This is a genomic window from Labedaea rhizosphaerae (genome assembly GCF_004362825.1).
GTDB classification, from domain to species: Bacteria; Actinomycetota; Actinomycetes; order Mycobacteriales; family Pseudonocardiaceae; genus Labedaea; species Labedaea rhizosphaerae.
Window position 1 is genome coordinate 100,784 of record NZ_SNXZ01000003.1, and the last position, 112,759, is coordinate 213,542.

Below are 112,759 nucleotides of genomic sequence, written 5' to 3' on the forward strand. Positions count from 1 at the left end.
AGGATTCCCCGTCCATCAGACCGAAGTCCCTTGTCCGGCACTGTGCTGCGGTGTCCATGTCCTCGCCCATCAGGATTCCCCGTCCATCAGACCGAAGTCCCTTGTCCGGCACTGTGCTGCGGTGTCCATGTCCTCGCCCATCAGGATTCCCCGTCCATCAGACCGAAGTACTTCGCTGCGGTGTCCATGTCCTTGTCGCCGCGACCGGACAGGCTCACCAGGATCACGCCCTCGGGACCCAGTTCCTGACCGAGCTTCATGGCTCCGGCCAGCGCGTGCGACGACTCGATCGCCGGGATGATGCCCTCGGTGCGCGACAGCAGCCGGAACGCGGTCATCGCCTCGTCGTCGGTCACCGACCGGTACTCGGCGCGGCCGCTGTCCTTGAGGTAGGAGTGCTCGGGTCCGACGCCCGGGTAGTCCAGGCCCGCGGAGATCGAGTATGCCTCGATGGTCTGGCCGTCCTCGTCCTGCAGCAGGTAGGAGAACGCGCCGTGCAGCATGCCCGGCGTGCCCTCGGACAGGGTCGCGCCGTGCTCGCCGGAGTCGATGCCGTGCCCGCCGGGTTCCAGGCCGACCAGGCGCACGTCCTTGTCGTCGATGAACCCGTGGAAGATGCCGATCGCGTTGGACCCGCCACCGACGCAAGCGGCCACGACGTCGGGCAGCCGACCGGCCTTCTCCAGCATCTGCTGGCGGGCCTCGGCGCCGATCACCTTGTGGAAGTTGCGCACCAGCACCGGGAACGGGTGCGCGCCGGCCGCCGTGCCCAGCAGGTAGTGCGTGGTGTCCACATTGGTCACCCAGTCGCGCAGCGCCTCGTTGATGGCGTCCTTGAGGGTGCGCGAACCGGTCTTCACCGGGATGACCTCGGCGCCGAGCAGCCGCATCCGGGCGACGTTCAACGCCTGGCGCTCGGTGTCGACCTCGCCCATGTAGATCGTGCAGTCGAGGCCGAAGAGCGCGCACGCCGTCGCGGTGGCGACACCGTGCTGACCCGCGCCGGTCTCGGCGATGACCCGCTTCTTGCCCATCCGCTTGGTGAGCAACGCCTGGCCCAGCACATTGTTGATCTTGTGAGAGCCGGTGTGGTTGAGGTCCTCGCGCTTGAGCCAGATCTGCGCACCACCGCAGTGCTCGGCGAACCGGGGCGCCTCGGTCAGCAGCGACGGGCGGCCCGCGTAGTCACGCAGCAGCTTGTGGAACTCGTCGAGGAAGTCCGGATCGACGCGGGCCTTGTCGTACTCGGCGGAGAGCTCCTCCAGGGCGCCGATCAGCGCCTCGGGCATGAAGCGCCCGCCGAACGGGCCGAAGTGGCCGCGCTCGTCGGGGTCGTGCTCCGACGGGGCGTGCAGGTCCTTGTCGTCCAGCTCCGGAGCCTGGTCAGTCTGGTCCCCGCTCATCGGCTCGGCCTCGGGCAGGCCGGGTGCGAACCGGCGGTGACCAGCTTGACCAGCGCGGCCTTCGGGTCGTCGCTGGCCACGAGCCCCTCGCCGACCAGCACGGCGTCCGCGCCGGCCCCGGCGTAGGTCATCAGGTCGCTGGGCCCGCGCACGCCGGACTCGGCCACCTTCACGGTCTCGAACGGCAGGCCGGTCGCGATGCGGTGGAACATGTCGCGGTCGACCTCGAGGGTGTGCAGGTTGCGGGCGTTCACGCCGATCACCGACGCGCCCGCCTCCAGCGCGCGGTCGGCCTCCTCGGCGGTGTGCACCTCGACCAGCGCGGTCATCCCGAGCGACTCGACGCGGTCGAGCAACGACACGAGCGCGTTCTGCTCGAGCGCGGCCACGATCAGCAGCACCAGGTCGGCGCCGTGCGCGCGGGCCTCGTGCACCTGGTACGGGCTGACGATGAAGTCCTTGCGCAGCAAGGGAACGTCGACCGCGGCGCGGACCGCGTCGAAGTCGGCGAGCGAGCCGCCGAAGCGCCGCTGCTCGGTCAGCACGCTGATCACCCGCGCGCCGGCGTCGGCGTAGTCGCGGGCCAGCTCGGCCGGGTCGGCGATGTCGGCGAGGTCGCCCTTGGACGGGCTGCGCCGCTTGACCTCGGCGATCACGCCCACGTCGGACCCGCGCAGCGCGCTGAACGCGTCCTTGGGCGCCGGCGCCTTCGCGGCCAGCTCCTTCAGCTGCTCGAACGGCAGCGCGGCCTCCCGCACGGCCAGGTCCTCGCGCACACCGTCGATGATCGAATCGAGAACACTCATGCCGCACCTCCAAGGGTGCCGACCGGTTGCGCTGCCACGGGCTTGATCCCGCACCCCGTCACGTCGACGAGTCTTATTCCCACTTCGCCCCCGGACGACCGAACGCGCACACCGAGTCCCGTTGGCACCTGACCATCGGGCTCGTGTGAATAAGCCTCGCTCACAAGCAGTGCCCCTTCCGCCCGGAATGGATGCTAACCCCGTCCACTTGGCCACTTCCGGTCAGGGTCGGCGCTCACCCGGACCGGGTAGTCGGGTCCTCACCCTGCGAAAGTGCCTGCCACAACTCGGAGTCCGCGTCCTTGGGCCGTTCGCGCGCCGGTCCGCTCTGATACGACGAGCCCAACCGGGGCATCCCCGTGGAGTAACGCACCACCAGCGCGCCCGCCGCCAGGACGAGCACGCCACCGAGCCCGGCAACCGTTCTGGCCCAAGGGAACAACGACCCACCGGTACTCGCTTCGCCGGCCAGCAGGGCCAGCAGCGGCGTGCCGAACCCGGCGAGCGCGAGCAGGCCGCCGACCACCCGCCGCGCCCAGCCGCCGACCGCGATCGTGCCCGCGATCCCGGCCAGCGCGAGCAAGGCGAGCGGCACCAGGGCGGGCACCTCGTCCCCGCCGGTGTGCCGCACGGGGATGCGCGCGCCCGATCCCGGCCGGATCTCGATCGCCGTGGTCCACGTCAGCCGCGCGGCGAACCACAACGCGACCGCACCGGCCAGCAACAGCACCACGACCAGCAGGAGCGCCTTGCGGCCCGGGGCTGTCTTGCGGTCCGGGGCTGTTTCGCGGCCCTGGTCAGGCACCGGAGGCACCGGCCGGGCGCATGGTCCCCGCGGCGGCGATCGCGGCGAGCACCGCGCGGGCCTTGTTCACGCACTCGGTGTCCTCGGCGACGGGGTCGGAATCGGCGACGACCCCGGCCCCGGCCTGCACGTATGCGACGCCGTCGCGGACGACCGCCGTGCGGATGGCGATCGCGGTGTCGGCATCCCCGGCGAAGTCCAGGTAGCCGACGACCCCGCCGTAGAGGCCACGGCGGGTGGGTTCCAGCTGCTCGATCAGCTCCATCGCCCGCGGCTTCGGCGCACCGGACAGGGTGCCTGCCGGGAAGCAGGCGGCGACCGCGTCGAACGCCGTCTTGCCCTCGGCCAGCTCGCCGGTCACGGTCGACACGATGTGCATGACGTGGCTGTAGCGCTCGACCCGGAAGAACTCGACCACGTGCACCGAGCCGGGCCGGCAGACCCGGCCGAGGTCGTTGCGGCCGAGGTCCACGAGCATCAGGTGCTCGGCGCGCTCCTTCTCGTCGGCCAGCAGGTCCTTCTCCAGCAGCGCGTCCTCGTCCGGGTCGGGGCTGCGCCAGCGCGTGCCCGCGATCGGGTGCATGGTCGCCTTGCGGTCGTGCACGGTGACCAGGGCCTCCGGGCTCGACCCGACGATGGTGAACCCGTCGAGGCGCAGCAGGTACATGTACGGGCTCGGGTTCGTGTTGCGCAGCACCCGGTAGATGTCGAGCGGGTCGGAGTCGGTCGCCATCTCGAACCGCTGCGAGATCACCGTCTGGAACGCCTCACCCGCGCGGATGGCCTCCTTGGCGGTGAGCACGGCCTGCCCGTACTCCTCGGTGGTGCGCCGGCGGGTGAACTCCGGCTTCGGCCGGTCGAACACGACCGCGCTCGGCTCGGCGGGCGTGCGCAGGCCCTCGGTCATGACGTCGAGCCTGCGGACGGCGTCGTCGTAGGCGGCGTCGACCCGCTCGGGGCTGTCGTCCCAGTTCACCGCGTTGGCGATGAGCGTGATCGTGCCCTCGTGGTGGTCGAGCGCGGCGAGGTCGGTGGCCAGCAGCATCACCAGTTCGGGCAGCTTCAGGTCGTCGACGCAGAGGTCCGGCAGGCGTTCGAGGCGGCGCACGGCGTCGTAGCCGATGAACCCGACCATGCCGCCGGTCAGCGGCGGCAGACCCGGCAGCGGCTCGGTGTGCAGGGCCTCGAGGGTCTCGCGCAACGCGACCAGCGGGTCGCCACCGGCCGGGAGGCCGACCGGCGGCGTGCCGGTCCAGTAGGCCTCGCCGCCGCGCGCGGTGAGCGCGGCGGGGCTGTGCACGCCGACGAACGACCAGCGCGACCACGACCGGCCGTTCTCCGCGGACTCGAACAGGAAAGTGCCGGGCCGCTGCCCGGCGAGTTTGCGGTAGACCCCGACCGGCGTCTCGCCGTCGCCGAGGACCGTGCGGACCACGGGGACGACGCGCCGCTCGGCGGCCAGGGCGTGGAATTCCTCGCGGGTCGGGCGCACGACGCCCATTCCGGCCGGGGCGGGTATGGATCCAACAGCGGTCGTGGACGTCGCAGTCGACATGGCCTCCATTGTGCCGTGCGTGCCCGGCCGGATGCTCTCCGGCCACAATTCATGGGATGTTGGAAAAGCAGGACCCGCTGGGTGATGATGGGATGATGAGCGTGACCCGAGGCGAAGAATCGGCCGTGAAGCGGCGCGGCAGGCGACCCGCGGGCGCGGACACCCGCAGCGCGCTCGTGTCGGCCGCGCGGGCGGTGTTCGCCGAGCAGGGTTACGACGGCGCGACGGTTCGCTCCATCGCGACCCGCGCGGGCGTGGACGCGGCCATGGTCAACCACTGGTTCGGGGGCAAGGAGGGCCTGTTCGCCGAGGCGATCCTCGACCTGCCGATCAAGCCGAACGACATCCTCGCCCTGCTGAACGCGGGTCCGGTCGACGAGCTGGGCCCGCGGATCGTGCGGACGTTCCTCACCGTCTGGGACGACACCGGCGGCGAGCACTTCGCCGCGCTGGTGCGCAGCGTGACCGGCCACGAGGCGGCGGCCCACGTGCTGCGCGACTTCTTCCTCAAGCACGTGTTCATCTCGCTGGCCAACACCGTGACCGAGGACCGGCCCGACCTGCGCGCCAACCTGGTCGCCTCGCAGCTGGTCGGCATGGGCGTGGCCCGCTACGTGATCAAGTTCGAGCCGCTGGCCCACACCCCGATCCCCGAACTCGTCGCCGCGGTCGGGCCCACGCTGCAGCGCTACCTGACCGGCGAGCTCTGATCCGTCAGCAGCACGTCGCTGTCGAAGCAAGTGTGGGTTCCGGTGTGGCAGGCGGGACCGGTCTGGTCGACCTCGACCAGCACCGCGTCGCCATCGCAGTCGAGGCGCACCGAGCGCACGTGCTGGCGGTGCCCCGACGTCTCGCCCTTGACCCACTGGCGGTTGCGGCTGCGCGAGAAGTAGGTCGCCTCGCGGGTGGCCAAGGTCCGGGCCAGGGCCTCGTCGTCCATCCAGGCCACCATCAGCACGTCGCCGGTGCCGTGCTGCTGCACCACCGCGCAGACCAGGCCCTCGGCGTTGCGCTTGAGCCGTGCACTGATGGCCGGGTCCAATCCGCTCACCCGGCCATCATCGCACCCGCGCTCTAGAAGCCGTCGGAGAACTTGCCGCCGCACTTGTCGGTCAGCGTCTGCCCGGCGTTCTTGACCTCGGTCGAGTTCAGCACGGCCGAGTTGTCGAGCTTGTCGAGGTCACCGACGGTCTTGATCTCGCCGAGGGCCTTGGTCAGCGCCGTCGCCGTGACGGTCAGCGCGTCGCCCAGCTCGGTGTCGGTGGCGATCTTGCCCTGGGCGGTGAACGTGGTGGCGATCTTGCCCATGTTGCGCTTGAACACGGTGACCGCGGCCTTCTGCGCGTCACCGCCGTTGCTCTTGGCTTCGGCGATCACGTCGGTCTTCATCTTGTCCTGGGCGACCAGGTCCAGGGACTTCTCGGCCGTGGCGCACACCTGCTTGGTGTTGCCCGCGGCGTCGGTCGACCCGCCGGCGCTCGACGACGGCGCCGAAGCCGACGAGCTCGCCGCGGGCGTGCTGGTCGCGGTGGTGGTCGTGGGCGTCTTGGCGGCGGTGTCGTCCCCGCCGGAACACCCGGAGAGCAGGGCGGCAGCCACCGCGGCGGTGAACATGGCGGTGACGAGTGCTGTGCGCATGGAATCCCCTCGGGTGTCATCCGGCCGGATTCGGCCGGATGGCGCAAAGGGTATCCGTCCCGATTTCCGGAGATGCCCGGAATGGGGAAACGTCAGGCGCGACCGGCGAGGTGCATGCGCGCGGGCTTGGTGTTCACCAGCACGACCGAGTACAGGTAGGCCGCCGCGAGCACGCCGGACAGCGTGCGCAGCCACCAGACCTGGTTGCCCATGACCACCAGCAGGTGCAGCAGCACCGGCAACACGGCCGCGATGCCGAAGAGCAACTGCACGTTGCGGGGCCGCCAGATCAACAGCGCGACCGCGACGACGGCCAGCACGAGCAGGTAGATCGGCACCGGCAGCAGCCCGCTGCCGCCCTCGGTGATCTGCCGGACGATGGCCACCAGCAGGAACACCAGCGCGGCGCCGGCGTTGACCCCCATGGCCAGCCACACCTCGAGCGGGCGCCGGGTCATGGCCGTCAGCTGCTTCGGATCCTCTTCGGTCACCGCACCTCAACTCCCGCCGCGGCAAGGGTTTGCTTGACCTCGCCGATCCGCAACTGTCCGAAGTGGAACACGCTGGCCGCGAGCACCGCGTCCGCGCCGGCCGCGACCGCGGGCGGGAAGTGCGCGAGCTCGCCCGCGCCGCCGCTGGCGATCAACGGCACCTCGACCACGGCCCGCACCAGCTCCACCAGCGGCAGGTCGAAGCCCGCCTTGGTGCCGTCGGCGTCCATGGAGTTCAGCAGGATCTCCCCCGCGCCGAGTTCCTGCCCGCGCCGGGCCCACTCGACCGCGTCGATGCCGGTGCCGCGGCGGCCGCCGTGCGTGGTGACCTCGAAGCCGGACGGCGTCGGCGCGCCGCCCTCGGGCACCCGACGGGCGTCCACCGACAGCACCACGCACTGCGCGCCGAACCGGCGCGAGGCCTCGGCGAGGAACTCCGGTCGCGCGATGGCCGCGGTGTTGATGCTGACCTTGTCCGCGCCCGCCCGCAGCAGACGGTCCACATCGGACACCTCACGGACGCCGCCGCCCACGGTCAGCGGGATGAAGACCTGCTCCGCGGTGCGGCGCACGACGTCGTAGGTGGTCTCGCGGTTGCCCGAGGACGCGGTCACGTCCAGGAAGGTCAGCTCGTCGGCGCCCTCGGCGTCGTAGACCCGGGCGAGCTCGACCGGGTCGCCGGCATCGCGCAGGTCGGTGAAGTTGACGCCCTTCACCACGCGTCCCGCGTCCACGTCGAGACACGGGATCACCCGCACCGCCACTGCCATGCCGCCAAGCCTACGGGCCAGCGATACTGACCAGGGCAAGGGAGGACCACATGGCACGGGCGGGGCGGCGCCCCGGGCAGACCGAGACGCGCGAGGCGATCCTCGCGGCCGCGCGCGAGCGGTTCGGCACGCACGGGTACGACGGCACGACCATCCGCGCCATCGCCGCCGACGCCGACGTGAACCCGGCCCTGGTGCACCACTTCTTCGGCAGCAAGGACAAGGTCTTCGCCGCGGCGATGCACCTGCCCGTCGACCCGGCCGTGATGGTCGGCACCATCCTCGACGGCCCGCGCTCGGGCGTCGGCGAGCGGCTGGTGCGCCTGTTCCTGATGTTGTGGGAGACCCCGCAGCCGCGGGCCGCGTTCTTCGGGCTGCTGCGCTCGGTGTCCACCAACGAGCAGGCCGCGACGATGATGCGCCAGTTCATCCAGCGGGCCGTGCTGGCCAAGGTCGCCACGGAGCTGGGCGTGCCACCGCTGCGGGTGACCGGCATGGCCGCGCAGCTGTTCGGGCTCGCGCTGGTGCGGTACGTGGTGAAGGTCGAGCCGCTGGCCGGGGCCTCGCACGACGAGGTCGTCGCCATGATCGCGCCGGTGTTGCAGGGCTACATCGGCGGCTGAAGGACCAAGTCCCGCTTGACAGCGGTTTTCCACGGCCGCAGAATTAAACACATGACTAATTCCGCGATCGTCGTGGCCGGGCTCCGCGTCATCCGCGGTGGCCGCGACGTGCTCCGCGACCTCTCCTTCACCGTCGAGCCCGGCTCGGTGACCGGCCTGCTCGGGCCGAGCGGGTGCGGCAAGACCACGCTGATGCGCGCCATCGTCGGCGTCCAGCTCACCCACGGTGGGAGCGTGACCGTGCTCGGCGAACCGGCGGGCAGCAAGCCGCTGCGCAACCGGATCGGCTACGCCACCCAGAACCCGGCCGTCTACGCCGACCTGACGATCACCGAATCGCTGCGCTACTTCGCGTCCGTGCTCGGTGCGCCGCGCGCCTCGGTGGCCGAGGTGATCGAGCAGGTGGGCCTGACCTCGCACGCCGACGTGCTGGTAGGCCAGCTCTCCGGCGGCCAGCGCGGGCGGGCGAGCCTCGCCGTGGCCCTGCTCGGCTCCCCCGAACTGCTGGTGCTCGACGAGCCGACCGTCGGCCTCGACCCGGTGCTGCGCGAGCACCTGTGGGACCTGTTCCACCGGCTCGCCGCGCAGGGCACGACGCTCGTGGTGTCCAGCCACGTGATGGACGAGGCGGCGCGCTGCACGCGGCTGCTGCTCATGCGTGAAGGCGTGCTGCTCGCCGACGACTCGCCGGACGCGCTGCGCGCGGAGACCGGCCAACAGGACCTGGAGCAAGCCTTCCTACACCTGGTGCGCGAGAAGGAGCACACCTCATGAGTGCCTCGATCACTTTGGCGACCACTCGCCGGATCCTCAACCAACTGCGCCACGACCCGCGCACCGTCGTGATGCTCGTCCTGGTGCCGACGCTGCTGATGGTGTTGCTGCGCTTCGTGTTCAACTCGGCGGTGGTGTTCAGCCACGTCGCCCCCGCGCTGCTCGGCGTTTTCCCGTTCGTGATCATGTTCCTGATCGCGTCGATCACGACGTTGCGCGAGCGCACGACCGGGACGCTCGAACGCCTGATGACCATGCCACTGGGGAAGTTCGACCTGCTGGCGGGCTATGCGCTGGCGTTCGGCCTCGTGGCGGTGGTGCAGGTGCTCGTGGCGGCCGCCGTGAGCCTGTGGTGGCTCGGGCTCACCGTCCAGGGCTCGGTGTGGTCGCTGCTGTTGATCACCGCGCTGGACGCGTTGCTGGGCATGGCCCTGGGGTTGTTCGTCAGCGCGTTCGCGACGACGGAGTTCCAGGCCATCCAGTTCATGCCGGTCTTCGTGCTGCCGCAGGCGTTGCTGTGCGGGCTCTTCCAGCCCCGCTCGGAGATGGGCTGGCTGCTCAACTGGCTCTCGGACGTGATGCCGTTGTCGTACGCGGTGGAGGCGCTGCAGCAGGTGACGGGCGGGGCCGAGTGGACCGCCACGCTGACGCGGAACCTGTTGGTGGTCCTGGGTTGCGCGTTGCTCGCCCTGGCCCTGGGTGCGGCCACCCTGCGCCGCCGCACGCCCTGACGGGCGTGTCCCCCACTCACCGCGGGTGTGTCCCACACCGGGAGCGCATGTGTCCCACACTGGGGTCGGGTGTGTCCCACACTCGGCGTAGGCGTGTCCCACACTCGGTGCCCGCCGGATGTGGAACACACCCAGCGCGAGTGTGGGACACACCCAGCGCGAACGTGGGACACACCCGGCCGGAGCGGAGGACACACCCGGCGCGAGTGTGGGACACGCCCGGCGTTACAGGCGGGTGCCGGCCTTTTGGATCGAGTGCGTGCCGGAGGCCACGGCCATCGACGTCGAGTACTTCACGCCGGTGGTCGGGCTGGTGCGGTCGTTGAGGTAGTACCAGTCGGCCTGCACGCGCTGGGCGTTCACGTCGACGACCGAATACCCGTGCGAGTCCAGCTCCACCAGCTTCACGTGCGGGTTGTACCCGCGCAGGATCGCTTCCACCGCAAGGGATCCGGTGCGCGGCGGGATGTTCAGGATGTCGTCGATGTTGTCGCTGGTCACCGACGGCGTCACGAACTCCGTCGCCACCGCCGCGCCGCCCTTCTGCACCGGCACGTTCGCGGCCCACGACGTGTGGATGTCGCCGGTCAGGAACACGGTGTTCTGGATGTTGTTGTCGGCGATGTGCGACAACAACTCCGTGCGGTCGGCGGTGTAGCCGTCCCAGGCGTCCGCGTTGGAGGCGACGCCGCCGATCGGGATGCCGAGCAGGTCACCCAGGGCTTGCATGACCACCGCCGCCAGCCCGGTGACGGCGATCGGCGTGATCATCACCGAGTTGCCGACGAGCTTCCACTGCGCCGGCGACGACGCGAGGCCGCCCTTGAGCCATTCCATCTGCGCGTCGCCGGTGATGGTGCGGCTCGGGTCGTCCATGCCGCCCTCGATCGCCGTGACCTGCTTCGAGCGGTAGCTGCGCAGGTCCAGCAACGAGAACTCGGCGAGCCGGCCCCACCGCACGGTGCGGTAGATCGTGTTGCCCGGGCCCAGCCGCACCGGCATCCACTCCGAGTACGCCTGCTGCGCCGCCGCCTTGCGCGCGCTCCACGGGCCTTCGGTGTCGGGCTGGTGGTTCTGCGCGCCGTCCGACCACGTGTCGTTGGCGTACTCGTGGTCGTCCCACGTGATCAGCCACGGGTGCAGGGCGTGCAGCGCCTGCACGTCCGGGTCGGTCTTGTACTGCGCGTGGCGCTGCCGGTAGTCGGTGAGCGTCACGATCTCGTGCTCGGGCACGTGCGGGCGGATGGTCTTGTCCCGCGCGCCGTATCCACCCACTTGGTACTCGTAGAGGTAGTCGCCGACGTGCAGGATGGCGTCGAGGTCGGTGCGCGCGGCGAGGTGGCGGTAGGAGCCGAAGTAGCCGCCCTGCCAGTTCGCGCACGACACCAGGCCCATCCGCAGGCCGGCCACGGCGGCGTCCGGCGCGGGTGCGGTGCGGGTGCGCCCGATCGACGACGTCGCGCCGTCGAGGGTGAACCGGTAGTAGTACGTGGTGGCCGGGCTCAGGCCGGCGACGTCCACCTTCACGGTGTGGTCGCGCTCGGGTCCGGTGGTCACGACACCGGAGCGCACGATCGAGCCGAAGCCCGAGTCGGTGGCGACGTCCCAGCGGACGTCGACGGTCGGGCCCTGGCCGGAGCCGGGCAGGGAGTCGGAGGTCGGGGTCACGCGCGTCCACAGCAGGACGCCGTCGGGTAGAGGATCGCCAGAAGCGACGCCGTGCGCGAACTGCGGCGCCGCGTCGGCACTGGCCGTGGCCGCGATCGCGGCCGGCACGAGGAGCGCACCACCGGCGATGGCGGCGGTGCGCAAGAACGAACGACGATCCAGCGGAGTCGAGGTCACGCCTTAAAGTGATACATCATTGGCGCAAGTGTCACAGCAACCGTTCGGAGGGTTTTCCCGCACTGTTCACCCGATTTACGATGGGGCATGGACTCGCACGTCCTTGGGAACGTGCTGATCTACGCGGTGCTCGTCGTCATGCCGAGCGCCGTCGTGGCGCTGTTGTTCGCCCTGCCCAAGTTCTTCGGCGCCCTGCGCGACCTGCGTGACCGCAGACGCCCGCCGGTCCCCGTCAAGCCACCGATCGAACGGCTGGCCGCCGACCTGCGCCGGGTGGACAAGGCGATCCGCGAGCTGCCCGACGGCACCAGCATCGTCCGCCGCCGCGGCACCCAGCAGGCCTACGATGCGCTGCTGTGCCAGGCCTGCGATGCTCTGTGCGTGCCTGCCGAACTCGACAAGCTGCCCGACGGGCTCGACCGTGAGCTCGAACGCGCGCGCGTCGAGGTGGAACTGCAACGCGCCGGGCTCGTGATCCGGTGACCGCCGAGGAACTCGGGGCCGGGAAGTACCTGCTGCTCACCACCTTCCGCCGTGAGGGCACCGCCGTGCCGACGCCGGTGTGGGTGGTCGCCGACGGCGAAGCGCTCTACGCGTGGTCCGCGGCGGACGCGGGCAAGGTCAAGCGGATCCGCCGCGACGGCGCGGTGCTGCTCGCCGAGTGCGACTTCAAGGGCAACCCCAGCGGACCGTCGCACCCGGGCACCGCACGGCTGATGGACGCCGAGGGAACCGAACGCGTGCGCGAGCTCATCCGGCGCAAGTACGGGATCACCGGCCGCCTGACCCTGTTCGGCAGCCGCCTGCGCCGCGGCAAGAGCGGCACGATCGGGATCGAGCTCCGGCTCCGCTAGCGGACCGCGGCCAGCGCTTCGGGCAGGGTGAACTTGCCCGCGTACAAGGCTTTGCCGACGATCGCGCCCTCCACGCCGAGGTCGGCCAGGCCCGCGAGCGCCCGCAGATCGTCCACACTGGACACCCCGCCGGATGCGATGACCGGCCGGTCGGTGGCCGCGCAGACCGCGCGCAACAGGTCGAGGTTCGGACCCTGCAGGGTGCCGTCCTTGCTCACGTCGGTGAGCACGTAGCGGGCGCAGCCGTCGGCGTCGAGCCGGGCCAGCACCTCCCACAGGTCCCCGCCGTCGCGGGTCCAGCCGCGCGCGGCGAGCCGGTGCTCGCCGTCGACCACCCGCACGTCGAGGCCGACCGCGATCTTCTCGCCGTACTTGGCGATCACCCGCGTGCACCAGTCGGGGTACTCGAGGGCCGCGGTGCCCAGGTTCACCCGCGCGCAGCCGGTGGACAGCGCCGTGGCCAGCGAGTCGTCGTCGCGGATCCCGCCGGAGAGCTCGACCTTGACGTCCAGCTCGCCGATCACCGCGGCCAGCTGCTCGGCGTTGGAGCCACGGCCGAACGCGGCGTCGAGGTCCACCAGGTGGACCCACTCGGCGCCGTCGCGCTGCCAGGTGCGCGCGGCCTCGGCCGGGTCGCCGTAGGAGGTCTCGGTGCCCGCCGCGCCCTGGACGAGCCGGACCGCTTTCCCATCGGCCACGTCGACGGCCGGGAGCAGGGTGAACGTCACGGCGACGACCCTAGTGCACGGACGAGAGCCAGTTCCGCAGCAGTTCCGCGCCTGCGTCGCCGGACTTCTCCGGGTGGAACTGGGTGGCCGAGAGCGGTCCGTTCTCCACCGCGGCCACGAACTCGCTGCCGTGGGTGGCCCACGTGACCACCGGCTCGGCGATCGGCGACCCGCCCGCCAGCTCCCACTTGCGCACGCCGTAGGAGTGGACGAAGTAGAACCGGGTGGCGGGGTCCATCCCGGCGAAGAGGACCGACCTCTCGGGGGCACGCACGGTGTTCCAGCCCATGTGCGGCACGACCGGCGCGTCCAGGCGCTCCACCGTGCCCGGCCACTCGCCGCAGCCCTCGGCCTCCTCGCCGTGCTCGATCCCCCGGTCGAACAGGATCTGCATGCCGACGCAGATGCCCAGGACCGGGCGCCCACCGGCGAGCCGTCGCCCGATGATGCGGTCGCCGCGCACCGCGCGCAGCCCGGCCATGCACGCGGCGAACGCGCCGACCCCCGGCACCACGAGACCGTCGCAGTCGAGCGCGGCCTGGAAGTCCGCGCTCACCTCCACCTCCGCACCGACGCGCCGCAAGGCGCGTTCCGCGGAGCGCAGGTTGCCCGATCCGTAGTCGAGGATGACGACGCGTGTCACCCCTCCAGCGTAGGTCAGCCCAGGAAGCCGGTGAGGGCCGACCGAATGCCCGCGGCGTCGAGGCCGTGCACGCCGTCGTGGTCCTCGGGCCTGCCGTACGCGCGGACCTCGACGTCACGGCGCACGCCGAGCGAGCGCAACCGGTGTGGCATGTCCCACAACGCCTCCGCGACCTGGTGCGCCGACGTGCCCGCGAGGTAGGGCTCGACGAGCAGCACCGACGGGTTGGTCGACTGGGCGGCCGCGCGCAGGCCCACGTGGTCGAACGGCCGGACCGTCGCCGCGTAGAGGACGGTGACGTCCTGCTGCTCGGTCGCGGCGAGCACGGCGTCGAGCGTCGTGCCCACCGCGACCACCACCCCTCGGCTGCCGTGGCGCACGGCCGTGAATCCCCCGCCGACCGGGAACGCCGCGGCGTTTTCGCGTGTGGACAGTCGCAGGTAGACGCGGCCGTCGCCGTCGAGCGCGTCGCGCAGCAGCGGACCGACCTCGTCGGGGTGGCCGGGCACGTGGATGGTCCAGCCGGGCAACGTGTCGAGCAGCGCGACATCGCCGGGCGCCTGGTGGGTGCGGCCCCACACCGGGTCGTCGTACGAGCCGCCGATGCTGACCAGCACCGCGCCGACGTCCTGGTGGCCGAGGTCCAGCTTGATCATCTCGAACGGCCGCTCGACCAGGAACGGCGTGTAGCTGTGCACGACCGGCCGCAGCCCGGTCAGCGCGAGACCGCCCGCCACCCCGACCATGGCCTGCTCGCGGATGCCGACGTTGATCACGCGGTCGGGGTGCCTGCGCCGCGCCTGCGCGAACGCCGCGGCGGAGATGTCCGCCGTGACCACCGCGAGGCGTGGATCGGTGTCCAGCGCGTCGCTCACCACGTCCACGAACACCGCGCGCATGGCCGCCTTCTCGCCCGTGTCACCTTGCTTGATCATGACTGGTCCCCGATCTCGGCCACCACGAGGTGCGGCCGGCCGTCGTGGTCCTGGGTGAACGCCTGGTACAGCGCGTCGTGGTCGCGTCCGTCCACAGTGGTCGTCGACCAGCCCTCGACGGCGAAGCGACGGTCGATGCCGCCGGGCCAGCCGTGGCTCGACGAGTGGTTGTCGATGGCGACGGCAGTCAGGCGGTCGAGGCCCAGTCGCCCGGCCAGCGCGATCGCCTCGTGGTTGCTGCCTTCGTCGAGCTCGCCGTCGCCGACGAGGACGAAAACCTTTGCGGTGCGGCCCTGGGCGCGCAGCCCGAGCGCGGTCCCGACCCCCAGGGCGAGACCGTGCCCCAGCGACCCGCTGCCGATCTCCACGCCCGGCACCAGCACCCGGTCGGGGTGCTGGCCCAGCGGCGAGCCGAACTCCGTCCAGTCGGCGAGGATCTCCGGGTCGATGATGCCCTTGGCGGCGAGCACCGCGTAGTACGCCATCGGGCCGTGGCCCTTGGAGAGCAGGAACCGGTCTCGATCGGGGTCGTTCGCGGTAGCCGGCATGACGTTCAGCACCCGGTCGTAGAGCACCCACAACACGTCGAGGGTCGACGCGGCCGCCCACTCGTGTTTCTCGTCCCCGGTCATCCGCTGGAACAACGCGCCGATCGTGGCGCTGTCCACTCGTTCGTCGATCGCCATGCCGTCAGCGTGCAACCTCCAGTTAAGTCGAGGTCAACAGCCCGTACTTCAAGCAAGGTGTAGGGTCTTTTGTGTGTCAGCACTGCCCGACCACCTGAGCATCGGCGAGGTCGCCACCCGCAGCGGGATCCCGCACACGGCGTTGCGCTTCTACGAGGAGCGCGGCCTGATCACGTCCACCCGCAGCGCGGGCAACCAGCGCCGGTACCCACGGGCTGTGTTGCGCCGGCTCGCGTTCATCCGCACGGCGCAACGGGTTGGGCTCTCGCTCGAGGAGATCAGCGATGCGCTGCACACGCTTCCCGATCAGCGCACCCCGACCAAGGCCGACTGGGCGAAGCTGTCGAAGTCGTGGCAGGAGGAGCTGGACACCCGCATCGACGCGTTGCAGCGGTTGCGGCAACGGCTGACGTCGTGCATCGGGTGCGGGTGCCTGTCGCTGCGGACGTGCCACCTGAGCAACCCCGGGGACGCGATGGAACCGCTCGGCCCCGGGGCACCCAGGCTGAAACCCCGCAGCGAAGGCGGGATCGACTAAAACACCAGCCCCACCGCAACCAGGACCGCGCTCGCCCAGAAGGGGCTCGGGTGCAGCGTCGCGGCCGCGACGAGCGGTCCGGCGACCGCGCCGACGTTGAGCGCGGCCGTCGCGTAGGAACCGGCCATGGTAGGCGCGTCGGCGGCGGTGTAGAGGACGCGCGCGATCAACGTGCTGCCCACCGCGAACGACGCGGCACCGAGCACGAACACCAAGCCCAGCAAGGCAATCCGGCCGGTGGCGAGCGCCAGGGCGGGCCAGCCGAGCAGCAGCAGCGGACCGCCGACGACCAGAACCTTGCGGGGTTGCCGGTCCGACCACCGGCCCGCGAGCGTGACGCCCACGAACGATCCCGCGCCGAAGAGCATCAGCGCGACCGGCACCCAGAGCCCGTCGAGCCCGGTCGCGGGCGCGAGGTAGGTGAAGCCACCGAACGTGGCCGCGTTCACCAGCGCGGCTCGCGACATGGCCCGCACCAGGCTCCGCCGCCGCAACGCCGCGAGTTCGGTGCGCAGCGGCGGGCCGTCGTCCGACCCACGCGGAATGCTCCGGAGAAGGCCGAACGCCGCGGGCAGGCAGAGCACGGCGACCGCCCAGAACGTGGCGCGCCACCCGGCCGCCACGCCGAGCAACGCCCCGCCCGGAACCCCGGCGACGGTGGCGATCGTCGTGCCGGCGAGCAGCACGGCGAGCGCGCGGCCCTTGGCGTCGGCGGGCACGAGCGCGGTCGCCGTGGTCAGCGCGATGGCGAGGAACCCGGCGTTCGCGAGCGCCGCGAGCACCCGGGTGGCCAGCAGGAGCGGGAAACTCGTCGTGACGGCGCCGACGAGGTGCGCGGCGGCGAACGCGAGCAGGAAGCCCAGCAGACAGGCCCGTCGCGGCAGCTTGCGCGCGAAGGCGGCGACCAACGGCGCGCCGACGACCATGCCGACGGCGAACGCCGAAGTGAGCGTGCCGGCCGCGCCGACGGTGACGTGAAGATCAGTGGCGATGTCCGGCAGCAGGCCGGCGAGCATGAACTCCGAAGTGCCCATCGCGAAGACGGCGAGGGCAAGCAGGTACAACACGGGTGCTCCGAGTGTTCCGAGGCGGGAAGGGACCGTCTCGGCTGCGCAGTCGATTCAGGGACTGACGGCGCGGCCGGCAGCCCCCTGCTCGTCTGACTCGGGACTCACCATGCTTGGCACCATACTTCTTCGAGGACCTGTTCGAGCTTGGTGGCGTCGTCGTTGGCCACGATCGCGATGCTCGCGGCGCGCTCGGGCAGCCAGACGTTCATGGCCTTGTAGCCGGGGTTGTCGCCCGTGTGGTACACCGCCGGAGTCCCCGCGACGGTGCCCAGGAAGACGCCGTACCCGTAGCTTGCCGAGGTCATCCACCCGGTGTCGGGACCGTCCTGGGCGGGAACGTGAGCCTTGGTGAGCAGCGCGTGCGATGCCTCGGACAAGATCCGTCCTTTGTGGACGGCTTCGGTGCACCGGGCGAGGTCCGCGGCGGTGGACCACACGTCCCCGGTACCGGCCATCGCCGTGAAGTCGCCGGTGGGAACAGGTTTCCCGTCGTGGTGCCCGCGCACGGCGCCCGCGGGGATGCGACCCGCGACGGTGGAGGCCAGACCCAGCGGGCGGAGGATCTCCTCGTGAGGAATGCGGGGTACGGCCGGTCGGCGACCCGCTCGACGATGTGGCCCACCAGCAGGTAGCCGGGGCTGCTGTAGCGCCACTCGGTGCCCGGCTTGCTGTGCAAGGGTCCTTGCTGGATCAGGGTGACGCGTTCGTCGAGGCCCATGGGGGCGAACACGTCGTAGCCGGGGGCGTTGCCCCAGTGGCCGACTCCGGCGGTCTGCGTGAGCAGGTGGTGCAGCGTGACTTCGGCCCACTGCGCCGTGGTGTGGGGCAGCCACCGTGACACCGGTTCGTCCAGCGTGAGGGCGCCGCGTTCGGCGAGCAACAGCACGGCGACGGCGGCCAGCTGCTTGCCGACCGAGGCGATCGGGAAGCGGGCATTGGCGGGGCTGCTCGACGTCTCGAGCACGACCTCGCCGTCGACCATGACGACCGCGACGACCGCCGCTCCACGCAACGCCACGGGCCTAGAGCATGCGCACGACGGCGCCCGCGATCGCGAGCGCCGCGGCCAGCCCCAAGGCGATCGCCAGCCACTTCGGGCCGCCCTGCTGTTCGGCCGACGCGGGGCGCCCGGCCGGGCGCTTGGGCCGCTCGTCCTGGTTGTCGGTGCCGCCCTTCCACACCGTGTAGGCGCCGCCGGCGAGGAACCCGGCCAGCGCGAGCAGGCCGATGGCGATCACGTAGTTCACGGGTTCACCCTAGCCGTCGATCGGCGCGGCCCAGGCAGGCCGCCGGATCAAGCAGAACGGGTGGCCGGCCGGGTCGGCGTAGACGTGGCGGTCGGCGTCGAGCACGGTGGCGCCGAGGGCGAGCACCGCGGCGGCGGCCGCTTCGGGGTCCTCCACCATCACGTCCAGGTGGAACTGCTGGGACCGCATGGGATCGGGCCAGGCAGGCGGCTGATGCCCGGGTGCGAGCTGGAACGCGAGACCCGACGTCGTGTCGTTCGCCGACACCACCACCCAGTCGGGCGAGCGGTAGGTCACCGGCTGCCCGAGCAGTGCCGCGTAGAACTCCGCGAGGGCGGCCGGGTCGGGGCAGTCCAGCACCACGTGGTGCAGCCTGCCGATCATCAGTGGCCCCGGGCGAGCCACTCGTCGAGGTGGGGTGCTTCGGCGCCGATGGTCGTGTCGTCACCGTGTCCGGTGTGGACGGTCGTCGCGGGCGGCAGCGTGAGCAGGCGGTCCTTGATGGACTCGATGATCGTGCCGAAGTCGCTGTAGGACCGGCCCGTGGCGCCCGGGCCGCCCTGGAACAGGGTGTCGCCGCTGAAGACGACGCCCAGGTCCGGCGCGAACAGGCACACCGCACCGGGCGCGTGGCCCGGCGTGTGCAGGACCTGCACCGCCACCCCGCCGACCTCGATCACGTCGCCGTCGGCGAGCACACCGTGCGGCTCCACGTCGGGGTGGGCCATGCGCCACAGCACCAGATCATCGCGGTGGAGCAGGATCGGGGCGCCGACCAGCTCCGCCAGCGTCGGCGCGGCGTTGACGTGGTCGTCGTGCCCGTGGGTGCACGCGATCGCGACGACCCGCCGCCGGCCGACGGCCTCGGCGATGGCGGCCGCGTCGTGGGCGGCGTCGATCACCAGCACCTCGTCGTCGTCACCGACCAGCCAGACGTTGTTGTCCACGTCCCAGCTGCCACCGTCCAGGTGGAACTGCCCGGACGTGACGACCTTGTCCACCCGCACCGCGCCGGTCACAGCACTCCCTTGGTGGACGGCACCCCGCCCAGTCGCGGATCGGTTTCGACCGCCGCCCGCAGTGCGCGGGCCACAGCCTTGAACTGCGCCTCGGTGATGTGGTGCGGGTCGCGGCCGTGCACGACCCGCAGGTGCAGCGCGATCCGCGCGTGGAACGCCAGCGACTCGAACACGTGCCGGTTGAGCACCGTCGGGTAGTTGCCGCCGACCACGAAACCGGTCATGACCTCGGGTTCGCCGGTGTGCACGCAGTACGGCCGCCCGGACACGTCGATCGCGGCGTGCGCCAGCGTCTCGTCCATCGGGATCCACGCGTCGCCGAAGCGGCGGATGCCGTGCTTGTCGCCCAGCGCCTTCCCGATCGCCTCGCCCAGCACGATCGCCACGTCCTCGACCGTGTGGTGGGCGTCGATGTGCACGTCACCGGTGGCCCGCACACCCAGGTCGAACGCGCCGTGCACGCCGAACGCGGTCAGCATGTGGTCGTAGAACGGCACCCCGGTGTCGATCTCGACCTTGCCCGCGCCGTCGAGGTCGATCTCGACGGCGACCGAGGATTCCTTGGTGGTGCGCTCGACGCGACCGATCCGGTTCACGGGCTGATCTCCTTGGAAGCGGCGAGGAAGGCGTCGTTGTCGTCGGGTGTGCCGATGGCCACCCGCAGGTGCCCGGCGATGCCGACGTCCCGGACGAGCACCCCCTGGTCCAAATAGGACTGCCAGGCGGTCGCGGCGTCGGCGAACCGTCCGAAGAGGATGAAGTTCGCGTCGCTCGGCACGACCTCGAACCCCATGCCACGCAACGACTCCGCGACCCGCTCGCGTTCCGCCGCGAGCAGGTGGACCGACGACAACGTTTGCGTGGCGTGCTGCAACGCGGCCCGCGCGGCGGCCTGGGTCAACGTGGACAGGTGGTACGGCAACCGGACCAGCAGCAAGGCGTCCACGACGGCCGGCGCCGCGGCGAGGTAGCCCAGCCGCCCACCGGCGAACGCGAACGCCTTGCTCATCGTGCGCGACACGACCACCCGCGCCGGGAACTCGTCGATCAAGGCCACCGCGCTCGGCCGGCTGGAGAACTCGCCGTACGCCTCGTCGACCACGACGATCCCTGGTGCCGCGCGCACGAGCGTGCGCAGGTCGTCGAGCGCGATCGACTGGCCCGTCGGGTTGTTCGGGCTGGTCACGAAGACCACGTTCGGCTTGCGCGCGGCGAGCGTCGCGGCGGCCGCAGCGACGTCGAGGGAGAAGTCCGCGCGGCGTGGGGCGGGCACCCACTCGGTGCGCGTGCCGGCCGAGATGATCGGGTGCATCGAGTACGACGGCTCGAACCCGAGCGCCGTGCGGCCAGGACCGCCGAACGCCTGCAGGAGCTGCTGCAGGATCTCGTTGGATCCGTTGGCCGCCCACAGGTTCGCCGGGTCGAGCGCGACGCCGGTCTGCTGCGACAGGTAGGCGGCGAGGTCGGTGCGCAACGCGACCGCGTCCCGGTCCGGGTAGCGGTGCAGCGTCGCGGCCACGGCGTCGATCGCCCGGGTCAGGTCGGCGACGAGCTCGGGCGGCGGCGGGTACGGGTTTTCGTTGGTGTTGAGCCGGTACCGGACGTCCAACTGCGGCGCGCCGTACGGGGAGCGGCCCCGCAGGTCGTCGCGCAGCGGCAGGTCGTCGAGCCCGATCTCCGCGCCGGGCTTCACGACGGCTCCTGGAACCGGGCGAGCACAGCCTGGCCGTGCGCGGGCAGGTCCTCGGCGTTGGCCAGCGCGACGACCTTCGCCGACACGTCCTGCAACGCCTCCCGCGTGTAGTCGACGACCTGGACGCCACGCAGGAAGGTCTGCACCGACAGGCCCGACGAGTGCCGCGCACAGCCGACCGTGGGCAGCACGTGGTTCGAGCCCGCGCAGTAGTCCCCGAGCGAGACCGGCGCGTAGGGCCCGACGAAGATCGCGCCCGCGTTGCGCACGCGCAGGGCGACTTCGCGGGCGTTCTCGGTCTGCACCTCGAGGTGCTCGGCCGCGTAGGCGTCTACAACGGACAGACCGTCGTCGAGTGTGGACACCAGGACACAGCCGGACTGCTTGCCCCGCAAGGCCGTCGCCACCCGCTCGTGGTGCTTGGTCGCGGGCACCTGGCGGGCCAGCTCGGCGTCCACGGCGTCGGCCAGCTCAGGCGAGTCGGTGACGAGGACGCTTGCGGCCATGGGGTCGTGCTCGGCCTGGCTGATCAGGTCGGCCGCCACGTGCACCGGGTCGGCGGTGTGGTCGGCCAGGATCGCGATCTCGGTCGGCCCGGCCTCGGCGTCGATGCCGACGCTGCCGCGCACCATCCGCTTGGCCGCGGTGACGTAGATGTTGCCCGGCCCGGTGATCATGTCGACCGGGTCGAGTTCGGTGCCGTCGGTGTCGGTGCCGCCGTAGGTCATCAGGGCAACCGCTTGCGCGCCGCCCGCGGCCCACACCTCGGTCACGCCGAGCAGCGCCGCGGCGGCGAGGATCGTCGGGTGCGGCCGGCCGCCGTGCTCGGCCTGCGGCGGCGAGCAGACGACCAGCGAGCCGACGCCCGCGGTCTGCGCGGGCACCACGTTCATGATCACCGTGGACGGGTAGACGGCCAGGCCACCGGGTGCGTAGAGGCCGACGCGGGCGACCGGCAGCCAGCGTTGGGTGACGGTGCCGCCCGCCGCGATCTGCGTGGTGACCTCGGTGCGCTGCTGGTCGGCGTGCGCCATGCGGGTGCGGGCGATGGCCTCTTCGAGCGCCTCGCGCACAGCGGGGTCGAGCTTGTCGAGGGCGGCGGTCAGCTCGGCTTCGGGCACCCTGATCGCGTCCGGGCGCACCCGGTCGAACTGCTCGGCGAACTCCAGCACCGCTTCGACGCCGCGCTCGCGCACGGCCTCGACCACCGGCCGGACCCGATGCAGCGCGCCGTCCACGTCCAGTTCGGGGCGCGGCAGGGCCGCGCGCAACCGGGCAGGGCCGGGAACGGTGGAACGCAGGTCGGTCCGGGTGAGCATGCGTCAAGGGTAAGTGCTGGTCGCCGCGCCCGGCTTTGTGGTCACGGTGTCCAGATGGTGGAAAGGACGTCCGGCACGCTCACCGCCGGCCCAAGGCGACTACCACGGCCTCGCCCCGCCCGGGCCACGGCGACCACCACGGCCTCGGCCCGGCCGGGTCAAGGCGACCACCACGGCCTCGGCCCGGCCTGGTTCGAGGAGGTCGCTCGCGACCGGAGCGAGGCAGGCCATGAAGGGGCCGAGGCCCGCGCGAACAAAGAGAGCGCCATGACACAGCCCGCGCGAACGAAGAGAGCGCCATCAACGCGGCGTCCAGTGGGCCAGGTTCCACCACGGGCCCCAGGTGCCGTCGGCTTCGGAGCCGTCCGGCACCGGCCGGTAGCCGTTCCAGCTGCGTCTGATCACCGTGCAGTGGTCGGTGGAGGCGAGGACGACCATGCCCGGTGAGCTCACGTACGCGCGCTGCAACTGCCGGTACGCGGCCGATCGCTGCGCCGGGTCCGTCGCCGTCCGGCCCGTCTCCAGGGCCGCGTCCACGTCGTCGTTGGTGTAGTCGCCGGGCTTACCGGGCGAGTGCAGCAGCTGGTAGAGCATCAGATCGGGGTCGAACGGGCCGCCGATGCGCAGCAGCGACGGGCCCGCGCCGTTGTGCAGGGCAGCCGGGTCGATCGCGTTGCCGGTGACCGCGATGCCGACCTGCTTGGCGTCGGCGGCGAACTTGGTCACCAGCTTGGCCGCGACGTCGTCGCCGGACGCGTAACGCAAGGTGAAGGCCGCCCGCACGCCTCCCCTGGTCCGCACGCCGTCGCCCCCGGATCGCCAGCCGGCCTCCTCGAGCAGCTTGCGGGCCTGCGTCGGGTTGTGCTCGAAGGTGGCGCTGGGCTCGACGAACTCGGCGGTCGCGTCCGGCACCGGCGTGTACGCGGGCGCGCCGTGACCGCCCAGAACACCGGTGACCACGGCGGCGCGGTCGACGGTGAGGTTCAGGGCGCGGCGGATGGTCTGGTCGCCGGTGACGTCGTTCTTCGACGGCAGCACCACCGTGCTCAGGTCGCCGGTGTGCTGCTGGGTCATCACGTCGAAGGTGTTCGAGTCGGCGAACCGGGCGGCCTGGGTGCAGGGCAGCACCGTCGAGTCCACGGTGCCGTCGTTCACCCGCTCGAGCCGGGCGGCGTCGTCGCCGACGAACTCCATGGTCACCTTGGCGATCGACGGCCTGCCGCCGAAGTACTTCGGGTTGGCCGTCAGCACCAGCTGGCGGCCCTTGGTCCAGCTCGCCAGCCGGTAGGGCCCGGTTCCGGGCGGCGGCTCGGTGCGGCGGCCGCCGGTGACCGGCACGGGCGTCGTGAGCGACTGCGAGGGGACGATGCCGAGCGTGAGCAGCTGCGGGAACGGGCTGTAGGGCCGGGACAGGTCGAACCGGACGGTCGTCGAATCGACCTGGGTCACGGCGGTGAGCATGCTGAACCGGCCGCGCAACGGCGAGGCGTACGCGGGCGTGAGCACCGCGCGGTAGGTGGCGCTGACGTCGTCGGCGTCCAGCTTGGAGCCGTCGGAGAAGGTGACGCCGGTGCGGAGCTTGACCGTCCACGAGCGACCGTCGGCCGACGGTTCGGGCAGGTCGGTGGCCAGCAGCGGGTGCAACTGCATGTCGGGCTGGTACTCCAGCAGCCCGTCGTAGAGCTTGGCCGAGCCGTGCGGCGCGTAGCCGGCGAGCGGGTTGAGGCTGGCCGGCTCGGCGGACACGGCGATGACGATGGACGTACCGTCGAGATCACCGGACGCGGTCGGCGCCGGGTCGGCCGTGCAGCCCGCGAGCACGGCCACCGCACCAGCGGTGGCGGCGAGCGGGATCGCCCGCTGGATTCCTCGGCCCACGTCCGCGACCCTAGTGGGCGCGGTGGGTGGCGCGGTGCGGTTTTGAGCCAAGGAGGAACAAGGATGCGCGTGGCGCTGGCACAGATCACGTCGGGACCGGAGCCCAAGGCGAACCTCGACCTGGTCGCCGAGCGGACCCGGGAGGCGGCCGAGCAGGGCGCCGACGTGGTGGTGTTCCCCGAGGCCACGATGGCGTGCTTCGGCGTGCCGCTGGGGCCGGTGGCCGAGGAGCTGGACGGGCCGTGGGCCGGCGCCGTCGCCTCGATCGCCGCCGCGCACGACGTGGTCGTGGTGGCCGGCATGTTCCGGCCGAGCGACGACGGGCGCGTGTTCAACACCGTGCTGGTCACCGGCCGTGGCGAGCACCTGGGCTACGACAAGATCCACCTGTTCGACGCGTTCGGCTTCGCGGAATCGCGCACCGTGGCGCCGGGTGCCGCCCCGGTGACCGTCACCGTGGCCGGGGTCACCGTCGGTATCGCGACCTGTTACGACGTGCGGTTCCCGGAGCTGTTCCGGTTGCTGGCCGATCGCGGAGCTTCGGCCGTGCTGGTGCCGGCGTCGTGGGGCGCCGGGGAAGGCAAGCGGTCGCAGTGGGAGCTGCTGGTGCGGGCGCGCGCGCTGGACTGCACATCCTGGGTCTTCGCCTGCGGCCAGGCCGATCCGTTGGCCTCCGGTGGCTCGGCTCGCGGAACGGCGCCCACGGGCATCGGGTACAGCACCGTGGCCTCGCCGTTCGGCGAGATCGTCGCGCAGCTGGACGAGAAGCCCGGCTTGCTCGTGTCCGATGTGGACTTGGACGCCGTCGAGGCGGCCCGGACCGCGATCCCCGTGCTGGCCAACCGAAGGCTCTGACTGGACAAGAACTGGCCAGTTCCAGGAAACGTCGCGGCAGGTCCATTGTCTGACCGGGCGCCGGATCTAACTTCGGCCCATGCCAGCCATGAGCGCCGAGCCGCCGATCAAGTGCTTCATCAGCTATGCCCGCGCCGACGACACGGTGATGCGCTTCGTCGACCAGTTCGCGGCGCAGCTCGCCCACTTCGCGTTCGCCGACCGCAACCGGCAGGTCGAGCCTTTCATCGACCATGAATCGGTCGGCTGGGGCGAGGAGTGGACGCCGCGCATCCAGGCGAGCCTGGCGCAGGCGGCGGTGTTCATGCCCATCGTGACCAGGCAGTACTTCGACCGTCAGGCCTGTCGCGATGAACTGCTCACCTACCACAACGAGGCGAAAGGCCTCGGCGTGCAGTCGTTGGTGCTGCCCGTGGTCGTGCTCGGCCATTCGTACCTGACGGAGGAGAATGCCGATCCGGCAGCGCGGATCATCGCCGATCGGCAGTACCGGGACTTCCGCGAAGCCTGGATCGAAGGTCCGAACTCCCCGGTGTGGCGGCGCGAGCTGGTGCGGCTCGCGAACGACCTCGTCACCGTCGTCGAGAACGCGGAGCGGACCCTTGCGAGCATGCCGAACGGCACCGGGGCGGTCTGCCTGCCCGACGATCGCCCCGGATCCATCGAGCTGGGCGAGGCCACCGAGCGGATGGTGGCCGAGGCAGGGCCGATCGCCATGCGGATCAACGCCACGATGGAGCACCTCGGACAGGTGCTGACCGAACGCAGCGCGGGGTTGGCGCACCTCGAAGGCGATCAAGCCAGGCAAGCGATCCGGGACACTGCCGCGGCGATCGAGCCGCTTGGCCGGGAGTTCGAATCGGGGGCCGCCGAATTGCAGCAAGTGGTGTTCGAAACGGACGCCGTGTTCCGTGGCTATGTGGCCCATCTACTGGAAACCGGTACCGCCGCGGAGATCGAGGAGGCGCGGTCGAGCCTCGCCGAGGCACGCGGTGAGCTGGACTCGCTGCAGGAAGTGCAGGAAGCCGTCGCGCTCTTCCTCGAGCAGCTCCGGCCACTCGAGCTGGCCAGTGCGCCCATGCGCTTGGCGTTTCGGCCATTGCGGACCGGCGCCGGGTCGATCGCCACCGCGGTCGGTTTGATCCGGCGTTGGCCGGACATGCTCAGCGAGACGGCCGCTCCCGCGCGATGACCCGGGCGCCGTTGGACGGGATCAGGGTGATGTTGCGGGACTTCTGGCGTTCCATCTTGCCCGCGGGCGCCAGCTCGTAGCGCCGCAGCACGGCCTTCAGCACGGCGGCCGCCTCCTGCAGCGAGAAGCCCGCGCCGATGCAACGGCGGACACCGCCACCGAACGGGATCCAAGTGCCGCTTTCCGGACCCTTGCCGATGAAGCGCTCCGGACGGAACTCGCCGGGCTCGGGGTAGTGGGCCGGGTTCCGTTGCACGAGGCCGATGCACGGCGCGACGATCGTGCCCTTGGGCAGGTTGTAGCCGCCCAGGGAAACCGGTTCCTTGATGCGGCGGGCCACCGTGTAGATCACGGGGCGCAGGCGCATCGCCTCCTTGACCACCGCCGTGAGGTATTCGTCGTCGTCGGTGTCGGCGGCTTCGCGGGCCTTGCGCTGGATGGCCGGGTGGTGGGCCAGTTCCAGCAGCGACCAGGCCAACGCGGTCGCGGTCGTCTCGTGGCCAGCCAGCAACAACGTCATCATGTGGTCGCGCAGCTCGGCGTCGGGCACGTCGGGGTCCGCGGTGATCAGCTGGGACAGCACGTCGGTGCGGGAAGCCAGGTCCGGCTCCGTGCGCCGCTGGGCGATCTCGGCGTAGAGCAACTCGTTCACCGCGTCCAGGGCCTCGCGGTTGCGCCGCCATGGCCAGTGCCGCTCGAGCTTGGGATACGTCCAGCCCATCACCGCGATCGGGCCGATCGAGACGACGCGGCGCAGCGCCGGTCGCAGCTTGCGCAGCCGGTCACCCTCGGCCATGCCGAAGACGACTCGCAGGATGATCTCCAGCGTCACGCCGTTCATCAGCGGGTGCGTGGCGAACGCGCGCCCGGTCGGGAAGCGCTCGACAGCCTGCTCGGCCAGCTCGGTCATCATGCCCTGGTAGCCGCGCAGCGCAGCGCCGTTGAACGCGGGCATCAGCTGCTTGCGGGCCCGCAGGTGCGGCTCGTCGTCCATGGTCAGCACCGAGTTCGGGCCCATGATCGGCGCGAGGATGTCGTTGCCCTCACCCGCGTGGAACACCGACGGCTTGCCCGCGAACACCTCCTTGATCAGCTCTTGCGAGCCGACGAGGACGGCGGTGCGGCCCAGCGCGATGCGGACGGTGATCATGTCGCCGTAGCGGCGCTGCCAGCGCGGTGCGAGGAACTGGCGCGCGGTCATGAACAGCACCGTCATCAGCGGGCGGGGGCCGCGCGGGCCCGGCGGGAACGAGCTGTCCTCGGTGAGTTGCGGTGCCTGGTTCAGGTTCAGCGTGGCCATGCGTCCTCCCTACCGAGTTTTATACGCGCGTATAGATCCGTGGGCAACTACTGTGAGCGGATGGGCCACCGGGACCAGCTGCTCGACGCGGCGCGCAAACTCTTGCAGGACAAGGGGTACGCGCACATCACGGCGCGCGACCTGGTCGCCGAGTCCGGCACCAACCTCGCCTCGATCGGCTACCACTTCGGATCCAAGGCCGGGCTGCTCAACGCGGCGCTCGGCAGCGTGTTCGAGGAGTGGACCACCGAACTGGTGAAGGTCGCGATGACCGCCGAGCACGAGACACCGGTCGAGCGGTGCCTGCGGGCGTGGTCGGTGATGCTGGAACAGTTGCCCGGGCAGCGGTCGATGCTGCTGTCGTTCGTCGAAGCGCTCGCGCAGGCCGACCGGGACCCGGAACTGCGCACGCAGTTGGCCGAGATCCAGCGCGCGACGCGGGACCGGGTCAGCGCGGTCGTCGCCGAGTCACTCGGGTCGTCGCCGGACGACCCGGCGTGCCGCGCGTTGGCGAGCTTCATCATGGCGGTCTGCGACGGGCTGGCGACGCAGTGGCTGGTCAACCCGTCGGAGTCGCCGACGGGCGAGGACCTGCGGGCCGGGTTGAGCTCCATGTGGCGGTGAACAGCGCGACCGGTAACGGGAGCCGATCCGGCCGCGACTGGTGACTCGTGACGAAAGAGGAGCGCCGGGAGCGTCGACGGCAGTGGCTCCGCAGTGGCGGCTGGTACTTCGTGGTGACCGCGGCGAGCGCGGGCATCTTGGCGTGGGCGCCGTTCGTGCACGCGGGCGGGCGGCTCGGCTGGTCGCGGCCGGTCGCGCGCAACGCGGTGGTGTTCGCCGCGGCCGGGGCGGTCATCTGCGTGTTGATCTCGCTGGCTCCCACCGGCCCGGATGGGCGGCCGGCGACTGGGGCCGGTCAGGTGATCAGTTCGATCGGTGTAGGGCTGGCCATGGTCGCGATCGCGGTCGCGTGCCTGCTGCAGGCGCCGTTGCGGCGACGGGTCTTCTTCGGCGAGCAGCCGAAGCCCGCTGGACCGCCGGTCGATCCGGCGGTCGCCGCGGTCCTGGCCGCGCGAAAGCGACGCGAGGAAGCCCGCGAGCTGGTGCGCACCGACCCGATGATGGCCCGCGAACTGCACATAGGCCGCCCCGACCGCAACGGCACCTACGACGACGGCGGGCTGGTCGACCTCGCCAGTGCCCCGGCGCCAGTGATCGCGACGGTGTGCGAGATCGACGAGGCGGTCGCGCAGTCTATTGTGGACATGCGAGAGCGCGGGCCGGGTCTGCACACAGTGGACGACGTGTTCTCGCTGACCGACGCCCCGCTCGCCGCGTGGGATCGCATCCGCGACCGCGCGGTGGTCATCCCTGGCTGAGGCGGGGAGTTCGCGCGGCTTTCTGTTTTGGAGCTATTAGGGGCGGCTGCCGCGGGTGTTCGCCGCCGGACGGTTGGGTTGGTCTCGGGGTTGGGGCGGCGAACACCCTTGCCCACGGGGCCGGCGGTTTGCGCTGCGTGGGTGGCCGAGGTGAATGGTTGCGTCGCGTTGTTCCCTGCCGTTTGTTGGGTGGTCCCGGCAGTGGCTGGGCTGCGTGGAAGATGGAATATTCCGTCGATTGTTCCCCCGTTCGTGTTAGACCATTTGTTCGAATGGCGTGGTATGATCGGGGGTATGGAGCTGGGGGGGCTTAACTCGACTGTCGCGCAGATGCGGCAACTGGAGTTGAAGCTGCTCGACGACATTTCCCAGATCGAGTGGAAAGAGTCCGGGTATCCCCAATTGTGGCGGTTCCTGCAGGATGTTCTGCACGTGACCGCCCTCGAAGCGAAACGTCTCGAACACCACGTCGAGTTGTTGTGCCCGAAGGTGGGAATCACCGGACAGGTGATCCCGCCACGGCTACCGGCCGCCCGAGCGGCGATGGCGGCCGGGAAGATCTCCGGTGCGCATGTGGACAAGATCGCCACCACGGTGAAGAGCGTGCCGGTCGAGCACGCCGAGCAAGTCGAGGCAGACATGACCGGGCTGGCGCGGAAGTTCAACCCGACCCAGCTCATCCGCCTGGGCGAGCGCATCGTCGAGGCCCTGAACCCCGACGGTCGCAAACCCATCGACCCCACTGTGGTGGACGCGCAGAACACGCTGGACCTGTACGAACACCGCGACGGGTCGCTGTCAGGCCAGTTCCGGCTCGGCGGGGAAGACGCCAGCGTGCTCCGCAGCCTGCTGTCCCCGCTGGCCAAGCCCCAGCCCCAGGACGACCGGACGCTGAGCGAGCGGCAGGGTGACGCGCTGGCCGAGATCATCGGGTTCGCCGCCGACTCCGGCCAAGCCCCGGCAGAGGGTGGCGAACGTCCGCACATCGCGGTGACGGTCTCCTTGGAGACCCTGCAGACCCGGATCGGCCAGGCGATGCTGGACGATGCCCGCACGCTGACTCCGGAGCAGGCCCGCCGGGTCGCGTGCGAGGGGAAAATCATCCCGGTTGTCCTCGGCGGCAAATCCCAGCCGTTGGATATCGGGGAAACCCGCCGCCTGGCCGATAAACGATTGCGTCGAGCCCTCGCCATCCGAGACGGGGGCTGCGCTGCACCGGGTTGTGCGCGAACACCGCATCAATGTCACGCCCACCACATCAAACATTGGGCAGACGGCGGACTAACCACGCTGGATAATCTGGTATTGGTGTGCCCGTATCACCATCGGCTGATCCATCACACCGAATGGACGGTGCACATGGATAACGGGCTGCCGGTATTCACGCCACCGCCCTGGTTGCAACGCACTGCGTAAATTCCTGTAACTCAGCCACCGCCGGGACCACCCGGCAACCGCAGGGCGCCCTCGCAACGCAACCCCTCAACCCGGCCACCCACGCCACGCAACCACCGGCCACCGGTGGCAAGGGTGTTCGCCGCTCCCCGCCCCGAGGCCAAACCAGCCACCGGCGGCGAACACCCGCGGCAGCCCACCCACACGAGAGCAACCGAAACGACCAGCCAACCAACATCAGTCACCCAGTCCCAGCCACCACCCACGACAAGCAACCCTCACCCCGAGAGCAACCACCTACGAAAACCCAGCCACCGCCCAGCATCGCCCCCGACGACCGCATGCCCGTAACCCAGCCCTCCCCATCGGGACCACCCGGCACCCGCCGGCCACCCTCCCAGCGCAACCCCTCAACCGGGCCACCCACGCCACGCAACCACCGACACCGTTGGCAAGGGTGTTCGCCGCCACCAACCCCCGAGGCCAAACCAGCCACCGGCGGCGAACACCCGCGGCAGCAACACCCACACGAGAGCAACCGCCAACGACCACTCGACCCCAATCAGCCACCACCCACTCCCAGTCGAGAGCCAATCAGCGCAAGTCCATCCCCAAGTCCAAAACAGGCGACGAGTGTGTCAAAGCGCCCACAGACAGGTAATCCACCCCAGTACCCGCATAGGCCGCCGCCACGTCCAAGGTCAGCCCGCCAGAGGCCTCCAACCGCGTCTTCGCGGACCCGCGGCGCCGAACCGCCTCCGCGCATTGCGCGGGCGTGAAGTTGTCCAGCAGGATCTCCTCGGCCCCCGCGGCCAACGCCTCGTCGAACTGCTCCAGGGTGTCCACTTCGACCTCGCACGCCAGCTCCGGCGCCCGAGCCCGTGCCGCCGCCAGCGCCGCCGTGACCGAACCAGCAGCGGCCACGTGGTTGTCCTTGATCAGCACGGCATCGCCCAGGCCCATGCGGTGGTTGACGCCACCGCCGCAGCGCACGGCGTACTTCTCCAGCTGGCGCAGCCCGGGCAGGGTCTTGCGTGAATCCCTGATGGCACAGGACGTTCCCGCTACGGCCTGCACCCAGGCCGCGGTCGCGGTCGCCACGCCGGACAGGTGGCACAGCAGGTTCAACGCCGTGCGCTCGGCGGTCAGCAACCCGCGCGTCGGACCACGCAGCACCAGGACCGGTTGGCCGGCCGGGACGGCGGTGCCGTCGGTGACCCGCTCCATCACCTCGTAGCCGTGCTCGCCGAGCACCACGTCGATCACCGCGAGAGCGACCGGCACACCGGCCACCACGCCGTCCTTGCGAGGCGTGATCTCGGCCAGCGCCACGGCATCCGCGGGCACCGTTGCCTCGGTCGTGGCGTCCGGGCCATAGCGCAGGTCCTCGTCCAGCGCGGTCCGCACGACGCGGTGGACGTCCTCGCAGTCGAGTTTCGCCGCGTCCAGGGCGATCCGCGCCCGCGCCGACAGGCCGTTCACGCCGCACCCACCGCGGCCGTGGCCCACCTCAGCACCGGCTGACCGGACGGGTTGAGCCGGATCAGCTGGCTCGTCGCCCACGCGTCGTTCCGTTCGGTGAAATCAGTGCGCACGTGACATCCCCTCGACTCCTCGCGGGCCGCCGCGGCCGCGATCAACGCCCGCGCCGCCAGGGTCAGCGCCGCGTCCTCGACCTCCGCGCGGGTCCGCAGTGGAGTGTCCACTGCGGACACGTCCAGCACCGACCCGACCACCGCCAGCCCCTCGGCGTCGCGGCCGATGGCGGCGTAGCGGCTCATCACTCGCTGCAGCGTGTCCCGGTCGGCGACCGGGACCACGGGCAGCTCCGGCACCGCGGCCGACCACGGGTCGGCGAGCACACCCAGCGCCAGGTCCGCCGCGACGGCCTCCGCCGCGTTGGTGCCCATCACGAGGCCTTCGAGCAAACTGTTGGACGCCAACCGGTTCGCGCCGTGCAGGCCGCTGCGGGCCACCTCGCCCGCCGCGTACAGTCCGGTCACCGCGGTCCGCCCGGCCACGGTGGCCTTGACGCCACCGCACGCGAAGTGCGCGGCGGGCGCCACCGGGATCGGGTCGGTCGACGGGTCGACGCCGATCTCCTGGCACGCCGCGTACACCGTGGGGAACCGGCCGCGGAACGCCTCGCGCGACAGGTGCGTGGCGTCCAGGAACACGTGGTCGTCGATGGCGCCCGGCTCCTCGAGCAGCCGCCGGATGATCGCCCCGGCCACCACGTCGCGCGGCGCGAGGTCTTCCAGCGGGTGCACGCCGGTCATCACGCGCTGACCCGCGCCGTCGACCAGCACCGCGCCCTCGCCGCGCACGGCCTCGGTCACCAGCGGGCAGCGCCCGCGCGCGCCCCGGCCGGTGTAGAGCACGGTCGGGTGGAACTGCACGAACTCCAGGTCCTCGGCCAGCGCCCCGGCCCGCAGCGCCAGCGCCAGCCCGTCACCGGTCGCGACCTCGGGGTTCGACGTCGCCTGGTACAGCTGGCCGAGCCCGCCGGTGGCCAGCAGGACAGCCGGCGCCGAGATCAGCCCGGGCACACCGGACGCGTCCAGGACCAGCAGCCCGCCGACCGCGCCGAGCGGCGTGCGGGCCGCCTCGACCGCGATGTGGTTCTCCAGCATGGGCACCCGGCCGTCACGCGCCGACGCGACCAGCGCGCGCTCCACTTCGGCGCCGGTGGCGTCGCCCCCGGCGTGCACGACGCGGAAGGTCCGGTGCCCGCCCTCGCGGCCGCGGGCGAGCCCGCCGCCGGTCGCGGCCGGGTCGAACCGCGCTCCCCTGCGGCGCAGGTCGGCCACCACAGCCGGTCCCGCGGAGACGATGGCGCGCACCGCGTCCGGATCGCACAGCCCGGCACCCGCGGTGAGCGTGTCCTGGGCGTGCGCCTCGACGGTGTCGCCCTCGTCGTGGTCGCCTGGCAGCACGACGGCGACCCCGCCCTGCGCGAACCGCGTGTTGCCGTCGTCGACGGCGAGCTTGGTGACCACCAGGGTGCGCAGGCCCAGCTCACGGGCGTGCAGCGCGGCGGTCAGCCCGGCGACACCGGTGCCGACCACCACCAGGTCGGCCCGCGCCTGCCAGCAGGGGCTCGTCATTCGCCACCGCCAGGCTTGCCGATCTCGATCATGCGCTGCACCGCGCCCCGAGCGCGTGCGGCGATGTCGGCGTCCACGTGCACCTCGTCGCGGCCTTCCCGCAGCGACCGCAGCAGAGCGGCCGGGGTGATCATCTTCATGTACCGGCAGGACGCGCGGTCGTTCACAGCGCGGAAGTCGATGCCCGGCGCGGCCTTGCGCAGCTGGTGCAGCATGCCGATCTCGGTGGCCACCAGCACCGTGCTCGCCTTGGTGGCGCGGGCCTGGGTGACCATGTCGCCGGTGGACAGGATCTTGACCTTGTCGGCCGGCACCGCACCTTCACCGGCCAGGTAGAGCGCGGAGGTCGCGCAGCCGCACTCGGGGTGGATGAAGAGGTCGGCGTCCGGGTTGTCGGCCGCGCGCTGGGCCAGCTCGGGGCCGTTGATGCCGGCGTGGACGTGGCACTCGCCCGCCCAGATGTGCAGGTTCGCCCGCCCGGTGACCCGCTTGACGTGCGCGCCGAGGAACTGGTCGGGCAGGAACAGCACCTCCTTGTCCGCCGGGATCGACGCCACGACGTCGACCGCGTTCGACGAGGTGCAGCAGATGTCGGTCTCCGCCTTCACCGCGGCCGTGGTGTTCACGTACGACACGACCACCGCGCCGGGGTGCTCGGCCTTCCAGGCCCGCAGCTCGTCGGCGGTGATCGAGTCGGCAAGCGAGCAGCCGGCCCGCGCGTCGGGGATCAGGACCCGCTTGTCCGGGCTGAGGATCTTCGCGGTCTCGGCCATGAAGTGCACGCCGCAGAAGATGATCGTCGCGGCGTCGCTCTCGGCGGCGATCCGGGACAGGGCCAGGGAGTCGCCGGTGTGGTCGGCGATGTCCTGGATCTCGGGTAGCTGGTAGTTGTGGGCGAGCAGGACCGCGTCCTGCTGTCGCGCCAGCTCAAGAACTTCGTCGCGCCACGCTTGGTCCGGCTCGACGCCGGTCAGCGGCGTCAGGTCGAGCGTCCCCGTCATCGTGTTCCTCCTCGAACCGCGGGTCCTGTTTCCGGTTGCGAGGTTTTCGCCTTACAATCGAAAACATGCGCGATGCTACCACCGAACCCACCCCGTTGGCCCACGAAGTAGTGGCCGCGGTGCTGCAGGTGCGAGCGGGATCACTGCGGGTCATGCTCTGGGAGCGCGCGCTGGAACCGCACGCACACCGGTGGTCACTGCCCGGCGGGCAACTCGGCCGGGGCGAGGACATCGAGGCCTCGATCCGCCGCCAGCTCGCGGAGAAGGTCGACATCCGGCAGCTCGCGCACGTGGAGCAGCTCGCCGTGTTCAGCGCGCCCGACCGGGTCCCGGGGCCGCGGGTGGTGGCGACGGCCTTCCTCGGGCTGGTGCGCTCGGACGCCGACCCCGCGGTGCCGCCGGACACCGACTGGTTCCCGGTCGACGACCTGCCGGTCACCGCGTTCGACCACGGCGCCATCGTGCTCCGAGCAAGGGACCGGTTGCGGGCCAAGCTGTCCTACACCAACATCGGCTTCGCGCTCGCTCCCCCGGCGTTCACGATGTCGGAGCTGCGTGGCATCTATTCCGCTGCTTTGGGGTACTCCGTCTCCGCGACCAACCTGCAGCGCGTGCTCGCCCGGCGCGGCCTGCTCGAATCGACGGGAGACACCACCAAGCCCGGCCGCTCCGGCGGCCGACCGGCGACGCTGTTCCGGTTCACCAACACCGGAATGCAGGTCACCGATCCATTCGCCGTGCTGCGTCCACCCGGCCGGCGCTGAGCCAGCGAGGCTTGCCCGGAAGCCGTAGCGTTGTGTCTCGTGGCCGAGTCGCTTCCGTTGTTTCCGCTGCAGACGGTGCTTCTGCCGGGAGCGCACTTGCCCTTGCACATCTTCGAGCCGCGCTACCGCCAGCTCACCGCCGACCTGATCAAAGGCACGGTGCCGGAGCGGCGCTTCGGGGTCATCGGGCTGACGCCGTCGGCGGAGGTGGAGATCGAGCGGGTCGAGCAGTTGCAGCCCGTGGGTTGCGCGAGCCTGCTGCGGGAGGCGAAGAGCCTGCCGGACGGGCGGTTCGACGTGGTGACCACGGGCGAGCGCCGGTTCCGGCTGCTGGACCTCGACACGTCGGCGGCGCCGTACCTGGTGGGCAGCGTCGAGTGGCTGGAGGACGAGGACATCAGCGCCGCGCCCGCGGACAAGGTGGCCCTGCTGTGCGAGTCGGCGCGGGCCGCGCACCGCCGCTACTGCGCGGTCGCGTGGCAGCCCGGTGAGTGGAAGGAACCGGAGACCGACGTCCCGCCCGACGAGCTGGCCTACGTGCTCGCCGCGGACTGCCTGCTGACCTTCGAGGACCGGCAGAAGCTGTTGGAGGACAACCGTCCCCTGCACCGGCTGCGCACCATCGGGCAGTTGCTGAGCCGGGAGGCCGGGATCATGTCCACCTTGCACGCGGTGCCCGCGCCGCCGCCGAAGTACCGGACGCCGTTCAGCCAGAACTGACGCGCACGAGGATGTCGGCCAGCTCTTCGGGTCGCGAGACGTGCGGGAAGTGGCCGCCGTCGACCTCGACCGGCTCGACCCCCAGGCGTTCCCGCGCGACCCGGGCCATCCACTCCGGCCGCAGGGTCCGGTCGTGGCGGGGCACCACCGCGGTCGACGGCCGGCGCGGTGGTGGCGGCGCGGCCTCGGCATACACGGCCTGGGGGTAGAACAGGCGCATCGTCGTCACGGCCCAGCGCAAAGTGGCCAGGTCGCAGTCGTGGAACCCGAAGTAGGCGGCGACGACCGGGTCCGTGGTGGACTCCGTGCCCGAGCTGCGCCATTCGTCGCCGACAAGCTCGGGCCCGTCCTGGGTGATCTGGTCGACGAAGCTCGACCCGCCCGCGAAGTCGGGCACCGGCGCGGCCAGCCACACCAGGTGACGCGCGTCGAGCGCGTCGGCGACCGCGGGCAGCAGCAGACCCGCACCCGAGTGCGCGACCACCACCGGCGTCTCGACATCGACCTGGTCGGCCGCGATGCGGGCGTAGTCGTGGGCGAGGAGCTCGGGTCGACCGGTCGGGAAGTCGACCGCGATCGCCCGGTGGCCCCGACCAGCGAGGGTGTCGATCAGGAGCTGCCAGCCGCGGGGTCCCTGTGAGGTGCCGTGCAGCAGCACGAAGTCCATGCGCCGAGCATGGCCCAGATCCGTTGCGGCGGGAGCCGGGTTCGCAGCGGGCTTAACCGAGCCTGCGGCCCAGGTCGTCGGAGTTGCTCCACGCGGCCAGGGCGCCGTAGACCAGCGCGGTGGTGAACGGCCACGCCACCACCACCCACGCCGAGTCGATCTTGGGTGCCAACGCGAACACGTCGCCGACCTTGGGCGCGCCCGGCACCGGGAACCGGCTCTGCCCGAACGACACCCCGATCTGCATGGCGAGCCAGGCCGCCACCAGGCCCCCGAGCACGGCCGCGACGAGGATCACCGGGCCGCGGCGCTCCCGCAGGAACCACACGGCGACCGCGGTCACGATGCCCGCGCCGAGGGCCAGCACGCCGAACACGGCGAGGTCGTCGAACGGGTGGTAGTCCTCCGAGGTCAACGGGAACCGCTGGGTTTGGCTGACCTGCCGGACCATCTGCGGCGGCGCGAGCCGCGACCAGAGCCAGCCGATCGCGATGCCGAAGATCGCGACCGTGGACAGCACGCTCACGGCGGGCAGCAGGTCGGGCTTGATCACCACGCGGGCCGGGACGTGCGGCGGCACGTACATCGGGTACGAGGGGTGCTGGGCCGGGGTGGCAGTGACCTGCGCGCCTGCCGTGGAGTCCGTGGAGTCAATCGAATCCGTCGACCGGTCCGCCACGACCGCCTCCCTCAGTCCTCGTCCGCCGGGCCACATGCCGGTCACTGGCGGTGAACGCGAGAGTAGTCGGTCCTGTCCGCCTAGCCGGACGCGACCTCGCCGTGCCTGCTGCACCGGGCGCTCCACCCGGTCGGCGTCACCTGCACCACCATCCGACGCGCGCAGTGCGCACAGTAACGAGGGGGCTCCATCGCGGCCCGGCGCGCGCCGACGCACCCGGCCAGGTCGTGCGCCGTGAGCTCCTGCCCGCAGAAGCCGCAGTAGACCTGCTCGTCCATCATTCGTCCATCAGAGGCTGTCGCTCAACGCCTTGACCGGCATGTTCAGCTCGTCCAGCATCTGCAGGTCACGCGCGGCGGGCCGGCCCAGGTTGGTCAGGTAGTTGCCGACGATGATCGCGTTGACGCCGCCGAGCATGCCCTGCTCGGTGCCGAGGTCGCCGAAGGTCAGCTCGCGGCCGCCGGAGAAGCGGATCAGCGGGCGCGGCATCGCCAGGCGGAACGCGGCGACCGTGCGCAGCGCGTCCTTGCCCTCGACGACGTCGTAGTTCTCGTACGGGGTGCCCGGCTGCGGGATGAGGAAGTTCATCGTGCACTCGTCCGGGCCCAGCTCGGCCAGCTGCGCGGCGAACTCCGCGCGCTGCTCGACGGTCTCCCCCATGCCGATGATGCCGCCGCAGCAGACCTCCATGCCCGCCGCGCGCACCATCCGCAGGGTCTCCCAGCGCTCCTCCCACGTGTGCGAGGTGACCACGTTCGGGAAGTGCGAGCGGGCCGTCTCGAGGTTGTGGTTGTAGCGGTGCACGCCCATCTCGACCAGCTCGTCGACCTGAGCTTGCGTGAGCATGCCGAGCGAGCAGGCGATCTGGATGTCGTTGCCGTCCTCGCGGATGGCCTTGATGCCCTCGCGCACCTGGGAGAGCAGCCGCTTGTCCGGGCCGCGCACGGCGGCGACGATGCAGAACTCGGTCGCGCCGGTCTCGCGGGTCTCCCGGGCCGAGCGGACCAGGCCGGGGATGTCGAGCCACGCCGAGCGCACCGGCGTCGGGAACCGGCCGGACTGCGAGCAGAAGTGGCAGTCCTCCGGGCAGCCGCCGGTCTTGAGGCTGATGATGCCCTCGACCTCGACTTCCGGGCCGCACCAACGCATCCGCACGGCGTGGGCGAGCTCGAGCAGTTCGGTGAGCCGGTCGTCGCCGAGCCGCAGCACCTCGAGGATCTGCTGTTCGCTGAGGCCTTCGCCGCGTTCGAGCACCTGCTCGCGGGCGATCGCGAGGATGTCGGTGTCGGTGCCGGTCGTCTCGACCCGCTCGGCTGCTGCGGTCACTGTTCCGCCTCCCCGGATTTGCATCCGCCGGTTACGTTCGATGCTCGGGGTCAGTGTGCATGACCGAACTCGAGTCCACAGCGAGCGAGATCACCCGTGGTGCTCGAGTTGGAAGGATTTGGCATCGAACTCGCCGCCGAGCGACGGTCCCAGGCCCTGGCGGGCGACGGCGAGGAACTCCTCGGGGCCGAGCGCGCCGCTACCCGCCGGCAAGGCGCCGACCAGGGGCACGCCCGCGACGTCGGGGATGTCGTCGAGGTTGCAGCGGGCGGCGAGGTCCGGCTCGGCGGGCCACGACCCGATCACCACGCCCGCGCACGCGATCCCCCTGCGGCCCAACGCCTCCGTGGTCAGCGCGACCGTGTTCAGCACGCCGAGCCCGGCCTGGGCCACGACCAGCACGGGCGCGGCGAGCGACCACGCGACGTCGGCGAGCGTGCCGCCGTCGCGGTCGAAGCGGACCAGCAGGCCGCCCGCGCCCTCGATCAGCACCTGGTCGTGGCCGGCAATCAGTTCGCTCGCCGCGGCGGCCACCTCGGACGGGCGCACGGCCGGCATCCCGGCCCGCAACGCGGCCGTGTCGGGGGCCAGCGGGTCGGGGAAGCGGCGCAGCTCCAGGGTGGTGACGTCGCCGGCCAGGGCCCGGACCTGCTGGAGGTCGCCTGCCTCGCCGGGCAGCACCCCGGTCTGCGCCGGCTTGAGCACGGCGACGCTGCGACCCGAGGCCGCGGCCAGTGCGGCCACGGCGGCGGTCACCACGGTCTTGCCGACGTCGGTCCCGGTGCCGGTGATCACGAGCACGCCCACGGTCGACCAGATTAGCCCCGCCACCTCGACCTTCGATCAGCAGCCGTCACCACGCTGTGCTGTGGTGGAAGAGAAGTACTAGTAGGGATTGTCCACGAGGTAGAGCTCACGCTCGGTCAGCGCGGGGCGCAGTTCGTCGGGCAGGTCGGGCAGGGACGCCCGTACCGACGTGCACATCAGGCGCCGCCAGCCCCGGTCGTCGTCCGACGCCGGCACGAGCAGCAGGATCGCCGCCGTGAGCAGACCGAGCGCCGGTAACGCCATGGTCACCACCATGCCGCCGTCCGCGCCGCTGGTCACGGCGTTGACCACCGGCCGGATCTGGGCGAGCCCGACGATGCCGAGGATCGTGGCAAGGCTGCTGGACAGCAGCGGGCGCGGGCGGCGGGCACGGTCCCGCGCGGCGTCGATGGCGTCGGCCGCGTCCGGGCCGTACTCCGCGATCCGCGCGGCCTCCCGGCGCCTGCGCTCGATGCGTTGCGCCACGATCACCAGCAGCAGGCCGCCCAGCGCGCCGATCGTGATCCCCAGCCCGGCCCGGCCGGGGAGCTCCGGGGTGCCGCGCACGCCGTAGACGACCAGGCCGCCCACGATCAACAGCACCGCGACGACCCGCAGCCGGCGCAGGTCGCCGGTGACCACCCACCCCGGCACCTTGCGCATCTGCGCGAAGCCGACCTTGCCCCGCTTGCGCCGGATCCTGGCCTCGGCACGGCTCGCCTGGTACTCCTCGGCCTCCTCGCGGCGCTGGCGCAGCCGGCGAACCGGGTCGCTGCGCACCGGCCGGATCACCACTGAAGGCATCAGCACCAGCAACCAGAGCGCCAGCAGCAACAAGGGCGTGCCAAGCAACAACCCGGCGAGCAGCCACGGGTGGCCGTCGTCGCGGGTGACGACCAGGGTGCCGGTGAGCAGGCGTTCCCTGGCCACCGGGACGGACTTGCCGACGTCCGGGCGGCCCAGGCCGTTGAGCCGCACCTGTTCGGAAGGCCCGTCGGCCCACGTGACCTTGCCGTGGCAGGTGGCCGTGCGGCCGTAGCCGTGCAGGCCGAAGATCGGCCCCTCGTCGCAGTCGGCGACCCGGATCGTGCCGCGCTGGGTCACCACGGAGCCGAGGTAGGTCACGTCGGTGCGGTGGTACACGGTCATGCCCGCGACCATGCTCAGCACGCCGATGGCGAGGAACACGATGACGGCGTCGCGCAGCGTCGTCAGCGCCTCGGCGGCCGGCTGCTTGCGCAGCAGGACGCGTCCGCCGCTGACGGCGGCGGCGAGCAGCATGGGGACCAGCAGCACGAGACCGAGCACCGGCACGGCGAGCGTCATCAGGATCGCGATCAGCAACCCGGCAACCGCCAGTCCCACCCCGACGCCCAGCAGCCACCTGTCCGTTCCGTCGACCTTGGTCCTGGCCTGGGTCACGGCGCCAAACACTAGCGCGGTGGTGAAGGGCCGCGTCCCGCGCTCCGCCTCGACACCCTCGATGCGCGGTCGAGTCAGGCGGTAGCAGCGGCGGCGACGACACCGCGGCAGATGGCCGCGACGTCTTCGTCGGTGCACACGTAGGGCGGCATGGTGTAGACCAGGTCGCGGAACGGGCGCAGCCACACACCGGCCTCGACGGCGGCCTTCGTGGCGGCCGCCATGTCCACCTCGTGATCCAGTTGCACGACGCCGATCGCGCCCAGCACCCGCACCTCACGAACCCCGGCGAGTTCCCTCGCGTGGGCTAGCCCGTCGGTCAGCCCGCGCTCGATCCGCTTCACCTCGTGCAGCCAGTCCTGGCCGAGCAGCAACCCGATCGACGCGTTGGCGACCGCGCACGCCAGCGGGTTGCCCATGAACGTCGGGCCGTGCGCGAGCACCGGCAGCTCGCCGCGGGAGATGCCGTCGGCGACCTGGCTGGTGCACACGGCGGCGGCGAGGCTGAGGTACCCGCCGGTGATGGCCTTGCCGACGCACATCACGTCCGGGCTGACGTTCGCGTGGTCGGCGGCGAACAACGCGCCGCTGCGGCCGAAGCCGGTGGCGATCTCGTCGAAGACCAGCAGCACGTCGTGCGTGGTGCAGAGCTCGCGCAGCACGTGCAGGTAGCGCGGGTCGTGGAAGCGCATGCCGCCCGCGCCCTGCACGACGGGTTCGACGATGACCGCGGCCAGTTCGTCGGCGTGGGTCTCGATCAGCTCGGCGAGGTGGGCGACGTAGTCGTGTTCGAGGTCCTTGGGCGGCGCGTCGGCGAAGACCTGCTCGGGCAGGACCCCGCGCCAGAGGCTGTGCATCCCGCCGTCCGGGTCGCAGACGCTCATGGGGTGGAACGTGTCGCCGTGGTAGCCGCCGCGCCAGGTCAGCATGCGGCGTTTGGCCGGCTTGCCCAGCGAGCGCCAGTACTGCAGGCACATCTTGATCGCGACCTCGACGGAGACCGAGCCGGAGTCGCACAGGAAGACGTGGCGCAGCGGCTCGGGCGTGATGTCGACGAGGGTCTTGGCCAGGCGCACGGCGGGCTCGTGGGTGAGACCGCCGAACATGACGTGGCTCATCCGGCCCGCCTGCTCGGTGAGCGCGGCGTCGAGGACCGGGTGGCGGTAGCCGTGGATGGCCGCCCACCAGGACGACATGCCGTCGACCAGCTCACGGCCGTCGTGCAGGGTCAGCCGGACCCCGCTCGCGGACGTGATCACCTGCGGCTCCACCGTCCCGGGCATCGGCCCGTACGGGTGCCAGACGTGCGCGCGGTCAAGCGCGATCAGCTCGCTCAGCTCCACGCGGCAGAGATTAGGCGTCGTCCACCTGTTCGTCCTCGAGCCGGTAGCGCTGGACGCGGGTGGTGATCAGCGTCGCGATCTCCTGCGCTTCGTCGATCGGGAAGAGCCACTCGCCGTCCTCGACCTCGATGCGCAGCGCCTCGCCCGCGGTGACCAGCACCTCGTCCTGCTCGCCGGTGACGTCGCGGCGCTGGTCGGCGCTGATCGTGATCACCTCGACCGAGGTGAACTCGTCGAACTCCGCGTAGGCGTAGAACGTCTCGCCGGGCCGCCGGCCCGCCATGACGAGGCTGCTCTCGTCGATGGTGAGGGTCATCCTGCGGTTGCGGCGTGCGTGGAACACGGCCTCCTCGTCATCCGCGAACTCGTCCTCTCCGCCGACTTGTCCGGCGATTGCCTCGTCACGGCGGCGGGTGATCAGCCGGGTCACGCCCTCGGCGTCGTCGACGGGGACGAACCAGGTGCCGCGGGTCATCCGGATGCGCACCGCGGCGCCCGGCGGGACGGTGATCTCGTCGCCGCTGCCGGTGACGTCGCGGCGCTCCTCGTTGAGCGACTTGGTCACCGTCACCGAGGTGACGCGGCCCAGGTCTTCGAACAGGTGGAAACCGTTGGCACCGGCGCGGTCCAGCACGACGTGGAACCGGTCGACGGACAGCGTGAGCCCGCGGTTGCCCCGCGCCCGCACCACGACCTGGTCGCCCGAGTCGATCAGCTCGTCGTCGATCGGCTCCCACAAGGTGCGCTGACCGACGCGGGCCAGCCACCACGGCAGCACGGCACCGACCACGGCGAGCGGCACCAGGCCCATCAGGACAATCTTCGAGTCGTCGGTGGTGACCGCCACCATGTTGGTGGGCACCAGGCCACCGACGATCCCGATCGCGGCGCCGACCTGGGCCGGGATGGCCGGGGACCGCTTGCGCCAGTACCGCCTGGCCAGGGCGTAGCCGAGGCCGATCAGCAGCAGCACGACGATCACCAGCACCGCGAGCCCGACGTCCTTCCACCCGTCGGCGGAGTCGAGGTACGCGAGGTACTGGGGCGTGACCGCCGCCGTGCACGCCAGCAGGAGGACCGGCATGAACAGGATGGCCGCGGTGAAGTAGAAGCCGGCGCGGCGCCTGCGGGTCTCGTGCGTCACCGGGCGATCGCCTCGGCTCGTTCACGGACCACGCGCAACAGCGGTCCCCAGTCCCCCTCGGTCACGCGGGGAACCCTAGCCGGTGCGCACCGGCAGGTTGGTCAATCCGCGCATCAGGGTGCTGTTGCGCCACACCAGCTCTTCGGGCTCGGCCGCGAGCGCCAGCCCGGGGAACCGGGCGATCAGCTTGCCCAGCGCGATCTGCCCCTCGAGCCGGGCCAGCGGCGCGCCCACGCAGTAGTGGATGCCGTGACCGAAGGCCATGTGGCCGCCGGCCGGGCGCGTGATGTCCAGCGTGTCCGGGTCGGCGAACTTCTCCGGGTCGCGGTTGGCCGACGACAACGCGACCATCACGAACTCCCCGGCCGGAATCTCTTGTCCACCAAGGGTTATCGGCTCGGCGGAGAAGCGGATCGTGGCGATGTTGACCGGGCCTTCCAGGCGCAGGATCTCCTCGACGGCGCCGGGCAGCAGGTCGGGGTGCGCGCGCAGCGCGGCGAGCTGGTCGGGGTTGCGCAGCAGGTGCAGCACACCGTTGCCGATCAGGTTCACCGTGGTCTCGTGCCCGGCGACCATCAGCAGGAACGCCATGCCGACGAGCTCTTCCTCCGACAGCCGGTCGCCGTCCTCGGTGGCCTCGACGAGCTCGGTGAGCAGGTCCTCGGTCGGCGTCGCCCGCTTGGACGCGACCAGCTTGGTCAGGTACTCGGCCATCTTCTGGGCCGCCTCGGGCACCCGCTCGCCCTGGTCGGAGGACAGCAGGATGTTCGACCACACGCGGAAATCGTCGCGTTCGTCCATCGGCACGCCGAGCAGCTCGCAGATCACCGTGATCGGCAGCGGGAAGGCCAGCGTGTCCAGCAGGTCGACGTTTTCCTTGCCCGCCATGGCATCCAGCAGCTCGTCGGTGATCTGCTCGATGCGTGGCTGCAGCCGCGCGACCGTGCGGCTGGTGAACGCCTTGTTCACCAGCTTGCGCAGCCGGCTGTGGTCCGGCGGGTCGGCGTTGAGCATGTGCGCCGACAGGCTCGCGTCGAACCCCGGGCGGGTCAGCCCCTTGTCCTCGGCCTGGCGTTGGGCGAGCTCGCGGATCCGCCCGGCGTTCTTGGCCAGGCGCGGGTCGGCGAGCGCGGCCCGCACGTCGTCGTAGCGGGTGACGAGCCAGGCGTCCAGCCCGCGCATCATGGTCACCTTGCGGACCGGCGCCTGGGCGCGGAGCAGTTCGTAGAGCTGGTGCGGGTTCTGGACGAAGGTCTCGTCGAGTTCGAGTGGTGCGCTGGCCCCCATCGCGATGGCTCCCCTCGAGCGTAAACGGCGTTAACTCGCTTCTTCCGACCGTACTCCCGGAGCCGGACCCGCCGCCACCGCCGCGCAGTCCCGCACGATGCGGCTGAACTCGGCGGCGCGGACCATCGGCAGGTAGTGCCCGGCGCGCGGCACGACGATCAGCCGGCCATCCCAGCAGACCCGGACGAACCGGCGCTCCCCCGCGCGGAAGTGGTCGTGTGCGCCGTTGACCAGCCACACCGGCCCCGGGTACGAGGCGAGGTCGGTCAACGGGTCGAACCGCGCGGCCTGCGCGAGCACCGACGGGATGACCTCGGTCGCGATGCCCGCGGCGATCACCGGTTCGGCCACCGCGGGCGGGAGCAGGCCACGGAACTGAGCCCGGCTCACCGCGTCGCCGCCGTCCCGCAACCGCGACAAAGCCTTGTGCGCCAGGAAGAACGCGGAGGTGAGGACCCGGCCGGGGACGGTCGTGGCACCGGACGCGACGAGCCCGGCCACCTTGTGCGGGTGCCGCGCGGCGGCCGCGATCGCGGCGTAGCCCCCGAGCGAGTGCCCGACGACCAGGGCGCGGCCGCCGACCTCGTCGATGGCGTCGACGACCGTGCGGATCGCGCCGGCCAGGGTGAACGGCTCGCCGCGCCGGGTGCCGTGTCCCGGCAGGTCGGGGGTGCGGATCGGCGTGGGGGACAACAGGTCCCGGTGCGGCGCCCACATGGCGCCGGAGACGCGGATGCCGTGGACGAAGACGATCGGCAGGTTCATGACGACTCCTCGAAATGCAACGCACCGTTGCGTTGTGTTTCGACCGTAGCGAAGCCTCCGGCCAAACGCAACGGTGCGTTGCGTTTAGGATGCGGGCATGAGCGCGGGACCCCGACGGACGCAAGAGATCTTCAAGGCGACGCTGGACCTGCTGGCCGAGCACGGCTACGACCGGCTGGCGATCGAGGCCGTCGCCGCCCGGGCGGAGGTCAACAAGACCACGATCTACCGCTGGTGGGCGTCGAAGGACGAACTGCTGGCGGCGGCGCTGGTGAACTCGTCGGTGCTGGAGTTCCCCATCCCCGACACCGGGAGCCTGCGCGGGGACCTGCTCGCGCTGGCCGGGGAGATCACCCGGCTGCTGACCAAGCCGCCGACCGCGCAGATCGCCGCGGCGACCCTGATCGCCACCCCGGGGCGGCCCGCGCTCGCCTCCGTGGCGGCGCAGTTTTTCATCGACCGGCGGGCCCGTGAGCACCCGGTGTTCGAGCGCGCGGTGGCCCGCGGCGAACTGGCCTCCGGCGCCGACCAGGCCATGATCATGGACATGCTCGCCGGCGCGTTGTGGTTCCGCGTGCTCGTCCAGTCCCAGCCGGCGCCCCGGCGCTATCTGGTGTCGCTTGTGGACAGTGTGCTGGCCGGGGTCAGCCCAGGCAGCCCGGACCGAGCAACGCCTTCAGGTCGCCCATCAGCGACGGCCCCGGGCTCACGCGCAGGGAGTCGTCCAGCTTCAGCGTGGTCACCCGCTGACCGTTGATCAGCTTCAGGTGCACCTCGGTGGTGCCCGGGTGTGCGCCCAGCACGTCCTTCAGCTGGGACACCAGCGGTGGCGTGCACTTGGTCGCCGACATCGACACGCGCATGGGAGCACCGGCGGTGTTCGACAGGTCCGGGATCGCCAAGTCGTTGACGATCAGCGAGATCCGGTCGTCGCGCTTGGCCACCCGGGCCTTGATCAGCACGATCGCGTCCTCCACGACGCTCATGCCGATCACCGCGAACGACTTCGGGAAGAACAGGACCTCGATGCCACCGTTGAGGTCCTCCAGCTGCGCCGTCGCCCACGGCTCGCCGTTGCGGTTCACCCGGCGGGCCACGTTGGACAGGATGCCGCCGATGGTGACCTGGGCCCCGTCGGAGATGCTGCCTTCGAGGATCGTGGCGATCGAGGTGTCCGACTGCGCGGTGAGGATGTGCTCGACGCCGTTGAGCGGGTGGCCGGACACGTAGAGGCCCAGCATCTCCCGCTCCATCGCGAGCTGGTGCTTGGGCTCCCAGAACTCGTCCGGGATCGGCACGTCGAAGACGCTGCCCAGGTCTTCCCCGCCGCCGGTGTCGTCGCCGCCGCCGAAGAGGTCGAACTGGCCGACCGCCTCGGCCTTCTTGGTGTCCATGATCGCGTCGATGGCGTCGACGTGGATCAGGTGCAGGCCCTTGCGCGGGTGCTTGAGCGAGTCGAAGGCGCCCGCCTTGATCAGGGACTCGACGACCTTCTTGTTGCAGGCGGCGGTGTCCACCTTGCGCAGGTAGTCGGAGAAGTCGGTGTACTCCCCCTTCTCCGTGCGCGCGTTGATGATCGAGTCGACCACGTTGTGGCCGACGTTGCGGATCGCGCCCAGGCCGAAGCGGATGTCCTCGCCGACCGGGGAGAACTCGCGCACGGACTCGTTGACGTCCGGCGGGAGCACCGTGATGCCCATCCGGCGGCACTCCGCGAGGTAGATCGCGGACTTGTCCTTGTTGTCGGAGTTCGTGGTGAGCAGCGCGGCCATGTACTCGGCCGGGTAGTTGGCCTTGAGGTAGGCCGTCCAGTACGCGACGAGGCCGTACGCGGCGGAGTGCGCCTTGTTGAACGCGTAGTCGGCGAACGGGACCAGGATGTCCCACAGGGTCTTGACCGCGGCCTCGGAGAAGCCGTTGTCCTTCATGCCCTTCGAGAAGTTGACGTACTCGGCGTCGAGGACTTCCTTCTTCTTCTTGCCCATCGCGCGGCGCAGCAAATCTGCTTGTGCCAGCGTGTACCCGGCCACCTTCTGCGCGATCGCCATGACCTGCTCCTGGTAGACGATCAGACCGTAGGTCGTGTCCAGGATGTCCTTGAGCGAGTCTTCGAGCTCAGGGTGGATCGGGGTGATCTCCTGCTGCCCGTTCTTGCGCAGCGCGTAGTTGGTGTGCGACTTCGCACCCATCGGACCCGGGCGGTACAGGGCGATGACGGCGGAGACGTCTTCGAAGTTGTCCGGGCGCATCAGGCGCAGCAGGTCGCGCAGCGCGCCACCATCGAGCTGGAACACGCCCAGGGTGTCGCCGCGGCCGAGCAGCTCGTAGGTGGCCTTGTCGTCGAGGCCCAGCGTCTCGAGGTCGGGCACCTGCTTGCCGTTGCGCTCGATGTTCTTGAGCGCGTCGTCGATGATCGTGAGGTTGGACAACCCCAGGAAGTCCATCTTCAGCAGGCCGAGCGACTCACACGTCGGGTAGTCGAACTGCGTGATGATCGAGCCGTCCTGCGGCCGGCGCCACAGCGGGATCGTCTCCATCAGCGGCTCGGCCGAGAGGATGACCGCGCACGCGTGCACGCCGGCGTTGCGGATCAGGCCCTCGAGCCCGCGCCCGGTGTCGATGATCTGCTTGACCTGCGGGTCGGACTCGTAGAGGGCCCGGATCTCCGTGGCCTCGGCGTAGCGCTTGTGCTTCGGGTCGAACAGGCTGTTGAGCGGGATGTCCTTGGCCATCACCGCGGGCGGGTACACCTTGGAGATCCGGTCGGCGACGGAGTAGCCGGGCTGACCGAACAGCACCCGGGCCGAGTCCTTGATCGCGGCCTTCGCCTTGATCGTGCCGAAGGTGATCACCTGCGCGACCTTCTCCGCACCCCACCGCTCGGTGGTGTAGCGGATGACGTCGCCACGCCTGCGCTCGTCGAAGTCGATGTCGATGTCGGGGGGCGACACGCGGTCCGGGTTGAGGAAACGTTCGAAGATCAGGCCGTGGGCCAGCGGGTCGAGGTCGGTGATGCCCATGGCGTAGGCGATCAGCGCGCCTGCCGCGGACCCGCGCCCGGGCCCCACGCGGATGCCGTTGCGCTTCGCCCAGCCGATGAGGTCGGCCACCACCAGGAAGTAGGCCGGGAAGCCCATCTGGGTGATGACGCCGATCTCGTACTCGACCTGCTGGCGGTGCCGCTCGTCGATGCCGTCGGGGAACCGGCGCTTCATGCCGGCCCAGACCTGCTCGCGGAAGTACTCGTCCTCGGTCTGGCCCTCGGGGATGGGGAAGCGCGGCATCAGGTTGCGCGGCTTGAACATGCCCTCGGGGTCGACCCGCTCGGCGATCAGCAGGGTGTTGCGGCACCCCTCCTGCCACGCGTCGGAGGAGTCGATCGCCCGCATGGCCTCGGGCGACTTGAGGTAGTACCCGGTCCCGTCGAACTTGAGCCGGTTCGGGTCCTGGATGGTCTTGCCGGTCTGGACGCACAGCAGGGCGTCGTGGGCCTCGCGCTCGTGCTCGAACGTGTAGTGCGAGTCGTTGGTGACCACGAACGGCAGGTCGAGCTTGCGGGCGATGTCGACGAGGCCGTCGCGGACCCGGGTCTCGATCTCGATCCCGTGGTCCATCAGCTCGACGAAGAAGTTGCCCGGGCCGTAGATGTCCCGCCAGGCCGCGGCGGCCTCGAGCGCCTCCTTCTCGTGGCCGAGCCGAAGGCGCGTCTGCACCTCGCCGGACGGGCAGCCGGTGGTGGCCATCAGGCCCGCGGCGTGCTCGGTGATGATCTCCCGGTCCATCCGCGGGTACTTGGAGACCTGCCCCTCCATCGACGCGCGGCTGGAGAGCGTCATCAGGTTGCGCAGGCCCTCGGCGTTGCGCGCCCAGATCGTCTGGTGGGTGTAGTAGCCACCGCCGGCCACGTCGTCACCGCGCTGGCTCGGGTCACCCCAGCGCACGCGGTCCTTGACGTGGCGCGAGCCCGGCGCGACGTAGGCCTCGATGCCGAGGATCGGCTTGATGCCCGCGCTCGTCGCGCTCTTGAAGAAGTCGTAGATGCCGTTGGTGTGCCCGTGGTCGGTGATCGCCACGGCGTTCATGCCGAGCCGGTCGGCCTCGGCGAACATGTCCTTGAGCTTGGCCGCTCCGTCGAGCATCGAGTACTCGGTGTGCACGTGCAGATGAGCGAAGGAGTCAGCCACGACCAGTCACCCTAAACGCCCCTCGCGCGCGAGCGGTGCACCACCATCGATTGGCCGAAAATCCGCTGCTCGGGCCACATCGGCGTGTCGCGGGTGAGGGGTGGTGCGCGCGCATGCCCGAGGTCTACACCGCCCCACCGACAATTTTGAGAGGCTGGCGTCGTGCGCTTCGAACCGATCAGTCCGGCGGCGTTGGCCGACCGGGTCGCCGAAGCGGTGGCCGCGCGCGGCGGCCGGGTCCGGGTGATCATCGACGGCCCCGAGCCGGCCGAGCCGGGGGTGCTCGCCGACGCGATCGCCGACCGGCTGCGGGTGCTCGGCCGGGCGCCGGTGCGGGTGCGTGCCGTGGATTACCTGCGCCCGGCGTCGCTGCGGTTCGAGCGCGGCCGGACCGACCCGGACGCCCGCTACGACGACTGGCTCGACACCGGTGCGCTTCGCCGCGAGGTGCTGGCGGCGGGCGATCGGGTCCTGCCCGCGTTGTGGGATGCCGAGACCGACCGGTCGGTGCGCGCGGCCTACGTCGACGTGCCCGGCGACGGCGTCGTGCTGCTCGACGGCGCCCTGCTGCTGGGGCGCGACCTGCCCGCCGAACTGACCGTTCACCTCGCGATGTCGGCGGCGGCGTTGCGCAGGCGGGGCGTCCCGGACTGGGAGCTGCCCGCGTTCGCGCGCTACGAACGGGAAGTCGATCCCCTGCACGCGGCCGGCATCGGGGTCCGGTGCGACGACCCGAAGCGGCCGGCGGTGCTGGCCCGCAGCGACGACATGATCACCGAGCGGTGATCCGGTGCTCCGCTCGGGTGGCGGTGTGCGGCAACGTCGTGGCTTCTGCCGCAGTGATCAGGGCGACGGGGTAGCGTGCGAGCCGTGGTCGCGACCGATCCCGTCGATGCTCGCCTGCTCGGCATGCTTGCCGAGATGGGCCGGGCCGCCGTGCACGAGCTCGCCGCCCGGGTGGGCATGGACCCCCGCGAGGTGGCGTCCCGGCTCGTGGCGCTGTCCGGCTCCGGCTTGCCGCTGCTCGTGGGCGTCGAGTGCGACCCGAACGGGATCCGCAACGCGCTGATGGCGGCGCAGCCGATGAACCAGGGCGGCTGGTCGCCGCAGCAACAGCAGGGATACCCGCAGCCGCAGCAGTTCCCGAACGCGATGCAGCCGATGCAGCAGGGCGTGCCGTCGGGTGGCTTCCCCGGTCCGTACCAGCAGCAGCCGCAGCAGGGTTATGGCCCGCCGCAAGGCAGTGGCCCCTACCAGATGGGCCCGCCGTCCGGGCCGCAGCAGGCTTTGCCTGCCCCCAACAACTTCCAGCGCAGCGGTCCGCCCAGCCAGCCGTTCCCGGTGGCGCCCGGCCCCGCGAGCCAGCCCTTCCCGCCGCCGAACACCGGCGGCGGCGAGGCGTTCAGCACGTGGGGTCCCCCGCAGACGTCGTCGTGGGCGCGCGGCGATCAGCCGCCGAACACCGGCGGTCCCGACCTGACCCAGCCCACGGTCCGCTCGACCGCGCGCATCGGCCCGGTCGGGTCCACGCTGGAGACCGACGGCCTGGAGGGCGAGCAGCTCGCGATCAAGGTCGTCGAGGTCGTGGACCCGGCGGACTACCTGTTCACCGCGGCCGGGTACCGGCTGCAGGAGGGTGAGCGGTCGGTCGTCGTGCACACCGAGGTGCGCAACCGCGGGACCACGACGTTCTCGTCGTTGCCGGACCTCTACCTCGTGCTGGTGACCGCCGACGGCCGGTCGATCAGCAAGGCGCCGGTGTCGTTGTCGTCGCGTCCGCCGCACCGCATCGGTGTCGCGCCAGGGGAAACCGCCGGTGGGCACACGGTCTACGTGCTGCCGGAGGAGACCAACATCGCGTCCGTGCGGTGGAGCCCGCGCCCGGACGACGAGAAGCGCGCGCTGAACTGGAACATCACCAACTAGTCCGGTGCGCCCTCGGTTCTCCGCTTGCGTTGCCGCACTGGCGATCGCCCTCGCCGGGTGCGAGTCGCCGACCACGCCGCCTCCGCTGCCCAAGGTCAACGGCTGGCAGGAGATCGCGCCGCCCGCGGCCGGGGTGCGGATCGTGGCGCTGGCGAACGTCGGCGACCGGCTGATGGCGCTCGGGTCGGTGCCGGGACCGGACGGCCGCGCCCCGGCGGCCTGGACCACCACCGATGGCCACGGCTGGCGCCCGGTCGCACTGCACCCGGTGACCGGGTACGGCGAGCAGGCGGAGTTCACCCGGTTCGCGGTCCTCGGTGACCGGATCCTGGTGTGGGGCATGGCTTTCGGCGGCGCGCACTCGAACCCGCGGCCGACCAGCTGGGCCGGCGACGCCGAGCGGCTGACCGAGTACGAGCAGCCGATGGAACGGTTCGGCGGCCCGCACGCGGTCGGCCAGTACGACGAGGCCGGCGTGCCGGGCACCGGTGTGATCGTCGGTCAGTGGGACAAGCCGCACGGCGGCTACGGCGCGGCGGTCTGGACGTCGCCTGACGGCGCCACCTGGACCCGCGGCCCCGACGACCCCGTCCTGTCCGGCGCGCACGAGCAGACCAGCGCCGAAGGCGTTTCCGCGCAGGGCAACGGTTTCCTGATCGTCGGCAACGCGATCGGGGACACCGACGGCGTCATGCACGCCACGGCGTGGTCGTCGCCGGACGGCAAGCACCACCGGCGGCTGACCGTGCCGGACGCGGCCGGCGCCGAGGCGGTCAAGGTCGCCTGCGCCGGCACCGGGTGCGCGATCGTCGGCGCCCGGACCAAGGGGCGACGGCAGACGGTTTGCTGGCCGGTGCACGGGCCGGCGATCGGCAGGCCCACCGCCGGCCCGACCGGCGACACGCTCGACGTCCTGCAGGTCCTGGTGTCCGGCAAGACGTCGGTGTTGCTGCGGGTGGACGGCGGCACCCGGTTGTTCGCCCTGAACGGCTGCCTCGACTGGCGCGCCGACCCGTTGCCGGTGACCACCCGCGACGCCCGGCTCGGCGTGCTCCCCGGTGGTACCGAGTTGCTTGCCACCACCGACGAGCACGGCAGTCGCTTGTGGACCCGCTAGCTCACCACGACTCGTCGCGCAGCGTGTCCAGGGCGGCGGCCAGATCCGCCGGGTACTCACTCGTGAACTCCACGCGCTGCCCGTCGGCGGGGTGGTCGAACGACAACGACCGCGCGTGCAGCCACTGGCGGGACAGGTGCAGGCGCTTGGCCAGCACCGGATCGGCGCCATAGGTCAGGTCGCCGACGCACGGGTGGCGCAACGCCGCGAAGTGCACGCGGATCTGGTGCGTGCGCCCGGTTTCCAGCCGGACGTCCACAAGGGACGCGGCCCGGAACGCCTCCACCACCTCGTAGTGCGTCACGCTCGGCTTGCCTCCGGCGACCACGGCGAACTTGTAGTCGTGGCGGGGGTGGCGGTCGATGGGCGCGTCGATCGTGCCCACCGACGGATCCGGGTGCCCCTGCACCAGCGCGTGGTAGCGCTTGTCCACGGTCCGTTCCTTGAACGCCCGCTTGAGCACCGTGTAGGCGTGCTCGCTCTTCGCCACCACCATCACGCCGGTGGTGCCGACGTCGAGGCGGTGCACGACGCCCTGGCGCTCGGCCGCGCCGGAGGTCGACACGCGCACGCCCGCGGCCGCCAGACCGCCGATGACCGTCGGGCCGGTCCAGCCGGGGCTGGGGTGCGCGGCGACGCCGACCGGCTTGTCGACCACCACGATGTCGTCGTCTTCGTGCAGGATCCGCATGCCCTCGACCAGCACCGGCGCCACGGTCACCGGACGCTCGGGCTCGGGCAGGGTCACCTCGAGCCAGGTGCCGGCGACCAGGCGGTCCGACTTGGCCGCGGGCTGACCGTCCAGCAGCACGTCGCCTTGTTCGGCCAGACCGGCGACCACGGTGCGGGACAGGCCGAGCAGCTTCGCCAGTCCCGCGTCCACGCGCATGCCGTCGAGGCCGTCGGGGACCGGCAGGGTGCGCAGGTCACTCACCGGCGACCTGCTTGCTGGTGTTCTGCTTGCTGTCCTGTTTGCCGGTGCGCCCGTCGTACTCCTTGCCGAGCAACGCCATCAGCACAATCAGCGCGCCGCCGACGCAGATGCCCGAGTCGGCGAGGTTGAAGACCGCGAACGCCGCGCCGTTGGGCTTGAACACCGAGATCCAGTCGACCACGTGACCGCGCAGCGGCCCGGGCGCCCGGAAGATCCGGTCGGACAGGTTGCCCAGCGCACCGGCCAGCACGAAGCCGAGGCCGATCGCCCAGCCGATCGAGCGCAGCCGCGGCACGATCCAGATGATCGCGACGATCACCGCGATCACGATCAGGCTGAGGATCCACGTCATGCCGGTCGCGATGCCGAACGCGGCGCCGGAGTTGCGCAACAGCTGCAGGTAGACCAGCCCGCCGAGGATCGGCTTCGGCTCCTCGCCCTGCAGCTGGGCCACCACGACCAGCTTGCTCACGATGTCCAGCACGAGCACGAACGCGGCCGCGACGAGCAGGTACGGCCAGGTGCGCCTGGGCAGTGCAGTGACGGGCTCGGCAGCGGGTACGGCTGCGGCCTCGGCGGTGGTTTCGTCGGCGGTCTGGTCGCTGCTCACCGGCCCATTGAACCTCATTCCCACATCGCCCCCGCCACCGCGGATCCCGCACCCCTGTCGTCGAAGGGCCACGGCGCCGGGCTCGCGTGAATGAGGTTCATTGTCCACCGCGGCTCAGATGGCGACGAAGGGCGGGAGCTCCCGGCCGTCGGTCACGGGCTCCCAGCGGCCGTCGACCACGTGGTAGTCGACCCGCGGACCATCCGTGAGGATCGACCGCAACGCGCCGAGCAGGCGATCGATGTGCTCCGCGGTGGTGCCCAGGCCCAGGCTGACGCGCACGGCCCGCTGTTGTCCGGTGCCGGTCCCCGCGAGCAGCCGCCGGGTCGCCACGTGCGCGCAGAACAGGCCGTCGCGCACGCCGATGCCGTGCTCCGCGGACAGCACCGCGGCGAGCAACCCGGCGTCGATGCCGTCGACCACGAAGCTGAGGACGCCGACCCGGTCGCCGCCCTCGAACAGGCGCAACGGGCGGACCTGCGGCAGCCGCTCGAGACCGTCGAGCAGCCGGGCGAACAACGCCTGCTCGTGGGCGGTGATCGCGTCCCAGCCGTGCCTGCTCAGCGTCGCGCACGCCACGGCCATCGCGTGCACACCGACGACGTTGGGCGAGCCGGCCTCGTGCCGCTCCGGCGCGGACGCCCAGGACACGCCGAGGTGGTCGCGGTGCTCGGTGACCGACGCGGTCGCGCCGCCACCGGCCAGGTACGGCGGGGCCGCCTGCAGCCAGTCCCGCCGGCCGACCAGCGCACCCGCGCCGAACGGCGCGTAGAGCTTGTGCCCGGACAACGCCACGTAGTCCACGTCCAGCGCACGGATGTCCACCGGGCGGTGCGGGGCGAGTTGCGCGGCGTCGAGCACCACCCGCGCGCCGTGCCTGCGGGCGACGGCCGCCAGGTCCGCGACCGGCCACAGCTCACCGGTCACATTGGACGCCCCGGTGAGCACCACCAGGCGCGGCCCGACCGGGCAGTCGGCCAGCGCCGCGTCCAGCGCGAGCACCGCGTCACCGGCCGCGCGCGGCGTCCGGATCCGGGTCACCCGCGGCCCGCGCCACGGCAGCAGCGCCGCGTGGTGCTCGGTGTCGAACAGCACCACCGACGTGCCCGACGGCAGCGAGCGGGCCAGCAGGTTGAGCGAGTCCGTGGTGTTGCGGGTGAACACGACGGTGTCGGTGCGGCGGCCCCCGACGAACCGCCGCACCACGTCCCTGGCCTGCTCGTACGCGGCCGTGGACACCTTGGAGGCGAAGCCCGCGCCGCGGTGCACGCTGGCGTACCAGGGAAGCAACTCGTTCACCGCGTCCTGCACCGCGTCCAGGCACGGCGCGCTCGCCGCGTGGTCGAGGTTGGCGTACGGCACCCGCTCCCCCGTGACCAGCGGAACGGTCAGCCGCGCCCCGGCCACGGCCGGCACGGTCACCGCCGGAGCGGGGACAGCCGGAACAGGGGTCGGCTGGGCGTCAACGGCAAGGGACATGGCGATGCCTCCAGGGCCTCTGGGACCCAGCGGGGCGGGGTCCGCGCTTGCCCACACGCACTGCGCGGTGGACCAGGTCCTCACCCGGGGCACCCCACCGCGGTAGGAGGGTTGCCGGCCAGCAAGCCGGGGCTTGACGCTGGCGCTCATGACCTTCGCGTTCGACTGTAGCCGATGCGCTCCGCCTGACAAACTGGGTGCGTGAGCGAGCACACGTTCGACTTCGACGTCCTGGTCCTCGGCTCCGGGCCCGGCGGGCAGAAGGCCGCGATCGCGGCGGCCAAGCTCGGCAAGCGGGTCGGGCTGGTGGAGCGGCGCACCATGATCGGTGGCGTCTGCATCAACACCGGCACGATCCCGTCCAAGACGCTGCGCGAGGCGGTCGTGTTCCTGACCGGGCTCAACCAGCGCGAGCTCTACGGGCAGAGCTACCAGGTCAAAGAGGACATCACCATCACCGACCTGACCGCGCGCACGCAGCACGTGGTCGGGCGCGAGGTGGACGTGATCAGGGCGCAGCTCGCCCGCAACCGGGTGACCCTGCTGCCCGGGCTCGGCCGGTTCACCGACCCGCACACGATCGTCGTCGACGACGGCTCCGGGTCCGGCCGGTCCGTCACCGCGGACAAGATCGTGATCGCGACCGGCACCCGGCCGGCGCGCCCGGACACCGTCGCGTTCGACGAGCGCACGATCATCGACTCCGACGGCATCCTCAGCCTGGAGCGGGTGCCGCGCTCGATGATCGTCGTGGGCGCCGGTGTGATCGGCATCGAGTACGCCTCGATGTTCGCCGCGCTGGGCACCAAGGTGACGGTGGTCGAGCGGCGGCCGCGGATGCTGGAGTTCTGCGACACCGAGGTGGTCGAGGCGCTCAAGTACCACCTGCGCGACCTCGCCGTGACGTTCCGCTTCGGTGAGACCGTCGCCTCGGTGCAGCAGTACGACCACGGCGCGGTGACCGTGCTGGAGAGCGGGAAGAAGATCCCGGCGGAGACGGTGATGTACTCGGCCGGCCGGCAGGGCATGACCGAAGGGCTCGACCTGGAGAAGGCCGGGCTCGCCGCCGACAAGCGCGGCCGGATCAAGGTCGACGGGCACTTCCGCACCGAGCAGCCGCACATCTACGCGGTCGGCGACGTGATCGGCTTCCCGGCGCTGGCGGCGACGTCGATGGAGCAGGGCCGGCTGGCCGCGCACCACGCGTGCGGCGAGCCGGTGCACGAGATGACCGAGCTGCAGCCGATCGGCATCTACACGATCCCGGAGATCAGCTACATCGGGCGCACCGAGGACGAGCTGACCGAGGCGAAGATCCCGTTCGAGGTCGGCATCTCGCGGTACCGGGAGCTGGCCCGCGGCCAGATCATCGGGGACTCGTACGGGGTGCTGAAGCTGCTGGTGTCACCGGAGGACCGCAAGCTGCTGGGGGTGCACGTCTTCGGCACCAACGCCACCGAGCTGGTCCACATCGGACAGACCGTGATGGGCTGCGGCGGCACCGTGGACTACTTGGTGGACGCGGTGTTCAACTACCCGACGCTGGCCGAGTCGTACAAGGTCGCCGCGTTGGACGCGACGAACAAGATGCGTCAGATCGCCATGCTCACCGATTGAGGGGGCACCACGGCACCGCCGTGTGTTCGCGCTCGGTGTGGCTGTCGTGCTGACGCTGCAAACGACATCAGACCCCCAACAGCGCGTGCAGCTCGCTGAGCGGGTCGGCGGCGGCGAGCACGCGGGCGCCGTCGGGCAGTAGCCGCAACGGGCCCGAGGTGGTGCGCGCCGCGAGCAGTGCCTGCTCCCAGATCAGGACGATCTGGACGATGACCGCCTGGTAGGCGTGGTGCGCGTCGCTGCCGCGGGGCTTGCCGAACCGGCGGTGGATCTCCTTGTCCAGCACGTTCCTGGCCTGCTCGCGCCCCAGCCCGACACCGGTGAATGTCGCCACGAACGTGCTCGCGGCCAGTGGGCGGATCGCCGCGCCGAGCAGGGCCTCGGCACCGTCGGCGGAAATCTCGGTCATGAACCGCACGGTACCGATCATGACCGGGCCGCCCTCACCCTTTGGCTTTGCGGACACGGCCAAGCAGGTGCGCGCCGCGAAGTCAGTCCTTGCCGGTTTCGCCGCGCCAGCGGGCGAAGCGGCCCGCCCGGTCGACGGCACGGATGCGTGACTCGGCCGCGTCACGCGCGTCCTGGGTGGTCACCACGAGCAGCTGATCACCCACCCGCAGGCGGGTTTCGCGCACGGGGGTGAAGCCGCGGCCCGCGCGGACGACCAGGCTCACCGTTGCGCCATCAGGCAGGCGCAGTTCCGGCAGGTACACGCCGTGCAGCTTCGAGCCCTCCGGGATGCGGACCTGGATCAGCTCGGCGTTCAGTTCGTCCAGCGGCGCGGCGTCCACCTCGAGTTCCTGCGGGTGGGCGCCCGCGGACAGGCCGAGCCGGCGCGCGAGCAGCGGCAACGTGCCGCCCTGCACCAGGGTCAGCACGATCACCAGCACGAAGACGCCGTCGACCAGGTGTTGCGCGCCCGGCACGTGCTTGCTCAGCGGGATCATCGCCAGCACGATCGGCACCGCGCCGCGCAGGCCCGCCCAGGACAGGAAGACCTGCTCACGCCACGGCATCCGGGACGGCAGCACGGCGAGCACCACCGACACCGGCCGGGCGAGCAGCACCACCACCGCGCCGGCGACGAGGCCGGGCACCACCGCGTCCAGCAACCGGCTGGGCGAGGCGAAGAGCCCGAGCAGCACGAAGAGCCCGATCTGGGCCAGCCACCCGAGCCCCTCGGCGAACGACCGGGTGTCGTCGCGGTGCGGCAGGCGCATGTTGCCCAGGACGAGGGCCGCGACGTAGGTGGCGAGCAAGCCCGACGCGTGCGCGAACTGCGCGCACGCGAAGGCCAGCACGCAGACCGCGACCGTCGCCAGCGGGTAGAGGCCGGTGGCCGGCAGCGCCGCCCGGCGCAAGGCGTACGCGCCGGCCAGGCCGAGCACGATCCCGATCACCGCGCCCGCCAGCAGCTCGTAGACCACCACGAACGGCAGGCTCCAGGTCAGCGTGTCACCGGAGGCGAGCACGACCACGGCGATGTAGGCGGGCGCGTCGTTGAGCCCGGACTCCAGCTCCAGCGAGCCGACGAGGCGCTTGGTGACCTTCAACGTGCGCAGGACGCTGAACACGGCGGCCGCGTCGGTGGACGCGAGCACCGCGCCCCAGAGCAGCGCGAGCCGCCAGTCGAAGTCCAGGAGGTAGTGCAGCGCCGTCCCGGTGATCCCGACGCTGACCACCACCGCGATGGTGGACAGCGCGATGCCCTCGCCCAGCGCCGGGCGGACGGCGCGCCAGCGGGTGGTCAGCCCACCCTCGGCGAGGATCAGCACGAGCGCGGCCAGCCCGAGTGACTGGGTGAGCTCCGGGTCCGAGAACTGGATGCCGAGACCCGATTCGCCCAGCCCCACCCCGATCGCCAAGTAGAGCAACAGCGACGGAAGCCCGAGCCGCACCGAGACCCGCACGGCGAGCACGGCGACCAGCAGCACGCCGGCGCCGATCCCGAGCAGCACGGGCAGGTCGGACATGGCACCTCCGGTGATCGGCTGGGGGCATTCTCCCTTGTCAGTGGCCGAGCAGGCGGACGAAACCGGCGTGCGCGTCGTCCGGGTGCCTGGTCAGCGGGTCACCGGTGAGGATCATCACCCGGGTTCGGGCCGCGCTCAGCTGTCCAGCAGGCGGATCAGGACGGCCTGGGCGTGCTCCGGTGCGGGATCCAGGTCGATCACCTTGTCCCGGGCGTGCTCGCCGGTGACGATGGCCAGCCGGTTCGGGCGCACGCCGAAGGCCTCGGCCAGGACGGCGAGAACGGTCGCGTTCGCCTTGCCGTCCACGGCCTTGGCGCGGACGGCGACGATCAGGGCGTCCGCCCGCCAGCGCCCGCCCACCGCGTCGCGGGAGGCGCCCGGCTTGACCCGGATCGCGAACCGGAACGCGGTCACGGGTGGGCCAGCATGCGCATGGCCTCGTCCAGGTAGGACTTGGGCAGGGCGTCGACCGTGTGCGGGGTGCTGCGCACCAGCTGGGCGTGGCCGAGGTAGATCGAGTAGGCCAGGGCGGCGCGGTTGCGGGCCTGCGCGGCGGCGAAGCCGAGCTCGCGGAACAGGGCGGCCACGTAGTCCAGGCGGCGCTCGGTCACCCGCTCCACGGCGGCGGCCACCACCGGGTCGTCGGCGGCGGTGAGCAGGGCCAGCTCGACGTGGGGGCCGCGAGTCTCCAGAACGCTGACGAACAACGCGGTCAGCTTGGCCCTCGGCGATCCCTCGCGTTCGATGGCGGCGATCACGCCGTCGGTCTGCTCGCGTTCCCAGAGCTCGAGGGCCGCGGCCAGCAGGGCGTCGCGGGTCGGGAAGTGCCAGTAGACGCTGCCCTTGGTGGCGCCCGCCGCGGCGGCGAGTGGTTCGACGGCCACCGCCGACGGGCCGCCTTCGGCCAGGGCCCGCAACGCGATCGCCGCCCAGTCGTCCTTGCTCCGCCTCACCACGGACCGTACGCTACCGTATAGTCGAACCATACGGTTCCGTACGGAAGGGAGGGCGTCGTGATCCGAAACGTTCACGAACGCGTGGTGGGGATGAGCCCGGCGCGGGCGTGGGAGCTGGCCGAACGCGTGGCCGAGCCCGATGGGGTGCTGTGGCCGGTGGACCACTGGCCACCGATGCGCATGGACCGGCCGCTGTCGGTCGGCGCGACCGGCGGGCACGGGCCGATCCGCTACCACTGCACGGCCATCGAGCCGGGTGAGCGGGTGACGTTCACGTTCGACCGGTCACTCGGGGTCGACGGAACGCACACGTTGCTGGTGCTGCCCGGAACGCGGCCGGACACGTGCGTGGTGCGACACGAACTGGTCGGCAAGCCCAGCCTGCGCATGGCGGTGCGCTGGGCGCTGGTGGTCCGCTGGCTGCACGACGCGCTCATCGAGGAACTGCTCGACCGCGCGGAAACCGCCGCCGGTCAGCCACCCGCGCACCCGGTCCGGTGGTCGCCTTGGGTGCGCCTGATCCGCCGGATCATGGTGCACGCACCGGGGGCGGCGCCGGTCAGCCGCTGACGTGGGCGGTGTTGTCGATCCAGTGACGCACGAGATCGGCGTCGCCGTCGATGCTGATGCCGTCGGCCAGGGGAACCCGGCGGGTCAGGGTCAGCAGCAGCGATCGGGCCGGGCCGGTCAGCGTCACATCGGCGCGCTGGGTTCCGTGCTGCCACGTCGCCCCGTCCGGGCGCCGTTCGACGAACCAAGTGCCCGCGTCGGCCGCGGTGTCGGTGGCCACCCACTGCAGGGTCTGCCCCGTGCCCCGCATGGCGTGGGCGGACTCGGGCCGCTGCATCGCCCACGTGGGCGAGGTCAGCATGGCGAAGTGGTTGCTGATGAGCGCGGCGGCGACCTCGGCATCGATGTCGCCTTCGGCTGGTCGGCCTGCCGCTTCGGCCGCGTCGAACCCGTGGACCACGGCCTCGTTGAGCAGGCTGGACACCCAGAACCGGGTCCCGGTCCGCCCGTCCGCCGCCGGGTTGAAGACCGGGGCGTCGAGCGCGTCGTCGGAGCACGCGTCCACGACCCGCCGCGCGGACCCCGACAGCCACGCCGGCCACTCGCCGGGATCGGCGGGGAACGCGGCCATCTCCGTGGGCAGCTGGGTGGGGTCGGCGATGCGCCGCTCGACCATCTCCGCCACCCAGTGCTGGGTCTGGCCCACGTGCTCGACCAGGTCCTTCACGGTCCACGCCGGCGCTGTCGGCACGGCGGCGCCGGGTCCGGCCGCGACCGCTGATTCCGCCAGACGCCGGGTGTGCTCGACGATCGCGCGCCGGGCGCGATCCACGGTCAGCTCGGTCATCGGCTTCCCCCGGTTCGTGTGGACGCTGCTGCCGCGGCAAGGGCCGCGGCAGCAGCGACGACCTCAGCTCAGGCTTTGCTCGGCCCGCTGCGACACCAGCTTCACGAACCGGGACGGATCGGCCAGCTCGCCGCCCTCGGCCAGCAATGCCAAGCCGTACAACAACTCCGCGGTCTCGGCCAGGCCTTCGTGGTCTTTGTCCTCGGTGAAGGCCTTGTGCAGGGCGGCAACCAGGGAGTGCGTCGGGTTCAGTTCGAGGATGCGCTTGATGGGCGGCAACTGCTGGCCCATCGCGCGGTACATCTTCTCCATCGTCGGCGTGAGGTCGTTCTCGTCGCCGACCAGGCAGGCGGGGGACGTCGTCAGGCGCGAGGAAAGCCGCACCTGCTTGACATCCGACTCCAGCGACGACGTCATCCACTCCAGCATCGACGCGAAGTCCTTGGCCCGCTCCTTCGCCTCGGCCTTCTCCTCGTCGGTGTCCAGGTCCACCTGCCCCTTGGCCACCGACTGGAACTGCTTGCCGTTGAACCCCGGCACGGAGTCGACCCACATCTCGTCGATGGGGTCGGTGAGCACCAGGACCTCATAACCCTTGGCGCGGAACGCTTCCAGGTGCGGCGAGTTCTCGATCGTGGCCCGCGACTCACCGGTCAGGTAGTAGATGTGCTCCTGGCCCTCCGGCATCCGGGCGACGTAGTCCTCCAGCGTCGTCTGCTTCTCCGCGTCGTGCGTGGAGTCGAAGGACGCGATGCCGAGGATGGTCTCGCGGTTGTCGAAGTCGTCGAGCAGACCTTCCTTGACCGCCCGGCCGAACTCGCGCCAGAACGTCGCGTACTGCTCAGGCTTCTCGGTCATCATCGACTTGACCGTCGACAGGACCTTGCGCACCAGACGGCGGCGCATCATCTGGATGTGCCGGTCGTTCTGCAGGATCTCGCGCGACACGTTCAGCGACAGGTCCTGCGCGTCGACCACACCCTTGACGAAGCGCAGGTACTCCGGCATCAGCGCTTCGCAGTCGTCCATGATGAAGACGCGCTTGACGTAGAGCTGCACGCCACGCTTGCGCTCGCGCATGAACAGGTCCATCGGCGCCCGCGCCGGGATGAACAGCAGCGCCTGGTACTCGAAGGTCCCCTCGGCCTGCAGCCGGATCGTCTCCAGCGGGTCGGTCCAGTCGTGGGCGATGTGCTTGTAGAACTCGGCGTACTCCTCGTCGGTGACCTCGCTCTGCGGCCGCGCCCACAGCGCCTTGCGCGAGTTGATGGTCTCCGGGTCGCCGTCGGCCTTGTCGCCCTCGGCCTTGTCACCCTCGGGGGCCAGCTGGACGGGCCAGGTGATGAAGTCCGAGTAGCGCTTGACGATCGTGCGCAGGGTCGCGGCCTCGGTGTAGTCCGGCAGCCCGTCCTCGACGTCGGCCGGCTTGAGGTGCAGGGTCACGGAGGTGCCCTGCGGGGCGTCGGGTGCGGCCTCGATCGTGTACGTGCTCTCGCCCGCCGACTCCCAGCGCACGCCCTCGTCGCGGCCCGCGCGCCGGGTCACGAGCGTGACCTTGTCGGCCACCATGAAGCTCGAGTAGAAGCCGATGCCGAACTGGCCGATCAGGTCCTGCGTGCCCGCACCGTCCTTGGCCTGCTTGAGCTTCTGCAGGAATTCGGCGGTGCCGGACTTGGCGATCGTGCCGATCAGGCCGACCACCTCGTCGCGGTCCATGCCGATGCCGTTGTCCCGGACCGTGAGCGTCCGGGCCGCCTTGTCCACCTCGAGGGTGATCTTCAGATCGTCGGTGTCGGCCTGGAGGTCCTTGTCGCGGAAGGCTTCCAGGCGCAGCTTGTCCAGCGCGTCGGAGGCGTTGGAGATCAGCTCACGCAGGAACGTGTCCTTGTTCGAGTACACCGAGTGGATCATCAGCTGCAGCAGCTGACGGGCCTCGGACTGGAACTCGAGCGTCTCGGCTTGCGCGGTCACGGGTGTTGTTCCTTTCCCCTCAAACCAAGTGCGACCAACCAGCGATACTAGTCAGCGCCCGACAGGAACTCGCCGGTGACCGACACCGCGACGCTCGACGAGCCCGCGTCGGTGACGAGCACGGCGAACGCCAGGTCACCGCGGTAGCCCGCGAACCACCCGTGGGAGTGGCTGCCGTCGCCGAACTGGGCCGTGCCGGTCTTGCCGAACACGGTGCCGCTGCCGCGCAGCCCCTTGGCCGTGCCGCCGGTGACGACCTCGCGCATCATCGGGCGCAGCGGCCCGAGCACCGACGCCGACGGCGGCTGGTAGTCCTGCTGCACCGCGGTCTTCGGGCCGCCGCCAGTCCAGAGTCGCGGTGTGACCGCCTTCCCGGACTGGACGGTCGCGCACACCAGCGCCATGCCGAACGGGCTCACCACCACCTTGCCCTGGCCGATGCCGTCCTCGACCTGCTCGTCGCTGCTGCCGGCCGGCGGGACCGCCCCGGTCACGGTGGTGATGCCCGGGACGGCGAAGTCGGCGCCGAGCCCGAGCGAGGACGCCGCATCCGGCAGCGCATCGGTGGGCAGATCCTTGGCGAGCGCGGCGAACGTGGTGTTGCAGGAGTGCGCGAACGCCTCGTGCAGCGGCACGTCGCCCAGCTCGAAGCCCTCGTTGCGGATGTGCCGGGTGCCGACCGTCGCCTCGCCCGGGCACGGGCGCACGGTGCTCGCGGTCGCCTCGCCCGAGCCGAACGCCGCCGTCGAGGTGACGATCTTGAACGTCGAGCCCGGCGGGTAGAGCCCGTGCAGGACCTTGGCGTCCTTGCCCGCCGCCTTGTTCTGGGCGACGGCCACGATGTCGCCGGTCGACGGCACGATCGCGATCAGCTCGGCAGGCTTGCCGACCGAGTCGACGGCGTCCTGCGCGGCCTTCTGCAGCCCGCGGTCGAGCGTCGAGTGCAGCGCGGGCACCGGATCGCCCGAGTCGCCGCCCTTGTAGAGGGTCGCGAGCTCCTTGCCCAACTTGTCGACCAAGGCGACGTGCCAGGCGCCCGCTTGCTTGGTGCCCTGGTCCTCGGCGACCCGCGCCATGCCGTCCAGCAGCAGCGGCGCGACCGAGGAGTCGACCGCCTTCGGGCCGTTGGCGGTCCAGGTGAGCAGGGCCTTGCCGTCGCGGTCGAGCACGGCGTCCGTGCCGGTCTGGGTGCGCATCCGCAGCGTCTGCCCGGTCTTCAGCTTCGGGTGGATCAACGCCGGCGCCCAGTGCACGAGCCAGCCGTCACCGTTCTTGACCAGGCTCAACTTGCTGTCGTAGGTCCACTCGTGGTCGCCGAGTTCCCACACGATGCGGATCGGGGCCGTCGTGCCCTGCACCTCGGAGACCCGCACGGCCTGGACCGACTTCGGGTGCAGGCCCTGCCAGACGGAGGTGAGCTGCGCCGTCGCGGCGGCGGGCGCATCGGTCAGCGCGCCCGTCGCCTTCGCATCACCCGCGCCGAACGCGGTCAGGTACGCGTCCGCGGCCGCGTTCGGATCGGTCTGCGCCGCGGACCCCGCCTTCGGCCACAGCACGACCACCGCGGCGACCACGATCCCCACGAACACGACGATCCCCACGGCCAACACGGCCCGCTTGCGCCCACGCGTCATCGACGCTCCCCCTGGCACGACGTCCCCCGACGCGTGAACCTCACGCGCAGGACATCGTGCCAGGGTCAGCGATTCACTTGGCGCGCGGTGCCCCGACCGTGACCTCTGTCCTCTGTCCCCTGTCTTTGGGACCTCAACCTTTCGGTGCACCCCGGGGACGACCCGGTGCCCGCATACCTGCGTAAAGGTCCCAGGACTTCAACCTTTCGGCGCACCGGAGGAACGACTTCGGGGCTGCGCTCGTTCGCAAGGAATAGGAAGGTGCGCCCGAGCGACCCTGCCCGTACTCAGTTCGCTCGGTCTCAGTTCGCTCGGTCTCAGTTCGCTCGGTCTCAGTTCGCTCGGCCTCAGTTCGCTCGGCCTCAGTTCGCTCGGCCTCAGTTCGCTCGGCCTCAGTTCGCTCGGCCTCAGTTCGCTCGGCCTCAGGTCGCTCGGCCTCAGGTCGCTCGGCGGACCCAGACCGTGACCTCGATGCCGTCGCCAACGGTGCCGGTGAAGGTCGCGCCGGTGCCGTTGCCCTCGGTCACCTCGTCGGCCAGGGTCTCCCCGGTCACGAACTCGAGGTGCGCGCGCAGCGCGGCGAGCACGTCCTCGGGCGCCTGCACGGCCAGCGCGATCCGGTCGGACACGTCCAGCCCGGCGTCACGGCGGGCCTGCTGGACCACGCGGACCAGGTCACGCGCCACGCCCTCCACGGCCAGCTCATCGGTCACCGCCGTGTCGAGCACGACCAGGCCGGAGCTGGCCGGCAGCTCCGCGGTCGCGCCCGGGTCGGCGGCGACGAGCTTGCGCTCGTACTCGCCGTCGAGCAGCTCGATGCCCGCGGCCACGACCTTGCCGTCGTCGGTGGTGGTCCAGTCGCCCGCCTTGACGGCCTTGATCACCTTCTGCACGTCGGCACCCAGCCGCGGCCCGCACGCCCGCGCGTTCACCTTGAGCTCGAACCGGCCGTGCGCGGCGACGTCCGTGGTCAGCCGGACCTGCTTGACGTTGACCTCGTCGGCCAGCAGATCGGTGAACGGCGCCAGCACGTCCGCGTCGGCCGCCGCGACCAGCAGGTCGGCCAACGGCAGCCGCACCCGCAGCTTGTTGGCCTTGCGCAGCCCGAGCGCCGCCGAGGCGACCTGCCGCGCCCGGTCCATGCCGGTGACGAGCGCGTCGTCGGCCGGCAGGTCGGAGGACTCCGGCCACTCGGTCAGGTGCACCGAGCGCCCGCCGGTCAGCCCGCGCCACACCACCTCGGTGGTCAGCGGCAGCAGCGGCGCCACCGTCCGGCAGGTCACCTCCAGCACGGTGTGCAGGGTGTCGATCGCGTCCTGGTCACCGGCCCAGAACCGCTCGCGCGAGCGGCGGACGTACCAGTTGGTCAGCACCTCCAGGAACTCGCGCACGGTCTGGCAGACGCCTGCGATGTCGTAGGCGTCCATGGCGGCCTGCACGTCGTCGACCAGCTCGCGGGTCTTGGCCAGCGCGTAGCGGTCGAGCACGTGCTTGCTGTCGGTGCGCCAGCGCCCTTCCTTGCCGTCGGCATTCGCATACAGGGCAAGGAAGTAGTAGCTGTTCCACAACGGCAGCACGGCGTGGCGCACCGCGTCGCGGATGCCCTTGTCGGTGACGACCAGGTTGCCGCCGCGCAGGATCGGGCTCGCCATCAGGTACCAGCGCATGGCGTCGGAGCCGTCGCGCTCGAAGACCTCGTTGACGTCCGGGTAGTTGCGCAGCGACTTGGACATCTTCTGCCCGTCCGAGCCGAGCACGATGCCGTGCGAGACGCACGTGGTGAACGCCGGCCGGTCGAACAACGCCGTCGCGAGCACGTGCAGCAGGTAGAACCAGCCGCGGGTCTGCCCGATGTACTCGACGATGAAGTCGCCCGGGTAGTGGTGCTCGAACCAGTCGGCGTTCTCGAACGGGTAGTGCACCTGCGCGTACGGCATCGAGCCCGAGTCGAACCAGACGTCCAGGACGTCCGGCACGCGGCGCATGGTCGACTTCCCGGTCGGGTCGTCCGGGTTGGGCCGGGTCAGCTCGTCGATGTAGGGCCGGTGCAGGTTCTCCAGCCGCACCCCGAAGTCGCGCTCCAGCTCGTCGAGCGAACCGTAGGCGTCGACCCGCGGGTAGGCCGGGTCGTCCGAGCGCCACACCGGGATCGGCGTGCCCCAGTAGCGGTTGCGGGAGATCGACCAGTCGCGGGCGTTCTCCAGCCACTTGCCGAACTGGCCGTCCTTGACGTGCTCCGGGTACCAGGTGATCTGCTGGTTGAGCTCGACCATCCGGTCCTTGAACTTCGTCACCGCCACGAACCACGACGACACGGCGCGGTAGATCAGCGGGTTGCGGCAGCGCCAGCAGTGCGGGTACGGGTGCTCGTAGGTCTCGTGGCGCAGCAGCACCGCGCCCTGCTGCGCGGCCGGGCCAGTGCCGTTGCGCAGGTCGCGGACGATGTGCGGGTTCGCCTCGAACACCTGCTGGCCCTGGTAGTCCGGCACGGTCGAGTCGAACTTGCCCTGTGCGTCGACAGGGGTGACCGGGACGATGCCGGCCGCGTCCGTGGCCGCCTTGTCGTCCTCACCGTAGGCGGGCGCGAGGTGCACGACGCCGGTGCCGTCGTCGGTGGTGACGAAGTCCGCGCCCAGCACGACGTGCGAGTTCTCGTGACCCACGAAGTACGGGAACGGCGGCGCGTAGTGCGTGCCGACGAGCTGCGCACCGGTGTAGCGGGCGAGCACCTCCGGGTCTTCACCCAGTTCCTTGGCGTAGGCGGCGACGCGGGCCTCGGCGAGCACGAACCGCTTGCCGTCACTGGAAACCATGACGTAGTCGACGTCCGGCGCCACCGCGGTCGCCAGATTCGACGGCAGCGTCCAGGGCGTGGTCGTCCACACCAGCAGGTAGGCACCGTCCAATTCGGAATCGTTGTCCCGCAAAGGGAAACCGACGGTGACGGCCGGGTCCTGGCGGCTGGCGTAGACGTCGTCGTCCATGCGCAGCTCGTGGTTGGACAGCGGGGTCTGGTCGCGCCAGCAGTAGGGCAGCACGCGGTAGCCCTCGTAGACGTAACCCTTGTCCCACAACTGCTTGAAGGCCCAGATCACCGACTCCATGTAGGTGACGTCGAGGGTCTTGTAATCGTTGTCGAAGTCGACCCAGCGGGCCTGGCGGGTGACGTAGTCCTGCCACTCGTTGGTGTAGCGCAGCACCGACTCGCGGCAGGCCTCGTTGAACTTGTCGACGCCCATCGCGTCGATCTCGTCCTTCTCGGTGATCCCGAGCTGGCGCATGGCCTCGAGCTCGGCCGGCAGGCCGTGGGTGTCCCAGCCGAACCGGCGCTCGACGCGCCGGCCACGCATCGTCTGGTAGCGCGGGACGATGTCCTTGACGTAGCCGGTGAGCAGGTGCCCGTAGTGCGGGAGGCCGTTGGCGAAGGGCGGGCCGTCGTAGAAGACGAACTCGTTGTCGCCGTCGGTGCCGGCGTCGCGTGCCTCGACGCTCGCCTGGAAGGTCCGGTCGACCTCCCAGTACTCGAGCACGGCGCGCTCCAGCTGCGGGAACGACGGCTGCGACGGCACTGCGCTGGATCGGCCGGGGGTCTCGGGGCCGTGGGTTGCCTTCGGGTAAGGCATCGGTGGTGCTCCTCGCGGTTGTCGCCTGCCGTGACCGTTGCCGGTCGTCGACGGGGACGAGCAGCCGTCGGCTTCGACGGCGGTCCGCGGTACCACCCCGCTTGCCACGTGTCCCGTGGCCACTTCGTTGAGGCTGTGACGGGCCGACCCGTCCGGTTCTACTGGGGCTCGCGCCCGTTCTTCCGGAAGCTCCCCGGTGATGGCCGGATCAAAGCTGCTGGTTCAAGGGTAACCGGGCGTGCAACGCCTTTGCCCCACGGGTCCACCCACCCCTACTGGGCGTGTCCCACACTCAGGCCGGGCGTGTCCCCTCGTCCAGCCGGGTGTGTCCCCCGTTCCGCGCGGGCGTGTCCCCCGCTCGAAGCGGGCGTGCCCCAACACCCAGGCCGCCCGAGTCCCAAGCTCCTCGGGGACACACGTCGGCATTCCACGGTATCACCGCATGTTCTCAAACAAGCACCCTGTGTAATACCTGGCGGTCGGGTCGTCTCTACGGTGATGAGCATGTGTGCGCGCAGAAGCCGACAATCGCCGCAACACCACATCAAGAAGGGCCCGTCATCGGACGACGCGCACGACATCGTGTACTTCCGGCGACACCGTGACGACGACCCTGCGGAAACAGCGCCAGGCCGGGATTTCCTTCGCAACGCCTGCCCACCGACGGTGCGAGCGAAGTTCTACGCCGTGCTCAACGCCGTGGCAGCCGCGCCGCCGAAGCGTTTCGCGGGCGGTGGAGCCTGGGAAGCGATGCACGGCGACATGACCGGCTGGTTCGAGGTTCGGCGCGACGGCCCAGGCAGACGCCACTACAGGCTGTTCTGCCTCCTGGATTACGAAGCCGACGGAGTCGACAAGCCGCTCTTGGTCATCGTGGACGGCCGGAGCAAGCCATTTCGCACAGAACTGAGCCCGTCGGACTACCGTGCGGTACGCGCATTCGGCGACGAGTACCGGAAGCGGAACCCACGATCGCTCGGCTAGCAGGTCAAGCCGTGACCGAGTGCCGCGACCGACGCCTGTCCTCGATGCGCCGTGCGAGCTTTGCCGGTTCCTTGACCGAACCTGCGCGCAATGGCTCGGCATACTCCGCGCGCTCGCTCTCGGCCATGGGGACCAGAACGACTTTGAGGTTCAACGCTGCGGCGACCTCCACGAGGGTGCCGATCGTCGGATTGCGCTGGCCGGACGAGAGCAGGCGCCGGATCACCGCCGGCTCGGCGCTGATCGCTCGAGCGAGGTCCGCCTTCGACAGCCCCAGCTTCTCCCGGGCGTGATCGAGGTCGTTGACCAGGCGATCAATGGTGTCCACGCGAAGGCTTTCCGTGATGTACGCGCGGAGAAATTCCGGATCCGCCAGATCGGCCACCAGGTCGTCCCAGTACGCGCTCGACGCAACCGTCATCTCGCCCTCCCTCGTGTGTAGCATAAATGCTACGCACCAGCGGCCGGGCGTGCAACCGGGTCCGCGGGTAATGAGAGTCAGGTTCGGCGGGCGCCGCTGCCTTCGCGGTGGCGGCGGGCCAGGACGGCGTCCGGGCCGCACAGGGCGCACGGGGTGAAGCCCAGTTGCCGCGCCTCGCTGACCGGGAGGCCGAGCGTCGGGCGCGCACCGACCCAGGTGCACTTCGCCAAGTGGTAGCGGGGCCGCTCGTCGATGACGCGGACTTCCGCGAAGAGCCCGGACACCACCAACAGGTCGGTGGCGTCGGTCGCCTCCTCGGGCGGCTCGTCGTCCGGGTCGACGACCGCGTCCACGAGCTCCGTCGGGGGCGCTGGGTCGTCGTCGACCGGCGGGGGCACGGCCGGAGGCGTCGGGGGCGTCGGCTCCGAACCCGCCGTGGTGACGGGGGTGGCGGGCTCGGAGCGGTCGGCCTCGAGGTGATCGGGCTGGGCGGGCTCGGCGGCGGTGGTGTCCTCAGCCTCGCGACGGTTGCGCAGCCAGTCGTAGACCAGCACGCCCGCCGCGGCGATGGACAGCACCACCGACAGCCACGCCCACAAGGTGTTCGCCGTGGTCAGACCCGCGATGAGCAGGCCGAACGCGGCGAGCACGAGCCCCAGGACAAGGTAGAGCATCAGCCATTTCCGTATCAGACCTGCGCCCGCCGGTCGGGGGTCCGGGGGCTTGCCCGCCGGGCGGGCGTGGGGGTTGGACCCCCACACAAGCACTAGTCGAGCCTGCGGCGTGCGCTTTCGGCACGCACAGGTCGCCCGCTACCGGCTCGACTACCCGGCTTCCGCAGCACGGGCCCCGAACGAGTAACCGGTCTGCTGACCAGCCGCCCGGCCACCCTCCGACGACGGTGCCGCCGAGCCGCGGTCGCCCAGCTCACGCAGGGACGACTCCAGGAACGTCTTGAGCCGGGTGCGGTACTCGCGCTCGAAGGTCCGCAGCTCGTCGATCTTCTTCTCCAGCGTCGACCGCTCCGCCTGCACCGCACCGATGATCTCCGAGTGCTGGCGCTGCGCGTCGCGCTCGAGGTTCGAGGCCTTCTCGCGGGCTTCGCGCTGCAGCGTCTCGGCCCGGGTGCGGGCGTCGTTGAGCATGTTCTCGGCGCGGGTGCGCGCTTCGTTGACCATCGTGTCCGACTTGGCACGGGCCTCGGAGAGCAACTGCTCGGACTTCGTCCGCGCCTCGGACAGCATGCCGTCGGCCTCGGACTTGGCCTCACCGGTGAGCCGGTCGGCCATCTCCTGCGCGAGGCCGAGCACCTTGGCGGCCTGCACGTGGTGGTCGCCACCCGCGGGTCCGGCACCGGGTGCGGTCTGCTCCAACGCGGTCGGCGGCGGCACCGGGGTGAGCCGGCGCGGCTCCTCCACCGGACGGGCCGGCGGGGCCACGGGGCCTGCGGCCCTCGCCTCGTCGAGGTCGGCACGCGCCGACTCGAGCTGGCCGTCCAGCTGCTCCAGCTGCTGGCGGAGGTCGTTGTTCTCCTCGATCAGCCGAGCCAGTTCGGACTCGACCAGGTCGAGGAACGCGTCAACCTCGTCCTCGTTGTAGCCCCGCTTCCCGATAGGAGGCTTGCTGAACGCAACGTTATGAACGTCAGCAGGGGTCAACGACATCAGATCACCTCACGCACTCAGGGCTGGTCTCCCGGATCCCCGTCATCCGGGATAAGCCAGTCGCATCAGTATGTACACGACCAGCACCAGCACCATAATCGATAGGTCCAGGCCCACGCCGCCGATCCGGACCATCGGAATGAGCCGACGGGCCAGGCGGACCGGTGGGTCGGTCACTGTGTAGATGGTCTCGAGTGTGACCGCAACCCCACCCGCCGGGCGCCACTCCCGCGCGAACGAACGCACGAGTTCGACCACCATCCGTGCCACGAGCAGCAGCCAAAGGACGAACAACACCCAGTAGAGGGCGAGCAGGACCGGTTCCACTCCTCAACTCTGCCACGCCTCAACCGCGGCCGTGGTACCCGCCCTCGGCGATCCGCCGCCGGTCCTCGGCAGTGGGGTCCGCGTTGGGCGGTGAGATCAAGAACACCTTGGTCGTGACCTTGTCGAACGAGCCGCGCAGGGCGAAGACCAGGCCTGCCGCGAAGTCGACGAGGCGCTTGGCGTCCTGGTCGTCCATCTCGGTCAGGTTCATGATCACCGGCGAGCCGTCGCGGTAGTGCTCGCCGATCACCCGTGCCTCGCTGTAGCTGGTCGGGTGCAGCGTGACGATGCGACCGTGCGGGAAACCCGACGGGCTGGGCGCCGCCTCGGTCACCACGCGCGGCTTCGGCGCGGTCTCCCGGCGCGGCTCCACGGCGAGCGCGCCGTGGGTCGGCGCGTCGCCGGACACGGGCGTCGCCCAGGCCGGACGAGCGCTGCGCGGCCGCTCTGCCTGCGGAAACTCCTCTTCGTCGACGTCGTCGTAGCGGCGGCCGAAGATGCGACGACGGCCACCCTGGTAGGCGTAATCGTCGTCGTATTCCGCGCGGTAGCTGTCGTGGTAGCGGCGGTAGCCGTCTTCGTCGTACTCGCCGTCGTAGTCGTCGAGCTCATCGGCCGGGACCATCCCGAAGTAGGCCTTCAGCTTCTGCAAAGCGCTCATGCTGTCCCCTCCGCGACTCCCTGCCCGTTTGCCCTGGTCACTGGCATTGCCCGATCAATACCCGTGCACACTTGCGGGCAAACAAAGCCCCTCGCGTGTTAGGGCGAGGCTAGCCCGCGGCCACCGAGCAACGCGGTTCCGACACGCACGCAGGTGGAACCGTGTGCGATGGCGCTTTCAAGATCGTTGCTCATCCCGCAGGAAAGCTCGACCGCATTTGGGTGTTCGACGCGAATTCGTTGCGCCACTTGGTGAAACGCGTCGAACGCGGCATCGGGTTCCATCCCGAGCGGCGCCACGGTCATCAGGCCGCGCAGGCGCAGTTCACCGGTTCGGGTTACCCCGTCGAGCAGGGCCGGGAGCTCCGGGATCGGGCAGCCGCCGCGGGCCGGGTCGCCATCGATGCTGACCTGCACCAACACGTCCAGCGGGGTGTCGCGCTCCCCCGCGTCGCGGGCGGCGCGGGTGGCTTTGGCCAGCGCGTCGGCCAGGCGCGCCGAGTCGACCGACTGGACCTCGGCCGCCCAGCGCGCCACCGACCTGGCTTTGTTGCGCTGCAGGTGGCCGACCATGTGCCAGCGAACGGCGACGTCGGGGCGCAGCGAAGCGACTTCGCCGGCCTTCGCCGAGGCCTCCTGTTCGCGGTTCTCGCCGAACTCGGTCAGCCCGAGATCGGTGAGCAACGCGGCGTCGGAAGCCGGGAAGGTCTTGGTGACGGCGAGCAACCGCACGTGCGCGGGATCGCGATCATGGGCGGCGCAGGCCGCCGAAATCCGCTCCCGGACAGCCCGGAGCGAGTCTGCGAGATCGGCCAACCTGTCGCTCACCGGCGGTCGTCCTGATCCATCCAGGTGATCGCAGCCAATCGGCCAGTGGTCCCTTCCCTGCGGTGACTGAACAGAGTGCGATCTTCGACGGTGCAGCGCGGATCGAGACCGATCTTGGCGACGCCCGCGTCGGCGAGCTGGCGCCAGAGCCCGGCGCGCAGATCGAGGCCCGGCGTGCCCTTGCGGGTCTTGGTCGCGCTGCCCGGCAGGTGGGCTTCGACGTCGTCGCGCATCGCGGACGGCACCTCGTAACAGTCACCGCACACGGATGGACCGAGCAGCACCTCGACGCGGTCGACCGAAGCGCCCGCGGCCACCATCGCCGAGAGCGCGGCGGGCACCACGCCGATGCGGGCGCCGACCCGGCCCGCGTGCACGGCGCCGACGACGCCGGCTTCGGGGTCGGCGAGCAACACGGGCACGCAGTCGGCGACCAGCACGGCGAGCGCGAGCCCGGGCGTGGCCGTGACGACGCCGTCGGTCGCCTCGAGCGGGTCGTCGACCGGGTCGGCCACGACCTGGACCGTCCGGCCGTGGACCTGTTCCATCCATACGACCCGATCCTTGCCGATCCCGAGTTCGCGGGTCAGCCGCTCCCGGTTGGCGGCAACGGCATCCGGGTCGTCGCCGACGTGGTCACCGAGGTTGAAGGAGTCGTACGGCGCCACCGACCGGCCACCGGCACGCGTGGTCACCACCCGCCGTATACGCACGTGCGCAGGTTACCTGCGCATGAACGGCGGCACGTCGACCTCGTCGTCGGGGTCGTCGGTGACCGGCACCGCGCGGTTGAGCGAACCGTGCGTGCCCCGCGCTGTCTGCTGGTAGGGCGGGGTGGACGAGTACCGCTCCGCCGCCGGCTGGGCCGGCTGCGACTGCGGGGTCGCCCTCGGTGTGTAGGAGTTCGACTGCGGTGGCGTCGCCGGGCGGGCCGGTGGGGTCGCCTGGCTCGACTGACCGGTCTGGGACGACTGGCCGGACTGGCCGGACTGAGACGACTGGCCGAACTGGGACGACTGCGGGGTGCTCGACGCGGGCTGGTTCTGGGTGGTCTGCGCGGCCGGCGCGCTCGAACCGCCGACCTGCCCGGCCTCCGCCGACGCGGTCGTGGAACCCGAGGCACGCGACACCACGGCCTGCGGCTCGAGCTTCTTGTGGGTCGGCATGCCGCCGTCGAACCCGGCGGCGATGACGGTGACCCGCACCTCGTCGCCGAGCGAGTCGTCGATCACCGTGCCGAAGATGATGTTGGCCTCGGGGTGCGCGGACTCCTGCACCAGCGACGCGGACTCGTTGATCTCGAACAGGCCGAGGTCCGAGCCGCCCGCGATGGCCAGCAGGACGCCGTGCGCGCCGTCCATGGACGCCTCGAGCAGCGGCGAGTTGATCGCCTTCTGCGCGGCCTGGACCGCACGGCCTTCGCCGCGGGCCGAGCCGATGCCCATCAGCGCGCTGCCCGCGCCCGACATCACCGACTTCACGTCGGCGAAGTCCAGGTTGATCAGACCGGGGGTGGTGATCAGGTCCGTGATGCCCTGGACACCGGAGAGCAGCACCTCGTCCGCGGAGCGGAACGCGTCCATCAGCGAGACGCCGACGTCGCCGAGCTGCAGCAGCCGGTCGTTGGGGATCACGATGAGCGTGTCGCACTCGTTGCGCAGGTCGGTGATGCCGTCCTCGGCCTGCTTCGCGCGGCGCTTGCCCTCGAAGGAGAACGGTCGCGTGACCACGCCGATGGTGAGCGCACCGAGCTTGCGGGCGATGGACGCGACCACCGGCGCACCGCCGGTGCCGGTGCCGCCACCCTCACCCGCGGTGACGAACACCATGTCGGCGCCCTTGAGTACTTCCTCGATCTCTTCGCGGTGGTCCTCGGCGGCCCGGTGGCCCACCTCGGGGTTGGCACCGGCGCCGAGACCACGGGTCAGCTCACGGCCGATGTCCAGCTTCACGTCCGCGTCGGACATCAGCAGGGCCTGGGCATCCGTGTTCACGGCGATGAACTCGACCCCTTTGAGGCCGACTTCGATCATCCGGTTCACCGCGTTGACACCGCCGCCGCCGATACCGACGACCTTGATCACCGCGAGGTAATTGTGCGGGGGCGTCATCGCCGATGCCACCTTCCTCATCGGGCTAAGGGCATTTCTGGTCTGAGTCCGGAGCTGGAAACCCTCAACCTCAACCAGAGACTGAAAGTTATGTCAACCCCGTGCTTCGTTGGTGGACGGTAGGCATCGGATGTGCCCGGGTCCAGCAGCCACGCCGTGTGGCGCCGCGAAGCTTCGTCACTCGCCGGTCGCGCCGTCGAGCATTTCTCTGATGACGTCGAGGTGCCCGGCATGGCGTCCGGTCTCCTCGACCATGTGCAGGAGCACCCATCTGAGGTTGATACGACGATCTTTGCGGAACGGCACCTCGTCGTCCAGTTGGCGCGCGGCGGCGATCGCGTCGCTGCGTGAACATTCGGCGTCGTACTCGTCGAGCAGGTCGGCGAGCGTGCGGTCGGCGACCTTGAACTCGGCGTCCGGGTCCTCGTCGGTGTAGGGCGCTTCGTCGGGCTGGCCGTCGAGGACCACGCGGAACCAGAACGCCTCCACCCACCGCAGGTGCGAGACGAGCCCGGCCACGGTCATCAGGGGCGAGGGCAGCACCGATCGGTGCGCGTCCTCTTCGGACAGTCCGGCCGTCTTCACCCGGATCGTGCGGCGGAAGTACTGCACGAAGCCCATGAGCTGGGCGCGTTCGTCGCCGGTCAACGGCGGATCGGTGCGTGCTGTCGTCGTTTCGGTCATGGCGCGGAGCATGGCCGACGGCGGTCGCCGCCGCACCCGGGTTTCAGTCCGAGACGGCCGGGGCGTCGGGGGCGGCGACGTTGTAGACCTTGCCGGGCCGGGTGAGCAGCGCGGCCAGCACGGCGGCCTTGCGCTCGGACTGGTCGGCGTTGCCCCACTTCACGGTCTTGCCGTCCTTGAGCGCGAGCTGCACGTCGCCCGGGGTGTGGGGCGTGATCGTCTTGATGCGCTTGAGGAGTTGCTTGGGGATGTGCGTCAGCACGGCCACCGCGGCCACGGTCGGCGCGTCGTCCGGGGCCGCGTGCGCGACCACGAGCGCCGGGATCCCGGCCACCGCCTTGGGGATGACGGCGAAGTCGACGCCGGTGCCGTCGATTTCGTGGTAGCCGTCGGCGGCCTTGACCAGTGCGACCGGAATCCGTTCGGTGATGGTGATCCGCACGGTGGCCGGCCACGAACGGCTGACGTCGACGCTCGCCACCCGGGGCAGGCGGGCGACGCGGTCGCGGGCGGCGTCGGTGTCCACACGGAACATCGGCGTGCCGTCGGGGATCGCCGCGGCGGCGACGATGTCCTTGGTGGCGACCAGCTTGTTGCCGCTGACCTCCACCGACCGCACGCCGAGCACCGGGGTGAACAGCAACAGGTAGACCAGCGCGGTCACGACCAGCATGACCAGCACCACGACCCAGCGGCGGGCGAGCACCCGGCGCCGTGGCGGGCGAGCGCCGCCGCGCTGCGCCGCCACGCGACCGCTCGGCCGCTCCCGCTGGGTCGTGGTCATCAGCCGTTGCCCCCCAGGGCGGCGAGCACCTCGGAGCCGAGCATGGTCACGTCACCCGCGCCCATGGTCAGCACCACGTCCCCGGGCTTCGCGATGCCCGCCACCAGGGCGGGCACCTTGTCGAAGGCCTGGACGAAGTGCACGTGCCCGGCCGGCAGCGGGATCCGCTCGGCGATGATCGCGCCGGTCACGCCCGGCTCGGGCTCCTCGCGGGCGCCGAACACGTCGAGCACCACGACCTCGTCGGCCAGCCCGAGCGCCGCGGCGAACTCGTCGCGGAACAACCGCGTGCGCGAGTACAGGTGCGGCTGGAAGATCACCACGAGCCGGCCGTCGCCGGCCGCCTCGCGCGCGGCCCGCAACTGCGCGGCCACCTCGGTCGGGTGGTGGGCGTAGTCGTCGTAGAGGCGAACGCCACCGGCGCGGCCCTTGAACTCGAACCGCCGTCGCACCCCGCCGAACGCCGCGATCCCTTCCAGCATGCCGTCCAGCGGCGCGCCGAGCGCGAGCCCGGCCAGCAACGCGCCCATCGCGTTGAGCGCCATGTGCTCGCCCGGCACCGCCACCCGCAGCTCGATTTCCTTGCCATCCAAGGAGATTCGCGCCAAACCGCCGCCGCCGCTCGGCTCGTACCCGAGCAACTGAACGTCCGTTGTGGACCGTCCGTAGCGGCGGGTCATGACCAATGCCTCGTCGGCCCGGCCGGCAAGCGCGCCGGAACCCGGGTCGTCGGCGCAGGCGATCAGCAACCCGGTCCGGTCGATCCGCTCGACGAACTGGTCGAACACCGACACGTAGGCCTCGACCGAGCCGTGGTGGTCGAGGTGGTCGGCCTCGACGTTGGTCACCACCGCGACCCACGGCGAGAACGCCAGGAACGAGCCGTCGCTCTCGTCCGCCTCGGCGACGAAGATGTCACCGCTGCCGTGGTGGGCGTTCGCGCCGGACTCGTTGAGGTCGCCGCCGATGGCGAACGACGGGTCGAGACCGCAGTGCTGCAACGCGACGGTGAGCATCGACGTGGTGGACGTCTTGCCGTGGGTGCCGGCCACACAGGCGACCCGGTGCCCGGCCATCAACGCGGCCAGCGCCTGCGAGCGGTGCAACACCGTCAGCCCACGCTCGCGGGCCGCGACCAGTTCCGGATTGGTGTCCTTGATCGCGGTCGACACCACGACCGCGGTCGGCGCGTCGTCGAGCTGGTCGAGGTTCGCGGCGGCCTGGCCGACCGCGATCTTCGCGCCCTGCGCGCGCAACGCGGACAGCGCGCGCGACTCCTTGGCGTCCGACCCGGACACCTGGCGGCCGCGGGCGAGCAGGATGCGGGCGATGCCGCTCATCCCGGCGCCGCCGATGCCGACCAGGTGCACCCGGTCCAGCACGTCGGCCTCGGTGGCGCCGTTGCCGGATTGGACCGCCGTGCTCATTTGCCGATCACGTCCAAGACCATGCGGGCCAGCACGTCGGCGGCCTCGCGGTGGCCGCTGTTGCTCGCCGCGGCGCTCATCGACGCGATGCGCTGCGGGTCGCGCAGCAGCGGGATCACCGTGTCCACCACGCGTTCGGTGGTCAGGTCGGCGTCGTTGATCATCAGGCCGCCACCGGCGTCGACCACCGGCTGGGCGTTGAGGGCCTGCTCGCCGTTGCCGTGCGGCAGCGGGACGAAGATCGCGGGCAGCCCGACCGCGGACACCTCGGCCACGGTCATGGCGCCACTGCGGCACAGCACGACGTCGGCCGCCGCGTAGGCGAGCTCCATCCGTTCCACGTAGGGCACGGCCACGTACCGCGGCGCGCCCGGAACCTCTTGCACCACAAGGGTGTTCTTGGGGCCGTGGGCGTGCAGCACGCCGATGCCCGCGTGCGCGAGCTGGGTGGCGGCGCCGGAGACGGCGGTGTTGATCGACCGCGCGCCCTGCGAGCCGCCGGTGACCAGCAGCGTCGGCACGTTCGGGGTCAGCCCGAAGAACTGGCGGGCCTGCGCGCGCAGCACCTGCCGGTTGAGCTGCAGGATCGACGGGCGCAGCGGGATGCCGATCACCTCGGCGTTCGGCAGGCCCGAGTCGGGGCCGGCCACCGCGACCCGCGCGGCGAACCGTGCCCCCACCTTGTTGGCCAGGCCGACGCGCGCGTTGGAGTCGTGCACCACGATCGGCACCCGCCCGCGCGCGGCGAGGTAGGCGGGCAACGCGACGTAGCCGCCGAAGCCGACCACCACGTCCGCACCGACCCGCTCGAGCACCTCACGGGTCTGCTTGATCGCCCCGCGCACCTTCATCGGCAGCTTCAGCAGGTCGACGTTCGGTTTGCGCGGCATCGGCACCGGCGGGATCATCTCCAGCTGGTAGCCGCGAGCCGGGATGATGTTCTTCTCCAGCCCGCGTTCGGTGCCCAGCGCCACCACCCGGGCGTCCGGCCGGAGCCTGCGCACCGCGTCGGCGAGCGCGAGGGCCGGCTCGATGTGCCCAGCCGTGCCACCGCCAGCCACCACCACGCAAGGTCCTTGGTTTACCGGCGTGTTTGGCCCGGTCAACGACGTCCTCCTTCTGCCCCGCGGGGGTATCCGCCGCGGCCGTGTGCGGTCCTGTCCGGGGCGACTCGGCCACGTCGCGATCCGTGTCGCGGATCGCGACGGGGCTCGCGCCGCAACTCCACGGGCACCGTGCGCCGCCCGGACAACCCCGTCGGCCGGTCGGCCCCGCGGGGCGGGTTCGACGGCCGGGCGGGCTTGCGCCGCACCGGCGGGTTGTACGGGTCCGGCGCGGGCAGCCGCAACAGCGTGCCGAACTTGCCCGGACCCTGCGATCGTAGTGCGGCCACCGCCTCGGGCTCGTGGCGCGCACAGTTCGCGAGGATGCCGAACACCAGCATGGTCACCACGACCGACGTCCCACCGGCGGAAATCATGGGCAGCGTGATGCCCGTGACCGGCAGCAACCCGACCACGTAGCCGATGTTGATCGCGGCCTGCGCGACCAGCCAGACGGTCAGCGTGGCGGCCACCATCCGGATCCACGGGTCGATGTTGCGGGTGGCGATGCGCATGCCGACGACCGCGATCATCGCGAAGAGGCCGAGCACGAGCACGCAGCCGAGGAAGCCGAGCTCCTCGCCGATCAGGGCGAAGATGAAGTCGTTCTGGACGTTGGGCAGGTACTCCCACTTCGACCGGCCCTCGCCCAGGCCCTGGCCGAACAGGCCGCCGTCGGCCAGCGCGTAGAGCGCCTGGTTGGACTGGAAGGCCGCGCCCTCCACGTCCCCGGGCTTGAGGAAGTTCACCACGCGCGACAGGCGGTAGCCCGAGCCGACGGCGAGCAGCACGACACCGGCGAGGCCGCCGGCCGCGATCGTGCCGAACAGGCGCAGCGGCGCGCCGGCGAACCACAGCAACGCGATCAGCACCACGCCGAGGGTGACCGTGCCGCCGAGGTCGGGCTGCAGCATGACCAGGGCGAAGATCAGCAGGGCGACCGGCACCACGGGCACCAGCATGTGCCGGTACTGGCGCAGCGCCTTGCCCTTGACCACCAGCACGTGCGCGCCCCACAGGGCCAGCGCGAGCTTGGCGAACTCGACCGGCTGGATGGACAGCGGGCCGACGATGAACCAGCTCTGCGCGCCGTTGACGTTGGCGCCCAGCGGGGTCAGCACCGCCATCAGCGACAGCACCGTGCCGAGCATCGCGTACGGGCTGAGCGAGCGGATCACCCGCAGCGGCACCCGCAGGCCGATCCAGAACAGCACGGAGCCGGCCGCGACGAAAAGCGTCTGCTTGATGAAGACCGTGTAGACGGTGGACCCCGGCGTCTTCGCCGACACCACGGGCGAGGCCGACAGCACCATGGTCAGGCCGAGCACGGTGAGCAGGCCCAGCACCGCCAGCACCAGGTGGAACGAGGCGAGCGGGCGGCCGAGCCACGCCGTCAGCACGAACTTGACGCCGGCCACCCGGCCGCGCGGGTGTTCCTCGGCCTTCTTGGTGCCGGACTTCGTGGCGGCCGACGCGGGCCGGCCCCGCATCGCCCTGGTCATCAGCGTGCTCCGGGGCTGCCCGTGTCGGCGAGTAGCTCCCGCACCGCCGCCGTGAAGGCCTCTCCCCGCTGGGCGTAATTGGCGAACATGTCCATCGACGCGGCGGCGGGTGCCAGCAGCACCACATCCCCCTTGCGTGCCATCGCGCTGGCCGCGCGCACCGCTGCCGTCATGGGATCATGTTCTCCCGGCGCGAGCCGGTGGACGGGGACCTCCGGCGCGTGTCGCGCCAGTGATCGGGTGAAGACCTCGGCGTCGCGGCCCAGCACCACCACGCCGCGTAGCCGGTCGGCGACCGCGCCGACCAGATCGTCCACTTCGGCCCCTTTGAGCAGCCCACCGGCGATCCACACGACGTGATCGTGCGCGGTGAGCGACCCGGCGGCCGCGTGCGGGTTGGTGGCCTTGGAGTCGTCGACGAAGCGCACGCCGTCCCGCTCGCCGACCGGCACCGCTCGGTGCGCACCCGGCCGGAACGCGGTCAGCCCGGCTTTGACCGCACCCGCGCTCGCGCCGTTCGCGCGGGCCAGCGCGGCGGCGGCCAGCGCGTTGGCGACGTTGTGCCCGCCCGCGACGTGCAGGTCGCCGAGCGTGGCGAGCTCCTCGACGCCGTGCACGGGGTCCTCGACGAAGGCGCGGTCGACCAGCAGATCCTCGACGACCCCGAGCTGACCCACGCGGGGCGTGCCCAGGGTGAACGTGATCGCGCCGGGTCCGGCGAGCTCGAGGGTCGCGGGGTCGTCGGCGTTGGCGATCCGGGTCTCGGCGCCGTGGTAGATCCGGCCCTTGTCAGCGGCGTACGCGGCGAACGTGCCGTGCCAGTCGAGGTGGTCCTCGGCGAGGTTGAGCACCGCGGCCGCCCGCGCCCGCAGCGAGCTCTGCCAGTGCAGCTGGAAGCTGGAGAGCTCCATCGCGAGCACGTCGTGGCCCGCGAGGACCGCGTCGATCACCGGCAGGCCGACGTTGCCGCACGCGACCGCGTCCAGGCCGTCGGCGCGCAGGATCTGCTCGAGCATGGTGACCGTGGTGGTCTTGCCGTTGGTGCCGGTGACGGCGAGCAACCGCGGCGGGTTCGGCTGGTCGAGGGCGATCCGGATGGCCAGCTCGACGTCGCCGATCACCTCGATGCCCTGCTCGGCGGACGCGGTGAGCAGCGGGTGGTCCGGGCGCAGGCCGGGGCTGGTGACCACGAGGGCGGTGCCGGCCGGCGGGGTGTCCAGTCCCACCGCGAGGTGCGCGCCCGTGGCTTCGAGCGCGGCCAGCTTCGCCGGGTCGGCGTCGGTGACCGTGACGTGCGCGCCGAGCCCAGTCAGCGCGGGCGTCACCGACTTCCCGGTCACGCCCGCCCCGACGACCAGCACCCGCACGCCGTCGTATCGCACGTCAGCTCCCGACGGCCGTGAGCCACTCGCTGTAGAACAGGCCCAGGCCGAACATCGCGCAGATCCCGGCCAGCAGCCAGAACCTGATGATCACCGTGGTTTCCGCCCACCCGGCGAGCTCGAAGTGGTGGTGGAACGGGGCCATGCGGAAGAACCGTTTTCGGGTGGTCCGGAAGATCGCGATCTGCAGCACCACCGACACCATCTCGACCACGAACAGGCCGCCGATCACGATCATCAGCAGCTCGGTGTGGGTCATGATCGAGAGCCCGGCGACGAGACCGCCGAGGGCCAGCGAGCCCGTGTCACCCATGAAGATCTTGGCCGGTGCCGCGTTCCACCACAGGAAGCCGATGCAGCCACCCATGGCCGCCGCGGCGACGACGGCGAGGTCGAGCGGGTCACGCACGTGGTAGCAGCCCGAGGACGCGGCGGTCGCGCAGTCGTAGCGGAACTGCCAGAACGTGATGACCACGTAGGTGCCGAACACCATCGCCGAGGACCCGGCGGCCAGACCGTCGAGGCCATCGGTGAAGTTCACGGCGTTCGACCAGCCGCCGACGATCACGTAGCAGAACACCACGAAGCCGACCAGACCGAACGACACCCAGGCCACGTCACGGACGAACGACAGGTTCACCGACGCGGGCGTGATCCCGTTCTCGTCGGCGAACTGCACGGCCAGCACCGCGAACGCGATGCCCACGGCCAGCTGCCCGACGGTCTTGGCCGTCTTGTTCAGCCCGAGGTTGCGCTGCTGCTTGATCTTGATGAAGTCGTCGAGGAAGCCGACAAGGCCGAGCCCGACGGCCAGGAACAGCACCAGCAGGCCCGAAGCCGACGGCGGCTCGGCGTCCGGGTTGGTCATCCGGGTGATCAGGTGCGCGGCGCCGTACCCCAGCACCATCGCGGTCACGATCGCGACGCCACCCATCGTCGGCGTGCCGCGCTTGCTCTTGTGGCCCTGCGGGCCTTCCTCGCGGATCTCCTGGCCGAAACCCTGCCGGGAGAACACCCGGATCAGGTACGGCGTGAACAGGATCGACACGATCATCGCGACGGCAGCCGCGATCAGAATGCTCTTCACGCGGCGTCACCCAGCAACGCCTCGGCCACCCGCCACAGGGCGGCCACCTTGGATGCCTTCACGAGCACGATGTCGCCCGGTCGCAACTGCTCTCGCAGCAACGCGACGGCGGCGTCGACGTCGGGCACGAGCACCGACTCCTCTCCGGACGAGCCCGGCCGGCTCGCCCCGTGGTGGATGGCCGCGACGTCGGGTCCCTCGCCAACCGCCACGAGCCTGTTGATGTCGAGACGCGCGACCAGGCGGCCGAGTTCATCGTGGGCGGCAACGGCTTCGTCGCCGAGCTCGCCCATCACGCCCAGGACCGCCCAGGTGCGCCTGCGTGGTTCGGTGCGGCCCATCGCGGCCAGCGTCGACAGCGCGGCCCGCATGGACTCGGGGTTGGCGTTGTACGAATCGTTGACCACGGTCACGCCGTCCGGGGTCGTGCGGACGTCCATCCGCCGCTCGGACACCCGCTTCGCCCCCGACAGCGACTGCGCCACCAGTTCCGGGGTGGCGCCGAGTTCGAGCGCGACGGCGGCCGCGGACAACGCGTTGCCCACGTGGTGGCGGCCGTGCAGGCCGAGCGCGACGTCGGCCTCGCCGACCGGGGTGATCATCCGGAACCGCGCGCGGGCCTGGTCGTCCAGCGTCACCTCGACCGCGCGGATCTCGGCGTGCTCGGCCTCGCCGACCAGCACGACCCGGGCCCGGGTGCGGGTGGCCATCCCGGCGACCAGCGGGTCGTCGGCGTTGAGCACCGCGAGCCCGTCCAGCGGCAGGGCCTCCACCAGCTCGCCCTTGGTCTGCGCGATCGCCTCGCGTGAGCCGAACTCGCCCAGGTGCGCGGTGCCGACGTTGAGCACGACGCCGATACGCGGCGGTGCGGTCTCGCAGAGCGACCGGATGTGCCCGACCCCGCGCGCGGAGAGCTCCAGCACGAGGTGGTCGGTCTTGGCGTCGGCGCGCAGGGCGGTCCACGGGTGGCCGAGCTCGCTGTTGAACGAGCCGGGCGGCGCGACCGTCGTGCCCAGCGGGGCGAGCACCTGCGCGATCAGGTCCTTGGTCGAGGTCTTGCCGGACGAGCCGGTGACCCCGACGACGGTGAGACCCTCGGTGTCGGTCAGCCGGTCCACGACCGTGCGGGCCAGCGCGGCCAGCCCGGCGAGCACGGCGGCGCCGGAGCCGTCGGTGTCGCCGGTGAGGGCGACCGAGCGGGTGTGCGCTTCGGATACGGGCGGGACCACGACCGCCGGCACGCCGACGGGGCGGGCTGCGAGCACGCCGACGGCGCCGTCGCGGATGGCCGCCGCGGCGAAGTCGTGGCCGTCCACCCGCTCCCCGGGGATGGCCACGAAGAGCCCGCCCTCGGTGACCTTGCGCGAATCGAACTCCACGGAGCCGGTGACCACCGGCGTCCCGTCCGTGTCGCTCAAGGTGCCGCCGACCGCTCGCGCGATCTCGGCCAGTGTCAGGGGGATCATCCGTTTCCCTCCAGGCGCTCGCGGATGGCGGCGGCCAGCTCGTCGCGGTCGGAGAACGGGTGCACGACGCCCGCGACCTCTTGCCCGGTCTCGTGGCCCTTGCCCGCGATCACCACGATGTCGCCGTCGTGCGCGCGGTGCACGGCCTCGACGATGGCCTTGCGCCGGTCGCCGATGTCGAGCACCTCACCGCGCTGCGATTCGGGCAGTTCCAGGGCGCCGGCGGCCATCTCGGCGCGGATGGCGGCCGGTTGCTCGCTGCGCGGGTTGTCGTCGGTGACGATCAGGACGTCGCTGCGCCGCGCGGCCTCGGCGCCCATCATCGGCCGCTTGCCCCGGTCGCGGTCGCCACCGCAGCCGAGCACGACGATGAGCCGGCCGTCGGTCTGCGCGCGCATCGCGTCGAGCGCGAGCGCGACGGCGGCCGGTTTGTGCGAGTAGTCGACCACCGCGGTGAAACCCTGGCCCATGGCCACGCGTTCCATCCGGCCCGGAACCTCCACAGCGGACAGTCCGGTCCGGATCGCCGCCGCGTCCACACCGGACGCGTGCAGGCACGCGGCGGCCAGCGCCGCGTTGGCGATGTTGAACGTGCCGGGCAGCGGCAACGTGGTCTCGATGGTCAGGCCGTCCGGGCCGTGCAGGGTGAAGGTCTGCTCGCCCGTCGGGGAGGCGGTGATGCCGGTGGCGGTCCACTGGGCGTCACCGGTCGTGGACACCGTGATGGTGTTCGGGTGGACCAGGCGCTTGCCCCAGTCGCTGTCGGTGCAGACGACCTCGATGGCCGACCGGCCGTCGAACAGCATGGACTTGGCGGCGAAGTAGTCCTCCATGTCCTTGTGGAAGTCGAGGTGGTCCTGCGAGAGGTTGGTGAACGCGCCGACCGCGTACCGCGTGCCCGCCACCCGGCCCAGCGCCAGCGCGTGGCTGGAGACCTCCATCGGCACGTGGGTGACCCCGCGCTCGACCATCACGGCGAGCAGCGCCTGCAGGTCAGGGGCCTCCGGCGTGGTGAACGCGCTGGAGATGCGGCTGCCCGCGATCCGCGTCTCGACGGTGCCGATGAGCCCGGTGGTGCGCCCGGCGGCCCGGAGCCCGGACTCGATCAGGTAGGCCGTCGTCGTCTTGCCGGACGTGCCGGTCACCCCGATCATGTCGAGGTTGCGCGACGGCTCGCCGTAGATCCAGGAGGCGAGCGGGCCGAGGACGCCGCGCGGGTCCGGGTGCACGATCACCGGGACGGCGAGGCCGGCGAGCTTGCGGGCGCCCGCGTCGTCGGTGAGGACGGCGGCGGCGCCGGCGGCGACGGCCCCGGCGGCGAAGTCGGCACCGTGCACGTTGGCCCCGGGCAGCGCGGCGAAGAGGTCGCCGGGCAGCACGTGCTGGGCACGCAACGTGGCACCGGTGAGCGCGACCGACGTCGGGTCGAGGTCCTCAGGAGTGGTCAACTGGGCATCGGCCCGCGCGACCAGCGTGGTGAGCGGCACGGGTTCGATCCGGAGCGGGCGTGGCGGCGCGGTGACTGCCTTGCCCTCGAGCTTGGCGGGCACGCGCGAGAGGCTACCTGCGCACGCTCGGCGACCGTGCGACCCCCGGTGATCGCGCCGTGATCCTCTTGTGCTGTGTCCGATTGCGCTCTCTTCGTTCGCGCGCATGGCGGCCTCTTGACGGGCTGGCTCGCCTGCGGCGCCGGAGCGCCTGCGGCGAACCAGCCCCGGCCGCCATGGTGGTGGTCACCTGGAGAAGCGGTGCCCGGTCAGCTGGGGAGCTGGAGGGTGACGACCGGGGTTTCCGTCTTGGACAACGGAATGTTGTACTTCTGCGCCAGGAACGATGCCACGTCGTGGAACAGCGGCGCCGCCGAGTGTCCATCCGGGCTGGTGTAGACCGGCCGGTCCAGCACGATGCCCACCACGAACCGCGGGCTGTCGGCGGGCAGGATCCCCGCGAACGTGATCCAGTAGTTGGAATTGCTGTACGTGTGGGTCACCGGGTTGATCTGCTGCGCCGTCCCCGTCTTCCCGGAGACCTGGTACCCGGGCAACGCGGCCTGCGGCGCCGTCCCCGAGTTCGGGTACGGCGCACCCTGGGTCACCGCGCGCAACATGTTCCGCACGGTGATCGCCGTCTGCGGCTTCACCACGCGGATCCCTTGCGGGCGCGGCATTTGCACCCGCGAGCCGTCCGGACGGACCTCCGCCGAGATGATCCGCGGCGGCACGCGCACCCCGTCGTTCGCCACCGTCTGGTACATGGAAGCCATCTGCAGCACGGTCATCGACAAGCCCTGACCGATCGGCAGGTTGCCGAACGTGCTGCCCGACCACTGGCTGCGCGGCGGCACCGAACCCGGGGACTCGCCCGGCAGGCCGATGCCCGTGCGCTGCCCGAGGCCGAGGCGCTTGAGCATGTCCGAGAACCGGTCCGGCCCGACCCGCTGCGCCAGCTCCAGCGTGCCCACATTGGACGACTTCGCGAAGATGCCCGTCGTCGTCATCTGGAGCAGGCCGTGCGACCAGGCGTCGTGGACGGTGCGGTCGGCGACCTGGATCTGGCCCGGCACCTCGTGGACGGCGGTCGGGGTCGTGATGCCGTACTCGATCGACGCCAGGGCGGTGACGACCTTGTTGACCGAGCCCGGTTCGTACGGGTTGCTCACGGCCGGGTTGGCCATGGCCGCGTTGTCGTAGGTGGGCTTGTTGGGGTCGAAGCTCTTGTCGTTGGCCAGCGCGTAGACCTCGCCGGTGTGCGCGTCCATGATCACCGCGCTCGCGCTGTGCGCACCGGCCTTCTTGGCGAAGGCGGCCAAGTGCTCCTGCAGGTAGTACTGCACGTCGCCGTCGATGGTGAGCACGACGTCCGACCCGTCCACCGCGGCCTGCGTCTGGCGCACGGTACCGGGGATGACCACGCCGTCGTCGCCCTCCTCGGTGTCCACCACCTGGTGGCCGGGGGTGCCGGCGAGCATGAGGTCCAGCGAGCTCTCCAGCCCGGACAGGCCGTGCAGGTTGTGGTTGCGGGTGTCCGGGTCGTCCATCCGCCAGTTCGCGACGCCGACGATGTTGGACGCGAGGTTGTGCCCGGGGTAGTCGCGCACCGCGCGCACCTCGGCGCTGACCTCGGGGAACTCGTCGGTGATCGTCCGCGCCTTCGACGGGTCGATGTTGTTGACCAGGTACACGAACTTCGCCGCGGACCGCAGCTTGGCCAGCATCTGGTGCGCGTCGACACCGAGCACGTCCTGCATCCGCTGGGCCAGCTTGGCCGAGTGGGCCTCGTAGTTGTCGAACTGGCCGGGGTGCTTGGCCGCGGCCTGGTCCCACTGCTTGCGCATGGCCTGCGGCCGGTACGAGAGCGTGCGGACCTCGACGCTGAACGCCAGCGGCGAACCGTTGCGATCCACAATGGACCCCCGAACGGCCTGCACGTCGACGGTCGCCGAGCGCTGCCGCTGCGACTTCGCCGACAACGCGGGCGCCTCGAACGCCTGCACCTGCACCAGCTTCACGCCGGTCGCGATCAACCCGATCACCAGCAGGATGCGCACCACCCGCACGCGGATGCGGTGATCCGCCCGTGCCGGGCGACGCCGGACCCGCCGTGGCCCCGACCGCCGCGGTGGCGCCGGGCGGCGGGCAGGCGGGCGCGGCCGACCGCCGCGCGGTTCCGTGCGGGGAACGCGCGGCGGGAGCCCGCCACCACCCGGCTTGCGGCCGGGCACCCGTCCCGCCGGCATCAGCCGTGGTCCTGCCCGTGCTGGTCGGCCTGAGCACCACCGTGGCTGTCCGCGTCGTGACCGGCCGCGTCGTGACCGGCCGGCGGGGGCGTGCTGGTGCTGGTCGGCGTGGTGGTCTTCGGCGGCTTGGGCGCCTCGGCCTTCTTGGGGTCGCCGACCATGCGGACCTTGCCGTCCGGCCCGACCACCAGGTATGCCGGGTCGCCGCTGGGCACCATGCCCAGCTCCTGCGCCCGCTTCGCCAGCGCGGACGCCGAGTCCATGCTGGTCACCTCGCGCTGCAACTGCTCGGCCTGCTCCGACAGCGCGGCAACGCCCTTCTTGGCGTCGTCGAGCTTGTAGGAGTCGGCGATCGCCTGCGTCGAGAGCCACAGCGTGGTCGCGACACCGACCAGCAGCATGCTGATCACCAGCACCACGAACGTCGCCGTGGACGCCTGCTTGCGCGGCACCGGCTGACGCCTGGGCCGCGACTCCGCACGGGCCTCGCGCACCGGCTCGGTGCCCGGCCGGGTGCGCACGCGGGGACCGCCGTCGCGGCGGCCTTCACGCTGCGCGCGCCGGGCGTAGGCGCGCTCGGCCGCCGCCGACCGGGTGCGGCGCGGCCGCTCGGCGGGCGCCAGCCGTTCCGGCTGCTCGACCGTGGTGGCGCCGGCCTTGGCCGCGGCACCGTTCTTGGCGGCACCAGTCTTGGCTGCGGCGCCGGCGGCGCGCTTCTTGTCAGTACGTGCCGGTGCCGTCATCACGCAGCCTCCCTGATCCGCTCCGCCGCCCGCAGCCGCACCGACGCGGCCCGCGGGTTGCGCTCCTTCTCTTCCTCGTCCGCCTGCTCGGCCCCCCTGGTGAGCAGGCGAAGCTGCGGGGCGTGCCCGGGGAGTTCCACGGGCACGCCCTGCGGGGTGCGCGAGCGCGCCAGTTCGGCGAACGCCCGCTTGACGATCCGGTCCTCCAGGGACTGGTAGGCCTCCACGACGATCCGGCCGCCGACCACCAACGCGGCCAGGGCCGCGGGGATGGCGTCGGTCAGCACGTCCAGTTCGGCGTTGACCTCGATGCGCAGCGCCTGGAACGTGCGCTTGGCCGGGTGCCCGCCGGTGCGCCGCGTCGCCGCGGGCACGTTCGCGTAGATCAGCTCGACCAGCCGGCCACTGGTGGTGAACGGCTCCTTCTCGCGTTCGGCGACGATCGCCTTGGCGATGCGCTGGGCGAAGCGCTCCTCGCCGTACTCGCGCAGGATCCGGGTCAGGTCGGCGACCGAGTACGTGTTCAGCACGTCGGCCGCGGTCTGCCCCGTGGTCGGGTCCATCCGCATGTCCAGGGCCGCGTCCGCGCGGTAGGCGAAGCCGCGCTCGGCCACGTCCAGCTGCATCGAGGAGACGCCGAGGTCGAACAGGATGCCGTGCACGCCGTCGATGTCGAGGTCGTCGAGCGCCTCGGGCAGCTTGTCGTAGACCGCGTGCACCAGGTGCACCCGGTCGCCGTGCTTGGCCAGGCGCTCGCCGGAGCGGGCCAGCGCCGCGGGGTCGCGGTCGAGGCCGACGAGCCGCAGCTCGGGGTGGGCGGAGAGCAACGCGTCGGCGTGACCGCCGAGACCGAGGGTCGCGTCGACCAGGATCGCGCCCGGCTTGTCCAGCGCGGGGGCGAGCAGGTCGAGGACGCGGTCCAGCAACACCGGAACATGCGTCGGTTGCATCACGGACCCCCTCCCTGCGGACCAACTGCGCCGACCAAATCGGGCCGATAAAAAAATCGGGTGCCGCCAGGTCCCCGCCCGCCCGTCGAACCTGGCGCCGGGGAAGGTGCGCCAGGGTCGAGAGTCGAGCGGACCGAGGCCTCACGACACCCGATGTGCTGCTCCCGCGTGGTCAGAAGATCCCGGGAAGGGCCTCCTCCTGACCTTGCGAATAGCTGTCCTCGTGCTCGTCGAGGTAGCTCTGCCACGCCTGCGAGTCCCAGATCTCCAGCCGGGTGATCGCACCGATGACCACGCACTCCTTGGTCAGCGCGGCGTAGCGCCGCAACTCCGGTGCGATCGCGATCCGCCCCTGGCCATCGGGTCGCTGCTCGTCGGTTCCGGCGAACAGGTACCGCTGGTAGGCGCGTACCGCCTCGTTGGTGAAGGGCGCCGCGGCGACCTTCTTGGCCATTTCCTCGAACTCGGCCCGGGGGAACACGTAGAGGCAGTGGTCCTGCCCCTTCGTGACCATGAGCCCGCCCGCGAGGGCGTCGCGGAACTTGGCCGGCAGCGTGAGCCGCCCCTTGTCGTCGAGTTTGGGCGTGTGCGTGCCGAGAAACACGGCACCCACCTCCCCACCGACCCGTTGGCGGACCGGTCGTGGGACTCCCTGCTGCCCCACTGTCCACCACACTACCCCACTTTTCACCACCGTCAACACGAAACGCGCGCGCCGCGCGGCGCGATTAAGGACGTTTGTGCAGGTGAAACGGGTGGGGGCGAAGTGGGGGGTGGTGGTGGGGCACCCGCGGGCCCAAGGGCCGAACGGAGTCAATCCCATCCGTAGGCGGTCCACCGAAGCTTCGCGCCCGCACAATGTGGGGAGAAGTGGGGACGGATGTGGCCGCCTGCGTTCGCGCAGGCTTGACACGATTCGTGCCAGGCTGAGAAACAGGCATTCCGTGCTCGACGCACCCGCCGATGAGGCAGGCTGTGCGCCAGCAGGCCACACATGCAGGAGGACGAGTTGTCGTCTAGTACCCCGCCTACCGCGCCACCAGGCAATCCCTATGGCGGCCAGAGCGGCAACGGCTACCCCGGGCAGTCTGGGCAATTCGCCGCCGCCCCGGGTCAGCAGACCGGACAGCACCAGGTCGTGTCGCCGAACGCGGCACAGCCGGTGATCGCCAACGCCCACCAGCCGGCCCCGCTGCAGCCCGTGCTGCCGGTGGAGCCGACCACCCAGAACGCGCAGTCCGGTGGGTACCGCGCCGACGGCCTCGACGAACTGCACGCCACCGCGGCGCGGATCTCCGCGAACGTGGAACGGGTGCTGGTCGGCAAGCCCGAGGTGATCCGGATCGCGCTGGTCACCCTGCTCGCCGAGGGTCACCTGCTGGTCGAGGACGTGCCCGGGGTCGGCAAGACCTCGCTGGCCAAGGCGCTGGCCCGGTCCATCGACTGCTCGGTCTCGCGCCTGCAGTTCACCCCGGACCTGCTGCCCAGCGACGTCACCGGCGTCTCGATCTTCAACCGGCAGAACAACGAGTTCGAATTCCGGCCTGGTCCGGTATTCGCCAACATCGTGGTCGGCGACGAGATCAACCGCGCCTCCCCCAAGACGCAGTCCGCGCTGCTGGAGTGCATGGAGGAGCACCAGGTCACCGTCGACGGCAACACCTACCTGCTGCAGTCGCCGTTCATGGTCATCGCCACCCAGAACCCGATCGAGATGGAGGGCACCTACGCCCTGCCCGAGGCGCAGCGCGACCGGTTCACCGCGCGCGTGTCGATCGGCTACCCCGACCCGGCCGCCGAGCTCGCCATGGTCGACGGGCACGCCGGGCGTGACCCGATGAGCGAGCTGCAGCCGGTGTCGGACGGCGCGCAGGTGCAGCGGCTGGTGGCCGCGGTGCGTGGCGTGCTGATGGCCCAGGAGGTGCGGCGCTACGCGGTCGAACTGGTCACCGCGACCCGGCGGCTGCCCGAGATCCGGATCGGCGCCTCCCCGCGGTCGACGCTGCACCTGGTGCAGGCCGCGCGGGCGCAGGCGGCGCTGTCCGGCCGCGACTTCGTGGTGCCCGACGACATCCAGGCCGTCGCCGTGCCGGTGCTCGCCCACCGGCTCGTGCTCACCGCCGAGGCGCAGGCCGCCCGGCGCCAGCCCGCCGAACTGATCCGGGCCCTGCTGCAACGCATCGCCATCCCGCACGGCGCGGGCGACCCGTCGGCGCAGTGGGTCGCGGGCAACACCGCCGCGCAACCCGGGCCACGCTGATGCGCGGGGCGCTGTCCGGCCTCACCACCCGCGGTCGCTGCCTGCTGGCCGCCGGGATCGCCGCGGCGCTGTGCTCGTTCGTGTTGAACGAACGCGACCTGCTGCGCGTAGCTGTCTTCGTGATCGCGTTGCCGGTGCTGGTCGCGTGGGTGACCTCGGCCAGCCGGGTGCGGCTGCTCGCGCAGCGGCAGATCCTGCCGCCGCGGGTGGCGGTCGGCGCCCGCGCCGAGGTGGCCCTGACCGTGCAGAGCGCGGGCCGGCTGCCGACCGGCGGGCTGCTGCTGCAGGACGGCGTGCCCTACGCGCTGGGCGGCAAGCCGCGGTTCGTCGTGGAGCACCTGCCCCGCCACGGCGGCGTGCAGCTGCGGTATCCGCTGCAGCCCGCGCTGCGCGGCATCCACCAGGTCGGCCCGCTGCGCGTGACCGTGACCGACCCGTTCGGGCTGACCGAGTTCGACAAGGAACTCGCCGGCGTGACCCGGATGGTCGTGGTGCCGAAGGTCTACCCGCTCACCGGCGTGCCCGGCGGGTCCGGGCTGGGCTCGGGCGAGGACGGCTCGGTGCGCCTGCACAACGGCCAGGGCGAGGACGACGCCATCGTGCGGCAGTACCGCCAGGGCGACGACCTGCGCAAGGTGCACTGGCGCTCGACCGCGCGCCACGACGAGATGATGGTGCGGGTCGAGGAACGGCCGTGGCGCGGTGGCACCACGGTCATGCTCGACCACCGGGCCAACGCGCACCGCGGCAGCGGCGTGACCGCGAGCCTGGAGTGGGCGGTGTCCTTCGCCGCGTCGGCGTGCCTGCACCTGCACCGCCACGGCCACCGCATCCGGCTGGTGACCGAGAGCGGCGCCTCGCTGACCAGCGAGGTCAGCGAGGGCATGCACAGCGAACACGTCGTGCTGGACGCGCTGGCCGCGTTGCAGAGCACGCAGCGGCGCGAGCTGAGCTGCACGTTCGACCCGGCCCACGGCCAGGAACTGGTCGCGGTCCTCGGCGTCACCACCCCGGAGGACCTCGGTGAGATGATCCGCCACCGGCCGCGCAGCGCGCGCAGCCTCGCGGTGCTGCTCGACCCGCGCGGCTGGGGCGACACCAACCCCGCCCACCACCCCGACCGGTCCGCAACGCTGCTGCGCGGCGCGGGCTGGGGCGTCATGGTCGCCCGGCCGGACACCCCGATGAACACCATCTGGTCGGCGTTGTGCCACACCACGTCGCAGCACTCCGGCGCGATGATCGCCGGAATGCCTTAGCGCACAACCGCTTTCGCACGACACCGCATGGAGGCGGCCCCGTGACGAGCACCACGAAGACCGAACCGGCCGCGGCGCAGTGGTCGACCATGACCACCCCGATGGTGGCCGCGCTGACCACGCTCTGCGCGTCGACGGCCCTGTCCGGGATCATCGTCGGCTCCCGCTGGCTCGGTTTCTCGCTGCTCGCGGTCGTCGTCGTGAGCGGCCTCGGCCTGCTGCTGCGCGGGCTGCGCGTGCACACGCTGGTCGTCGGCATCGCGCAGATGTTCGCGGTGCTGTGCCTGCTCGTGGTGCTCTTCACCAACAGCGGCATCCTCGGGCTCTTCCCCGGGCCGTCGTCCCTGCACGACCTCGGTGGCGTGTTGCACGACTCGGCGGAGATCGTGAAGGTCGGCGTGCCGCCGGTGCCCGCCACCACGCCGATCATGTGCCTGGTGGTGATCGCGATCGGCCTGGTCGCGGTCCTGGTGGACACCCTCGCGGTCGCGGCGGCCGCCCCGGCGGCCTGCGGGCTGGTGCTGCTGTGCGTCTACGCGGTGCCCGCCTCGCTGTCGGAGACCATGCTGCCGTGGTGGTCGTTCATGCTGGGCGCCGCGTCGTTCGCGTTGCTGCTGGCCGTGGACGGCACGCACCGCCACCGCCTCGGCCGCAACCGGGCGGCCGGGACGGCCACGGGCACCGCGGGCGCGGCCTCACCGGCGGCGCTGACCGGCGTCGCGTTGCTGCTCGCGTTGCTCGCGGGCGCCGGGATCACGATGGTCGGCACGATCGGCCAGTTGCCGGGCAACGGTGACGGCGGCGACGGCGCGGGCACGGCGCTGGGCATCAAGCCGTTCACGTCGTTGCGCGGCATGCTCACCCACGAGGGCAACACCGAGCTCTTCCGGGTCCGCGGGCTCGGTCAGGACGACCGGTACCTGCGCGCGGTCACGCTCACCACCTACGACCGCAACGGCGGCTGGAAGCCGCCCACGGAGATGCCGCAGGGCGTGCCCGCCGACGGCGAACTGCCACCGGCCCCGGGCGTCGACCCGACCGACGCGACGCTGTCGGCGATCGAGGTCGAACCGATCAACTCGGTCGACTACTGGGTGCCGGTGTACGGCACGCCGCACCAGATCTCCCAGCTGCCCCAAGGCATCCGCTACGACCCGACCACGTCGATGGTGTACTCGGAGAAGGCGCAGAAGATGCCTGCGTACATCGAGGAAGCCGACATGAGCGAGCCGTCGGCGGCCGAGCTGCGCGCGGCGGGCTCGAACTACGACGGCCTCGACCCGCACTACCTGCAGCGCGCCGACGTCGACCCGCAGATCACGACGCTGGCGAACCGGCTGACCTCGGGCAAGTCGACCGAGCTGGACAAGGTGCTCGCGATCAAGAACTACTTCGACCCGAGCAACGGTTTCGTCTACCGCACGGAGACCAGCCAGGGCTCGGACGCGACCGCGCTCGCGGACTTCGTGTTCCGCTCCAAGGCCGGCTACTGCGAGCAATACGCGTCGTCGATGGCCGTGCTGCTGCGCCAGGCGGGCATCCCGTCGCGGGTCGCGCTCGGCTACACGGCGGGCTTCCCGCAGGGCGACTACCGCTCGATCACCACGACCGACGCGCACGCGTGGGTCGAGGTCTTCTTCCCCGGCCGCGGCTGGATCACCTTCGACCCGACGCCGCTCTCGGACGGTCGCGCCTACACCCCGGCGTACGCCAACTCGACCGACACCGGCGGCCCGGACGACACCAGCACCAGCACCACCAACACCAACGACGACAAGGCACCGAAGGCCGAGGAGCCCCTTCCGGAGGACCCGACCAACGCGGCCCAGTCGACGACCGGCTCGACCGACCAGCAGGACTCCGGCGTCAGCCTGGGCTGGACGGCGTGGGTGGCGGCGGTCCTGGTGCTGGGCGCCCTGATCGTCACCGCGTCGGCGTGGCTGATCGGCAAGCGCAAGCCTTCGTCGGCCCGGCTGCGCACCGCGCTGACCGTCGCGGCCTACGTGGTGTGGACGCTGGCGCTGGTCTTCGCGCTGGCCATCGTGTCGTGGTGGCTGTCGGCCCTGGCCGTGATCATCGTGGCGCTCGCAACCCCAAGGGCCGTACGGGATTGGCGTCGCCGAGCCCGGCTGCACCGGGTGGCCGGCAGCGGGCGCGACGCCGCTGACGCCGCCTGGGCGGAACTGCTGGCCGAGTCCGTCGACCGCGGTTTGCCGGTGCAGCAGGCCGACACCGTCCGATCGGCGGCGCGACGGCTGGTCCGCGAGCACAACCTCGACGAGGACGGCAAGCAGGGCATGCGCACCATGGTCAACGTCCTGGAGCGCTCCTGGTACGGCGACGGCACGCCGGACCCGGAGTTGGTCAAGGCGCTGGAGGAAGTGCGGACGAGTATGCGCAGGAACGCACCCCTGGCCTTCAAGGCCAAGATGCTGCCGCGGTCGGTCCTGCGCCGCCGAGGTATCTGATCTGACCCAGGCGTGTCCCACACCCGCGTCGGGTGTGTCCCACACCCGGGTCAGGCGTGTCCCACACTCAAGCGGGGTGAGTCCCATACTCGGGTCGAGTGCGTCCCACACTCGAGCGGGGTGAGTCCCCTCGACAGAACAAAGGCCCGTAGCGCCATCGCGCTACGGGCCTTGCTTCCAAACTCGTCTAGCGGTCTTCGTCGAACCTGCGGCGGAACCGGTCCTCCATACGCTGGGAGAACCCGCCCTGGCGCTTCTTGTCGCCCGGCGTACCTGAACCCGACGGGCCCTCGGCCTCGCTCTCGGCCGCGTCGCCGTGGCGCATGGACGTCCACGTGATCACGGCACCGAAGAACATGACCAGGAAACCGAGCACGCTCACCACTGGCACACTTGCCAGCTTGATGAGCGGGAACATCACACCCAGCAACAGCAGCGCCACACCGAGGACGAACAAGGCAATGCCCTGCACCCTGCGCCGTCGCGACGGCCTGCGCAGGCGCGCACCACGGACAGTGGACGCGAACTTGGGGTCCTCGGCGTAGAGAGCACGCTCGATCTGGTCGAGCAGGCGCTGCTCGTGCTCGGAGAGTGGCATCGTTCCTCCTCCGGCACAGCGGTTCGGGCGCCGGGTGTTTTCGTTGCCGCCGAACCCGGCGGGCACCCCGACCTCAGGGTGTCACGTCCAAGTCTACGAGCCTGAGGGCTCCGCCACTACCCGATCCATGATGAGGTCGGCCGCATCTTGACCAACCTCGCCCGCACGGGCTAGCCGCTAACCGGACAAATCGCCCGCACGCTGCTCCTTCTGCCGCTCCGGCTCGTGCCGCGTGGCCCCGATCGCCGCGTCCGGCACGCCCAGAGCGTCCACGAGCGTGTCGATCCGGGGCCGCAGTCGCTTGCAGAGGTCGTTCACCGCGGCGGTCACGCCCTTGGCCCGGCTGGCGCTCAGCCGGCCGTGCCCCTGGAACCACGCGAGGTCGGCCTCGACCGCCGACAGCACGTACAGGTCGCACACCTGGTCGAGCAACGCCACGAGCTCGGGATCCGGGCACCGTTCGATCGCGGCCACGAACGCCTCCAGCACCACCCGCTCGACGTGCACCCAGGCGGCCCGCAACACGTGGTCCTGGGCGTCGTTGAACACCTCGAACGGGTCGGCGCCCTCCTCCGCGGCCGGGCGCAACCGGCGCGCGAGCGTGTCCAGGACGTGCTTCTCGCGGTCCTCCAGCAGTTTCAGCTGCCAGCCGCGGTCGGCGAAGTCGGCCTCCTCCTGACCGGACACGGCGTCGACCAGCCGCTCGATCACCGAACGCGCGGCGGTCCGCTCGACGACCGCACCCATGAACTGGTCGGTGACGAACCGGGCCATGCCCAGCGTGCCCAGCTCGTGCAGGTGCTGCTGGTAGCCGGTCAGCAGGCCTTTGGCGACCAGCTGCAGCAACACGGTGTTGTCGCCCTCGAAAGTGGTGAACACGTCGGTGTCCGCCTTGAGCCGCGGCAGCCGGCTCGCCGCCATGTACCCGGCGCCCCCGCACGCCTCGCGGCAGATCTGGATCGTCTTGGTGGCGTGCCAGGTCGTCAGCGCCTTCAGCCCGGCCGCACGGGATTCCAGCTCGCGCTGGCGGCGGTCGTCGGAGCGCTCGACCGGGTTCTCGCCGACCAGTTCGTCCAGGGTCTGCACCAGCTCCTGCTGCGCGAAGTGCAACGCGTACGTGCGGGCCAGCGCGGGCAGCAGTTTGCGCTGGTGCGCCCGGTAGTCCAGCAGCACGACCTCGTCCGGCTCCTCGCCCGGGCGGGCGAACTGGCGCCGGGCCAGCGCGTAGCGGATGGCGATGGTGAGCGCGGACTTCGTCGCGCTGCCCGCGGCGCCGGCCACGCTGATCCGGCCGCGGATCAGCGTGCCGAGCATCGTGAAGAACCGCTTGCCGTCACCATCGATCGGGCTCGAGTACGTGCCGTCGGCGGCGACGTCGCCGTAGCGGTTGAGCAGGGCCTCGCGCGGCACGCGGTAGTCGTCGAACCAGAGGCTGCCGTTGTCCACGCCGTTCAGGCCGCCCTTGCGCCCGCAGTCGGCGATGCGCACGCCCGGCACGGGATTGCCGTCCGCGTCGCGGATCGGCACCAGGAACGCGTGCACACCACGGTGCTCGTCGCCGGTGATCAGCTGCGCGAACACCACGGCCATCCGGCCGTCGCGGGCGGCGTTGCCGATGTACTCCTTGCGGGCGTGCTCGTACGGGGTGCGCAGCACGAATTGCTCGGTGGCCGGGTCGTAGGTCGCCGTCGTGCGCAGGTGCTGGACGTCCGAGCCGTGTCCCAGTTCGGTCATGGCGAAGCAGCCCAGCAGCCGGTCGGACATGATGTCGGCGAGGTGCGCGTCGTGGTGGCGGTCCGTGCCGAGCGACTCGACCGCGCCGCCGAACAGCCCCCACTGCACACCGGCCTTGACCATCAGCGACAGGTCGCCGAAGCCGAGCATCTCGAACGCGGTCAGCGAGCCGCCGACGTCCCCACCGCCGCCGTACTCCTCGGGGAATCCGATCTCCGGGTAGCCCGCCTTGGCCAGCTCCTGCAGCTGGGCCAACACCACCGCGCGGTGTTGCTCGGTGGTGAGGTCCTCCTCGGGCGGCGGCAACTCGGCGAGCCGCTGCCGCGCCTCGGCCCGGATCGCGTGCCAGCGACCGTCAAGGAATTCGCAGAGCGCACCTGTCATGACCCGACGCTAAGACCGCGACCGGCGTACTGCCACGCGAAACCGTCCACATCGGACCTCCTACGGCGGCCGAGAACCCGCTCGCCTGGGCGGATAGGCTGGGTGGGACTACGCAGTGAGAGGAAGTTCATGCCGGACGGAGAGCTGAGCAGGGCCGCGGCCGTGAGCGGGTTCCCGGAGTGGCTGCCGCACGAGCGGCTGGTCGAGCAGCGCTGGATCGACACGATCCGGCGCGGGTTCGAGCGCTACGGGTACGCGCCGATCGAGACCGCGGCGGTGGAGTCCCTGGACGCCTTGCTGAGCAAGGGCGAGACGTCCAAGGAGGTCTACACGCTGCATCGGCTCCAGGCGGACGAGAAGGACTCCTCCGACGCCAAGCTCGGCCTGCACTTCGACCTCACCGTGCCCTTCGCCCGCTACGCGGCGCAGCACTTCAACGACCTGGACTTCCCGTTCAAGCGCTACCAGATCCAGAAGGTCTGGCGCGGCGAACGCCCGCAGGAGGGCCGGTTCCGCGAGTTCGTGCAGTGCGACATCGACGTGATCAACCCCGAGCAGGTGCCGCTGCACTTCGACGCCGAGGTGGCGCGGGTCGCGGGCGAGCTGATCGCCGAACTCGGCGTCGGGCCGTTCACCATGCGGATCAACAACCGCAAGGTGCTCGAGGGCTTCTACGCCGGGCTCGGCGCGGCCGACCCGCTGGCGGTCATGCGGGCCATGGACAAGATCGAGAAGATCGGTCCCGAGCAACTCGGCCGGCTGCTGCGCGACGAACTCGGCCTCACCGCCGAGCAGGCGCAGGCGTGCCTGGATCTGGCGCAGGTGCGGGGTTCGGACGCGTCCGTCGCCGACGTGGTGCGCAAGCTGGGCGTCACGTCGGACCTGCTCGACGAGGGCCTGGCGGAGCTGGCCTACGTGCTCGACGCGCTGTCCGACCTGCCCTTCGTGGTCGCCGACCTGTCGATCGCCCGCGGCCTGGACTACTACACGGGCACCGTGTACGAGACCACGCTGGACGAGTTCCCGGCGTTCGGCAGCATCTGCTCCGGCGGGCGCTACCAGGACCTCGCGGGCCAGTTCATCCGGCGCAGCCTGCCGGGTGTCGGCATCTCGATCGGGCTGACCCGGCTGTTCTCGAAGATGCTGGCCGAGGGCAAGCTCCCGCTCGGCGCCAAGACGCCGACCCAGGTGCTCGTCGTGGTGCCGAGCGAGGAAACGGCCGGGCTCGCCGCGGAAGTCGGCCGTGCGCTGCGGTCGCGTGGCATCAACACCGAGGTCTACCACGCACCCGACAAGATCGGGAAGCAGCTGCGCTACGCCTCGCGCAAGGGCATCGGGGCCGTGTGGTTCCCGCCGTTCCGCGAGGGCGCCGAGCACGAGGTGAAGGACATGGCCTCCGGCGAGCAGGCGGTCGCGGACCCGGCGACCTGGGCGCCGGTCAGCGAATAGGGTTCGTGGCCCAGTAGGCGATGTCGGTCGGGTCCGGCCCGACCGACAACCGCACGCCGGCCCGCACCCGCGCCTTGTCGGCGTCGGGGGCGGGTCCGCCGGTCGCGACCACAAGGCCGTGACCGACGTCCGTGCCCCGACCGACTTCGACGGCCGCCTTCGGGCCCACCTCCACCATCAACGGTGTCACCCGGGTCGGCACGTCGGCGGCGCCGAGGTGCAGGGTGACCGTCGGCATCGCCGGTTCCCGCGGGAACGTCGTGCGCACGCCGAGCAGGTGCCAGCCGTGCGATGGCGCGGCGATGGTGAACGGCACCCGCACCTGACCGTCGTAGCGGGAACCGACACGTTCGGCGATCTGGCGCGCCTGCTTGCGGGAGCCCGCGCTGGACGCCAGGTCGACGACGGCCCAGCCGCCGGGCCGCCACTCCCATGCCAGTTCCGTGTGCCCGTTGTCGAGCACCGTGTCGTCCAGGTAGTAGGCGCTCGTGCCGTCGACGACCGGATCGGTGCGCTCGCCGACCGGCCGCCAGCCCGGCTCGGGCGGGCGGCCCACCGGGAAGAACACCACGGTGGCCATGGCGTGGGGCGCGGCCAGCTCGGCGACCTGCCGGTAGCGGCCTGTGGTGTAAGCGACCGGGGTGAATCCCCCGGCGGCGGCGACGCTGAATTCCTCACGCAGCACCGAGAACTCGTGCGGCGCGGCCGCGGGCACGGACTCGTGGTGCAGCAACGACGGCACCATCACCGCGCTCGCGGCGACCGCGATCACGACCCCCAGCGCCGACCCGGCGATCCGGTGGCGGATCACCCGCCGCCCGTGCCGCACCGCGCGCTCCACGTCCACGGTCCCCGGCCCGCCGCACTCCACCTCGCGCAGCGGGCGCAGCAACAACTCCGCTTCACTGTCCACTGTCGACACCTCACTCCACCCCCGAGATCATCGCTTCGCGGCCGCCGAGCTTGCGGCGCAAGGACTTCAGCCCGTCCGAGGTCAGGCTGTGATCGCGGTCTGCACGAGGTCGTCGGCCCGGTGGTCATCGCCGCACAACAGGAACGCGGTGCGGCGCAACACCGGCAGGCGCGCCGACACGTACTCGGTGTAGTGCCGCTCAACCGTCCGTCGCACCGGCGATCACCCCCATCACCCCCTGGACACCGGAAGCGACGCGAGTAGTTGTGTGGCGCGCGTCACTCCGGTTTCGGGTCGTGGTAGCCGACCGGGCGCGGGCGCGTGTTCAGCAGGGAGGCGGGCCGGATGGCGGCGGCGCCGAACTTGGAGCGGGCCGCGTCGGCCGCGGTGTCGGCCTCACGCCAGCCGCGGTCGGGGGCTCCGAAGCTCAGCTGCTCCCCCGAGCTGTCGGCGTCGGCGAGCTGCTCCATCCGCACGCCGATCAGCCGGACCGCGCCGGGCGGCACCTGCTCGTCGAGCAGCTGGCACGCGATCCGGTAGATCTCCTGGGTCACGTCGGTGGCCGAGGTCAGCGTGCGCGAGCGGGTGATCGTCGAGAAGTCGGCGAAGCGCACCTTGATCGACACCGTGCGGCCCCGCAAACCTTTGCCGCGCAAGGCCATCGCCGTCTTCTCGGACAGCCGCAACAACTCGACCCGCAGGATGCCGCGGTCGAAATGGTCGACCTCGAAGGTCTCCTCCGCGCCCACCGACTTCTCCGCCGACTCCGGCACGACGGCGCGCCCGTCGAACCCCCGCGCCAGCGCCGACAGGTGCTCCGCGCCCGCGTTGCCCACCAACCGGCGCAACCGGGGCACCGGCGCGGCGGCGATGTCGGCGACGGTCTCCAGACCGGCCCCGACGAGCTTCTCCGCCGTGCGCTTGCCGACGCCCCACAGCGCCGACACGGGCAGCGGGTGCAGGAAGTCGAGCACCCGGCCCTTCGGCACCACCATCATCCCGTCGGGCTTGCACAACCCCGAGGCCAGCTTGGCCACGAACTTCGTCGGCGCGACCCCGACCGAGCACGTGATCCGCTGCTGCTCGAAGACCCGGGCGCGGATCTCGGCGCCGATCTGCGCGGGGGACTTGCCGAGCCGGCGCAACGCGCCGCTCACGTCGAGGAACGCCTCGTCCAGGCTCAGCGGCTCGACCAGCGGCGTGACGTCGCGGAAGACGGCCAGCACGCCGCGCGAGACCTCTTGGTAGAGCCCGAACGTCGGCGGCAGGAACACCGCCTTCGGGCACAACGCGCGCGCTCGCATCGTCGGCATGGCCGAGCGCACGCCGTACGTGCGGGCGAGGTAGTTCGCCGACGACACCACGCCCCGGTTGCCGACCCCGCCCACGATCACCGGCACGTCGCGCAGCTCAGGGCGCTCCCTGATCTCCACCGACGCGTAGAAGGCGTCCATGTCGACGTGCAGGATCGGGCACCCGGTGTCGTCCGGCCACGCGCCGTCGCCGACGCGGAACTCCGCAAGCAGCCCCCGCGGCAGGTCAGCACTGCGTCCCACGGCTCAACCCTCGCACAGGGGTACGACAGTTCTCGCGATCCGCGCCGTCACGGTCACGCCGGTCTGCGCGCCACGGCGTGCAGGCGGGACGCGATCGCCCGCAGGGCCGGGGTGGTCGCGGCCACGAGTTCCAGTTCCGCCAGTGCTTCCTGGCTCGCCTCCAGCACGCTGCCCGGCACCAGGTCCGCCAGCGCGCCCGCGCCCTGCAGCACCTCGACGGTCAGACCCGCGTCCACCAGCAACGCCGTGAGCGCGTCCACGTCGAAGCGGCGCAACAGCGCCTCGTCCTCGGTGCGACCGGCCGGGTCGACCAGCACCCGCCGCGCCTCGGCGAGCTTGCCGGCCAGCGCGCGGTGCAGCACCGCCGAGTAGCGGTTGGCCACCACCACCGACACCACACCGCCGGGGCGCACGGCCCCCACCAGCGCGGCCACCGTCGCCTTCGGGTCGTCGACGACCTCCAGCAACCCGTGCGCGAGCACCACGTCGGCGTCGGCGTCGGGCACCACGGTGGCCAGGACGTCGCTGTCGGCCTGCACGGCGACGATCCGATCGGCCACCCCGGCGTCGGTCGCGCGGCGGTGCAGCGTGGCCAGGGCGTTGGGGTTGGGCTCGACGACGGTCACCGCGCAGCCGGCCTGCGCCATCGGCACGGCGAACACCCCGCTGCCACCGCCGACGTCGAGCACCCGTGGCTGGTCACCGCCCCGGCGCGCACGCGCGGCCGCCAGTTCCACGTCGAGGGCACTGCGTACGGCATCCGGTCGCATGGACGCAAATGCTAGGCGGGAGGTGTCGGCTTGCGCGCGGTGCGGGTGGCGGAACCAGTTGCCGGTCCCGCACAAGCGGCTCCGCCGCTTTGAACACCGGACGTCCAGAGACCGTAGGCTGCCCAGCGTGCAAACGGTCGCTGTGCTCAGCCTCAAGGGTGGCGTCGGCAAGACGACGGTCGTGCTCGGCCTGGCCTCATCGGCCATGCGACGGGGTGCGCGCACGCTGGTCGTCGACCTGGACCCGCAGTGCAACGCCACCACCACCCTCGACCCCGAGGAGACCGAGACCACACTCGCCGACGTGCTGGAGAACCCCCGGCTGCCGGTGCTGCGCGAGGCGATCCGGCCCAGCGCGTGGGGCGAGGAGGTCGACGTCCTCGTCGGCTCCGAGGACCTGGAGGGCCTGAACGACCCCACCGCGGGCGCCCGCACGCTCGGCAAGCTCGGCCGCGCGCTCGAGGCCGTCGGGCACCTGATCACCGAGCACGACCTGCCCTACCAGCTCGTGCTGCTGGACTGCCCGCCGTCGCTGGGCCGGCTGACCCGCTCCGCGCTGGTCGCGGCGCAGGGCGCGCTGCTGGTCACCGAGCCGACCCTGTACGCCGTGACCGGTGCGCAGCGCGCGTTCGAGGCCGTCGACCAGGTGCACGACGAGCACAACGACCAGCTGCGCACGCTCGGCGTGGTGGTCAACAAGGTCCGCTCGCACTCCTACGAGCACCAGTTCCGCATCGCCGAGCTGCGCGAGCACTTCGGCACGCTGGTGATGCCCGTGGCGCTGCCCGACCGCCTGGCCGTGCAGCAGTCGCAGGGCGCGTGCATGCCGATCCACCAGTGGAACACCCCGGGCGCGCGCGAGGTGTCGCTCGCGTTCAACCTGCTGCTCGCCCGGCTGCTGCGCAGCAACGCCCGCGGCCGGCACCACTCGGCGGTGTCGTGGCCCGAGGACGAGCAGGACGACCGCGTCGAGCCCGCCGACCCCGACCAGCGGTAATGCCCGAGGGCGACACGGTCTTCCACACCGCGACGCGGCTGCGCGCGGCGCTGGCGGGCTCCGTGTTGCGTCACGCCCAGCTGCGGCACCCGCGACTGTCCACTATGGAGCTGACCGGCCGGACGGTGAGTGGGGTGCGCTCGGTGGGCAAGCACCTGTTCCTGCGCTTCGACGACGAGCTGAGCCTGCACCACCACCTGATGATGGACGGCGGCTGGAGCATCGACCCCCTCGGCACGCGCTGGCGGCGGCCCGGTCACCAGGCCCGCGTGGTGTTGCGCACCGACGAGGTCGAAGCCGTCGGATTCCTGTTGCACGAGATGCGGATGGTGCGGGTGGCCGAGGAGGACCGGCTGGTCGCGCACCTCGGCCCGGACCTGCTCGACCCGGCGTGGGACGACGACATGGCCGCGCTCGCCGCGGCGCGCCTGGCCGCGGAACCGTCGCGTGCCCTGGGCGAAGCACTGCTCGACCAGCGCGTGCTGGCCGGCGTCGGCAACGTCTACAAGTCCGAGGTGTGCTTCCTGCTCGGCGTCACGCCCTGGACCCCGGTGTCCGAAGTGGACACAGGAGAAGCGGTGCGGTTGAGCCATGATCTGCTCTACCGCAACCGCAACCGCGACCGGTACGACCGCAATACCACTGGCCAGCGCGGGCGTGGCCGTGGGGTGTGGGTGTACGGGCGATCCAAGCGGGCCCAGGGCTGCTTGCGTTGCGGAGGGCCCGTGCGCGTCGCCGAACAGGGCGAAGAGCTACGCGAACGGGTGACGTACTGGTGCCCGCGCTGTCAAAGCGGCCCGGGACCCGATTAGCACCACAGCAGACCGCAGTGCTGGCGCGTCGTCGTCGTGGTCACCGGCGGCGGGTCTTCGTGCGTCGTGGTCGTCGGCTGCGCGATCGTCGTCGTGGTGTGGTGCGTGGTCGTCGTCGTCTGCTTGGTCGTGGTCGTCGTCGTGGTCGTGGTGGTCGTCGAACTGCCCGTCGTCGTCGGCTTTGCCGTCGTGGTCAGGGAAGCGGCGTCCAGCGCGGTCGTCGAGCGCGTGGGCGACGCGGGCTGCACCGGCTCCACTTCAGGGTGTCGGGCCAGGTCCACCGGGGTCTGGTCGCTGTACGCGAGACCGCCGTACAACAGCGCGGCCACGGCCGCGCCCACCAAGGCGCCGACGCCGATCCGGCCGTAGCTGTCAAGTTGTTCGCGCACCCCGACGCCTTCCGCATTCCAATACGGAGAGTATTTGACCGGCGACCCTACCATCCCTCGAACGGGTGAGGTGAAAAGCCGTTGTGTCAGCGGATCTTCGCGGCTAACGTTCGAAGTACACGAGAGAGGAGGTGGTCCGCAGGTGTATGCCCATAGGACTCGTGAGGTGGCTGTCCGCTAGACCACTTTCTGCACAGTTGGTTGCCGGCCCAAGCGCACGGCTGACACTGGTTCGTCCAGTGCCGTAGGCGCGGGCTGAGAGGTCGGCGAATACCAGGCAGTCACCCAGCCCTCGGAGCATTCCCGGAACTAGTCCGACCCGGGATCCGCGCAAGCGGAGCTCCGAGGGCTGGTCTGCTTTCTCAGGAAGACGCTGTCACAGCTCTTGGTTGATGGACACGATGATCCCGTCCGGCCCGCGGACGTAGCCGATCAGGAACATGTCCTCGAAGTTCTGCAGCTTGCCGACCAGGCCGTATCCCTTGCGTCCCAGCTCGTCGACGACGGCTTGGGCGTCGTCGACAACGAACGCGACGCTGCGCAGGCCCAGCCGGTTCGCCGGCGCCGCGTCCGCTTCCCGGTCGTCGACCGGCGTGTGGAACTGGCACAGCTCAACCTTGCTGCCGTCGGGCGTGCGCAGCATCGCGATGTCCTCGCGGACCCCGTCGAGCGCGATGATGTTCTCCACCCACTCGCCCTCGACCGCCATCTTGCCGCCTTCGAGCTCGAGCCCGATGTCCTGGAAGAACGCAATCGCCGCGTCCAGGTCGCTGACGGTGATGTTCACGTGGTCCATGCTTCGCACGCCCATGATCGAAAGTCCCCTCAGTAGTAGTTCGTGTGCCGGAGACGGAGCCGTAGCCCGGTTCTCGACAACCCGCTCAAGCTTCTTCCAACTCGGCCACCGAGGCGGCGAGCTGATCGGCCTTCAGTTGCGCGCGCTGCGCCGTCCGTTCGGCGGTCTCCCGGTCCTTGCGGGCCGGTTTCACAGCCGCCTTGGCCGCGTCCGCCGCCTGCTGCGCCTCGGCCAGCTCCTCGGTCAGCTGACGCACCCGGTCCTTGGTCTGCGTGGCGTCGCGCTGCGCACGCTCGAACTTCTCGCCGGCCTCGTCGGCCGCCTCCCGCGCCCGCGTGGCCGCCGCGTTCGCGTCGGCCAGCTCCCGGCGTGCCTTGGCCAGCGCGCGTTTGCGATCCAGTTCGTCGCGGCCCTTGCGGGGCGCGGGTTCGGGCACGGCGTCGGCATCGGCGAGCAGCGGCCAGTTCGACCCGTCGCCGAACTGCTTGGCTCCGGTCAGCCGTCCTTCGGCGAGCTCGCGGGCCACCGCACCGCGGGCCAGCGCCGCGGTGAAGAGCGACTCCAGCTCCCGCACCACCGCCATGGTCACCGGCTTGTCGGAGAGGTCCCGGGCCGCCTCGACCAGCCCGCGCACGACCGCCTGCCGCTGCTGGGAGAGCTTGCGCAGCTGCTCACCGGCGAGCTTGCCGTGGGCGTCGCGCAGCGCGGCCCCGACCTTGCCGAGCAGCCGCACCTGGTCGGGGTCGTGGCGGGCGAGCTGGTTGGCCAGCCACGCCGCCGTGCTCGGCTTGTTCAGCGACCCGAGCTTCTTGGCCAGCTCGGCGTTGCCGTCGGCCTTGGCCTGCGCGACCCGCTCGGTGCGGGCGGCGATGAACTCCTCGCGGGGCAACGCGTAGAGCTCCGCGGCGATGGAGTCGAACGTCTCGAACGAGCGCGCCATGCCCTACATCATCACGTATGACCGGATGACACGATGGGCACGTGGTCTACCAGCGGCTGGTGCGGCGCGCCCTGTTCTCCCTCGGTGACGGCGATCCCGAGGTGGCGCACGAGCGGACGCTCGCCGCGCTGCGCCAGGTCGCCCGTGTGCCACCGGCGCTGGCCGCCCTGCGCCGCCTCTACGCCGTGAGCGCGCCCCGAACCGTGTTCGGCGTGCGCTTCCCCAATCCGGTCGGCCTCGCCGCCGGGATGGACAAGAACGGCGTGGCGATCCCGGCGTGGCCGGCCCTCGGCTTCGGGTTCGTCGAGGTCGGCACCGTGACCCGGCTCGCGCAGCCGGGCAACCCGCGGCCGCGGCTGTTCCGGCTGCCGTCGAGCCAGGCGATCGTCAACCGGATGGGGTTCAACAACGACGGCGCCGACGTGCTCGCCGAGCGCCTGCGTCCGCTGGACCCGGCCGTGCCGGTGGGGGTGAGCATCGGCAAGTCGAAGGTCACACCGGTCGCGCAGGCCATCGACGACTACCGCCACTCGCTGCGCGCGCTCTACCCCTACGGCGACTACTTCGCGATCAACGTCAGCTCCCCCAACACGCCGGGGTTGCGCGGCCTGCAGGACCGGGAGGCGCTCGACGACCTGGTCGGCGAGCTGACCAGCGAGGCCGACGCGCTGGCCGCCCTGCACGGCGGCCCGGTGAAGCCGCTGCTGGTGAAGATCGCGCCCGATCTGAGCGACTCGGCCATCGCCGACGTGCTGGAGGTGTGCGACCAGCACACCGTGGCCGGGCTGATCGCCACCAACACGACGCTGGGCCGCAACGGGGTGGTCCCGTCGGAGTCCGCTCTCGGCGAGGAGCAGGGCGGGCTGAGCGGACGGCCGCTGACCGCACGCGCGCGTGCCGTGGTGTCGTTCGTGCACGAGGAAACCGGCGGCGCCCTGCCGATCATCGGGGTCGGCGGCATCATGACCGCCGACGACGCCAAGGCGATGTTCGACGCTGGCGCGAGCCTGGTGCAGCTCTACACCGGCTTCATCTACCGGGGCCCGGCACTGGTCCGGCGCATCGCCCGGACCCTGCGCAGCAACGGGTAGCCGAGCACCACGGCGATCGAGCCCCACGCGATCCCGTTGAGCGTGGCGCCGCCGATCGTGATCGTCACTCCGCCGACGCCGGCGAGCAGCGCGACGCCGACCACGATCGCGTTCACCGGGTCGGTGAGGTTCACGCCGGCCTGCTGCCAGATCCGCACGCCGGTCAACGCCACCATGCCGAACAGGACGAGCGCCGACCCACCGACCACCCCGTCGGGCACGGTCGCGACCAGCGCGGTTGCCTTGGGCGAGCACGACAGCAGGACGGTCAGCACCCCGGCCACGGCGTAGGCCGCCGTGGAGAAGATCCGCGTGGTGGCCATGACGCCGATGTTCTCGGCGTAGGTGGTGGTCCCGGAGCCACCGCCGAGCCCGGCGAGCGTCGTGGCGGCGCCGTTCGCGATCAAGGCGTCCCCGACCGCGCCGTCGAGCGGGCGCCCGGTCACCGTGGCGATGGCCTTCATGTGGCCCACCGTCTCGGCGATCAACACGATCACCACCGGGACCACCAGCGCGACGACCGAGGGACGCAGTTGCGGCGCGTGCAGTTGCGGCAGTCCCACCCACGCCGCCGCGGCCAGCTCGCTGACCCGGTCGTCGGCCAGCGCTCCGGTGGCGGCACCGGCCACCCACCCGATCACCACGCCGATGAGCACCGACAGCCGGGCGAGCAGCCCTCGCGTGCCGACCGCGCAGATCGCGATGACGGCGACGGTGAGCGCACCGACCACCGGCTGCTTGCTGAACGCGGCCGCGGGTTGCGGTGCGAGTGCGAGAACCACGATGAGGACGACGGCACCGGTGACCAGGGGCGGCATGACCGACTCGACGAGCCGCACGCCCAACGCCTTCACGGCCACCCCGACCACGATCAGCACGGCCCCCGCGAGCAGCACCGCGCCGAGCTGGGCCGCCGGCCCCTCCTCCCGCGCGGCCGCCAGCGGCGCGACGAAGGCGTACGACGAGCCCAGGAACGCGGGAACGCGGTTGCGCGTGACGGCCAGGAAGAGCAGGGTGCCGATCCCGCAGAACAGCAGCGTCGGGCCGGCCGGGAACCCGGTGAGCGCGGGCACGAGCACGGTGGCGCCGATCATCGCGGCCACGTGCTGGACGCCGAGGCCGATGGTCAACGGCCAGCTCATCCGCTCGTCCGGCCGGACGACGTCGCCGTCACGCACGCCGCGCCCGTCGCCATGCACGGACCACAACGTCACACCCCACCTCCCCGGCAATCGTGACCTGACCGTTGCCGCGAGATACTGCCACGCCCGGTAGCGGAGCTGGACACCCACTACGCAAACAGTCACACGTTTGCCCTAGTGATCAAGATGGGTTCTCACTACTTGGGCTAGCTCGATTACTGAACGTGACATTGGGCCCGTGTCCGGACCGGCCGCGAACGTTGAACTCACCCGGCGCGAACGTGGGACACACCCGACGCGAACGTGGGACACACCCAGCTGGAACGGGGGACACACCCGGCGTGAGTGTGGGACACGCCCGGGAGGGTTAGCTGGCGGAGAGTTCTCGGAGTGCGGCGGCGAGGCCGGCGAGGTGATCGGTGGCCTCGGTCAGGACGGCGCGGTGGGTCGGCGCCGGAGTTCCGGCCGCGACGACGCGACCGGCGGCGGCGATCAACTCGCCGTACCCGTCGATCCCCGCTTCCAACTGCCCCCGCAGGTCCTCCACGCTCGCCGCCAGCTCGGCCCGGTTGGCCCCGGACGTGTGCTGCACGGCGGTCTCGAGGGTCGCCATCCGCGCGGCGACCGCCCGCAACGCGGCGGCGGCCTCGGCGCCCGTGGCACGGGCAGCGGCGACGGACTCGGCGGGCACCGCCCCGTGCTTCGAGTCGTGCTCCAACTGCCCCAGCAACTCGGCGAGCGACGCCTCGGCGCCGGCCAACCGTCGCATCGGCTCGTAAGCCCGGGAGGACTTCCCCGGTAAAGCCGCGCGTGCCGGCGCCACGGCGGGCAAGGCGGCCTGCTCGCGACGCAGGACACGCAACCGCCCGTAGGCCCGCACGGACGTCACCGCGCTCAACACGGCCAGCACCACGAAGACCGCGAACGCGGTCGCCGCCCCACCGGTCAACGCCAGGATGACGGCGATGCCGGAGCACCCGGCGGCCGTGTAGGCCCACCGGGTGCGTCGGCGATCTGCTCTGTTGACCTGACGGCGCAGCTTCACCGCCGGGTCGGGACTCTTCCAGGTGCGGACCTGCTCGACCAAGGGAACGCCGAACTGCTGCGCCAGGTCCGTGAGGGCCTGCAAGTCCTTACGCTTCCCCATCGAGCCCCCTCCTCGGGAAGGGTCAGGCCTTCTCCTGCTGCGTCGTCTGCTGGACGCGCTGCTGGATCTCCTTCTGGATGTCGGCCGACGGCGACGCCGCCGACGAGCCGCTGGTCACCTGACCGGCCACCGAGCCACCGCCCAGGGACGCGCGGATCTGCTCCAGCCGGGTCTGGCCGGCCATCTCCGTGGTCGACGCCTGGACCTCCATCATGCGGCCCTGCACCGAGTTCTGCGCGAGCTCCGCGGACCCGAGCGCGGTGGTGTACCGCTTCTCGATCTTGTCGCGGACCTCTTCGAGCGACGGGACGTTGCCAGGGGCGGCCAGCTCGCTCATCTGGTTGAGCGACTTGGACACCTGCTCCTGCATCTTCGCCTGCTCGAGCTGGCTGAGCAGCTTGGTGCGCTCGGCGAGCTTCTGCTGCAGCACCATCGCGTTGCGCTCGACGGCCTGCTTGGCCTGCGCCGCCGCCTGGATCGCCTGGTCGTGCAGGGTCTTGAGGTCCTCGATGCCCTGCTCGGCGGTCACCAGCTGGGTGGCGAAGGACTGGGCGGCCTGCTCGAACTGGGTCGCCTTCGCGTCGTCGCCCTTGGCGCGGGCCTCGTCGGCCAGCACCAGCGCCTGACGCGCGGACGCCTGCAGCTTCTCGACGTCACCGAGCTGGCGGTTGAGCTTCATCTCCAGCTGGCGCTGGTTGCCGATCACGGATGCGGCCTGCTGAGACAGCGCCTGGTGCTGCCGCTGCGCCTCCTCGATGGCCTGCTGGATCTGCACCTTCGGGTCGGCATGCTCGTCGATCTTCGACGAGAACGCCGCCATCAGGTACTTCCACGCCTTCACGAAAGGGTTGGCCATCTCCTCCGCCTGCCTTCTCAGTACTGCCGGCCGCCACATGCACCCACGGCAGGGCAACGCCCCAGGGCCGTCGCTGGTTCCATTCAGTGCCGCTGCTGGTTCCATCGTGTCAGGTGCGTGAAACTCATTCCACCGGACCCGCCACATTTCAGGGATCGCCCCGATCCGTCTCCGGGTCGCCCCGAGGGCCCCGGACGCGCAGCACAACGGCCGCGACCCCCGATGACCGACGATCTTGCTGGTCAGCCGGGTATCGCGGCCGGTGTGGACGATGTTGCGGGTCGGAGCGGAATCAGGCGGCGTAGACGGCGCCCGCCCGCGCCTGGGTGATCGAGGTGTCCAGCCGGTGGCTGAGCACGGGCTGCAACCGCAGGTCGGCCAGGTTGTCCCCGACCACGGCGGGCACGAGCCGGCCACCTTCGATCGCGGCCGACGCGGTCGCTCCGGACCGCTCCGCGCCACGCTCGGACGCGCCGGCGGGCACGCGCTCCACCTGCACCTCTTCGACGGCGCTCAAGTCCGATGCGACGGTGTGCAGCAGATCGGCGAGCGGCAGCTCCAGCGCATCGCAGATCGCGGCCAACAGCTCACTCGACGCTTCCTTGCGACCACGCTCCACCTCGGACAGGTATCCGAGGCTGACTCGCGCGGCTCGGGAGACCTCGCGCAGTGTGCGGCGCTGATTGGTGCGGGCGTGACGGAGCCGGTCACCGATCGCCTCACGCAACAGGACGGTCATCGCGCGCCTCCC

108 protein-coding genes, 2 pseudogenes and 1 riboswitch are annotated in these 112,759 nt (G+C 71.2%); of the genes and pseudogenes, 28 read left to right on the forward strand and 82 right to left on the reverse strand.

Annotated features, from left to right (window positions below; all coding sequences use genetic code 11):
- Positions 1 to 140: 140 nt before the first annotated feature.
- The 4 genes from trpB to EV186_RS17410 form a co-directional block, all read right to left on the reverse strand.
- Positions 141 to 1,421 (reverse strand): tryptophan synthase subunit beta, encoded by a 1,281-nt coding sequence (gene trpB / locus EV186_RS17395; protein WP_424983160.1) that lies wholly within the window; start codon positions 1,419 to 1,421, stop codon positions 141 to 143.
- On the reverse strand, positions 1,400 to 2,209 hold the full coding sequence (gene trpC, locus EV186_RS17400) for an indole-3-glycerol phosphate synthase TrpC (protein WP_133850393.1): 810 nt from the start codon (positions 2,207 to 2,209) through the stop codon (positions 1,400 to 1,402). Before trpC ends, trpB begins: the two co-directional genes overlap by 22 nt.
- A gap of 235 nt (positions 2,210 to 2,444) precedes the next feature.
- Positions 2,445 to 3,014 carry a Trp biosynthesis-associated membrane protein gene (locus tag EV186_RS17405; RefSeq protein ID WP_243754110.1) on the reverse strand — a complete coding sequence of 190 codons (570 nt, stop codon included), beginning with the start codon at positions 3,012 to 3,014 and terminating at the stop codon, positions 2,445 to 2,447.
- Positions 3,007 to 4,569, reverse strand: coding sequence for an anthranilate synthase component I (locus tag EV186_RS17410; RefSeq protein WP_166659220.1), 1,563 nt, complete (start codon positions 4,567 to 4,569; stop codon positions 3,007 to 3,009). Before EV186_RS17410 ends, EV186_RS17405 begins: the two co-directional genes overlap by 8 nt.
- A 95-nt stretch (positions 4,570 to 4,664) precedes the next feature.
- Between EV186_RS17410 and EV186_RS17415 the strand changes: the two genes are divergently transcribed.
- The gene (locus tag EV186_RS17415; protein ID WP_133851304.1) at positions 4,665 to 5,279 is read left to right on the forward strand and encodes a TetR/AcrR family transcriptional regulator; all 615 of its coding nucleotides are present in this window, start codon (positions 4,665 to 4,667) and stop codon (positions 5,277 to 5,279) included.
- Here the strand turns inward: EV186_RS17415 and hisI are convergent.
- The 4 genes from hisI to hisF form a co-directional block, all read right to left on the reverse strand.
- The gene (gene hisI, locus EV186_RS17420; protein ID WP_133850394.1) at positions 5,258 to 5,620 is read right to left on the reverse strand and encodes a phosphoribosyl-AMP cyclohydrolase; all 363 of its coding nucleotides are present in this window, start codon (positions 5,618 to 5,620) and stop codon (positions 5,258 to 5,260) included. The genes EV186_RS17415 and hisI overlap by 22 nt on opposite strands.
- 23 nt (positions 5,621 to 5,643) lie before the next feature.
- On the reverse strand, positions 5,644 to 6,207 hold the full coding sequence (locus EV186_RS38955) for a hypothetical protein (RefSeq protein ID WP_166659221.1): 564 nt from the start codon (positions 6,205 to 6,207) through the stop codon (positions 5,644 to 5,646).
- 92 nt (positions 6,208 to 6,299) lie between these two features.
- Complete coding sequence (locus tag EV186_RS17435; RefSeq protein ID WP_133850397.1) at positions 6,300 to 6,698, reverse strand: hypothetical protein; 399 nt, start codon at positions 6,696 to 6,698, stop codon at positions 6,300 to 6,302.
- Positions 6,695 to 7,468, reverse strand: a complete 774-nt coding sequence (gene hisF / locus EV186_RS17440) for an imidazole glycerol phosphate synthase subunit HisF (protein WP_133850398.1) — start codon at positions 7,466 to 7,468, stop codon at positions 6,695 to 6,697. Before hisF ends, EV186_RS17435 begins: the two co-directional genes overlap by 4 nt.
- 50 nt (positions 7,469 to 7,518) lie before the next feature.
- Here hisF and EV186_RS17445 point away from each other — a divergent pair, with 50 nt between their 5' ends.
- From EV186_RS17445 to EV186_RS17455, 3 genes are read left to right on the forward strand one after another with little or no spacing between them, the layout of a single operon-like run.
- Positions 7,519 to 8,091, forward strand: a complete 573-nt coding sequence (locus EV186_RS17445) for a TetR/AcrR family transcriptional regulator (RefSeq protein ID WP_133850399.1) — start codon at positions 7,519 to 7,521, stop codon at positions 8,089 to 8,091.
- A gap of 51 nt (positions 8,092 to 8,142) precedes the next feature.
- Positions 8,143 to 8,865: an ABC transporter ATP-binding protein gene (locus EV186_RS17450; protein ID WP_133850400.1), complete on the forward strand. Its 723-nt coding sequence runs from the start codon at positions 8,143 to 8,145 to the stop codon at positions 8,863 to 8,865.
- On the forward strand, positions 8,862 to 9,596 hold the full coding sequence (locus tag EV186_RS17455) for an ABC transporter permease (RefSeq protein WP_133850401.1): 735 nt from the start codon (positions 8,862 to 8,864) through the stop codon (positions 9,594 to 9,596). The genes EV186_RS17450 and EV186_RS17455 overlap by 4 nt, the downstream gene beginning before the upstream one ends.
- Before the next feature lie 225 nt (positions 9,597 to 9,821).
- Here the strand turns inward: EV186_RS17455 and EV186_RS17460 are convergent, their stop codons facing one another.
- Positions 9,822 to 11,441 carry an alkaline phosphatase D family protein gene (locus EV186_RS17460; RefSeq protein WP_133850402.1) on the reverse strand — a complete coding sequence of 540 codons (1,620 nt, stop codon included), beginning with the start codon at positions 11,439 to 11,441 and terminating at the stop codon, positions 9,822 to 9,824.
- 87 nt (positions 11,442 to 11,528) lie between these two features.
- On the opposite strand from EV186_RS17460, the gene EV186_RS17465 reads away from it, so the two are divergent.
- Both EV186_RS17465 and EV186_RS17470 read left to right on the forward strand, forming a co-directional pair.
- Complete coding sequence (locus EV186_RS17465) at positions 11,529 to 11,924, forward strand: hypothetical protein (RefSeq protein WP_133850403.1); 396 nt, start codon at positions 11,529 to 11,531, stop codon at positions 11,922 to 11,924.
- Positions 11,921 to 12,295, forward strand: coding sequence for a PPOX class F420-dependent oxidoreductase (locus EV186_RS17470; RefSeq protein ID WP_133850404.1), 375 nt, complete (start codon positions 11,921 to 11,923; stop codon positions 12,293 to 12,295). The genes EV186_RS17465 and EV186_RS17470 overlap by 4 nt, the downstream gene beginning before the upstream one ends.
- On the opposite strand, the gene priA is transcribed toward EV186_RS17470, so the two are convergent.
- The 4 genes from priA to EV186_RS17490 are packed head-to-tail and all read right to left on the reverse strand — an operon-like array spanning position 12,292 to position 15,287.
- Entirely contained in the window at positions 12,292 to 13,023 is a 732-nt protein-coding gene (gene priA / locus EV186_RS17475; protein WP_133850405.1) for a bifunctional 1-(5-phosphoribosyl)-5-((5-phosphoribosylamino)methylideneamino)imidazole-4-carboxamide isomerase/phosphoribosylanthranilate isomerase PriA, read from the reverse strand. The genes EV186_RS17470 and priA overlap by 4 nt on opposite strands.
- Positions 13,024 to 13,033: 10 nt before the next feature.
- Positions 13,034 to 13,666 carry an imidazole glycerol phosphate synthase subunit HisH gene (hisH, locus tag EV186_RS17480; RefSeq protein WP_133850406.1) on the reverse strand — a complete coding sequence of 211 codons (633 nt, stop codon included), beginning with the start codon at positions 13,664 to 13,666 and terminating at the stop codon, positions 13,034 to 13,036.
- Between the two features lie 14 nt (positions 13,667 to 13,680).
- The gene (locus tag EV186_RS17485; protein WP_133850407.1) at positions 13,681 to 14,601 is read right to left on the reverse strand and encodes a transketolase family protein; all 921 of its coding nucleotides are present in this window, start codon (positions 14,599 to 14,601) and stop codon (positions 13,681 to 13,683) included.
- On the reverse strand, positions 14,598 to 15,287 hold the full coding sequence (locus EV186_RS17490) for a thiamine pyrophosphate-dependent enzyme (RefSeq protein ID WP_208115665.1): 690 nt from the start codon (positions 15,285 to 15,287) through the stop codon (positions 14,598 to 14,600). The genes EV186_RS17485 and EV186_RS17490 overlap by 4 nt, the downstream gene beginning before the upstream one ends.
- Positions 15,288 to 15,360: 73 nt before the next feature.
- Here EV186_RS17490 and soxR point away from each other — a divergent pair, with 73 nt between their 5' ends.
- Positions 15,361 to 15,825, forward strand: coding sequence for a redox-sensitive transcriptional activator SoxR (gene soxR, locus EV186_RS17495; protein ID WP_133850408.1), 465 nt, complete (start codon positions 15,361 to 15,363; stop codon positions 15,823 to 15,825).
- On the opposite strand, the gene EV186_RS17500 is transcribed toward soxR, so the two are convergent.
- The 9 genes and pseudogenes from EV186_RS17500 to EV186_RS17540 form a co-directional block, all read right to left on the reverse strand.
- Positions 15,822 to 16,892: a Cmx/CmrA family chloramphenicol efflux MFS transporter gene (locus EV186_RS17500; protein WP_279538302.1), complete on the reverse strand. Its 1,071-nt coding sequence runs from the start codon at positions 16,890 to 16,892 to the stop codon at positions 15,822 to 15,824. The genes soxR and EV186_RS17500 overlap by 4 nt on opposite strands.
- A 104-nt stretch (positions 16,893 to 16,996) precedes the next feature.
- Positions 16,997 to 17,877 (reverse strand): annotated as a pseudogene (locus EV186_RS40805) (serine hydrolase domain-containing protein).
- A gap of 40 nt (positions 17,878 to 17,917) precedes the next feature.
- Positions 17,918 to 18,142: a hypothetical protein gene (locus EV186_RS17510; protein ID WP_133850410.1), complete on the reverse strand. Its 225-nt coding sequence runs from the start codon at positions 18,140 to 18,142 to the stop codon at positions 17,918 to 17,920.
- 9 nt (positions 18,143 to 18,151) lie between these two features.
- The gene (locus EV186_RS17515; protein WP_133850411.1) at positions 18,152 to 18,526 is read right to left on the reverse strand and encodes a VOC family protein; all 375 of its coding nucleotides are present in this window, start codon (positions 18,524 to 18,526) and stop codon (positions 18,152 to 18,154) included.
- Positions 18,526 to 19,161, reverse strand: coding sequence for an MBL fold metallo-hydrolase (locus EV186_RS17520; RefSeq protein ID WP_133850412.1), 636 nt, complete (start codon positions 19,159 to 19,161; stop codon positions 18,526 to 18,528). The genes EV186_RS17515 and EV186_RS17520 overlap by 1 nt, the downstream gene beginning before the upstream one ends.
- The gene (gene hisB, locus EV186_RS17525) at positions 19,158 to 19,757 is read right to left on the reverse strand and encodes an imidazoleglycerol-phosphate dehydratase HisB (protein ID WP_133850413.1); all 600 of its coding nucleotides are present in this window, start codon (positions 19,755 to 19,757) and stop codon (positions 19,158 to 19,160) included. Before hisB ends, EV186_RS17520 begins: the two co-directional genes overlap by 4 nt.
- Positions 19,754 to 20,854 (reverse strand): histidinol-phosphate transaminase, encoded by a 1,101-nt coding sequence (locus EV186_RS17530; RefSeq protein ID WP_133850414.1) that lies wholly within the window; start codon positions 20,852 to 20,854, stop codon positions 19,754 to 19,756. Before EV186_RS17530 ends, hisB begins: the two co-directional genes overlap by 4 nt.
- Complete coding sequence (hisD, locus tag EV186_RS17535; RefSeq protein WP_133850415.1) at positions 20,851 to 22,173, reverse strand: histidinol dehydrogenase; 1,323 nt, start codon at positions 22,171 to 22,173, stop codon at positions 20,851 to 20,853. Before hisD ends, EV186_RS17530 begins: the two co-directional genes overlap by 4 nt.
- Before the next feature lie 300 nt (positions 22,174 to 22,473).
- Entirely contained in the window at positions 22,474 to 24,051 is a 1,578-nt protein-coding gene (locus EV186_RS17540; RefSeq protein WP_133850416.1) for an ABC transporter substrate-binding protein, read from the reverse strand.
- A gap of 63 nt (positions 24,052 to 24,114) precedes the next feature.
- On the opposite strand from EV186_RS17540, the gene EV186_RS17545 reads away from it, so the two are divergent.
- Together EV186_RS17545 and EV186_RS17550 are read left to right on the forward strand one after the other, a co-directional pair.
- On the forward strand, positions 24,115 to 24,906 hold the full coding sequence (locus EV186_RS17545) for a carbon-nitrogen hydrolase family protein (protein WP_133850417.1): 792 nt from the start codon (positions 24,115 to 24,117) through the stop codon (positions 24,904 to 24,906).
- Positions 24,907 to 24,994: 88 nt separating this feature from the next.
- Positions 24,995 to 26,098 (forward strand): toll/interleukin-1 receptor domain-containing protein, encoded by a 1,104-nt coding sequence (locus tag EV186_RS17550; protein WP_166659223.1) that lies wholly within the window; start codon positions 24,995 to 24,997, stop codon positions 26,096 to 26,098.
- Here the strand turns inward: EV186_RS17550 and EV186_RS17555 are convergent.
- Positions 26,070 to 27,398: a cytochrome P450 gene (locus EV186_RS17555; RefSeq protein WP_133850419.1), complete on the reverse strand. Its 1,329-nt coding sequence runs from the start codon at positions 27,396 to 27,398 to the stop codon at positions 26,070 to 26,072. The genes EV186_RS17550 and EV186_RS17555 overlap by 29 nt on opposite strands.
- A 60-nt stretch (positions 27,399 to 27,458) precedes the next feature.
- Between EV186_RS17555 and EV186_RS17560 the strand changes: the two genes are divergently transcribed.
- From EV186_RS17560 to EV186_RS17570, 3 genes are all read left to right on the forward strand, one after another.
- The gene (locus tag EV186_RS17560; protein WP_133850420.1) at positions 27,459 to 28,022 is read left to right on the forward strand and encodes a TetR/AcrR family transcriptional regulator; all 564 of its coding nucleotides are present in this window, start codon (positions 27,459 to 27,461) and stop codon (positions 28,020 to 28,022) included.
- Between the two features lie 47 nt (positions 28,023 to 28,069).
- Complete coding sequence (locus EV186_RS17565) at positions 28,070 to 28,780, forward strand: ComEA family DNA-binding protein (RefSeq protein WP_133850421.1); 711 nt, start codon at positions 28,070 to 28,072, stop codon at positions 28,778 to 28,780.
- A gap of 141 nt (positions 28,781 to 28,921) precedes the next feature.
- Positions 28,922 to 30,196, forward strand: coding sequence for an HNH endonuclease signature motif containing protein (locus EV186_RS17570; RefSeq protein ID WP_133850422.1), 1,275 nt, complete (start codon positions 28,922 to 28,924; stop codon positions 30,194 to 30,196).
- A gap of 573 nt (positions 30,197 to 30,769) precedes the next feature.
- On the opposite strand, the gene nadC is transcribed toward EV186_RS17570, so the two are convergent.
- From nadC to nadA, 3 genes are read right to left on the reverse strand one after another with little or no spacing between them, the layout of a single operon-like run.
- Positions 30,770 to 31,648 carry a carboxylating nicotinate-nucleotide diphosphorylase gene (nadC, locus tag EV186_RS17575; RefSeq protein WP_208115731.1) on the reverse strand — a complete coding sequence of 293 codons (879 nt, stop codon included), beginning with the start codon at positions 31,646 to 31,648 and terminating at the stop codon, positions 30,770 to 30,772.
- A 5-nt stretch (positions 31,649 to 31,653) separates the two neighbouring features.
- Entirely contained in the window at positions 31,654 to 33,282 is a 1,629-nt protein-coding gene (locus EV186_RS17580; protein WP_133850424.1) for an L-aspartate oxidase, read from the reverse strand.
- Positions 33,279 to 34,283: a quinolinate synthase NadA gene (nadA, locus tag EV186_RS17585; protein ID WP_133850425.1), complete on the reverse strand. Its 1,005-nt coding sequence runs from the start codon at positions 34,281 to 34,283 to the stop codon at positions 33,279 to 33,281. The genes EV186_RS17580 and nadA overlap by 4 nt, the downstream gene beginning before the upstream one ends.
- A gap of 65 nt (positions 34,284 to 34,348) precedes the next feature.
- On the opposite strand from nadA, the gene EV186_RS17590 reads away from it, so the two are divergent.
- Together EV186_RS17590 and EV186_RS17595 are read left to right on the forward strand one after the other, a co-directional pair.
- Complete coding sequence (locus EV186_RS17590; RefSeq protein ID WP_208115666.1) at positions 34,349 to 35,047, forward strand: NUDIX hydrolase; 699 nt, start codon at positions 34,349 to 34,351, stop codon at positions 35,045 to 35,047.
- Between the two features lie 39 nt (positions 35,048 to 35,086).
- Entirely contained in the window at positions 35,087 to 35,767 is a 681-nt protein-coding gene (locus tag EV186_RS17595; protein ID WP_133850426.1) for an LON peptidase substrate-binding domain-containing protein, read from the forward strand.
- Here EV186_RS17595 and EV186_RS17600 read toward each other — a convergent pair.
- The 10 genes from EV186_RS17600 to EV186_RS17645 all read right to left on the reverse strand — a co-directional run bounded on the left by EV186_RS17600 (position 35,754) and on the right by EV186_RS17645 (position 45,207).
- Complete coding sequence (locus tag EV186_RS17600) at positions 35,754 to 36,434, reverse strand: alpha/beta fold hydrolase (RefSeq protein ID WP_133850427.1); 681 nt, start codon at positions 36,432 to 36,434, stop codon at positions 35,754 to 35,756. The genes EV186_RS17595 and EV186_RS17600 overlap by 14 nt on opposite strands.
- A gap of 52 nt (positions 36,435 to 36,486) precedes the next feature.
- Entirely contained in the window at positions 36,487 to 37,113 is a 627-nt protein-coding gene (locus tag EV186_RS17605) for a DUF2567 domain-containing protein (RefSeq protein ID WP_243754111.1), read from the reverse strand.
- A gap of 80 nt (positions 37,114 to 37,193) precedes the next feature.
- Complete coding sequence (gene bsaP, locus EV186_RS17610; protein ID WP_133851309.1) at positions 37,194 to 37,391, reverse strand: biotin synthase auxiliary protein BsaP; 198 nt, start codon at positions 37,389 to 37,391, stop codon at positions 37,194 to 37,196.
- A 10-nt stretch (positions 37,392 to 37,401) separates the two neighbouring features.
- A complete protein-coding gene (bioB, locus tag EV186_RS17615) occupies positions 37,402 to 38,439 on the reverse strand; it encodes a biotin synthase BioB (RefSeq protein ID WP_243754112.1) in 1,038 nt (345 codons plus the stop codon).
- Positions 38,440 to 38,529: 90 nt separating this feature from the next.
- Positions 38,530 to 39,246, reverse strand: a complete 717-nt coding sequence (bioD, locus tag EV186_RS17620; RefSeq protein ID WP_133850429.1) for a dethiobiotin synthase — start codon at positions 39,244 to 39,246, stop codon at positions 38,530 to 38,532.
- 78 nt (positions 39,247 to 39,324) lie between these two features.
- A complete protein-coding gene (locus EV186_RS17625; RefSeq protein ID WP_133850430.1) occupies positions 39,325 to 40,668 on the reverse strand; it encodes a DUF6346 domain-containing protein in 1,344 nt (447 codons plus the stop codon).
- Positions 40,669 to 40,742: 74 nt separating this feature from the next.
- Positions 40,743 to 42,011: an adenosylmethionine--8-amino-7-oxononanoate transaminase gene (locus EV186_RS17630; RefSeq protein WP_208115667.1), complete on the reverse strand. Its 1,269-nt coding sequence runs from the start codon at positions 42,009 to 42,011 to the stop codon at positions 40,743 to 40,745.
- Between the two features lie 10 nt (positions 42,012 to 42,021).
- Positions 42,022 to 43,155, reverse strand: coding sequence for a hypothetical protein (locus EV186_RS17635; RefSeq protein ID WP_133850431.1), 1,134 nt, complete (start codon positions 43,153 to 43,155; stop codon positions 42,022 to 42,024).
- A gap of 75 nt (positions 43,156 to 43,230) precedes the next feature.
- Positions 43,231 to 44,442, reverse strand: a complete 1,212-nt coding sequence (locus EV186_RS17640; protein WP_133850432.1) for a cytochrome P450 family protein — start codon at positions 44,440 to 44,442, stop codon at positions 43,231 to 43,233.
- Between the two features lie 30 nt (positions 44,443 to 44,472).
- Positions 44,473 to 45,207, reverse strand: coding sequence for an alpha/beta fold hydrolase (locus EV186_RS17645; RefSeq protein WP_133850433.1), 735 nt, complete (start codon positions 45,205 to 45,207; stop codon positions 44,473 to 44,475).
- A 97-nt stretch (positions 45,208 to 45,304) separates the two neighbouring features.
- On the opposite strand from EV186_RS17645, the gene EV186_RS17650 reads away from it, so the two are divergent.
- Positions 45,305 to 45,964 carry a TetR/AcrR family transcriptional regulator gene (locus EV186_RS17650; RefSeq protein WP_133850434.1) on the forward strand — a complete coding sequence of 220 codons (660 nt, stop codon included), beginning with the start codon at positions 45,305 to 45,307 and terminating at the stop codon, positions 45,962 to 45,964.
- Here EV186_RS17650 and dnaE read toward each other — a convergent pair.
- The gene (gene dnaE, locus EV186_RS17655; RefSeq protein ID WP_133850435.1) at positions 45,852 to 49,391 is read right to left on the reverse strand and encodes a DNA polymerase III subunit alpha; all 3,540 of its coding nucleotides are present in this window, start codon (positions 49,389 to 49,391) and stop codon (positions 45,852 to 45,854) included. The genes EV186_RS17650 and dnaE overlap by 113 nt on opposite strands.
- Positions 49,392 to 49,553: 162 nt before the next feature.
- Here dnaE and EV186_RS17660 point away from each other — a divergent pair, with 162 nt between their 5' ends.
- From EV186_RS17660 to EV186_RS17670, 3 genes are all read left to right on the forward strand, one after another.
- Complete coding sequence (locus EV186_RS17660; RefSeq protein ID WP_133850436.1) at positions 49,554 to 50,177, forward strand: nucleoside/nucleotide kinase family protein; 624 nt, start codon at positions 49,554 to 49,556, stop codon at positions 50,175 to 50,177.
- An 84-nt stretch (positions 50,178 to 50,261) separates the two neighbouring features.
- Positions 50,262 to 51,317, forward strand: a complete 1,056-nt coding sequence (locus EV186_RS17665) for an AsnC family protein (RefSeq protein WP_133850437.1) — start codon at positions 50,262 to 50,264, stop codon at positions 51,315 to 51,317.
- A gap of 4 nt (positions 51,318 to 51,321) precedes the next feature.
- A complete protein-coding gene (locus tag EV186_RS17670; RefSeq protein ID WP_133850438.1) occupies positions 51,322 to 52,434 on the forward strand; it encodes a hypothetical protein in 1,113 nt (370 codons plus the stop codon).
- Position 52,435: 1 nt separating this feature from the next.
- Here the strand turns inward: EV186_RS17670 and EV186_RS17675 are convergent, their stop codons facing one another.
- The 3 genes from EV186_RS17675 to EV186_RS17685 form a co-directional block, all read right to left on the reverse strand.
- Positions 52,436 to 53,323 carry an RluA family pseudouridine synthase gene (locus EV186_RS17675; protein WP_133851311.1) on the reverse strand — a complete coding sequence of 296 codons (888 nt, stop codon included), beginning with the start codon at positions 53,321 to 53,323 and terminating at the stop codon, positions 52,436 to 52,438.
- Positions 53,324 to 53,360: 37 nt separating this feature from the next.
- A complete protein-coding gene (gene lspA / locus EV186_RS17680) occupies positions 53,361 to 53,978 on the reverse strand; it encodes a signal peptidase II (protein ID WP_424982867.1) in 618 nt (205 codons plus the stop codon).
- Positions 53,979 to 54,092: 114 nt separating this feature from the next.
- The gene (locus EV186_RS17685; RefSeq protein WP_133850440.1) at positions 54,093 to 55,457 is read right to left on the reverse strand and encodes an aminotransferase class V-fold PLP-dependent enzyme; all 1,365 of its coding nucleotides are present in this window, start codon (positions 55,455 to 55,457) and stop codon (positions 54,093 to 54,095) included.
- A gap of 38 nt (positions 55,458 to 55,495) precedes the next feature.
- Positions 55,496 to 55,611: riboswitch (SAM riboswitch) on the reverse strand.
- 47 nt (positions 55,612 to 55,658) lie between these two features.
- Here EV186_RS17685 and sthA point away from each other — a divergent pair.
- Positions 55,659 to 57,074 carry a Si-specific NAD(P)(+) transhydrogenase gene (sthA, locus tag EV186_RS17690; RefSeq protein ID WP_133850441.1) on the forward strand — a complete coding sequence of 472 codons (1,416 nt, stop codon included), beginning with the start codon at positions 55,659 to 55,661 and terminating at the stop codon, positions 57,072 to 57,074.
- Positions 57,075 to 57,141: 67 nt separating this feature from the next.
- On the opposite strand, the gene EV186_RS17695 is transcribed toward sthA, so the two are convergent.
- From EV186_RS17695 to EV186_RS17710, 4 genes are all read right to left on the reverse strand, one after another.
- Entirely contained in the window at positions 57,142 to 57,483 is a 342-nt protein-coding gene (locus tag EV186_RS17695) for a hypothetical protein (protein ID WP_133850442.1), read from the reverse strand.
- A gap of 82 nt (positions 57,484 to 57,565) precedes the next feature.
- A complete protein-coding gene (locus EV186_RS17700) occupies positions 57,566 to 59,047 on the reverse strand; it encodes a potassium/proton antiporter (protein WP_133850443.1) in 1,482 nt (493 codons plus the stop codon).
- A gap of 135 nt (positions 59,048 to 59,182) precedes the next feature.
- Entirely contained in the window at positions 59,183 to 59,461 is a 279-nt protein-coding gene (locus EV186_RS17705) for a DUF167 domain-containing protein (RefSeq protein WP_243754113.1), read from the reverse strand.
- Positions 59,458 to 60,003 (reverse strand): TetR/AcrR family transcriptional regulator, encoded by a 546-nt coding sequence (locus tag EV186_RS17710; protein ID WP_243754114.1) that lies wholly within the window; start codon positions 60,001 to 60,003, stop codon positions 59,458 to 59,460. Before EV186_RS17710 ends, EV186_RS17705 begins: the two co-directional genes overlap by 4 nt.
- Positions 60,004 to 60,060: 57 nt before the next feature.
- Here EV186_RS17710 and EV186_RS17715 point away from each other — a divergent pair, with 57 nt between their 5' ends.
- Entirely contained in the window at positions 60,061 to 60,573 is a 513-nt protein-coding gene (locus EV186_RS17715) for an SRPBCC family protein (protein WP_208115668.1), read from the forward strand.
- On the opposite strand, the gene EV186_RS17720 is transcribed toward EV186_RS17715, so the two are convergent.
- The 4 genes from EV186_RS17720 to ileS form a co-directional block, all read right to left on the reverse strand.
- Positions 60,563 to 61,360 carry a maleylpyruvate isomerase N-terminal domain-containing protein gene (locus tag EV186_RS17720; protein ID WP_133850445.1) on the reverse strand — a complete coding sequence of 266 codons (798 nt, stop codon included), beginning with the start codon at positions 61,358 to 61,360 and terminating at the stop codon, positions 60,563 to 60,565. The genes EV186_RS17715 and EV186_RS17720 overlap by 11 nt on opposite strands.
- A 63-nt stretch (positions 61,361 to 61,423) precedes the next feature.
- Positions 61,424 to 63,331: a molecular chaperone HtpG gene (gene htpG / locus EV186_RS17725; RefSeq protein WP_133850446.1), complete on the reverse strand. Its 1,908-nt coding sequence runs from the start codon at positions 63,329 to 63,331 to the stop codon at positions 61,424 to 61,426.
- A gap of 47 nt (positions 63,332 to 63,378) precedes the next feature.
- Entirely contained in the window at positions 63,379 to 64,965 is a 1,587-nt protein-coding gene (locus tag EV186_RS17730; RefSeq protein ID WP_133850447.1) for a penicillin-binding transpeptidase domain-containing protein, read from the reverse strand.
- Between the two features lie 437 nt (positions 64,966 to 65,402).
- Positions 65,403 to 68,588 carry an isoleucine--tRNA ligase gene (gene ileS / locus EV186_RS17740; RefSeq protein WP_133850448.1) on the reverse strand — a complete coding sequence of 1,062 codons (3,186 nt, stop codon included), beginning with the start codon at positions 68,586 to 68,588 and terminating at the stop codon, positions 65,403 to 65,405.
- A gap of 504 nt (positions 68,589 to 69,092) precedes the next feature.
- On the opposite strand from ileS, the gene EV186_RS17745 reads away from it, so the two are divergent.
- On the forward strand, positions 69,093 to 69,572 hold the full coding sequence (locus EV186_RS17745) for a hypothetical protein (protein WP_208115669.1): 480 nt from the start codon (positions 69,093 to 69,095) through the stop codon (positions 69,570 to 69,572).
- A gap of 4 nt (positions 69,573 to 69,576) precedes the next feature.
- Here EV186_RS17745 and EV186_RS17750 read toward each other — a convergent pair whose 3' ends face one another.
- The 21 genes from EV186_RS17750 to mraZ form a co-directional block, all read right to left on the reverse strand.
- Entirely contained in the window at positions 69,577 to 69,993 is a 417-nt protein-coding gene (locus EV186_RS17750) for a helix-turn-helix domain-containing protein (protein ID WP_133850449.1), read from the reverse strand.
- A gap of 77 nt (positions 69,994 to 70,070) precedes the next feature.
- Positions 70,071 to 70,667 carry a hypothetical protein gene (locus EV186_RS17755; protein ID WP_133850450.1) on the reverse strand — a complete coding sequence of 199 codons (597 nt, stop codon included), beginning with the start codon at positions 70,665 to 70,667 and terminating at the stop codon, positions 70,071 to 70,073.
- Positions 70,668 to 70,817: 150 nt separating this feature from the next.
- A complete protein-coding gene (wag31, locus tag EV186_RS17760) occupies positions 70,818 to 71,657 on the reverse strand; it encodes a DivIVA-like cell division protein Wag31 (protein WP_133850451.1) in 840 nt (279 codons plus the stop codon).
- Between the two features lie 42 nt (positions 71,658 to 71,699).
- Positions 71,700 to 71,984: a YggT family protein gene (locus EV186_RS17765; RefSeq protein ID WP_133850452.1), complete on the reverse strand. Its 285-nt coding sequence runs from the start codon at positions 71,982 to 71,984 to the stop codon at positions 71,700 to 71,702.
- 19 nt (positions 71,985 to 72,003) lie between these two features.
- A complete protein-coding gene (locus EV186_RS17770) occupies positions 72,004 to 72,645 on the reverse strand; it encodes a cell division protein SepF (protein WP_133850453.1) in 642 nt (213 codons plus the stop codon).
- A 98-nt stretch (positions 72,646 to 72,743) separates the two neighbouring features.
- Positions 72,744 to 73,472: a YggS family pyridoxal phosphate-dependent enzyme gene (locus tag EV186_RS17775; protein WP_133850454.1), complete on the reverse strand. Its 729-nt coding sequence runs from the start codon at positions 73,470 to 73,472 to the stop codon at positions 72,744 to 72,746.
- Complete coding sequence (pgeF, locus tag EV186_RS17780) at positions 73,469 to 74,185, reverse strand: peptidoglycan editing factor PgeF (RefSeq protein WP_133850455.1); 717 nt, start codon at positions 74,183 to 74,185, stop codon at positions 73,469 to 73,471. Before pgeF ends, EV186_RS17775 begins: the two co-directional genes overlap by 4 nt.
- A gap of 9 nt (positions 74,186 to 74,194) precedes the next feature.
- Entirely contained in the window at positions 74,195 to 75,583 is a 1,389-nt protein-coding gene (ftsZ, locus tag EV186_RS17785) for a cell division protein FtsZ (RefSeq protein WP_133851316.1), read from the reverse strand.
- A 177-nt stretch (positions 75,584 to 75,760) separates the two neighbouring features.
- Entirely contained in the window at positions 75,761 to 76,267 is a 507-nt protein-coding gene (locus EV186_RS17790; protein WP_133850456.1) for a DinB family protein, read from the reverse strand.
- Positions 76,268 to 76,310: 43 nt separating this feature from the next.
- The gene (locus EV186_RS17795) at positions 76,311 to 77,051 is read right to left on the reverse strand and encodes a cell division protein FtsQ/DivIB (RefSeq protein WP_133850457.1); all 741 of its coding nucleotides are present in this window, start codon (positions 77,049 to 77,051) and stop codon (positions 76,311 to 76,313) included.
- Positions 77,051 to 78,478 (reverse strand): UDP-N-acetylmuramate--L-alanine ligase, encoded by a 1,428-nt coding sequence (gene murC, locus EV186_RS17800; protein ID WP_133850458.1) that lies wholly within the window; start codon positions 78,476 to 78,478, stop codon positions 77,051 to 77,053. Before murC ends, EV186_RS17795 begins: the two co-directional genes overlap by 1 nt.
- Positions 78,475 to 79,545, reverse strand: a complete 1,071-nt coding sequence (gene murG / locus EV186_RS17805) for an undecaprenyldiphospho-muramoylpentapeptide beta-N-acetylglucosaminyltransferase (protein WP_133850459.1) — start codon at positions 79,543 to 79,545, stop codon at positions 78,475 to 78,477. Before murG ends, murC begins: the two co-directional genes overlap by 4 nt.
- Before the next feature lie 35 nt (positions 79,546 to 79,580).
- The gene (gene ftsW / locus EV186_RS17810; protein WP_243754115.1) at positions 79,581 to 81,083 is read right to left on the reverse strand and encodes a putative lipid II flippase FtsW; all 1,503 of its coding nucleotides are present in this window, start codon (positions 81,081 to 81,083) and stop codon (positions 79,581 to 79,583) included.
- Entirely contained in the window at positions 81,083 to 82,465 is a 1,383-nt protein-coding gene (murD, locus tag EV186_RS17815; RefSeq protein WP_133850460.1) for a UDP-N-acetylmuramoyl-L-alanine--D-glutamate ligase, read from the reverse strand. The genes ftsW and murD overlap by 1 nt, the downstream gene beginning before the upstream one ends.
- Position 82,466: 1 nt before the next feature.
- On the reverse strand, positions 82,467 to 83,552 hold the full coding sequence (gene mraY, locus EV186_RS17820; protein ID WP_133850461.1) for a phospho-N-acetylmuramoyl-pentapeptide-transferase: 1,086 nt from the start codon (positions 83,550 to 83,552) through the stop codon (positions 82,467 to 82,469).
- On the reverse strand, positions 83,549 to 85,018 hold the full coding sequence (locus tag EV186_RS17825) for a UDP-N-acetylmuramoyl-tripeptide--D-alanyl-D-alanine ligase (protein ID WP_133850462.1): 1,470 nt from the start codon (positions 85,016 to 85,018) through the stop codon (positions 83,549 to 83,551). The genes mraY and EV186_RS17825 overlap by 4 nt, the downstream gene beginning before the upstream one ends.
- Positions 85,015 to 86,568: a UDP-N-acetylmuramoyl-L-alanyl-D-glutamate--2,6-diaminopimelate ligase gene (locus EV186_RS17830; RefSeq protein ID WP_243754116.1), complete on the reverse strand. Its 1,554-nt coding sequence runs from the start codon at positions 86,566 to 86,568 to the stop codon at positions 85,015 to 85,017. Before EV186_RS17830 ends, EV186_RS17825 begins: the two co-directional genes overlap by 4 nt.
- Before the next feature lie 206 nt (positions 86,569 to 86,774).
- On the reverse strand, positions 86,775 to 88,574 hold the full coding sequence (locus tag EV186_RS17835; RefSeq protein ID WP_243754117.1) for a peptidoglycan D,D-transpeptidase FtsI family protein: 1,800 nt from the start codon (positions 88,572 to 88,574) through the stop codon (positions 86,775 to 86,777).
- Between the two features lie 179 nt (positions 88,575 to 88,753).
- Positions 88,754 to 89,497 (reverse strand): cell division protein FtsL, encoded by a 744-nt coding sequence (gene ftsL / locus EV186_RS17840; RefSeq protein ID WP_133850465.1) that lies wholly within the window; start codon positions 89,495 to 89,497, stop codon positions 88,754 to 88,756.
- Positions 89,497 to 90,447, reverse strand: coding sequence for a 16S rRNA (cytosine(1402)-N(4))-methyltransferase RsmH (gene rsmH / locus EV186_RS17845; protein WP_166659280.1), 951 nt, complete (start codon positions 90,445 to 90,447; stop codon positions 89,497 to 89,499). The genes ftsL and rsmH overlap by 1 nt, the downstream gene beginning before the upstream one ends.
- Positions 90,448 to 90,619: 172 nt before the next feature.
- Entirely contained in the window at positions 90,620 to 91,051 is a 432-nt protein-coding gene (gene mraZ, locus EV186_RS17850) for a division/cell wall cluster transcriptional repressor MraZ (protein WP_133851318.1), read from the reverse strand.
- Positions 91,052 to 91,441: 390 nt separating this feature from the next.
- On the opposite strand from mraZ, the gene EV186_RS17855 reads away from it, so the two are divergent.
- The 3 genes from EV186_RS17855 to EV186_RS17865 are packed head-to-tail and all read left to right on the forward strand — an operon-like array spanning position 91,442 to position 96,434.
- Entirely contained in the window at positions 91,442 to 92,707 is a 1,266-nt protein-coding gene (locus EV186_RS17855; RefSeq protein ID WP_243754118.1) for an AAA family ATPase, read from the forward strand.
- On the forward strand, positions 92,707 to 93,966 hold the full coding sequence (locus EV186_RS17860; RefSeq protein WP_133850467.1) for a DUF58 domain-containing protein: 1,260 nt from the start codon (positions 92,707 to 92,709) through the stop codon (positions 93,964 to 93,966). The genes EV186_RS17855 and EV186_RS17860 overlap by 1 nt, the downstream gene beginning before the upstream one ends.
- Positions 93,967 to 94,007: 41 nt before the next feature.
- Entirely contained in the window at positions 94,008 to 96,434 is a 2,427-nt protein-coding gene (locus EV186_RS17865) for a transglutaminase TgpA family protein (RefSeq protein ID WP_243754119.1), read from the forward strand.
- A 187-nt stretch (positions 96,435 to 96,621) separates the two neighbouring features.
- On the opposite strand, the gene EV186_RS17870 is transcribed toward EV186_RS17865, so the two are convergent.
- The gene (locus EV186_RS17870; protein WP_133850468.1) at positions 96,622 to 97,032 is read right to left on the reverse strand and encodes a DUF3040 domain-containing protein; all 411 of its coding nucleotides are present in this window, start codon (positions 97,030 to 97,032) and stop codon (positions 96,622 to 96,624) included.
- A 177-nt stretch (positions 97,033 to 97,209) separates the two neighbouring features.
- Positions 97,210 to 99,150, reverse strand: a complete 1,941-nt coding sequence (locus EV186_RS17875) for an acyl-CoA dehydrogenase family protein (RefSeq protein WP_133850469.1) — start codon at positions 99,148 to 99,150, stop codon at positions 97,210 to 97,212.
- Positions 99,151 to 99,279: 129 nt separating this feature from the next.
- On the opposite strand from EV186_RS17875, the gene hisS reads away from it, so the two are divergent.
- On the forward strand, positions 99,280 to 100,599 hold the full coding sequence (gene hisS / locus EV186_RS17880; RefSeq protein WP_133850470.1) for a histidine--tRNA ligase: 1,320 nt from the start codon (positions 99,280 to 99,282) through the stop codon (positions 100,597 to 100,599).
- On the opposite strand, the gene EV186_RS17885 is transcribed toward hisS, so the two are convergent.
- From EV186_RS17885 to EV186_RS17900, 4 genes and pseudogenes are all read right to left on the reverse strand, one after another.
- Complete coding sequence (locus EV186_RS17885; protein WP_133850471.1) at positions 100,589 to 101,512, reverse strand: hypothetical protein; 924 nt, start codon at positions 101,510 to 101,512, stop codon at positions 100,589 to 100,591. The genes hisS and EV186_RS17885 overlap by 11 nt on opposite strands.
- Positions 101,513 to 101,599: 87 nt before the next feature.
- Positions 101,600 to 101,728, reverse strand: a pseudogene (locus EV186_RS40015) (SigE family RNA polymerase sigma factor); the annotation flags it as partial.
- A gap of 62 nt (positions 101,729 to 101,790) precedes the next feature.
- The gene (locus EV186_RS17895) at positions 101,791 to 103,068 is read right to left on the reverse strand and encodes a DNA polymerase IV (protein ID WP_133850472.1); all 1,278 of its coding nucleotides are present in this window, start codon (positions 103,066 to 103,068) and stop codon (positions 101,791 to 101,793) included.
- A 53-nt stretch (positions 103,069 to 103,121) separates the two neighbouring features.
- Positions 103,122 to 103,838 carry a class I SAM-dependent methyltransferase gene (locus EV186_RS17900; RefSeq protein ID WP_133850473.1) on the reverse strand — a complete coding sequence of 239 codons (717 nt, stop codon included), beginning with the start codon at positions 103,836 to 103,838 and terminating at the stop codon, positions 103,122 to 103,124.
- Positions 103,839 to 103,965: 127 nt separating this feature from the next.
- Here EV186_RS17900 and EV186_RS17905 point away from each other — a divergent pair, with 127 nt between their 5' ends.
- Both EV186_RS17905 and EV186_RS17910 read left to right on the forward strand, forming a co-directional pair.
- A complete protein-coding gene (locus EV186_RS17905) occupies positions 103,966 to 104,835 on the forward strand; it encodes a ParA family protein (protein WP_133850474.1) in 870 nt (289 codons plus the stop codon).
- Positions 104,835 to 105,647 (forward strand): DNA-formamidopyrimidine glycosylase family protein, encoded by an 813-nt coding sequence (locus EV186_RS17910; RefSeq protein WP_133850475.1) that lies wholly within the window; start codon positions 104,835 to 104,837, stop codon positions 105,645 to 105,647. Before EV186_RS17905 ends, EV186_RS17910 begins: the two co-directional genes overlap by 1 nt.
- Here EV186_RS17910 and EV186_RS17915 read toward each other — a convergent pair.
- The 3 genes from EV186_RS17915 to EV186_RS17925 all read right to left on the reverse strand — a co-directional run bounded on the left by EV186_RS17915 (position 105,644) and on the right by EV186_RS17925 (position 107,772).
- Entirely contained in the window at positions 105,644 to 106,036 is a 393-nt protein-coding gene (locus EV186_RS17915) for a hypothetical protein (protein ID WP_133850476.1), read from the reverse strand. The two genes, EV186_RS17910 and EV186_RS17915, sit on opposite strands and share 4 nt — an antisense overlap.
- A 376-nt stretch (positions 106,037 to 106,412) precedes the next feature.
- Entirely contained in the window at positions 106,413 to 106,832 is a 420-nt protein-coding gene (locus EV186_RS17920) for a VOC family protein (RefSeq protein ID WP_208115733.1), read from the reverse strand.
- 85 nt (positions 106,833 to 106,917) lie between these two features.
- Positions 106,918 to 107,772: a hypothetical protein gene (locus EV186_RS17925; protein WP_133850478.1), complete on the reverse strand. Its 855-nt coding sequence runs from the start codon at positions 107,770 to 107,772 to the stop codon at positions 106,918 to 106,920.
- A 41-nt stretch (positions 107,773 to 107,813) separates the two neighbouring features.
- Between EV186_RS17925 and EV186_RS17930 the strand changes: the two genes are divergently transcribed.
- Positions 107,814 to 108,863, forward strand: coding sequence for a quinone-dependent dihydroorotate dehydrogenase (locus EV186_RS17930; protein WP_133850479.1), 1,050 nt, complete (start codon positions 107,814 to 107,816; stop codon positions 108,861 to 108,863).
- On the opposite strand, the gene EV186_RS17935 is transcribed toward EV186_RS17930, so the two are convergent.
- From EV186_RS17935 to EV186_RS17950, 4 genes are all read right to left on the reverse strand, one after another.
- On the reverse strand, positions 108,806 to 110,077 hold the full coding sequence (locus EV186_RS17935; protein WP_133850480.1) for a uracil-xanthine permease family protein: 1,272 nt from the start codon (positions 110,075 to 110,077) through the stop codon (positions 108,806 to 108,808). The two genes, EV186_RS17930 and EV186_RS17935, sit on opposite strands and share 58 nt — an antisense overlap.
- 295 nt (positions 110,078 to 110,372) lie before the next feature.
- Positions 110,373 to 111,152: a phage shock envelope stress response protein PspM gene (pspM, locus tag EV186_RS17940; protein ID WP_133850481.1), complete on the reverse strand. Its 780-nt coding sequence runs from the start codon at positions 111,150 to 111,152 to the stop codon at positions 110,373 to 110,375.
- Between the two features lie 22 nt (positions 111,153 to 111,174).
- The gene (locus EV186_RS17945; protein ID WP_133850482.1) at positions 111,175 to 112,008 is read right to left on the reverse strand and encodes a PspA/IM30 family protein; all 834 of its coding nucleotides are present in this window, start codon (positions 112,006 to 112,008) and stop codon (positions 111,175 to 111,177) included.
- A gap of 292 nt (positions 112,009 to 112,300) precedes the next feature.
- Positions 112,301 to 112,747 carry a helix-turn-helix domain-containing protein gene (locus EV186_RS17950; protein WP_133850483.1) on the reverse strand — a complete coding sequence of 149 codons (447 nt, stop codon included), beginning with the start codon at positions 112,745 to 112,747 and terminating at the stop codon, positions 112,301 to 112,303.
- Positions 112,748 to 112,759 lie beyond the last annotated feature (12 nt).

What these genes read in the sequence shown, in the direction of transcription:
- EV186_RS17415 (WP_133851304.1), top strand. Translation starts at nt 4,665, where the DNA reads ATGAGCGTGACCCGAGGCGAAGAATCGGCCGTGAAGCGGCGCGGCAGG.
- EV186_RS17855 (WP_243754118.1), top strand. Translation starts at nt 91,442, where the DNA reads ATGCAGGAGGACGAGTTGTCGTCTAGTACCCCGCCTACCGCGCCACCA.
- EV186_RS17870 (WP_133850468.1), bottom strand. Translation starts at nt 97,032, where the DNA reads ATGCCACTCTCCGAGCACGAGCAGCGCCTGCTCGACCAGATCGAGCGT.
- EV186_RS17640 (WP_133850432.1), bottom strand. Translation starts at nt 44,442, where the DNA reads ATGGGGGCCAGCGCACCACTCGAACTCGACGAGACCTTCGTCCAGAAC.
- wag31 (WP_133850451.1), bottom strand. Translation starts at nt 71,657, where the DNA reads ATGTCGTTGACCCCTGCTGACGTTCATAACGTTGCGTTCAGCAAGCCT.
- EV186_RS17755 (WP_133850450.1), bottom strand. Translation starts at nt 70,667, where the DNA reads ATGCTCTACCTTGTCCTGGGGCTCGTGCTCGCCGCGTTCGGCCTGCTC.
- EV186_RS17555 (WP_133850419.1), bottom strand. Translation starts at nt 27,398, where the DNA reads ATGGCCACGCTGAACCTGAACCAGGCACCGCAACTCACCGAGGACAGC.
- EV186_RS38955 (WP_166659221.1), bottom strand. Translation starts at nt 6,207, where the DNA reads ATGCGCACAGCACTCGTCACCGCCATGTTCACCGCCGCGGTGGCTGCC.
- EV186_RS17875 (WP_133850469.1), bottom strand. Translation starts at nt 99,150, where the DNA reads ATGACAGGTGCGCTCTGCGAATTCCTTGACGGTCGCTGGCACGCGATC.
- EV186_RS17770 (WP_133850453.1), bottom strand. Translation starts at nt 72,645, where the DNA reads ATGAGCGCTTTGCAGAAGCTGAAGGCCTACTTCGGGATGGTCCCGGCC.
- EV186_RS17825 (WP_133850462.1), bottom strand. Translation starts at nt 85,018, where the DNA reads ATGATCCCCCTGACACTGGCCGAGATCGCGCGAGCGGTCGGCGGCACC.
- EV186_RS17925 (WP_133850478.1), bottom strand. Translation starts at nt 107,772, where the DNA reads ATGGCGCGCTCGTTCGAGACGTTCGACTCCATCGCCGCGGAGCTCTAC.
- EV186_RS17795 (WP_133850457.1), bottom strand. Translation starts at nt 77,051, where the DNA reads ATGACCACGACCCAGCGGGAGCGGCCGAGCGGTCGCGTGGCGGCGCAG.
- nadA (WP_133850425.1), bottom strand. Translation starts at nt 34,283, where the DNA reads ATGACGGGGACGCTCGACCTGACGCCGCTGACCGGCGTCGAGCCGGAC.
- ileS (WP_133850448.1), bottom strand. Translation starts at nt 68,588, where the DNA reads ATGCCTTACCCGAAGGCAACCCACGGCCCCGAGACCCCCGGCCGATCC.
- EV186_RS17730 (WP_133850447.1), bottom strand. Translation starts at nt 64,965, where the DNA reads ATGACGCGTGGGCGCAAGCGGGCCGTGTTGGCCGTGGGGATCGTCGTG.
- EV186_RS17455 (WP_133850401.1), top strand. Translation starts at nt 8,862, where the DNA reads ATGAGTGCCTCGATCACTTTGGCGACCACTCGCCGGATCCTCAACCAA.
- pspM (WP_133850481.1), bottom strand. Translation starts at nt 111,152, where the DNA reads ATGGGGAAGCGTAAGGACTTGCAGGCCCTCACGGACCTGGCGCAGCAG.
- rsmH (WP_166659280.1), bottom strand. Translation starts at nt 90,447, where the DNA reads ATGCAACCGACGCATGTTCCGGTGTTGCTGGACCGCGTCCTCGACCTG.
- EV186_RS17910 (WP_133850475.1), top strand. Translation starts at nt 104,835, where the DNA reads ATGCCCGAGGGCGACACGGTCTTCCACACCGCGACGCGGCTGCGCGCG.
- EV186_RS17645 (WP_133850433.1), bottom strand. Translation starts at nt 45,207, where the DNA reads ATGAACCTGCCGATCGTCTTCGTCCACGGCATCCGCGTCTCCGGCGCC.
- EV186_RS17920 (WP_208115733.1), bottom strand. Translation starts at nt 106,832, where the DNA reads ATGGACCACGTGAACATCACCGTCAGCGACCTGGACGCGGCGATTGCG.
- EV186_RS17560 (WP_133850420.1), top strand. Translation starts at nt 27,459, where the DNA reads ATGGGCCACCGGGACCAGCTGCTCGACGCGGCGCGCAAACTCTTGCAG.
- EV186_RS17695 (WP_133850442.1), bottom strand. Translation starts at nt 57,483, where the DNA reads ATGACCGAGATTTCCGCCGACGGTGCCGAGGCCCTGCTCGGCGCGGCG.
- hisF (WP_133850398.1), bottom strand. Translation starts at nt 7,468, where the DNA reads ATGGCAGTGGCGGTGCGGGTGATCCCGTGTCTCGACGTGGACGCGGGA.
- EV186_RS17590 (WP_208115666.1), top strand. Translation starts at nt 34,349, where the DNA reads ATGCGCGATGCTACCACCGAACCCACCCCGTTGGCCCACGAAGTAGTG.
- EV186_RS17450 (WP_133850400.1), top strand. Translation starts at nt 8,143, where the DNA reads ATGACTAATTCCGCGATCGTCGTGGCCGGGCTCCGCGTCATCCGCGGT.
- EV186_RS17515 (WP_133850411.1), bottom strand. Translation starts at nt 18,526, where the DNA reads ATGATCGGCAGGCTGCACCACGTGGTGCTGGACTGCCCCGACCCGGCC.
- EV186_RS17900 (WP_133850473.1), bottom strand. Translation starts at nt 103,838, where the DNA reads ATGCGACCGGATGCCGTACGCAGTGCCCTCGACGTGGAACTGGCGGCC.
- hisD (WP_133850415.1), bottom strand. Translation starts at nt 22,173, where the DNA reads ATGCTCACCCGGACCGACCTGCGTTCCACCGTTCCCGGCCCTGCCCGG.
- bsaP (WP_133851309.1), bottom strand. Translation starts at nt 37,391, where the DNA reads ATGGACGAGCAGGTCTACTGCGGCTTCTGCGGGCAGGAGCTCACGGCG.
- EV186_RS17685 (WP_133850440.1), bottom strand. Translation starts at nt 55,457, where the DNA reads ATGTCCCTTGCCGTTGACGCCCAGCCGACCCCTGTTCCGGCTGTCCCC.
- EV186_RS17790 (WP_133850456.1), bottom strand. Translation starts at nt 76,267, where the DNA reads ATGACCGAAACGACGACAGCACGCACCGATCCGCCGTTGACCGGCGAC.
- EV186_RS17550 (WP_166659223.1), top strand. Translation starts at nt 24,995, where the DNA reads ATGAGCGCCGAGCCGCCGATCAAGTGCTTCATCAGCTATGCCCGCGCC.
- EV186_RS17675 (WP_133851311.1), bottom strand. Translation starts at nt 53,323, where the DNA reads ATGCGCGTGGACGCGGGACTGGCGAAGCTGCTCGGCCTGTCCCGCACC.
- ftsZ (WP_133851316.1), bottom strand. Translation starts at nt 75,583, where the DNA reads ATGACGCCCCCGCACAATTACCTCGCGGTGATCAAGGTCGTCGGTATC.
- hisS (WP_133850470.1), top strand. Translation starts at nt 99,280, where the DNA reads ATGCCGGACGGAGAGCTGAGCAGGGCCGCGGCCGTGAGCGGGTTCCCG.
- EV186_RS17410 (WP_166659220.1), bottom strand. Translation starts at nt 4,569, where the DNA reads ATGTCGACTGCGACGTCCACGACCGCTGTTGGATCCATACCCGCCCCG.
- EV186_RS17490 (WP_208115665.1), bottom strand. Translation starts at nt 15,287, where the DNA reads ATGGCGATCGACGAACGAGTGGACAGCGCCACGATCGGCGCGTTGTTC.
- EV186_RS17860 (WP_133850467.1), top strand. Translation starts at nt 92,707, where the DNA reads ATGCGCGGGGCGCTGTCCGGCCTCACCACCCGCGGTCGCTGCCTGCTG.
- EV186_RS17950 (WP_133850483.1), bottom strand. Translation starts at nt 112,747, where the DNA reads ATGACCGTCCTGTTGCGTGAGGCGATCGGTGACCGGCTCCGTCACGCC.
- ftsW (WP_243754115.1), bottom strand. Translation starts at nt 81,083, where the DNA reads ATGACCAGGGCGATGCGGGGCCGGCCCGCGTCGGCCGCCACGAAGTCC.
- EV186_RS17580 (WP_133850424.1), bottom strand. Translation starts at nt 33,282, where the DNA reads ATGACGAGCCCCTGCTGGCAGGCGCGGGCCGACCTGGTGGTGGTCGGC.
- EV186_RS17720 (WP_133850445.1), bottom strand. Translation starts at nt 61,360, where the DNA reads ATGACCGAGCTGACCGTGGATCGCGCCCGGCGCGCGATCGTCGAGCAC.
- EV186_RS17750 (WP_133850449.1), bottom strand. Translation starts at nt 69,993, where the DNA reads ATGACGGTTGCGTCGAGCGCGTACTGGGACGACCTGGTGGCCGATCTG.
- EV186_RS17445 (WP_133850399.1), top strand. Translation starts at nt 7,519, where the DNA reads ATGGCACGGGCGGGGCGGCGCCCCGGGCAGACCGAGACGCGCGAGGCG.
- EV186_RS17465 (WP_133850403.1), top strand. Translation starts at nt 11,529, where the DNA reads ATGGACTCGCACGTCCTTGGGAACGTGCTGATCTACGCGGTGCTCGTC.
- EV186_RS17745 (WP_208115669.1), top strand. Translation starts at nt 69,093, where the DNA reads ATGTGTGCGCGCAGAAGCCGACAATCGCCGCAACACCACATCAAGAAG.
- EV186_RS17600 (WP_133850427.1), bottom strand. Translation starts at nt 36,434, where the DNA reads ATGGACTTCGTGCTGCTGCACGGCACCTCACAGGGACCCCGCGGCTGG.
- EV186_RS17485 (WP_133850407.1), bottom strand. Translation starts at nt 14,601, where the DNA reads ATGATCAAGCAAGGTGACACGGGCGAGAAGGCGGCCATGCGCGCGGTG.
- EV186_RS17945 (WP_133850482.1), bottom strand. Translation starts at nt 112,008, where the DNA reads ATGGCCAACCCTTTCGTGAAGGCGTGGAAGTACCTGATGGCGGCGTTC.
- ftsL (WP_133850465.1), bottom strand. Translation starts at nt 89,497, where the DNA reads ATGACGGCACCGGCACGTACTGACAAGAAGCGCGCCGCCGGCGCCGCA.
- EV186_RS17545 (WP_133850417.1), top strand. Translation starts at nt 24,115, where the DNA reads ATGCGCGTGGCGCTGGCACAGATCACGTCGGGACCGGAGCCCAAGGCG.
- EV186_RS17700 (WP_133850443.1), bottom strand. Translation starts at nt 59,047, where the DNA reads ATGTCCGACCTGCCCGTGCTGCTCGGGATCGGCGCCGGCGTGCTGCTG.
- EV186_RS17650 (WP_133850434.1), top strand. Translation starts at nt 45,305, where the DNA reads ATGAGCGCGGGACCCCGACGGACGCAAGAGATCTTCAAGGCGACGCTG.
- trpC (WP_133850393.1), bottom strand. Translation starts at nt 2,209, where the DNA reads ATGAGTGTTCTCGATTCGATCATCGACGGTGTGCGCGAGGACCTGGCC.
- murC (WP_133850458.1), bottom strand. Translation starts at nt 78,478, where the DNA reads ATGAGCACGGCGGTCCAATCCGGCAACGGCGCCACCGAGGCCGACGTG.